Annotated in this window: 82 protein-coding genes and 1 riboswitch (1 of these 83 cut by a window edge); of the genes, 50 read left to right on the forward strand and 32 right to left on the reverse strand. The window is 64.0% G+C overall.

Annotated features, from left to right (window positions below; genetic code table 11):
- The 17 genes from ACFPB1_RS12775 to ACFPB1_RS12855 form a co-directional block, all read left to right on the forward strand.
- Positions 1-802, forward strand: partial view of a carbohydrate ABC transporter permease gene (locus tag ACFPB1_RS12775; RefSeq protein ID WP_379225736.1) — the 3' portion only. Its footprint begins 128 nt before the window's first position; 802 of the gene's 930 nt are visible here — the last part of the coding sequence; the start codon falls outside the window, past its left edge; the stop codon is at positions 800-802.
- A 140-nt stretch (positions 803-942) separates the two neighbouring features.
- The gene (locus tag ACFPB1_RS12780) at positions 943-2,463 is read left to right on the forward strand and encodes an ABC transporter substrate-binding protein (RefSeq protein ID WP_379225738.1); all 1,521 of its coding nucleotides are present in this window, start codon (positions 943-945) and stop codon (positions 2,461-2,463) included.
- Between the two features lie 153 nt (positions 2,464-2,616).
- Entirely contained in the window at positions 2,617-4,377 is a 1,761-nt protein-coding gene (locus ACFPB1_RS12785) for a sensor histidine kinase (protein WP_379225740.1), read from the forward strand.
- Positions 4,352-5,113: a response regulator transcription factor gene (locus tag ACFPB1_RS12790; protein ID WP_379225742.1), complete on the forward strand. Its 762-nt coding sequence runs from the start codon at positions 4,352-4,354 to the stop codon at positions 5,111-5,113. The genes ACFPB1_RS12785 and ACFPB1_RS12790 overlap by 26 nt, the downstream gene beginning before the upstream one ends.
- Before the next feature lie 7 nt (positions 5,114-5,120).
- Positions 5,121-6,647, forward strand: coding sequence for an ABC transporter substrate-binding protein (locus tag ACFPB1_RS12795; RefSeq protein ID WP_379225744.1), 1,527 nt, complete (start codon positions 5,121-5,123; stop codon positions 6,645-6,647).
- Between the two features lie 243 nt (positions 6,648-6,890).
- Complete coding sequence (locus ACFPB1_RS12800; RefSeq protein WP_379225746.1) at positions 6,891-8,345, forward strand: DEAD/DEAH box helicase; 1,455 nt, start codon at positions 6,891-6,893, stop codon at positions 8,343-8,345.
- Between the two features lie 274 nt (positions 8,346-8,619).
- Positions 8,620-9,117, forward strand: coding sequence for an RNA polymerase sigma factor (locus ACFPB1_RS12805; protein WP_379225748.1), 498 nt, complete (start codon positions 8,620-8,622; stop codon positions 9,115-9,117).
- Positions 9,098-9,943, forward strand: coding sequence for a DUF5666 domain-containing protein (locus tag ACFPB1_RS12810; protein WP_379225750.1), 846 nt, complete (start codon positions 9,098-9,100; stop codon positions 9,941-9,943). Before ACFPB1_RS12805 ends, ACFPB1_RS12810 begins: the two co-directional genes overlap by 20 nt.
- A 181-nt stretch (positions 9,944-10,124) precedes the next feature.
- Positions 10,125-10,556, forward strand: coding sequence for a VOC family protein (locus ACFPB1_RS12815; RefSeq protein ID WP_379225752.1), 432 nt, complete (start codon positions 10,125-10,127; stop codon positions 10,554-10,556).
- Positions 10,557-10,679: 123 nt separating this feature from the next.
- Positions 10,680-11,138, forward strand: coding sequence for a hypothetical protein (locus ACFPB1_RS12820; protein ID WP_379225754.1), 459 nt, complete (start codon positions 10,680-10,682; stop codon positions 11,136-11,138).
- Between the two features lie 362 nt (positions 11,139-11,500).
- Positions 11,501-12,469, forward strand: coding sequence for an L-lactate dehydrogenase (locus ACFPB1_RS12825; RefSeq protein WP_379225756.1), 969 nt, complete (start codon positions 11,501-11,503; stop codon positions 12,467-12,469).
- Positions 12,470-12,681: 212 nt separating this feature from the next.
- Positions 12,682-13,134, forward strand: coding sequence for a helix-turn-helix domain-containing protein (locus ACFPB1_RS12830; protein ID WP_379225904.1), 453 nt, complete (start codon positions 12,682-12,684; stop codon positions 13,132-13,134).
- A gap of 272 nt (positions 13,135-13,406) precedes the next feature.
- Complete coding sequence (locus ACFPB1_RS12835; protein WP_379225758.1) at positions 13,407-15,359, forward strand: GTP-binding protein; 1,953 nt, start codon at positions 13,407-13,409, stop codon at positions 15,357-15,359.
- 100 nt (positions 15,360-15,459) lie between these two features.
- On the forward strand, positions 15,460-16,650 hold the full coding sequence (locus ACFPB1_RS12840; protein ID WP_379225907.1) for an MFS transporter: 1,191 nt from the start codon (positions 15,460-15,462) through the stop codon (positions 16,648-16,650).
- A 462-nt stretch (positions 16,651-17,112) separates the two neighbouring features.
- Positions 17,113-18,384, forward strand: a complete 1,272-nt coding sequence (locus tag ACFPB1_RS12845) for a hypothetical protein (protein WP_379225760.1) — start codon at positions 17,113-17,115, stop codon at positions 18,382-18,384.
- Positions 18,381-18,797, forward strand: coding sequence for a hypothetical protein (locus ACFPB1_RS12850; RefSeq protein ID WP_379225762.1), 417 nt, complete (start codon positions 18,381-18,383; stop codon positions 18,795-18,797). Before ACFPB1_RS12845 ends, ACFPB1_RS12850 begins: the two co-directional genes overlap by 4 nt.
- A gap of 66 nt (positions 18,798-18,863) precedes the next feature.
- On the forward strand, positions 18,864-19,322 hold the full coding sequence (locus ACFPB1_RS12855; RefSeq protein WP_379225764.1) for a hypothetical protein: 459 nt from the start codon (positions 18,864-18,866) through the stop codon (positions 19,320-19,322).
- Positions 19,323-19,434: 112 nt separating this feature from the next.
- On the opposite strand, the gene ACFPB1_RS12860 is transcribed toward ACFPB1_RS12855, so the two are convergent.
- A complete protein-coding gene (locus ACFPB1_RS12860; RefSeq protein ID WP_379225766.1) occupies positions 19,435-20,643 on the reverse strand; it encodes an MFS transporter in 1,209 nt (402 codons plus the stop codon).
- 359 nt (positions 20,644-21,002) lie between these two features.
- On the opposite strand from ACFPB1_RS12860, the gene ACFPB1_RS12865 reads away from it, so the two are divergent.
- Both ACFPB1_RS12865 and ACFPB1_RS12870 read left to right on the forward strand, forming a co-directional pair.
- The gene (locus ACFPB1_RS12865; protein WP_379225909.1) at positions 21,003-21,446 is read left to right on the forward strand and encodes an Rrf2 family transcriptional regulator; all 444 of its coding nucleotides are present in this window, start codon (positions 21,003-21,005) and stop codon (positions 21,444-21,446) included.
- A 412-nt stretch (positions 21,447-21,858) separates the two neighbouring features.
- Positions 21,859-22,881 (forward strand): iron-hydroxamate ABC transporter substrate-binding protein, encoded by a 1,023-nt coding sequence (locus ACFPB1_RS12870; protein ID WP_379225768.1) that lies wholly within the window; start codon positions 21,859-21,861, stop codon positions 22,879-22,881.
- Between the two features lie 213 nt (positions 22,882-23,094).
- Here the strand turns inward: ACFPB1_RS12870 and ACFPB1_RS12875 are convergent, their stop codons facing one another.
- From ACFPB1_RS12875 to ACFPB1_RS12895, 5 genes are all read right to left on the reverse strand, one after another.
- Entirely contained in the window at positions 23,095-24,141 is a 1,047-nt protein-coding gene (locus ACFPB1_RS12875; RefSeq protein ID WP_379225770.1) for a hypothetical protein, read from the reverse strand.
- A 102-nt stretch (positions 24,142-24,243) separates the two neighbouring features.
- Complete coding sequence (locus ACFPB1_RS12880; protein WP_379225772.1) at positions 24,244-25,620, reverse strand: GerAB/ArcD/ProY family transporter; 1,377 nt, start codon at positions 25,618-25,620, stop codon at positions 24,244-24,246.
- 26 nt (positions 25,621-25,646) lie between these two features.
- On the reverse strand, positions 25,647-25,874 hold the full coding sequence (locus ACFPB1_RS12885; RefSeq protein WP_379225774.1) for a hypothetical protein: 228 nt from the start codon (positions 25,872-25,874) through the stop codon (positions 25,647-25,649).
- The gene (locus ACFPB1_RS12890) at positions 25,871-27,082 is read right to left on the reverse strand and encodes a Ger(x)C family spore germination protein (RefSeq protein WP_379225776.1); all 1,212 of its coding nucleotides are present in this window, start codon (positions 27,080-27,082) and stop codon (positions 25,871-25,873) included. Before ACFPB1_RS12890 ends, ACFPB1_RS12885 begins: the two co-directional genes overlap by 4 nt.
- 33 nt (positions 27,083-27,115) lie before the next feature.
- The gene (locus ACFPB1_RS12895) at positions 27,116-28,711 is read right to left on the reverse strand and encodes a spore germination protein (RefSeq protein ID WP_379225778.1); all 1,596 of its coding nucleotides are present in this window, start codon (positions 28,709-28,711) and stop codon (positions 27,116-27,118) included.
- A 188-nt stretch (positions 28,712-28,899) separates the two neighbouring features.
- Between ACFPB1_RS12895 and ACFPB1_RS12900 the strand changes: the two genes are divergently transcribed.
- Positions 28,900-29,916 (forward strand): SDR family oxidoreductase, encoded by a 1,017-nt coding sequence (locus ACFPB1_RS12900; RefSeq protein WP_379225780.1) that lies wholly within the window; start codon positions 28,900-28,902, stop codon positions 29,914-29,916.
- Positions 29,917-30,055: 139 nt separating this feature from the next.
- Here ACFPB1_RS12900 and ACFPB1_RS12905 read toward each other — a convergent pair whose 3' ends face one another.
- On the reverse strand, positions 30,056-30,433 hold the full coding sequence (locus ACFPB1_RS12905; RefSeq protein WP_379225782.1) for a VOC family protein: 378 nt from the start codon (positions 30,431-30,433) through the stop codon (positions 30,056-30,058).
- 105 nt (positions 30,434-30,538) lie between these two features.
- On the opposite strand from ACFPB1_RS12905, the gene ACFPB1_RS12910 reads away from it, so the two are divergent.
- From ACFPB1_RS12910 to ACFPB1_RS12970, 13 genes are all read left to right on the forward strand, one after another.
- Positions 30,539-31,255: a TetR/AcrR family transcriptional regulator C-terminal domain-containing protein gene (locus ACFPB1_RS12910; protein ID WP_379225784.1), complete on the forward strand. Its 717-nt coding sequence runs from the start codon at positions 30,539-30,541 to the stop codon at positions 31,253-31,255.
- A gap of 73 nt (positions 31,256-31,328) precedes the next feature.
- Positions 31,329-31,904 (forward strand): GNAT family N-acetyltransferase, encoded by a 576-nt coding sequence (locus ACFPB1_RS12915; protein ID WP_379225786.1) that lies wholly within the window; start codon positions 31,329-31,331, stop codon positions 31,902-31,904.
- Between the two features lie 338 nt (positions 31,905-32,242).
- Positions 32,243-33,187: an ABC transporter permease gene (locus ACFPB1_RS12920; RefSeq protein WP_379225911.1), complete on the forward strand. Its 945-nt coding sequence runs from the start codon at positions 32,243-32,245 to the stop codon at positions 33,185-33,187.
- Positions 33,188-33,202: 15 nt separating this feature from the next.
- A complete protein-coding gene (locus tag ACFPB1_RS12925; RefSeq protein WP_379225789.1) occupies positions 33,203-34,078 on the forward strand; it encodes a carbohydrate ABC transporter permease in 876 nt (291 codons plus the stop codon).
- A gap of 84 nt (positions 34,079-34,162) precedes the next feature.
- A complete protein-coding gene (locus ACFPB1_RS12930) occupies positions 34,163-35,725 on the forward strand; it encodes an extracellular solute-binding protein (RefSeq protein WP_379225791.1) in 1,563 nt (520 codons plus the stop codon).
- A 125-nt stretch (positions 35,726-35,850) separates the two neighbouring features.
- Positions 35,851-37,110 (forward strand): FAD-dependent oxidoreductase, encoded by a 1,260-nt coding sequence (locus tag ACFPB1_RS12935; RefSeq protein ID WP_379225793.1) that lies wholly within the window; start codon positions 35,851-35,853, stop codon positions 37,108-37,110.
- Positions 37,111-37,277: 167 nt separating this feature from the next.
- The gene (locus tag ACFPB1_RS12940) at positions 37,278-38,921 is read left to right on the forward strand and encodes a response regulator (RefSeq protein ID WP_379225795.1); all 1,644 of its coding nucleotides are present in this window, start codon (positions 37,278-37,280) and stop codon (positions 38,919-38,921) included.
- Entirely contained in the window at positions 38,914-40,797 is a 1,884-nt protein-coding gene (locus tag ACFPB1_RS12945; protein ID WP_379225797.1) for a sensor histidine kinase, read from the forward strand. The genes ACFPB1_RS12940 and ACFPB1_RS12945 overlap by 8 nt, the downstream gene beginning before the upstream one ends.
- Before the next feature lie 275 nt (positions 40,798-41,072).
- Complete coding sequence (locus tag ACFPB1_RS12950; protein WP_379225799.1) at positions 41,073-41,498, forward strand: organic hydroperoxide resistance protein; 426 nt, start codon at positions 41,073-41,075, stop codon at positions 41,496-41,498.
- 304 nt (positions 41,499-41,802) lie between these two features.
- Entirely contained in the window at positions 41,803-43,029 is a 1,227-nt protein-coding gene (locus ACFPB1_RS12955) for an MFS transporter (RefSeq protein WP_379225801.1), read from the forward strand.
- A 209-nt stretch (positions 43,030-43,238) separates the two neighbouring features.
- Positions 43,239-43,976, forward strand: a complete 738-nt coding sequence (gene pyrH / locus ACFPB1_RS12960) for a UMP kinase (RefSeq protein WP_379225804.1) — start codon at positions 43,239-43,241, stop codon at positions 43,974-43,976.
- 303 nt (positions 43,977-44,279) lie between these two features.
- A complete protein-coding gene (locus ACFPB1_RS12965) occupies positions 44,280-47,084 on the forward strand; it encodes an EAL domain-containing protein (protein WP_379225913.1) in 2,805 nt (934 codons plus the stop codon).
- 29 nt (positions 47,085-47,113) lie between these two features.
- Positions 47,114-48,763: a thiamine pyrophosphate-binding protein gene (locus ACFPB1_RS12970; RefSeq protein ID WP_379225806.1), complete on the forward strand. Its 1,650-nt coding sequence runs from the start codon at positions 47,114-47,116 to the stop codon at positions 48,761-48,763.
- 11 nt (positions 48,764-48,774) lie between these two features.
- Here the strand turns inward: ACFPB1_RS12970 and ACFPB1_RS12975 are convergent, their stop codons facing one another.
- From ACFPB1_RS12975 to ACFPB1_RS13000, 6 genes are all read right to left on the reverse strand, one after another.
- On the reverse strand, positions 48,775-49,341 hold the full coding sequence (locus ACFPB1_RS12975) for a hypothetical protein (RefSeq protein WP_379225808.1): 567 nt from the start codon (positions 49,339-49,341) through the stop codon (positions 48,775-48,777).
- Positions 49,342-49,502: 161 nt separating this feature from the next.
- Positions 49,503-50,369, reverse strand: coding sequence for a type VI secretion system tube protein Hcp (locus ACFPB1_RS12980; protein ID WP_379225810.1), 867 nt, complete (start codon positions 50,367-50,369; stop codon positions 49,503-49,505).
- A 50-nt stretch (positions 50,370-50,419) separates the two neighbouring features.
- Positions 50,420-50,578 (reverse strand): hypothetical protein, encoded by a 159-nt coding sequence (locus tag ACFPB1_RS12985; RefSeq protein ID WP_379225812.1) that lies wholly within the window; start codon positions 50,576-50,578, stop codon positions 50,420-50,422.
- Between the two features lie 13 nt (positions 50,579-50,591).
- Complete coding sequence (locus ACFPB1_RS12990) at positions 50,592-51,155, reverse strand: Hcp family type VI secretion system effector (RefSeq protein WP_379225814.1); 564 nt, start codon at positions 51,153-51,155, stop codon at positions 50,592-50,594.
- A gap of 149 nt (positions 51,156-51,304) precedes the next feature.
- A complete protein-coding gene (locus ACFPB1_RS12995; protein ID WP_379225816.1) occupies positions 51,305-52,147 on the reverse strand; it encodes an aldo/keto reductase in 843 nt (280 codons plus the stop codon).
- A 46-nt stretch (positions 52,148-52,193) separates the two neighbouring features.
- Complete coding sequence (locus ACFPB1_RS13000; protein ID WP_379225818.1) at positions 52,194-53,423, reverse strand: MFS transporter; 1,230 nt, start codon at positions 53,421-53,423, stop codon at positions 52,194-52,196.
- Positions 53,424-53,564: 141 nt separating this feature from the next.
- Here ACFPB1_RS13000 and ACFPB1_RS13005 point away from each other — a divergent pair, with 141 nt between their 5' ends.
- The 5 genes from ACFPB1_RS13005 (at position 53,565) to ACFPB1_RS13025 (ending at position 58,502) form a co-directional block, all read left to right on the forward strand.
- A complete protein-coding gene (locus ACFPB1_RS13005; RefSeq protein WP_379225821.1) occupies positions 53,565-53,969 on the forward strand; it encodes a winged helix-turn-helix transcriptional regulator in 405 nt (134 codons plus the stop codon).
- Positions 53,970-54,319: 350 nt separating this feature from the next.
- On the forward strand, positions 54,320-55,126 hold the full coding sequence (locus tag ACFPB1_RS13010) for a DeoR/GlpR family DNA-binding transcription regulator (protein WP_379225823.1): 807 nt from the start codon (positions 54,320-54,322) through the stop codon (positions 55,124-55,126).
- A gap of 51 nt (positions 55,127-55,177) precedes the next feature.
- Entirely contained in the window at positions 55,178-57,121 is a 1,944-nt protein-coding gene (locus ACFPB1_RS13015) for an ABC transporter ATP-binding protein (protein ID WP_379225825.1), read from the forward strand.
- Positions 57,122-57,275: 154 nt separating this feature from the next.
- Positions 57,276-57,974 carry a histidine phosphatase family protein gene (locus tag ACFPB1_RS13020; protein WP_379225827.1) on the forward strand — a complete coding sequence of 233 codons (699 nt, stop codon included), beginning with the start codon at positions 57,276-57,278 and terminating at the stop codon, positions 57,972-57,974.
- A gap of 96 nt (positions 57,975-58,070) precedes the next feature.
- Complete coding sequence (locus ACFPB1_RS13025; RefSeq protein ID WP_379225829.1) at positions 58,071-58,502, forward strand: universal stress protein; 432 nt, start codon at positions 58,071-58,073, stop codon at positions 58,500-58,502.
- Positions 58,503-58,751: 249 nt separating this feature from the next.
- Here ACFPB1_RS13025 and ACFPB1_RS13030 read toward each other — a convergent pair whose 3' ends face one another.
- Positions 58,752-59,306 (reverse strand): PadR family transcriptional regulator, encoded by a 555-nt coding sequence (locus ACFPB1_RS13030; protein WP_379225831.1) that lies wholly within the window; start codon positions 59,304-59,306, stop codon positions 58,752-58,754.
- A 119-nt stretch (positions 59,307-59,425) separates the two neighbouring features.
- Between ACFPB1_RS13030 and ACFPB1_RS13035 the strand changes: the two genes are divergently transcribed.
- The 6 genes from ACFPB1_RS13035 to ACFPB1_RS13060 all read left to right on the forward strand — a co-directional run bounded on the left by ACFPB1_RS13035 (position 59,426) and on the right by ACFPB1_RS13060 (position 63,484).
- The gene (locus tag ACFPB1_RS13035) at positions 59,426-60,949 is read left to right on the forward strand and encodes a DHA2 family efflux MFS transporter permease subunit (protein ID WP_379225833.1); all 1,524 of its coding nucleotides are present in this window, start codon (positions 59,426-59,428) and stop codon (positions 60,947-60,949) included.
- A 248-nt stretch (positions 60,950-61,197) separates the two neighbouring features.
- A complete protein-coding gene (locus tag ACFPB1_RS13040) occupies positions 61,198-61,341 on the forward strand; it encodes a hypothetical protein (RefSeq protein ID WP_379225835.1) in 144 nt (47 codons plus the stop codon).
- A 29-nt stretch (positions 61,342-61,370) separates the two neighbouring features.
- On the forward strand, positions 61,371-61,832 hold the full coding sequence (locus tag ACFPB1_RS13045; RefSeq protein ID WP_379225837.1) for a DUF2306 domain-containing protein: 462 nt from the start codon (positions 61,371-61,373) through the stop codon (positions 61,830-61,832).
- 128 nt (positions 61,833-61,960) lie between these two features.
- Positions 61,961-62,251, forward strand: a complete 291-nt coding sequence (locus ACFPB1_RS13050) for a hypothetical protein (protein ID WP_379225839.1) — start codon at positions 61,961-61,963, stop codon at positions 62,249-62,251.
- Positions 62,252-62,331: 80 nt separating this feature from the next.
- Positions 62,332-62,937, forward strand: a complete 606-nt coding sequence (locus ACFPB1_RS13055; protein WP_379225841.1) for a pentapeptide repeat-containing protein — start codon at positions 62,332-62,334, stop codon at positions 62,935-62,937.
- A 79-nt stretch (positions 62,938-63,016) separates the two neighbouring features.
- Positions 63,017-63,484, forward strand: a complete 468-nt coding sequence (locus tag ACFPB1_RS13060) for a heme-degrading domain-containing protein (RefSeq protein WP_379225843.1) — start codon at positions 63,017-63,019, stop codon at positions 63,482-63,484.
- 174 nt (positions 63,485-63,658) lie between these two features.
- On the opposite strand, the gene ACFPB1_RS13065 is transcribed toward ACFPB1_RS13060, so the two are convergent.
- The 5 genes from ACFPB1_RS13065 to ACFPB1_RS13085 all read right to left on the reverse strand — a co-directional run bounded on the left by ACFPB1_RS13065 (position 63,659) and on the right by ACFPB1_RS13085 (position 70,555).
- Positions 63,659-64,552 (reverse strand): carbohydrate ABC transporter permease, encoded by an 894-nt coding sequence (locus ACFPB1_RS13065; protein WP_379225845.1) that lies wholly within the window; start codon positions 64,550-64,552, stop codon positions 63,659-63,661.
- Positions 64,553-64,572: 20 nt separating this feature from the next.
- On the reverse strand, positions 64,573-65,463 hold the full coding sequence (locus ACFPB1_RS13070; protein ID WP_379225847.1) for an ABC transporter permease: 891 nt from the start codon (positions 65,461-65,463) through the stop codon (positions 64,573-64,575).
- Between the two features lie 87 nt (positions 65,464-65,550).
- A complete protein-coding gene (locus tag ACFPB1_RS13075; RefSeq protein ID WP_379225850.1) occupies positions 65,551-67,266 on the reverse strand; it encodes an extracellular solute-binding protein in 1,716 nt (571 codons plus the stop codon).
- Positions 67,267-67,392: 126 nt separating this feature from the next.
- Positions 67,393-68,820, reverse strand: coding sequence for a response regulator (locus ACFPB1_RS13080; protein ID WP_379225852.1), 1,428 nt, complete (start codon positions 68,818-68,820; stop codon positions 67,393-67,395).
- Positions 68,813-70,555, reverse strand: coding sequence for a sensor histidine kinase (locus tag ACFPB1_RS13085; protein WP_379225854.1), 1,743 nt, complete (start codon positions 70,553-70,555; stop codon positions 68,813-68,815). The genes ACFPB1_RS13080 and ACFPB1_RS13085 overlap by 8 nt, the downstream gene beginning before the upstream one ends.
- 221 nt (positions 70,556-70,776) lie before the next feature.
- Between ACFPB1_RS13085 and ACFPB1_RS13090 the strand changes: the two genes are divergently transcribed.
- The 3 genes from ACFPB1_RS13090 (at position 70,777) to ACFPB1_RS13100 (ending at position 73,447) form a co-directional block, all read left to right on the forward strand.
- On the forward strand, positions 70,777-71,469 hold the full coding sequence (locus ACFPB1_RS13090) for a response regulator transcription factor (RefSeq protein WP_379225857.1): 693 nt from the start codon (positions 70,777-70,779) through the stop codon (positions 71,467-71,469).
- Positions 71,462-72,622 (forward strand): sensor histidine kinase, encoded by a 1,161-nt coding sequence (locus tag ACFPB1_RS13095; RefSeq protein ID WP_379225859.1) that lies wholly within the window; start codon positions 71,462-71,464, stop codon positions 72,620-72,622. The genes ACFPB1_RS13090 and ACFPB1_RS13095 overlap by 8 nt, the downstream gene beginning before the upstream one ends.
- A 150-nt stretch (positions 72,623-72,772) precedes the next feature.
- Positions 72,773-73,447, forward strand: coding sequence for an HAD family hydrolase (locus tag ACFPB1_RS13100; protein WP_379225861.1), 675 nt, complete (start codon positions 72,773-72,775; stop codon positions 73,445-73,447).
- Positions 73,448-73,494: 47 nt separating this feature from the next.
- Here the strand turns inward: ACFPB1_RS13100 and ACFPB1_RS13105 are convergent, their stop codons facing one another.
- The 5 genes from ACFPB1_RS13105 to ACFPB1_RS13125 all read right to left on the reverse strand — a co-directional run bounded on the left by ACFPB1_RS13105 (position 73,495) and on the right by ACFPB1_RS13125 (position 78,249).
- The gene (locus tag ACFPB1_RS13105; protein WP_379225863.1) at positions 73,495-74,235 is read right to left on the reverse strand and encodes an SDR family NAD(P)-dependent oxidoreductase; all 741 of its coding nucleotides are present in this window, start codon (positions 74,233-74,235) and stop codon (positions 73,495-73,497) included.
- A gap of 237 nt (positions 74,236-74,472) precedes the next feature.
- Positions 74,473-75,012, reverse strand: coding sequence for a cytochrome c biogenesis protein CcdC (locus tag ACFPB1_RS13110; RefSeq protein WP_379225865.1), 540 nt, complete (start codon positions 75,010-75,012; stop codon positions 74,473-74,475).
- Positions 75,013-75,198: 186 nt separating this feature from the next.
- The gene (locus ACFPB1_RS13115) at positions 75,199-76,209 is read right to left on the reverse strand and encodes a FecCD family ABC transporter permease (protein WP_379225867.1); all 1,011 of its coding nucleotides are present in this window, start codon (positions 76,207-76,209) and stop codon (positions 75,199-75,201) included.
- Positions 76,206-77,216 carry a FecCD family ABC transporter permease gene (locus tag ACFPB1_RS13120; protein WP_379225869.1) on the reverse strand — a complete coding sequence of 337 codons (1,011 nt, stop codon included), beginning with the start codon at positions 77,214-77,216 and terminating at the stop codon, positions 76,206-76,208. The genes ACFPB1_RS13115 and ACFPB1_RS13120 overlap by 4 nt, the downstream gene beginning before the upstream one ends.
- A gap of 4 nt (positions 77,217-77,220) precedes the next feature.
- Complete coding sequence (locus tag ACFPB1_RS13125; RefSeq protein ID WP_379225871.1) at positions 77,221-78,249, reverse strand: iron-hydroxamate ABC transporter substrate-binding protein; 1,029 nt, start codon at positions 78,247-78,249, stop codon at positions 77,221-77,223.
- A 187-nt stretch (positions 78,250-78,436) separates the two neighbouring features.
- Here ACFPB1_RS13125 and ACFPB1_RS13130 point away from each other — a divergent pair, with 187 nt between their 5' ends.
- A complete protein-coding gene (locus ACFPB1_RS13130) occupies positions 78,437-79,486 on the forward strand; it encodes an NAD(P)/FAD-dependent oxidoreductase (RefSeq protein WP_379225873.1) in 1,050 nt (349 codons plus the stop codon).
- 37 nt (positions 79,487-79,523) lie between these two features.
- Here ACFPB1_RS13130 and ACFPB1_RS13135 read toward each other — a convergent pair whose 3' ends face one another.
- Positions 79,524-80,243, reverse strand: a complete 720-nt coding sequence (locus ACFPB1_RS13135; protein WP_379225875.1) for a hypothetical protein — start codon at positions 80,241-80,243, stop codon at positions 79,524-79,526.
- A 106-nt stretch (positions 80,244-80,349) separates the two neighbouring features.
- Here ACFPB1_RS13135 and ACFPB1_RS13140 point away from each other — a divergent pair, with 106 nt between their 5' ends.
- On the forward strand, positions 80,350-81,126 hold the full coding sequence (locus ACFPB1_RS13140; RefSeq protein WP_379225877.1) for a hypothetical protein: 777 nt from the start codon (positions 80,350-80,352) through the stop codon (positions 81,124-81,126).
- A 1,425-nt stretch (positions 81,127-82,551) separates the two neighbouring features.
- Here the strand turns inward: ACFPB1_RS13140 and thiD are convergent.
- The 5 genes from thiD to ACFPB1_RS13165 form a co-directional block, all read right to left on the reverse strand.
- Positions 82,552-83,376 (reverse strand): bifunctional hydroxymethylpyrimidine kinase/phosphomethylpyrimidine kinase, encoded by an 825-nt coding sequence (gene thiD, locus ACFPB1_RS13145; protein ID WP_379225879.1) that lies wholly within the window; start codon positions 83,374-83,376, stop codon positions 82,552-82,554.
- Between the two features lie 90 nt (positions 83,377-83,466).
- Entirely contained in the window at positions 83,467-84,531 is a 1,065-nt protein-coding gene (locus ACFPB1_RS13150) for an ABC transporter substrate-binding protein (RefSeq protein ID WP_379225881.1), read from the reverse strand.
- The gene (locus ACFPB1_RS13155) at positions 84,528-85,322 is read right to left on the reverse strand and encodes an ABC transporter permease (RefSeq protein WP_379225883.1); all 795 of its coding nucleotides are present in this window, start codon (positions 85,320-85,322) and stop codon (positions 84,528-84,530) included. The genes ACFPB1_RS13150 and ACFPB1_RS13155 overlap by 4 nt, the downstream gene beginning before the upstream one ends.
- A complete protein-coding gene (locus ACFPB1_RS13160; RefSeq protein WP_379225885.1) occupies positions 85,297-86,073 on the reverse strand; it encodes an ABC transporter ATP-binding protein in 777 nt (258 codons plus the stop codon). Before ACFPB1_RS13160 ends, ACFPB1_RS13155 begins: the two co-directional genes overlap by 26 nt.
- Before the next feature lie 98 nt (positions 86,074-86,171).
- A riboswitch (TPP riboswitch) is annotated at positions 86,172-86,276 on the reverse strand.
- A 178-nt stretch (positions 86,277-86,454) separates the two neighbouring features.
- The gene (locus ACFPB1_RS13165) at positions 86,455-86,658 is read right to left on the reverse strand and encodes a hypothetical protein (RefSeq protein ID WP_379225887.1); all 204 of its coding nucleotides are present in this window, start codon (positions 86,656-86,658) and stop codon (positions 86,455-86,457) included.
- A gap of 109 nt (positions 86,659-86,767) precedes the next feature.
- Between ACFPB1_RS13165 and hmpA the strand changes: the two genes are divergently transcribed.
- Positions 86,768-87,985: an NO-inducible flavohemoprotein gene (hmpA, locus tag ACFPB1_RS13170; protein WP_379225889.1), complete on the forward strand. Its 1,218-nt coding sequence runs from the start codon at positions 86,768-86,770 to the stop codon at positions 87,983-87,985.
- A gap of 148 nt (positions 87,986-88,133) precedes the next feature.
- Here the strand turns inward: hmpA and ACFPB1_RS13175 are convergent, their stop codons facing one another.
- Both ACFPB1_RS13175 and sigJ read right to left on the reverse strand, forming a co-directional pair.
- Complete coding sequence (locus tag ACFPB1_RS13175) at positions 88,134-88,640, reverse strand: Crp/Fnr family transcriptional regulator (protein WP_379225894.1); 507 nt, start codon at positions 88,638-88,640, stop codon at positions 88,134-88,136.
- A 156-nt stretch (positions 88,641-88,796) separates the two neighbouring features.
- Complete coding sequence (sigJ, locus tag ACFPB1_RS13180) at positions 88,797-89,720, reverse strand: RNA polymerase sigma factor SigJ (protein WP_379225896.1); 924 nt, start codon at positions 89,718-89,720, stop codon at positions 88,797-88,799.
- Positions 89,721-89,929: the final 209 nt, after the last annotated feature.

Below are 89,929 nucleotides of genomic sequence, written 5' to 3' on the forward strand. Positions count from 1 at the left end.
GCTGTCCATCTCGCTCAGCAGCGAGGATTCCATCCGGAACGGCGGGTATCATCTCTTCCCGACGGCGTTCTCCGGGGAGGCGTACCAATACATCATCAACCAAGGGACGATGATCATGAAGGCGCTCGGCGTCTCCGTGCTCGTGACCGGCGTCGGCACGCTGCTCGGCGTAATGCTGACGACGTCGATGGGGTACGTGCTGTCCCGGCCGAATTACAAGCTGAACGGGCTGCTGACCTGGATCGTCTTCATCCCGATGGTGTTCAACGGCGGCCTGGTGTCCAGCTACTACATCAACTCCAACCTGCTGGGCCTCAAGGATACGGTCTGGGCGCTGATCCTGCCGCTCGCCGTCTCGTCGTTCAATGTCATCATCTGCAAGACGTTCTTCCGCAGCACGATTCCGGACGCGCTGATCGAATCCGCCGAGATCGACGGCTCGAGTCAGCTGCGCATCTTCTTCTCGATCGTGCTGCCGATCTCGCTGCCGGTCCTGGCCACCATCGGCCTGTTCCTCTGCTTCGCCTATTGGAACGACTGGTTCCAGTCCATGCTGTACATCGACAACCAGAACCTGTTCTCGCTGCAGGCGCTGCTTAACAGCCTGATGACCAACATCGACGCCTTGGCGAAGAACGCGTCCGTCATGGGCGTGAGCTACGCGGAGCTGGTCGCCAAGATGCCGAAGGAATCCGCGCGGATGGCCGTCGCCATCGTCATCGTGGTGCCCGTGGCCATCGCGTACCCGTTCTTCCAGAAGTACTTTATCTCCGGTCTGACGATCGGCGCCGTGAAAGGCTGATTCCCGAAGTAAGCCGGGCCCGTCCCGGTTTATGATACCCGCCGCGCTTGCCGACGGCGGGAAAGCAAGCCCAAGCACCGAAAGCACGAGCATCCGAAGCATGATGCCAAGAAGCACGATCAAAGGGAGGAAAAACGGATATGAAACAGACAAAGAAAAAATTACTGGCCGTCGGCGCCGCGGCGCTCTTGACGACCGCGCTCGCGGGCTGCGGCTCGAATTCCAATTCGGAGACGGGCAGCAACGCGCCGGCTAACGGGAACGCGCCTGCCAACGCATCGGCGGACGCGGGGACGAACGCGAACAAGCCGGCCTCGAGCGACATCCCGACGCTGGTCTGGTGGACGATCGGCGGGCAATTGCCGGCCAACTTCGACAAAGCCCTCGACGCGATGAACGCGTACACGGCCGAGAAGATCGGCGTGAAGATCGATATCAAAGTAGCCAGCTGGGGCGACTGGGACACGAAGATCAACACGGTCGTCAACACCGGCGAGCCGTTCGACATCATGTTTACGAATAACAGCAAGTACAGCCAGCAGGTCAACATGGGCGCGTTCGCCGATCTGACCGACCTCGTGCAGAAGGAAACGCCGGACCTGTACAATCTGATTCCGCAGAAGGTATGGGATGGGACGAAGATCGGCGGGAAAATCTATTCCGTACCGACGTATAAAGACTCCTCGCTCACGCAATACTGGGTGTTCGACGACAAGTATGTGCAGAAGTACGGCATCGATACGGCAAACATCAAGACGCTGCAGGATCTCGACAAGCCGTTCCACGACATGAAGGCCGGCGAGGGCAAGAGCTTCTACCCGCTGCCGATGACGCAAGGCGGATTCAACGGCTTCTTCAACAGCTACGACGACTTGACGCTCGGCCTGCCGCCGATCGGCGTGAAGGCCGACGACGCGTCCCGCAAGGTCGTCTCCGTGCTGGAACAGCCGGACGTCATGGACGGCCTGAAGCTGCTGCATAAGTGGTACCAGGACGGCATCGTCAACCCGGACGCGCCGACCAAGACCGAAGCGGACAAAGGCCCGGCATTCTTCGCGGCGCAAGCGTTCCCTGGCGCGGAAACGACGTGGCAGATCAACGAAGGTGTCGAGAAGTACGACATGTTCCAGAACTTCGGCCCGATCTACACGACGAGCACGATCCAAGGGTCCTTGAACGCGATCTCGGCGACCTCGAAGTATAAGAGCGAAGCGCTGAAGTACCTGCAGCTGGTCAACACCGATCCGAAACTGCGCAACATGCTGGCCTTCGGTGAGCCGGGCGTCGACTACAAGAACGTCGACGGTGAGAAGGTCGTCGAGCGCACGACCGACACGTGGCCGCTGGCCGCCTACACGCAAGGCACGTTCTTCGACCTGGCCGTGACGAAGGGTGCGCCGGTCGATCAGTGGGATCAAGTGAAGAAGCTGAACGAGCAAGCCACGTCGTCCTCGACGCTCGGCTTCGCGCTCGACATCAGCAACCTGGGCACTGAAGTGGCCAACACCAAAGCGGTGTGGGACAAATACAAATACGAGCTGCTGACGGGCGCATCCGATCCGGAGAAGGTCATTCCGAAAATCGTCTCCGAGCTGAAAGCCGCCGGCATGGATACGATCGCAAAGGCCGCCCAAGAACAAATCGACGCGTACTTCAAATAAGCCGATTGAGCAAATCGACATCCGGAATAACCCGAACGGCTGCGGCCGTTCGGGTTTTTGCCACAAATTACGGAATTGCTTTGGGGCAGGATGAGGTACTATGGTTGAAAAAGCGGGGTGCGACAATATAGCCTATTGCAAAGGAGACGCCGCATGCGTTCATTTCTGCAAATCAAGATTTATCGCGGCAAATTCATTGCATATGCGGTATTCGTGGTCTTCATCGGCCTGGCGCTCGGCGCGCTGACCTGCGCGATCCTGCTGGATCAGTGGGTGGGCAATGCCCGCAACGAAGCCGCCGGGGCGTACACGCGGGTGGAGAGCGGCCTGCAGTACGACGCCGACCGCGTCGAGGCGTACATGCAGCGGGTCTATTCCAACAGCGGGCTCGTGTCCGACATCCGCAGCTTCTTGGGCCATAGCGCCGAAGGGTACCTGACGAGCAGGCTGGAGGGCAGCCATTACAATCGGCCGCTCGTGTCCTTCCCCGACGATATGAAAGCGTTCCTAAGCAACGGCGGCAAGGGCGACATCACGCAGATCAGCCTGCATACAGAGCGCGAGGGCAACGTGGTGAGCTTCGACAGCAACGGCAACACGAGCTTTCAATTCCGGCTGCCCAATACGGACGCCATGTTCGAGGAGACCATCCGGAAGGGCTTCGTCTACCATAGAAAGTTTTCCGACCCGAACCAAATCTCCCGCCAACTGGGCGAATTCCGGTTCCTAGTCAGCAGCGACCGGATCTTCAAGGCGGCACAGAACTACCGCCTGGACCAGGCCGGAGCAATCAGCGCGTCCGGGGACGTGTACCTGATCGCCGGAGGCGGCCGCGATACGGAGGCGCTCATTCGCCGGGCGGTCGCGGACGGGCGGGCGCACGGCTTCCTGTCGACGGGCTTGCTCGACCGCGCGTACTTCGTCGCGTATCACTCCAACGAGTTCGATTACCGGTTCGTGAGCATCGTGGACCTGGCAGCGCTGATCCGGCAGAAGGCGAACGTGCTGCTGATCGTGTTCCTGGTCGTGCTGGCGGCGATGATCTGCGTCCTGCTGCTCATCGTGTACAACCTGCGCGAGGACGCGAACTTCCTGCGGCGCATCATTGCGTCCATCGGGCGCGCGAAGACGGCGGATTTCACGCCGGTCAGCCCGGCCCGGTACCGGCGCAACGAATACGGCATGATCGCGCGGGAGCTGGACGATATGATTCATCAGCTCGACCGGCATATCCGCACCAATTATTTGCTCAAACTAAAGCAGCAGGAAACCGAGATGAAAGCGCTTCAGCATCAGATCAATCCGCATTTTCTGTATAATACGCTCGAGGTGATCCGTTCCTCCGCGCTGGTGAACAGCGCCGACTACACCTCCGACGCCATCGCCACGCTGGGCGCGCTCTACCGCGACATCGTGAAGAACGACAACAGGATCTCGCTCGGCAGCGAGCTGGATCTGCTCCAGAAGTACTTGAAAATCATGGAATTCAAATACCCCGACCGGTTCTATTATCAGTTCCACGTGGAACAAACGCTGTTCGCCCTGCCCACCGTGAAGTTCTGGCTGCAGCCGCTCGCGGAGAACTTCTTCGTGCACGGCTTCAATCCGGCGAATGAATTCAACCTGCTGCTCGTGAACGGCTGGGAGGAGGAGGAGCGGTACGTGCTGGAGATCGTGGACAACGGCAGCGGGATGCCGCAGGCGCGCCTCGCCGAAGTGCGGAACAAGCTGACGAGCGGCGACGACGTCCCTGGGGAGGGCATCGGGCTGCGCAACGTGTATACAAGGCTGCGCTTCTTCTACGGAGCGGGCTTCTCCATGACGATCGACAACAACGAGGAAGCGGGCGTTCGGATAGCCGTAATCCTAACCAAGGAGGCGATTAGAGATGTACAAGCTGCTGATCGTGGATGACGAACCGCAAATTTTGGAGGGCATGAAGCGGACGCTGGACTGGGCCAAATACGGCTTCGGCCAAATCGAGACGAGCGAGACGTACGAGGGCGCGATCTCGAAGGCGGTGGAGCTGCTGCCGGACCTCGCGATCTTCGACGTATGCATCGGCAAGCAGCGCGGCTATGACGCGATTCATAAGCTGAACGAGCTGCGTCTGCCTTCGAAATACATCATTATGAGCGGCTACGGCGAATTCCAGTACGCGCTGGAGGCGATTCGCTGCGGGGCCAAGGATTATCTGCTGAAGCCGGTCGACCGGTCGAAGCTGCAGGAGCTGGTCGAGAAGATCATCGTCGAAGATCTGAACGGCACGGTGGAGGGCGCGGAGCGGGACGACGTGGACACGGACCCGGTGCTTGGCGTGCGCTACGACAGCCTCTCCAAGCTGACGAACCGCATTCTGATGATCGTCAAGGCGGAATATGCCCAGAACCTGAGCCTGAAATCCGTCGCGGAGCGCTTCCGCATGAACGGCACGTACTTGGGGCAGCTGTTCTTGAAAGACACGAACAAGAAGTTCTCGGAGTATCTGATGGCGTACCGGATGCTGCGCGCCCGGGAGCGCATTCAGTCCACGGACGAGAAGATCATGTCCGTCGCGCTGTCCGTCGGGTATCCGAACCTGAACTATTTCTACTCGCATTTCCATGCTTACTTCGACAAATCACCTTCGGATATGCGGAGAAAGGACTAACGCCGTCATGCGACTTCCACGGAACCTGCACCTGCGCCGCCTCGCCGCGTCCGCCGCGCTCGTCCTGCTGCTGGCGGTGACGCTGACCGGCTGCTTCTCCGCGTCCGGCGACGGGGAGAGCGCCGCGACGTCCGGCCATGCGGTGAATCTGATCTATTACACGATCGGGGATCCCGATAAGGACCTCCAGCTGGTCAACGACAAGATCAACGAGGTGCTGGCGAGGAAGATCGGCGTGACGGTCACGTACATCAAGGTCGGCTGGCAGGAGTACGAGGACCGGCTCAACACCCTCGTGTCGGCAGGCACACCGTTCGACATCGCGTTCGCGCCGGATTATTCGACGTACGCGCAGCGCGGCGCGTGGCTGAAGCTGAACGATTACCTGCCCACTGTGGGGAAGGACATGTACGACGCGATCGACCCCGTGTTCTGGGAGGGCGTGCGAATGGAGGACGGCGGCATCTACGGCGTGCCGACCAATAAGGAGCTCGCCGTGCGCGACCAGTGGATGTATCCGGAGGCGCTCGTGAAGAAATACGATATCGACATCTCCAAGTACACGACGCTGGCGTCCCTCGAGCCGCTGCTGCGGATGATCCAGGAGAAGGAGCCCGCGTACCAGCCGATGGAGCTCGACAAGGACTCGCAAAATTTCTTCGCGCTGGACGGCTACCAATACGTGGCGGAGAAGACGCTCCCGCTCATGATCCGCGTGCTGGACCCCACGGCGCCGGTCGTCAATATCTTCGAGACCGCAGAAGCCCGGAAGGTGCTGGATCTGCTCCGGCGCTATTACGTGGCGGGCTATATCAATGAAGACGCGGCCCTGCGCGAGAACCAAGGGCTGCAGCGGGGCGCCCTGGTCTTCTGGAAGGCCGCGGGCGGCGGCCCGCTGTCGGAGAACAGCTGGAGCAAGGACCGCGGCTACAAGCTGGTGGCGTATCCCGTCACCCCCGCGCTCATCACGACGGAATCCGCGCGGGGCGGGGTCATGGCGGTCAGCAAGGATACGAAGCATCCCGTCGAGGCCGTCAAATTCCTCAATCTGCTGAATACGGACCCCGAGGTGCGCAACCTGTTCAACTTCGGCATTCAGGGCGTGCATTATACGCTGGATGCCAAGGGCCAGGTGGTGCCCATCCCGCCCAAGGACGAGAACGGCAAGCCGATCGCGGACGCGCAGCCGAGCTACGCGGGCGTGCAGTACACGCAGGGCAACTGGTTCATCCTGAAGACGATGGGCGGGGAGTACCCGGACCCGCTCGACAAGTGGGATCAGTTCCGCGCGGCTAACCAGGAGGCAGTCGAGTCGAGCACGCTGGGCTTCACGCCGGATCTGTCCCGGATGCCCATCCAGGTGCAGAACATTCAGATGGTGTGGGAGAAATATTTCCCCAGCCTGATGACGGGCAGCGTGGACGTGGATTCGGTGCTGCCGAAGTTCAATCAGGAGCTCCGGCAGGCGGGCATCGACGAGGTGCGGGCCGAGGTGCAGCGGCAGCTGGATGCCTGGCGGGCGGCACACCGATAAGCGGACGGGCGGCCGCACACCGGGAGGGGCGCGGTCCGTTCCATACCCGGCCGCATCGGCCGCTTCGAGGCGGAATCCATGTTCAATGGGGATTCCATGCGGCGGATGGCGGCGCCCTTCCTTCCTGCAGGCGGGCGATTAGACAGGCGGCCGCGGCGAGCCGCCGACTTCGTCCGCGATTTTGGTGTATAATGCAAGGAGGAAGTCTCCGCATGGACGGACGGCTTGAAGAAGGAGAGCTTTATGACATTCGAACAATTGAAGTTGATACCCCCGATTCTGAAGGCGCTGGCCAAGGAAAATTACGCGCAGCCGACGCCGATTCAAGAGCAGGCGATCCCGCCGGTGCTGGCCGGACGCGACCTGTTCGGCTGCGCCCAGACGGGGACGGGCAAGACGGCGGCGTTCCTGCTGCCGATCCTCCAGCTGCTGAGCGCGAAGCAGGGCCGCCCGGGCGGCAAGCGCGTCATCCGCTCGCTCATTCTGACGCCGACGCGCGAGCTGGCGATTCAGATTGCCGATAATTGCAAGGCCTACGGGCGCTTTTTGAATTTGCGCAGCGACGTCATCGTCGGCGGCGTCTCGCAGAAGGCGCAGGAGCAATCTTTGGCGCAAGGCATGGATATCCTGATCGCGACGCCGGGCCGGCTGATCGATCTGATGAATCAAGGGTACGCGGACCTGCGGCACGTGGAGATCCTCGTATTGGACGAGGCCGACCGGATGCTCGACATGGGCTTCATCCACGACATGAAGCGCATCATCGCGAAGCTGCCCGCGAAGCGGCAGACGCTGTTCTTCTCGGCGACGATGCCGGACGAGATCACGTCGCTCGTGCACGCGCTGCTGACGAACCCGGTGAAGGTCGAGATTACGCCGGTGTCTTCGACGGCGGAGCGCATCGAGCAGTCACTCTATTACGTGGATAAGCCGAACAAGCTGAGTCTCCTGATCGATCTCATGCAGGATAAGTCGATCGCGAGCGCGCTCGTGTTCACGCGGACGAAGCACGGCGCGGACCGGGTGGTGCGGGGCCTCGTGAAGGCGAACATCACCGCGCAGGCGATTCACGGCGATAAATCGCAGAACGCCCGCCAGTCGGCGCTCCATAACTTCAAGAGCGGCGCGACCCGCCTGCTCGTGGCGACGGACATCGCGGCGCGCGGCATCGACATCGAGGAGCTGTCGCACGTCGTCAATTTCAACCTGCCGAACATTCCGGAGACGTACGTGCACCGGATCGGCCGAACCGGCCGGGCGGGCCATAGCGGGATCGCCATCTCGTTCTGCGAGTTCGAGGAGATTCCGTACCTGAAGGACATCGAGAAGCTGATCAAGAAGCGGATTCCGGTGATCGAGAATCACTCGTATCCGATGACGATGACGGAGCCCGAGCCGGCGGCGGTCGGAGCGGGCAAGGCCGGCGGCGGCGCTGCTCGCGGCGGCGGCGCGCCGTCCGCGGGCGGTGCGGGCCGCGGCCAGCAGGGCGGCGGGCGAGGCACCGGCGGTAACGGCGCGGGCCGCGGCCAAGGCGGACCAGGCGCGCAGGGCGGCCGGAACGCGCAAGGCGGACCAGGCGCGCAGGGCGGCCGGAACGCGCAAGCCGGGCGCGGCGAGACGGCGGCCGCGAAGGAAGGCGGCGCGGGCGGCTCAGGCGGCGGGCGCCACCGCCGGCGGCGGTCCAACGCGGGCAAGTAACCGCCAGCGGAACTTCATCAGCATGTACGCTAGCGAAGCGTCAAGAACCTTTCGGTTCTTGGCGCTTTTTTGCGTTGGGCGGCGAGAGGCAAGGGAGAGCTGGCACGCGCCGAACTGGTCGATTTTACATGTCCCCTGGCTGCAGTCGAATGCGTGCCGCGTTACGTCTACAGGGATGAACGAACTTGTGAAAAGCGAAATATTTAAATTTTTTTGGGCGGCGTGAAAAAAAGCGGACCGTTCGATTGTATTACAAGTGAAAGGAGGTGCTGAGGTGTACGATTCATCCGAGCTCAATGAATCCGTGCAGCGGGCCTTGGATCGCTATTCGCAAAGCCTGATCAAGATCGCCTTCGCCTACCTGAAGAACATCGCGGACGCGGAAGAAGTGGCGCAGGACGTGTTTCTAGCGTATCTGCAGAAGCGTCCCGTCTTCGACAGCGACGAACACGAGAAGGCATGGCTGATCCGAACCGCCATCAACAAGAGCAAGAACATGCTGAAGGCCGGCTGGTTTCGCAACCGCGTTCCGGTGCCCGAAGACCTGAGCTACCTCCCGAAGGAAGAGAACGAGGTCCTGCAGGCCGTGCTCTCCCTCGAGAAGAAATACCGCATCCCGATTCACCTGCATTATTACGAAGGTTATTCCATCCAAGAAATCGCGGCGATTATGCAGGCCAAGCCGGCAACGGTCGGAACCTGGCTGGCGCGAGGACGACTGTTGCTGAGAAAGAAGATCGGAGGCTTGGAGGATGAGGAAATCTGTCTATAAATCCGCGATGGACCGCGTGAAGACCAGCGAGGATTTCAAAGAAGCGACGTACCAGAAACTGAAGCGCGAGCTGGAGCGGCCCGCGCAGACGATGGAACCACCATTAAACGCTATGACAAACACCAATACACCGAAGGAGCGGATACGCATGGAAAGAACGATGAAACGGAAAGTAACGGGTTGGACGGTCGGGATCGCGGCATGCGCGGTGCTGTCGTTCGGAATCCTCTCGATGAACCACAGCAATAGCCCGGCCTCGCCGGTCTCGCCGCCGGCATCTACGTCGACGAACGCGCCGATCATGGGCAAGGTGGCCGTGAACATCGACGGCGTCATCTCCGAAGTGGGCGCGGACGGCAAGAGCTTCAAGGTCGGCGACCTGTGGGTTACGGTTACGGACGCCACGAAGTGGGGCAGCAGCGAGCCGACGGCCGTCGCGCCGTCGAAGGAGATCCAGGTCGGCAACATCGTATCCGGCTACACTGCGCAGGACGTATCGACCGGTAAAGTAACGGCGGACGTCATCTACACCAACCTGGCGGCCGAGAAGCCGGCGACGACGGGCAAAGCGGCCGTCAACATCGAAGGCACGATCACGGAAGTCAGCGCGGACGGCAAGAGCTTCAAAGTCGGCGACCTGTGGGTCACCGTGACGCCGGATACGGCGATGGGCATCGACGGCCCGACGGCCGCGGCACCGTCCGAGGAGCTGCTGCAGAAAGAATTCAAGGTCGGCAACATCGTGTCCGGCTACACGTCCGAGGACGTGGGTACGGGCAAGGTCCATGCGACGCGCATCTACAATAACATGATTCCGCAAAACTAAAAGCGCCGCCGAATCCCGGCGATCGGCCGAATGAAGCGGATTGACGGCAAGGGCGCCTCTTCTGGAGGCGCCCTTGCCGTTGCCGCAGGGCCGGCGGTTCCCGAGGTCCCATGTCGTAACGGCGCTGCTTCGTGTATAATGGATAAGGTTGTCCATTTCATGCCGAAGGGGCTGTTGAACGATGTCCATCAGTTTGAACCCGTATTTGATGTTTGCCGGCAACGCAAGGGAAGCGATCTATTTCTATGAGAAAGCGCTCGGCGGGAAAATCATCGGCATCATGGCGTTCGGCGACATGCCGGCGAACCCGGAATATCCGATGGCGGACCATATGAAGGATCGCGTGATGCATGCGCATCTGCAGATCGGCGAATCGAACCTGATGTTCTCGGATTCGTTCGACGAGACGCCGTTTCAGGTCACCGACGCGGTTCAAATCGCCATTCATCCGACGGAAGAGACGAGAGCGCAGGAAATTTTCGAAGCGCTGGCGGACGGCGGACAAGTCATCCTGCCGATTCAGAAGACGGATTGGAGCCCGATGTACGGCATCGTGAAGGACAAGTTCGGCATTACGTTCCAAGTGAACGTGCCGGGGCAACAGCCGGAATAACGCAACTGGCAGCATGCAACCGAAGCGCCTCCTGCTCGCGACGAACAGGAGGCTTATTTTATGCGCCGCCGTCCGCGGGTGGACGGCGGTACGATTGGCTCGCGTTAAGGGGGAGATTGCGGTATGGAACATAAACAATGGGCGGCTTCGTGCTTCAACAAGGTCTGGGACCTGCTGGGCAAGGAGGACCGCTCGGAGCGCGACGACGAGGAGATGGTGCATCTCTGCCACGCGTCGTTCTGGCATTGGTCCCAGCACGAGGGGCATACGGCGGCGAATATCTCGGTCGGCTACTGGCAGCTGGCGCGCGTGTATGCCGTTATTGGGCAGGGGCAGCAGGCGCTGGCGTACGCGGAGAAGTGCTTGAACGTCACCGCCGAGGCGAAGCTGGCGCCGTTTTATATGGCCTATGCGTACGAAGCGCAGGCGCGGGCGTATGACGTGCTGGGAGAGCGGGAACGGACGGCGGCCGCGGCGGCGGAAGCATCGCGCTGGACGGAGCAAGTGACGGACGCGGAGAGCCGCGGCTGGCTCGCCGCGGACTTGGCGTCGATCGGCCCCCGGACGGCCGCGCACGAATAGGGTACAAGCTGCTCGTACCGGGCAGCTTTTTTTGCGGCGCGGGCGGCGAGCCCGGCGGGGCGCCCGGGCCGATTCGCTTCGGAGCCGTAAACATCCCATCGAATTGACACGAGTCTGCAACCTTATGCCTAGGCGTTACGTCTATAGCTCGCGCGGTCTCTGTATTCTTGGGATTCCTGCATGTTGAAGCGATAATTTTCGTTCAATAAGAGAGACTAATCGAGGATTCCGTTCTTCCGAAGGGTTTTTTTTATCGGCTGGCATGCTATAATGCTTCGTGTCTGGTATATGGGATGTTTTATACATAGTGATGTAATGTTATCCTCCATACAGCGCCATTATTACATGAAAGAGGGATATGAATGCCTAGCAAAGCAAGAAAAGTGGCGATCGTCGGCGTCGGCGCCGTCGGCGCCAGCTGCGCGTATGCGCTTGTTAACCAATCCATCTGCGACGAGCTCGTGCTCATCGGCCGTTCGGCCGGGAAGGTGCACGCCGATGCGCTCGACCTGTCTCACTGCATGGATTTCACCCATAATCGCACGAAGGTCGTCACGGGCACGTACGCGGACTGCCGGGATGCCGACATCGTCGTCCTGAGCGCGGGCGTGGTCATGATCCCCGGCGGCACCCGCCTCGATCTGGCGGCCAGCTCGCTGGAGATCTACCGCGAGATCGTGCCCCAAATCGTAGACGCCGGCTTCGAGGGCGTGTTCCTCGTGGCGGCGAACCCCGTCGACGTCGTGACCGGCATCGTCCTGCAGCTGTCCGGCTTCCCGCGCTCGCGCGTCATCGGTACCGGCACGTCGATCGACTCCGCTAGGCTGAAGACGCTGCTGGCCGAGCATCTGCCCGTCGACCCGCGCAGCATCAACGGCTTCGTGCTCGGGGAGCACGGCGACTCGCAGTTCCCCGCCTGGTCGCACGTGACGATCGGCGGTAAGCCGATCCGCGATATTCTCGCCCAGCACAGCGAACGGTTCGACCGTCTGGACCTGGACGAAATCGCGCTTCAGACGCGCAACACCGGCTGGCAGATCCTGCAGGCGAAGGGCGCCACGACCTACGGTATCGCCAGCGCGCTGGCCGCGATCGTTCGTTCGATCTTGAACAACGATCACAGGATCTTCGCGGTGTCCGCCTATCTGGAGGGCGAGTACGGCCAAAGCGGTCTCTGCGCTGGCGTGCCGGCGATTCTGACGCGCGAAGGCATGACCGAAATCGTCGAGCTGAACCTCACGCCCGACGAGCACCGCCGCTTCGCCGAGTCGTGCGGCGTCATCCGCGGCGCGATGGAGGCGCTGGGGCTCGAGCCGATCGCGCATCTGTAGCCGACGGCTGCCGCGGAAGAGACATAATTCGGCGCCCGGCGAATCGGGCGCGGCGACAGAGGGAGAGGCGGAGACGCCTCTCTTTTTTGCGTGTCCAGCGGGGCGCAACCCGGGGTTGCGGGGGGCCGCAACGAGCGCGGGCTTTACTTTCGGCCGGCGTTTCCCCCAAGATGAAGGGAGAGAAGATGATGCGAGAGGCGAGGGGAGTGACCATGGTGTTTGGCGAGAAATTGAAAGGCGAGCGCACGAAGCGGGGCTGGTCGCAGGAGGAGCTGGCGGAGAAGCTGTTCGTGAGCCGGCAGTCGGTGTCGAAGTGGGAGAACGGCCAGAATTATCCCGGCATCGATATTCTGATCCGGATCAGCGATCTCTTCGGCGTCACCCTCGACGAGCTGCTGCGAAGCGATGGGGCGTTGACCCGAAAAGTAATCGAGGACGGCAAACAGCTGGCCCATCCCAAGTTGAAATTCGCGTTCGACGCGGCGTTCTGCCTGGGGGCGATCCTGCTCGTCATCAAGCTGGCCGTGCTCCTGCTGAACAAGACGACATCGCTTGAGCTGCCGCTGATCGGCAGCCCGTGGCTCTGGAACTTCGGCCCGCTCGTACTGATGGTCGGGGCAGGGATCGGTTCCGGCATCGTGAAGGAGAAGTACAAGACGGACTAGGCGCGTTTCCCGCCCGGCGCCGGCGGCCTCGGCCCGCGCGGCCGCCGGGCTGACGCCTGCCCAGGCTGCCCGGCGCCATCCGCTGCGCCGCGCGCGGCATTCGCCGGACCGACGGTCCCGGCGTTTTTTTGGCGTTTCCGGGTTTTCCGCCGGGCCGGGCGCGGGCGGGTGCCCGCGGCGGACAAAACCGGTCCGCGATCGCGTCCGCTGTGTTATGATAGCGGGGCAGGCTTTAAGCCGGACAATTTGACTGCGAGAGCAAGGGGATAGGCATGAAAATCACGATCGGCATGTTCGCCCACGTGGATGCGGGCAAGACCACGCTGGCCGAGCAGCTGCTGTACCATACGCGAAGCATTCGGGAGCGGGGCCGGGTCGATCATAAGGACGCCTACCTCGACAGCCACGAGATCGAGCGCGCCCGGGGGATCACGGTGTTCGCGGACCAGGCCGTCATGACTTACGAAGGCGATAAATACTACCTCGTCGATACGCCGGGGCACGTCGATTTCTCGCCGGAGATGGAGCGGGCGATCCGGATCATGGATTACGCGATTCTCATCGTCAGCGCGGCGGAGGGCGTGCAGGGCCACACGGAGACGGTGTGGCAGCTGCTGCGCAAGCACCGCGTCCCGACGTTCTTCTTCCTGAACAAGACGGACCGGACCGGCGCGGACCCGGACCGGACGCTCGGAGAGATCCGCGCGCAGCTGACGCTCGACGCGAGCCTGCTGACCGGCCATTTCGCCGGCGGCGAAGTCGGGGAGGCGCTGCGGGAAAGCCTGGCGGAGCGCGACGAGGCGCTGCTGGAGGCGTTCCTGGCGGGCGCGGGGGATGCGGCGTTCTGGCTGGAGGCGCTGCGGCGCCTCATCCGGGAGTGCCGGCTCTATCCGTGCATGAGCGGCTCCGCGCTGCAGGACGCCGGCGTGACGGATTTCCTCGAACAGCTGCACGCGCTGACGGTCACGGCGTACGAAGAAGCGGCGCCTTTCGGGGGACGGGTATATAAGATCCGCCACGACGCGAGCGGCGCGCGGGTGACGTACGTCAAGGCGCTGAGCGGCGAGCTCAAGGTGCGCGACGAGGTGTTCTACGGCACCGGCGAGGCGCGGATCGGCGAGAAGGCGACGCGGCTGCTGCTCGTGAACGGCAGCAAGACGCAGGCGGTCGACCGCGTCGCGGCGGGCGATCTGTTCGCGGTGACCGGCCTGTCGGGCGCCGAGACCGGCGAAGGGCTGGGCGCCTGCGCGGAGCGGATCGGCTACGAGCTCGTGCCGACGCTGACGTCGAAGGTGGCGTTCGCCGAGACGCTGAACCCGAAGGAAGTGCTGAAGGCGTTCCGGATGCTGAACGCGGAGGATCCGTCGCTCGGCGTCGTCTGGGAGGAGAGCCTGCAGGAGATCCATATCCGCGTCATGGGCGTCATTCAGCTCGAAGTGCTGCAGCAGCTGGCGAAGGAGCGCTTCGGGCTCGACGTCGCGTTCGGCGCGCCGGAGATTCTCTACAAGGAGACGATACGGTCGGCGGTGCGCGGCTACGGCCACTTCGAGCCGCTCCGGCATTACGCCGAGGTCCATCTGCTGCTGGAGCCGGGCGAGCGGGGCAGCGGCCTGACGTTCGTCAACGCCTGCCACGCGGACGACCTCAGCGTCGGCAACCAGAACCTGATCCGGACGCATCTGTTCGAACGGGACCATCACGGGCTGCTGACGGGCATGCCGCTGACCGACGTCCGGATCACGCTGCTCACCGGCGCGGCGCATAACGAGCATACGCACGGCGGCGATTTCCGCGAGGCGGCGTTCCGCGCGCTGCGCCAGGGGCTGGAGAAGGCGGACAACGTGCTGCTCGAGCCATATTACGCGTTCAAGCTCCGGGTGGGGATGGACGAGCTGGGCCGGGCGCTGTCCGATATCCAGCGGGCGGCCGGGCAGTTCGACCCGCCCGCGACGACGGCGTCGCACGCCGTCGTGACGGGACGCGTGCCGGTGGCGACGTTCATGGACTACGGCGCGGAGCTGGCCGCGTACACGCACGGCAAGGGCACGCTGCAGCTCGTCTTCGACGGCTACGACCGCTGTCACGACGAGCAGGCGGTCATCGCCCGCAAGGCGTACCGGAAGGACGCGGATCCGCTCTACAGCTCGTCCTCGATCTTCTGCGCGAAGGGGCACGGCTACACGGTGCCGTGGGACGAGGCGGAAGCCAAAATGCATTTGTTATAACGGCCGGGGCCGGACGGCGGCCCGCGGCCGCAGTATTCAAAGCCGTTGGGGGAGGACAATCCAGGTGGCCAAAGCAATATCCCGGTCGGTGCCGCTCGGCATGACCGTATTTCCGATTCTGTTCGCGATCAGCGTCGTGCATCTGCTGAACGATACGATGCAGTCAACGGTGTCGGCGCTGTTCCCGGTGCTGCGCGATTCGATGAATCTCAGCTACAAGCAGATCGGCTTCATCGCCTTCGCGATGAATATGACCGCGGCGGTCATTCAGCCGCTCGTCGGCATGTACGCGGACGTGCGCCCGCGGCCGTACATCCTGCCGATCGGCGTGGTGTTCACGCTCGTCGGAGTCGTAGGGCTCGCGCTCGCGCCCGAGTATATCTATCTCGTGCTCGCGGTCATGCTGATGGGCATCGGCTCGGCGATCTTCCATCCGGAGTCGTCGCGCGTCGCCTATATGGCCGCGGGAGGCAAGCGGGGACTGGCGCAGTCGATCTTCCAGGTCGGCGGCAATATCGGCGGCGCGCTCGGCCCTGTCATGAGCGCCGCGATCTTCGTGCCGCTCGGGCAGATCAGCGTGCTCTGGTTCTCGATCGCGGCGATCGCCGCGATGATCATTCAGGCGTACGTCGCCCGCTGGTATGGCCAGAACGCGCCGCTGCTCCGCCCGGCGGCCAAGCCCAAAGCAGCGGCCGCGATGCGGGAGCGCGCCGCGGAATCGCCGCTGACGCGCAGGCAGGTCGGCTGGGCGATCGCCGTGCTCGTGTTTCTCGTCTTCACGAAGCACATCTACATGGCCGGCCTGTCCAGCTATTATAGCTTTTATTTGATTGATCATTACGGCGTGACGGTGCAGCACGCGCAGCTGTTCCTGTTCGCGTTTCTGGCGGCTTCGGCGGCGGGCACGTTCTTCGGCGGGCCGCTCGCGGACCGCTACGGGCGCCGCAACATCATCTGGTTCTCGATTCTCGGCACGGCGCCATTCTCCATTTTGCTGCCGTACGGCAGCTTGGCATGGACGGCAGCGATGTGCATCTGCGCGGGCTTCGTGCTCTCCTCGGCGTTCTCGATCATCGTCGTGTTCGCGCAGGAGCTGCTGCCGGGCAAGGTCGGGCTCGTCTCGGGCCTGTTCTTCGGCCTGGCGTTCGGCATCGGCGGACTGGGCTCGGCCGCGCTCGGCTGGGTCGCCGACGCGACGAGCATCGAGTTCATGATGAAGCTGTGCGCGTACTTGCCGCTGCTCGGCGTGCTGGCCGTGTTCCTGCCCAAGGACGATAAGGTTCGCGCGTAACGGACGGACGGCGGGCATGGCGCGGAGGCGCGGAATCGATGGCTGCACGCGTCTCATTCGGCACGATATCATCAGCTACGCAAGCGTATATGGCGCCCTTCGGGGCGCCTTTTTTGGCGTAATAGCCGGTTCTCGCCTAGCCGTCGACGCGCCGCGCGCCATGATCGGCGTATCCTGCGGCGGGCTTAGGCGGAAAGGACGGCCGGCGTTCAAGCCGCCGCATCCATGAAGTTTAAAAGGTAAACGGTAAAGTTTAAAAGGCAACGTTTAAATGTTGAAGGGCAGCCGCTAAACTTTATCTTTTAAAAAGCACCGTTTAACCGTTAACGTTCACGCCCGCTATGCGCCTAAGACTCCCTCCGCGTCCACAAAATTGTTAAAAACCCCTAATAAACCTCCGAAGTCCCGCCGGCCCTGCGAATCTATATAGAATCTCATAAGGTTGGGAGAGGACGAAAGCACATGGCCAAACAGGATATTCTTACCGCAACGCTGGATTTAGCGATCGATAACGGAAGCAGCCATATCAAAGGCATTTTCGACGAGCTCGGCAACGACTTTATTTTTCCGAATGTGGTGGCGCAGCCATTCGGCGAACGCTACCTGCTGATGGAGCAGGGCGATCCCCTCGATTTCCTCGACGTGCAGATCACCTCGCCCGCGCTGGATTCGGAGCAGTACCGGCATGTGTACGTCGGCAACCTGGCGATCGGCGACGAAGGGATCGTGCACGAGATCGTCGGCGACAAGGCGGTGCAGAAGAAGGCGCAGCGGCCCGAGACGATGGTGACGCTCCTGACGGCGGCGGCGTACGCCGTGGCCAAGAAGCACGAGGACGCGATCGCGCGGGGCAAAAACCGCATCAAGGCCGCGGTGAACCTCGGCACGGGCCTGCCGATCCGCGAGATTACGAAGTTCAGCGAAGAGTTCGCGCACAAGATCGCCGGCGGCGTCCATTCCGTCACGTTCGTGACGACGCCGGGCCTCAAGGGCGTCACCGTCGAGCTGGAATTCGTCCTGCCGACGGGCATCAGCATCGACGACGTCTCCGGCGTCTACGACATGGAGGCGACGGCCAAGGCGCAGCTGGCGCATAAGGGCTTCGGCATCGCGGACGTCGGCGGGGTGGACATGGATATCGCGTTCTTCCGGCCGGGCCTCGATCTCGATCAGCGGCATTCCACCGGCGCGAAGATTTACCTGAACGACGCGCTCGAGAACATCCGCAACGAGGTGAACGCCCAGGGCGAGGAGCTGATCTCCAGCACGGCGGAGCTGACGCTCATGCTCGTGAACAAGGAGTACGAGATCTACGCCGAGGGCAAGGTCGCGTTCGACATGACGCTGCTGGTCAACCGCCACATGCGCATCCTGGCGGAGAAGGTGCTGAAATATGCCCGCAACGCGTGGAAGCATGTCCGGTACGCCAATGAGTTCTGGTTCATCGGCGGCGGGGCGGTCGTGCTTCAGCCGTGGATCGAGAAGCTGAACGCCGAGCTCGGCCTGCCGCTCCGCTTCGACCAGGCGGAGTACAGCCAGTTCCGCAACGCCCGCGGCACGTTCTTCCTGCTGCGGCATGCCCTGAAGCAGGCCGACGCCGAGGCCGAGGCCGCGACTGCCATCGACAAGGAACCCGTCGCGCCTGCCCAGTCCGGCGCGCCCGTACAGCCTTCCGCGGGAGGAGCGGCCGATCCGGCCCGGAAGCCTGACGGCGGCGGGAGCGGGAAGGCTTGAAGAAGAAACGCAGATCGATGGTGCCGGTGTCGCCGGGCAAGGACGTTACGCTCTACATTCCGGCCGATACGCCGCCCGAGGTCATTCGGTACTTGAACCGGCTGAAGGCGGAAGGCATCTTCAGCCAGGGGGTCATGGACATTCTCATTCGGCATATCGTCCGCGAAGAGGCGCTGGAGGCGCTGTCCCGCATGGACGATGACGAGGACATGGCCGAGGACGAGCGCGGAGCGGCGGCGGGACGATTCGATCGCGAGGCGGCGGCGGATGATGCGCTGGCTGCGTCCGCGGGCGGGGAGGACGGCTGCGGGCCGGACGATGCGCCGCCGGCCGAGCCCGCGCCCGCGAAGGCGTTCAGCCTGGACGAGATATTCCGCCAGGCCGGCCGCAACGCCGGCAAGCTCCGCTCCTAGCCGCCCGGCGGCGGGGAAACGCCGAGCCGGGCCGGAACCGATAACGGCAAGAAGGAGGACACTAACATGCCAAACGGACAACAGAACGAGGGGACCCGCAGCTACACGTTGTCGGACGAAGTCTTTCACCAAGCGGGCCTCGATATCCATTCGCAAATGGTGTACATCATCTTGAAGTGCTTCGCCACGGAATCGCATTTCCCGAACGTAGCGGAGATCGCGAAGCTGGGGCGGATGGACGAGAAGCAGGCGGTGAAGGCGCTGCAGCGGCTCGTCGAGCTGAAGATTCTCCCGCTGAAGCTGTTCCGCCGCATGGTCGGCGTCTTCCAGGACGACCGGCTGTCCTGGTCGGCGAAGGGGCTGCTGCTCTTCTGCAAGGAGCACCCGCGCGTCGAGCTGCACAGTTTGCTCGAGATGGCGTCCCAATCCGGCGAGGACGAGGAGAACATCCGCCGCTCGCTGCAGGAGCTGAGCCTGTACGGCTACTTGGACGAGTTCCCGGAGTGGCGAAAGATCGCGACCTGATTCGCGCGCGGCGGTCGGCGCTCCGGGCTGAGCCACCCGCGAGGGCGATACGCCAAACAGCCCCGGCACGGAGCCGGGGCTGTTTGGGATGCCGTTTGCGCGGCGCGGTTGGTTAGGCCTTCACCGCCGCGGACTTGCGGTCGAGCGCGAGGCAGGCGAGGGCGACGGCGAGCGCCGAGGCGACCAGCACGGCGCCGACCCACGGCAGCGCTTCGAGCGACAGCTGCGTGATGACGGTGCCGCCGACGAACGCCCCCGTCGCGTTGCCCAGGTTGCCCGCGGAGTGGCTCGTCGTGGAGGCGAGCGCCGGCGCGGACTTCGCGAGGCTCATGATCCGCACCTGCATGCCCGGGAAGACGGCGAAGGAAGCGGCGCCCCAGAGGAACACGGTCGCGACGGCCGCTGCCGGACTGTGAACCGTGAACGTGAATAGCGTCAGAATGACGCAGATCGCGGCGTAGAGCCCGAGAATAGTGGGCATCAGCTTCCAGTCCGCGAGCTTGCCGCCGACCATGTTGCCGAGCGTGACGCCGCAGCCGAACAGGACGAGAATCCACGTGACGCTATGCTCGGCGAAGCCGGTGACCTGCACGAGCAGCGGCGTGATGTAGGTGAAGACCGCGAACAGGCCGGCGTTGCCGAGCACCGCGGTCAAGAGGAACAGCAGCAGCCGCGGGTTGGCCAGAGCGGCGATCTGCTTGCCGATGCCGACGGGCTCCTCCGGCTTGAGCTTCGGAACGAGGATCAGGATGCCGATCAGCGTCACGACGCCCATGAGCGCGATCGTGGCGAACGAAGCCCGCCAGCCCATATGCTGGCCGATGAACGTGCCGACCGGCACGCCGATGATGTTGGCGATCGTGAGGCCGGCCATCATCATCGAGACGGCGCCGGCCCGCTTCTCCGGCGCGACCAGCCCGGAGGCGATGACGGCCCCGACGCCGAAGAACGTGCCATGCGTCAGCGCGGTCAGCAGCCGGGCGCCCATGAGCACGGCGTAATTCGGCGCGAAGACGGAGATGGCGTTGCCGAGAATGAAGAGGCCCATCAAGAAGCAGAGCAGCTGCTTCTGCGGGATGCGGTGCGTCAGGACGGTCAGGATCGGAGCGCCGACGGCGACGCCGAGCGCGTACATCGTGATGAGCTGGCCCGCGGCGGAGATGCTGACGCGCAGGTCGTCCGCGACGTTCGGCAGGATGCCCATGATGACGAATTCCGTCATGCCGATGGCGAAAGCGCCGAGCGTCAGCGAGAGCAGCGGAAGCGCGGACGGCTTTTTGCGAACGGCGGGACGGCGGATAGAAGCATGCGATAATTCCATGAGATGCGTTCACCTTTCGTGATGTGTGGCGTCTTGGCTGAAGGCCGCGCAAGCTGTCGCTTCGCGCGAATTCAATCAATCCCGGCGGCGCTTCGGCCGCCGGAAGCTACCCCTATTGTGTGGCGTGCCGGGCCAGAATACAAGGGAATTTACGAAATTTCCATCAATCGTAATGGATGTAAGCGCTTCGTCAGATGACCTGTGGAAATGACAAACAAATGTAAGCGCAGCCATACGCAATTCCGCTCCCGCCTCGGGTGCTAGAGAGGGCAGAGACGGCGGCGCGGGACGATCCGGAGCGGCGATTGACAAACGAAAGTCGTTGTACCTATAATCACTACAACGAAAGGGTGTTGAACGTGCAGATCAGCAGCAGATTTTCCATCGGGGTGCATATCTTGTCGCTCCTCGCGATCAATCCGGACGAGCATCAGACGTCGGAATGGATCGCCGGCAGCGTCGGCACGAATCCGGTCGTCATCCGCCGGGTGCTCGGGCAGCTGAAGAAGGCCGGGCTCGTCCGCGTCCGCGCCGGCAGCGGCGGGGCGTCGCTCGCGCGCGGACTTGGGGACATCACGCTGCTGGACGTCTACCGCGCGGTCGAGGTCGTGGAGGCGGGCAAGCTGTTTCACGTCCACGGACAGCCGAATCCGGACTGCGAGGTCGGCGCCAATATCGAGCAGGTGCTGCGGCTGCTGCTTTTGAAGGCGCAGGACGCCATGGAGGGCGTGCTCGCGGCGGTGACGATGGCGGAGCTGGTCGACGTGCTGGCCAAGGAAATCAAGAAAAGCGCGTCGCGGTAAGCGCGGCAGGCGGCACGGCGCGCCGAGCGCCTGGCGCTTGGCGGCGTTCCATCCCATTATCGCCGGTATAGACCGTTTCGGAGGCAAGCTCGCTTCCGGACGGTCTATTTTTATGCGGCGGTGCTTCCGTGGCAGCCGGAACGGTGTCCCCGGGGAGGGAACGATGGTATCTTGCCGGCCGGCCGGATTCCTTGCATACTGGCGGCACGCTAGCAGCATTGGGACGTCGTTTGGCTGGGGGGCGGGGATCCGTGTGATTCCCGTCGTTGGCCGGTTTCCGGCGGCGGCGTGCGTTCGCTGTGGAATTGCGGTTGACAGCAGGCAGGCAAGCCTCTATAGTTGAACGTAATGATAATGAGAATCATTATCGTATATAATGTACAAGCGCGTACATACGAAGGGGAATCGTCACATGAAGAAGGTAGTCGTACCGATTATGCTCGTGCTGCTGCTCGCGCTCAGCGCCTGCGGCAGCAAAGCCGCGAACGAAGGGGCGGCGAACGCGCCGGCCGGGAACGGAGCGGCGAACGGCGCGGCGGGGAATGAGGCGGCGTCCGGCAGCGCAGCGTCCGGGAGCAGCGCCTCGGGCGGCAACGCTTCGGGCAACGCGGCGGAAGCGCCGTCCGGCACGGTTACGTACCCGTCCGAGAACGGCCCGGTCGAGGTGCCGGCCCATCCGCAGCGCATCGTCGGTCTGACGAACGCGCCGAACGTCGTCTCGCTCGGCGGGACGCTGGTCGGCGTCGACGAGTGGACCAACAAGAACCCGCTGTTCACCGATAAGCTGAAGGGCGTTCAGATCGTCTCGGAGAACGACCTCGAGAAGATCATCGAGCTGCAGCCGGACCTCATCATCGCCGGGTCGTACATGAAGAACCTCGACAAGCTGAAGGAAATCGCGCCGACCGTTGTCTACACGTGGGGCAAGCTGGACTATCTGTCGCAGCAGGTCGAGATCGGCAAGCTGCTGGGCAAGGAGCCGGAAGCGCGGGCGTGGGTCGAGGACTTCAAGGCGCGCGCCGCCGAGACGGGCAGGGCGATCAAGGCGAAGATCGGCGAGCAGGCGACGGTCACCGTCTTCGAGACGGACAACAAGGACTTCTACGTATTTGGCAATAACTGGGCGCGCGGCACCGAGCTGCTGTACCAGGCGATGGGGCTGAGCATGCCGGAGAACGTGAAGAAGGACGCGCTCGGGCCGGGCTATTACACGCTGTCGCCGGAGGTGCTGTCGCAGTATGCGGGAGACTACGTCGTGCTGAGCCGGAGCAGCGCATCCGACAACGCGATCATGAAGACGTCGGCATGGACGAACATCCCGGCCGTCAAGAACAATCGCGTCATCGAGATCGACACGGAGGCGTCCTCGTACAGCGACCCGACGACGCTCGAATATTTGCTCGGCATCTTCAAGAAAGGCTTCCTGGGCAGATAGAGGCGCGGGCGCCGTCAGCCGGAGGCGGGCGGCCTTGAACGTCCGCCCGAACGTCCGCCCGAACGTCCGCCCAAGCAAGCAAAAGCCCGCGCCGAGCGCGGGCTTTGTGGTATTGCCGCGGCCTGCCCGCCGCCCGGCGCCCGGGCGGGCGCATGCGGCGGACCGGTGCGTCCGGCAGCGGCCATACGTGCCGCCGATAGCCGCCGGCCGGCCCTATTCGCCGGGCCGCACGATCGCCGGATGCGCGGCGACGATCGTTTCGCACGCCGCGACAAGCCGGGGCAGGTACGCGAGCGTCTGCTCGGCGCGGCGGGCGATGTCGGCGTCCGAGGCGATGCCGAGGTCCGCGGCGGCTTCCTCGAGGGCGGGCACGTGTACGGGCAGCAGCCCGGGCGCGTCCGCGCCGAGAATCTTCAGGCAGCGCGCGAACGTCGCGACGATCCAGAACATCGCCTCGCGTTGGTCGCCGGCGCGGATCATGGCGCGGCTGCCTTCGATGGCGATGGGACGGGCGGCCGGCGTAATGTCGCTGCTGAAGAAGAACGGCGTCCGGCCCGCCTTCGCGGCGGCGTCGAACGTCCGGGCGAGCGCCGCGAGATGGCGCTCGGACCGGGCGGCAGTGAGCGCCTCGCCGCCGAGCTGATCCAGCAGCTCCGCGTATGCGCCTGCATGGCCGCAAGCCCGCAGCGCCTCCCGCGCGGCCGGGTAGCGCCGGCGCACCGTCGGATTGCGCAGCGCCGCGACGAGCGGCAGATGCGCGGTCACGCCGGTCGGGAACAGCCACTGCGTGACCTTGTCGTAGACCGGCGCGCCGTAATCGATGCCGCGCAGGCCGGTTTCGATGCGCCGCCGGACGTGCGCGCAGCGGCGCAGCACCCAGGCCTCATCGGCGAAATGGCGGGCGACCTCCGCCTGCAGCCGCCCGAGCCGGCCGTCGGGATCTGCGATAATGCCATTGACGCGGAAGCTCCCGGCCAGATGATAGTCGGCCAGTACGGCCTCGGCAGAGGCCAGATTGTCCCACGCTAGAACCGTTACTTCCAGGAGCGCGCCGTCGTACCGGAATTTCCCCGGCTTGAGCGGTGCCTCCGCTTCCCCCGTTACGACCACCACGTCGACGTCGGACGACTCCGGCAGCTCGGCCTCGTCCGGCATGCCGACCGTCGAGCCGCTGAAATACGCGCCGCGGAAGCTGCGCTCCCGCGCGGCCTGCGCCGCTACCCATGCGGCCGCGGCCTGCTTGGCCCTGCCTACATTCATGCCGTTTCCCCCTTCGCGCATTTGGGATATCACTGTCTATCCTACCAAATGCCGCCGGATCAGGGGGGATTTATTTGTTTTTGCCGTGTTTTTTGTCATTGTTTACTGTCCGGACGTGTTCTCGCCGGATGGATTGCCGCCGGGCTGGCTGCCCCCGGGGCTGCTGTCGCTGGAATTGCCGCCGCCCGGTTGATTGCCGCCGGGCTGGTTGCCGCCCGCGCCGCTGCCGCCTGCTTGGTCGCCGCCCGCCTGGCCATTGACGCTCGCTTGACTGCCGCCCGCGCCGCCGCCACTCGCCTGTCCCCCGCCCGCGCCGCCGTCGCTCGTGCCGCCGTCGCCCGCTTGTCCGCCGTCCGCGCCGCCTTCGCCCGCCTGGATGCCACCCGATGCGCCTGCGGCCGGGGGCCGGAACCACGAGACTACGAGCAGCAGGAGCGGCAGGACCAAGCCGAAGGTGGCCGAGTAGAACGGCCAGATCTCGCCGGCGAACACCCGGAAATAGACGATGTTGGGGTAGACGAGAATCGACAGGATGCCCATGAGGATGCCGAAGGGCACGATCATGGGGCGGTACGATTGCAGCCGCAGCACCTGGGCGAACCCGAGCAGCGCGGCGTAGAAGCTGAGCGACAGCTTGAAGAAGATCGTCAGGAACCAAATGATGGCGACCAGCACCTCGATCCGCTGGAGGAATTCGCCGACCTGGATCTTTTTCGCCAGGGTGTAGCTGGGGAATGTGTGCCGCGAAGCGAAGTCCCAGCCGAGGACGAACACGCACAGCAGCGTAATGACGATAATGACGAGACCGCCCAGCACGGCGCCCTTCAGGAACGGCATGCCGATCTTCGGCTTGTTGACGGCGGGAATGATCATCAGGAAGACGGTCAGTTCCAGGTACGGAATGCTGATGACCGACAGGCTCCCGTGGAGGATCGCTTTCGTCCCCGCTTCGAAGACGGGCTGAACGCGGTCGAACTGGATTTGGGGCAGCAGGAATACGATCAATAGCAGCAGCATGGTCAAGATCCACGGCAGGAAAATTTCCGCCGTGCGCGCGATGACCTCGAGGCCGAGGCTCGCGCCCATCAGAATCGCCATGATGAACAAGAGGTGCACGATCTGGATCGGCGTCTCGGGCATGACGATCGTCGTAATGAAGTCCCCGACGTTGCGCAGGACCAGGGAAGCGAGCAGGAAATAAAACGAGAAAAACAACAGCCCGACCAGCCTCCCGAGCCAGGTGCCGAGAATCTGCTCGGCGAACTGCACGAGGGTCTGGCCGGGATAGCGGGTGGCGAGCACGATGTAGAGTCCGATGAGCAGCGCGCCGACGCCGACGCCGATGACGGCGGATATCCATCCATCCTGCTTCGCGATGGCTGTCAGGCCCGACGGAACGATCAGAATCGAGCTGCCCAAGCTGAAGAGGAGCGTCAGAATCGCCAGCTGCCGCGCGCTGATTTTGCCATGTTCGGTCATTGTTCGGACGCTCCTCTCCGCCGGGATTAATTCAGCATGGACAAGACGGCTCTGCTCATGGGCTTATAGATGACGGTCAGCCAATCGAGCGGATCGGGCAGCTCGACGCGGAAGCTGTACAGCATGTTCAGCGTCACGCCCGCGGCCAGCAGGCACGCCGACACTGCCAGCTCCTTCTTCTGCCCGTTTCGCTTCAGCCGCGGATACTGGAAGCGGACGACGAGGGCCGCCATGATCAGCACGATCCAGATCAATCGGACTCCTCCTTCATCCGTTCCAGGAAGGATTCCACAACCGAGCCGGTGCGGCGGATCTTCGCGGTCACGTTAATGTGGACGGGGAGCTCGGCGAATCGCTGCTCCCAGCGGTCCTTCATCCGGTTCCACGCGCGGTAGTCGGCACGGTGGATGGCTGAGCCGAAGCCGAAAATATCCGACTTGTAGTATTTCGCCCGCGCGACGGCGGCTTTCATCATGTCTTCGATCTGGTCGCTCAGCTCCTTCTCGAGCTGCACGATCGCTTCGTTGGTCGCGATGTTCATGCCGCATTCGACCTCGCCGATGTTGCCTTCCGCCATGACGGTCACGTCGATCCGCGGCTCGCCGTTCACGACCCGTCCTTTGATCCGGTGGTTCGCGTGAATGAGTTCCACTTCCAGATCGTCCCCGCCGGCGCAGGGCATCCGTATGATCGTGCTTTCGATATTGCCGCGGATGAAATTATAGCCCATGCTCTGCTTGTCGTTCAGCCAGCCTACGAGCTTGTCCTTGCGGAACACGGCGAGATTTTGATACTGAAGCAGCGCGGGCGGAGTAATGCTGCTCAAGTTCGTTCTCGTCCGGCCTAGCCGGGGGCTCCCCTGAATGCGAATTCCGGCCAGCACGGGATCCTTGCCCTGGTCGACGAGATCGTAGATCAGCTGATGCAGATCTACCTTCACGGTAGAGCCCCAGTCGCGCTGCGAGGCTTCGAGCGAGGTGAATATCTTGTCCGTCGGCAGCTTCTCGAGCGGCGTGAGCACTTCCAGCACGTCGTTCGCCGTCGCGCCCCGGGCGACAACGATGTAGAAGTCCGTGCGCAGCTCGTGGTCTCGGGACAGTCCGTCGAGCACCTTGGCGATACCGGCCCGCGCCAGGTCCTCTCCGATCACGAGGATGCGCAGGTGGGAGGAATAGATTTTTCGCGGTGCGATCGTGGTCATCTCGCGAATCGCTTCGAAGATGGATCGCTCATTGGTCGTGCGCAGCGTCGTAACGGGCACGCGGCTGCCGCTGCCTTTGCCGGAACCGATCTCGGTGGCGTTGATGATCTGGACCGACACGCCGTACCGATCGCCGATTTTGTCGAAGCCGTATGCCGTCGCGATCGCGATTTCGTTCAGCTCCTTGCGGTTCCAGCAGCCCGTCAGCAGGAGCGCGAGCAGGGAGATCAGGACGAGTTTGAGTGCTCGGGTGGCGTTCATGCTGCGGTCCTCCCTTTCGTCGAGTGAGCCGGGCTAGCCGCGGGAAGCGGGCTTATGCGGCGGGTCGTCCTTCTGCCGGGTCACGTTCGTCTGGCTGACGAGCCGCGGCCGGGTCAGCATCGCCCACTGCGGAACCCGGAAGATGGCGTCCTTCTGGTCGTCCGCGACGTACGGCGCGAACGGCGCCATGTACGGAACGCCGAACGAACGCAGGCTGCACAGATGCAGAATCATGACGATGGTGCCGACGAGTATGCCGCACAGGCCGAATGATGCGGCCAGCATCATCAGCACGAAGCGGATCATGCGGATGGAGATCCCCATGTTGTACGACGGAATCACGAAGTTCGAGATCGCCGTGATCGCGACGACGATGACCATGGCCGGACCGACGAGCCCGGCGTCGACCGCGGCCTGCCCGATGACGAGCGCGCCCACGATCGACACCGCCTGGCCGACCGTGCGGGGCATGCGGACGCCGGCCTCCCGCAGAATCTCGAAGGTGACCTCCATCAGCAGCGCCTCGATGAACGCCGGGAACGGAATACCCTCGCGCTGGGCGACGACGCTGATGAGCAGGGGCGTCGGGATCATCTCCTGATGGAACGTCGTGATCGCGATGTACGCGGATGGCCCGAACAGCGCGATGAACAGGCAGACGTACCGGAGGATGCGCAGCAGCGTTGCGATATCCGCGCGCTGGTAGTAGTCCTCCGGCGTCTGCAGGAAGTGTGCGAACAGCGCGGGCACGAGCAGGACGAACGGGGTGCCGTCCACGAGAATCGCGATGCGTCCTTCCAGCAGCCCGCCGGCGATCGCGTCGGGGCGCTCGGAATTGTACATCGTGGGAAACGGCGTATACGCCTCATCCTCGATCAGCTCCTCGATATAGCCGCTCTCGAGGATGCCGTCGATGTCGATCCGGTCCAGCCGCTGGCGGACTTCCTCGACGATCTTGTCGTTCGCGATGCCCTTGATGTACATAATGGCGACGTCCGTCTGCGTGACCCTGCCGATCTGACGCGTCTCCATCCAGAGGTTGGCGTCCTTGATTTTCCGCCGGATGAGGGCGGAATTGGTGCGGAGCGTCTCGGTGAAGCCTTCGCGGGGCCCCCGTACGACCGATTGGGAGGAAGGTTCGTCGACGCCTCTTTCCCGGCACGCGCGGGTGCTGGCGATGATCCCTTCGGTGTGGCCGTCGATCAGCACGACCGCATCGCCCGACAGGATCGCGTGGTACAGCGTGTCCATGTCGGACAGGCCGCCGATGTCGCCGACCTTCAGGATATATTCCCGGATGAGCTTCAGGGGGTTGACGTTGTCGTCGGGCTGCAGGAACTGCTGCGTCTCGCTGCTTTCGACGAGCAGCGACTCGAGCAGCGTCCGCGGATCCGACAGGCTTTCGATATACACGACCGCGGCGGCGTGCGGCTGCCGGTTCGTGCGCACGACGAAACGCCGGATGACGAGATCCGTGCTGCCGCCGAGCTGCGTCTCGATCTGGTTCAGCGCCGCGGTCAGCGAAGCGGGCAGCGCGTTCGCGGCATTCGTCCCGCCCGTGCCCGGCCCTTTCGGCTTCGAGCCGGATTTCGCCTTTAATTTACGGAATGCTTGATAGATATCGACCATGCGTCCTCACCCGGGTGCAGTACTTTTTACCACTATCTCCATAACCGGACGGTTTAAAACACCGACGGGTGCGCGGGACCGGCGCTGTGGAATCTATGCAAGTTAGAGGAATTCCGGCTCCGAATCGCGAATAGAGGGAACGAGACTTATGGCGAATCGTTCTCAATTCCATTCGGAGGTGGCTAGTTATGAAAGCGCTATTTATCGGAGGAACGGGCATTATCAGCTCCGCGATCACGCGGCAATTGGCGGCGGACGGGTGCGAGCTGTACGTGCTGAACCGGGGGAACCGCAATGCGGCGCTGCCGGACAATGTAAAGGTGCTGCAGGCGGATATCAACGACGAGGCGCATGTTGCCGGGCTGATCCGGGAGCTGGAGTTCGACGTCGTGGCGGACTTCATCGCCTTCGTGCCGGAGCAGCTGGAGCGGGATTATCGGCTGTTCAGCGGCAAGACGAAGCAGTTCATCTTCATCAGCTCGGCCTCGGCGTACCAGAAGCCGCTGTCCGATTACCGGGTGTCCGAGAGCACGCCGCTCGCCAATCCGTATTGGGCGTACTCCCGCAACAAGATCGCGTGCGAGGACTACCTCATGAAGCAGTACCGGGAGCAGGGATTCCCGGTCACGATCGTACGGCCGAGCCATACCTACGACGAACGCTCGATCCCGCTCGGCGTACACGGCCGGAACGGCTCGTGGCAGGTAGCGAAACGGATGCTCGCGAACAAGCCCGTCCTCATTCACGGCGACGGCACGTCGCTCTGGACGATGACGCATAACCGCGACTTCGCGAAAGGCTTCATCGGCCTCATGGGCAATCGCCGCGCGATCGGCGAGGCGGTCCAGATCACGTCCGACGAGACGCTCACCTGGAACCAGATCTACGAAGCGATCGCGGACGCGCTCGGCGTGAAGCTGCAGGCGGTTCACGTCTCCTCGGAATTTCTGGCCGCGTGCAGCCGCGAGGACTACACGGGCGGGCTGATCGGGGACAAGGCGAATTCCGTGGCGTTCGACAACGCCAAGCTGAAGCGGCTCGTGCCGGAATTCGTCGCGACGACGCGCTTCGACCAAGGCGTGCGGGAGACCGTGGCGCATATCCTGGCGCATCCCGAGCTGCAGAAAGAGGACCCTGAGTTTGACGCGTGGTGCGATAAGGTGATCGGCGCCCTGAACGGGGCGATCGCGGCGGTGAAGGGCTAGGCGGAAGGCAAGCGCATCGGAGCGGAAGCATCGAGCGGAAGAAGGCGAGAACCCCTGGCGGGTTTTCGCCTTTTTTCGTCCGGGCTGCTAGGTTCGGACGCAGCCGCGGCGCCAGCCGCGGACGGCGGGGTTAGGCGGCTTAGGCTTGCGATACGGCGGCTTCCCGCTGGAAGCTGGTCACCTCGAAGAGGAGGCCGCCGAGCGCCGTGAAATAGAGGGTATACCCGTCCCGCATCCGCCGCGGCTGCTCGGCCGCAATTCCGGCCGCCGCAAGCTTCCGGCGGAAGCCATCGACGCCGGCGATCGTATCGACATAGAACCCGAGGTGGAAATCCTTCGGATACCCTTCGCCGCCTGCGCGCATGGTGCTCAGCACGAGACTGAAGCCGTCATCGTCTCTCATGACGGCGATGGCGTTCCCGTGCCGGCTGATATATTCAAAGCCGAAGACGTCGCGGAAGAAGGCTATCGCTTCGTTCAAATCTGGCACGCATACGTTCAAATGGTTCAATTTCATGAGGGATCGCTCCTTGTTATTTTATTCTAATATCATTAGATTAATCTAATAGTGTTAGATTGTAAAGCGAATGCTATACTGTTCACGTAAGAGAGGTGAACGATCGTGGCGAGACGGCGAATGTATGCCGATAGACCGGGCGATGCGGCGGGCGAGCCGGCCCCGGGCTACATGCCGCTTGAGCGCGGCCGGATTTTGGAGACCGCCCTCAAGCTATTGGACGAGCTTGGCTTGAAGGACTTAAGCATGCGGAAGATTGCCGACGACCTGCAGGTCAAGACGGCTTCCCTTTACTATCACGTCAAGGACAAAGAGGAATTGATGCAGCTGCTGTCCGATCGCATCTGCGGCGGGATGGACCGGATCGATCCCTCCCTCCCTTGGCGGGAGCAGCTCACCCAGTGGGCGAACCAGTTCCGTACCGTGCTGCTCTCCCGCAGGGACGCGGTCGAGTTGTTCCGGCAAACGATCGCAAACGGCCATGAGCGGCTGACCCAGATCGAACGGCTGTTTCAGTGTCTGGTGTCGGCGGGCTTCTCGGACTGTCAAGTGCCTTGGCTCGCGTCCATGGTGAAATCGTTCGTGCTGGGCTTCGCGGAGGAAGAGGCGCGGTTTCGGGCGCGCGCACGCGGCTTTGCGTCCCGCGAGGCCATGAACGAGCATGACGAGCAAGCGTTCCGCCTTCTGCCGGAGGAGCGGTTTCCGAATATGGTCCGACTCGCGGCCGTCACGACCTCGACCGATTGGGAGCAGGAATTCCGGTTCGGCCTGAGCGTGCTGATCGACGGCTTCGCGGCCAAGCTTCCGGCAGGGGAGAGCTAAGGGACGGCGGACCCTATGAAAACAGTACAACTATCCTGTGCCGCGGCGCCGGGGGACGATAAGGAGGACGGACATGGACAACCGCATCGCGATCGAAGCCGTGCAGGACGGGAATATCGAGCAATGCCGCGAGCTCTGCAACGAATTGATGGCGTATCAGAAGGCGCAGGCGCGGATCCGCCCAGAGCTGTTCGACGCCATGAATTTCGACACGCGCATGAAGCGCAGCTGCGAGCACGCGCTGGCGAGCCAGGTCATCGTCGCCAAGGAGGGCGGTGTTCCCGTCGGGTACGCGTTCTCGACGATCGACGACATTTCGCAAAGCCGGCACGCGCTTCCGGACTGGGCGCCGCGAGCGGAGCAGGGGGCGACCCAAGGCCTGTACCCGGATTGGGCCGACCTGCCGGACAAGGTCGGCTGCCTGAACAATCTATATATCCGGGACGGATACCGCCATCTGGGCTTGGGCTCGAAGCTGTTCGGGATGGCGATGGACTGGCTGGACGGGTTCCGCGACGTGGACGTCGTCTTCATCTTCGTGTCGAACGGCAACGAGGCGGCGCTGAACTTCTACCTGAGCCGCGGGTTCGCGTTCAGCCATGACGTCTTCGGCGGGTTCATCCAGGCGACGTACCGGCGGCGGGCGTAACGGCGGGCGGCTAGCCGCCTTGCGTCGAGGTGCCGCAGCGGTACATGACGGTGCTGGAAGGGGAATGGACGTCCGGCCGGTTCGCATGGGCGGGCGCCCGCTTTCGTTCCACGTGGATCAGTTTCAATCTAGACGCGCACGGCCGCAGGGCGGTCGACCGATCCTGCGGCTATCTGCCGCGAAGGACCTCGATTGAGGTCCTTTTTTGCGTTTCGCCCGAACTTCTATACAAATCGACCAGAAATCGAAGGATTGCCCGCTACAGCGGCGGAAGCGCATTCCCTACAATAAGAAGCACAACGGACGTAAAGAAGGTGAAGGATATGAGCAAGGCCGATATGGCGCTCGATCGCAAGACGGCCCAGAGGGAGCGGACTGGAAGCCGCCGGTGGAAGCTGATCCGCGGCAATCTCGATATGTACGCGCTGCTGATTCCCGGGGTGATATTCCTCCTCTTGTTCAAATACACGCCGATGTACGGCATCGTGATCGCGTTCCAGGACTTCAATATCTTCGGCGGTATCAAGGGCAGCGAATGGGTCGGCCTCGAGCAGTTCCGCAAGCTCGTCCACTCGGACGAATTTCTGCAGGTGCTCGCCAACACGCTGCTCATCAGCCTGTACAAGATCGTCCTCCTGTTCCCGATCCCGATCGTGCTCGCGCTGTTCCTGAACGAGGTGCGGCGGATGGTCTTCAAGCGGACGATCCAGACGATCATCTACCTGCCGCACTTCCTGTCCTGGGTCATCATCTCCGGGCTGTTCATCAACATCCTGTCCCCGACCGGAGGACTCGTGAACGAGCTCATCCGCTCGTTCGGCGGGCAGCCGATCTCGTTCCTGACGGAGAACCACTGGTTCCGCAGCGTCGTCGTCTTCACGGCCGGGTGGAAGGAGATCGGCTGGAACGCCATCGTCTTCATCGCCGCGATCGCGGGCATCGACCAGGAGCAGTACGAGGCGGCCGCCATCGACGGCGCGGGCCGGATCCGGCAGATGATCTCCATCTCGCTGCCGGGGATGCTCCCGACGATCATGCTCATGTTCATCCTGCGGATCGGCAGCCTGCTCGAGGCGGGCACGGAGCAGATCCTGACGATGTACAATCCGCTCGTGTACAAGAGCGGGGACGTCATCGGCACGTACGTGTACCGCATGGGCCTCGGCCAGCAGGATTACAGCTTCAGCACGGCGGTCGGCCTGTTCAATTCCGCGGTCGGCTTCCTGCTCATCGTCATCGGCAACATGCTCAGCCGAAAATTTCTGCAGCGCAGCATCTGGTAGGAGGCGATCGACACGATGCGCAGCACATCTATCCGCGATTACGCGCTGGATACCATCATCTATTGCTCGCTCACGCTCATGGGGCTCGCGACCCTGCTTCCCTTCGCGAACGTGCTCTCGAAATCGGTCAGCGAGGAGTGGGCGATCGTCGCCGGCAAGGTCGGCATCGTCCCGGTCGGCTTCCAGCTCGACACGATGCGGTTCGTCGTCACGTCGGGGCAGTTCCTGCACGCGCTCCTCATCTCGGCGCTCGTCGCCGTCGCCGGCACGCTGGCGTCGCTGCTCGTGACGGCGATGACGGCGTACCCGCTCTCGAAGCGGGAGCTGCCCGGCACGGGCCCGCTCATCGTGCTGTTCATCTTCACGATGATGTTCAACGGCGGCATCATTCCGAACTACCTGCTCATCCGGCAGCTCGACCTGATCGACAATCTGGGCGCGCTCATCCTGCCGGCGCTCGTCAGCGTGTTCAACATGCTCGTCATCAAGAGCTATTTCGAGAGCCTCCCGGCGAGCCTGGAGGAGTCCGCGAAGCTCGAGGGGGCGCGGAATTACACGATACTCTTCCGCATCATCCTGCCGCTCAGCGGTCCCGTGCTCGCGACGATCGGGCTGTTCTACGCGGTGTACTACTGGAACGACTACTTCAACCCGATGCTCTACATCAACAGCGCGTCCCTGAAGCCGCTCCAGCTCTACCTGCAGGACATCGTCATGAACGCCGATACGTCGTCGGCCTTGAACCGGAGCGCGGACGATCTGATGAACGTGCCGGCGGAGGGCGTGCGGTCGGCCACGGTCATCGCATCGACGATTCCGATCCTGCTCGTCTATCCGTTTTTGCAGAAGTATTTCATCAAAGGGGTGCTGATCGGTTCTGTGAAGGGCTGATCGGCCCGCAAGACTGCCGGCGCATTAATTCTTGGCGGCATGCCGCGAGATTAATGATAAACTACCCTATAGGAGGGTCATGCAATGAAGAAGGTTGCGAAGGTCATGCTGATGGCTGCAATGGCGGTACTGCTCTTGGCCGCGGCGGCCTGCTCGTCGAATGGCGGCGGGAATAACGCGGGCGACAACGCAGGTACGAATGCCGGTACGAACGCCGGCACGGCGGATGCGGGCGACAATGCGCCGGACGATGCGGCCAAGCCGGAGCTGAAGCGGCTCGACATCTGGCAGAACGAGGATTACAACGCGTATCCGGTCGCGAAGATGCTGGAGGAGAAGACGGGCTACAAGGTGCAGTACGACATGCTCCCGCAGGATAAATCCGCGGAGAAGCTGAACCTGATCATGTCCTCGGGCGAGCCGTATGACCTCGTCACGACCTACAGCGACATGGCGCTGTACGCGGATTATGCGCAGAAGGGCGCGCTCGTCGACCTGCTGCCGCTGATCGACAAGTACGGCCCGAACATCAAGGCCTCGATCAAGCAGACGTCGATCGACGCGCTCAAGGTCGACGGCAAGCTGTATGCAATCCCGACGTCCGTCACGTACCAGATCAACAGCAGCATTCTGATCCGCACCGACTGGCTGGATAAGCTGGGGTTGAAGATGCCGACGACGACCGACGAGCTTACCGCCGTTTTGAAAGCGTTTAAGGACCAGGATCCGGGCGGCAACGGGGATCAGGACGTGCCGCTCACGATCCGCGGCGACCTGCCGATGCTCGACAACATCGTCGGCGCGTTCGGCATGCCGAACGGCTGGAACGACATCGGCGGCCAGCTGGTGCCGCGCGTGCTCGATCCGGCGTACAAGGACTACGTCACTTATATGGCCGACCTGTACAAGCAAGGCTTGCTGGACAAACAATTCGTCGTCAACAAGGACGCGACGGCCAAAGAGAAGTTCACGAGCGGCAAAGCAGGGGCCATCATCGTGCACTGGGCGGAGATCCCGACGATCGCCGACGCCCTCGCGAAGAGCGCGCCGGACGCCAAATTCGCCTTCGTGCCGGCGCTCAAAGGACCGGGCGGCAAAGCAGGCTTCGCGGCCAACTCGGGATTCGACCGCCTGACGTTCGTGCCGAAGTCGGCGAAGCATCCGGAGGACGCGGTCAAATGGATCAACGCGAGCCTCGACCCGGCGACGTTCAAGGATCTCGCCATTGGCGAGGAAGGCAAGCACTTCAAGATGGAGAATGGCGCGTATACGCCGATCCTGCCGATCTTCAATGACGAGCGCAACCTCGCGAACAACTACATGGCGGGCACGGACGAGACGAACTACCCGCTGTACTGGCAGGCGCGCGTCCGCAAGAGCCCGGTCATGTTCGAGGCGTTCGACTTCCTGAACAACCAGCAGCCGGACGACGTCAAGATCCCGAACAAGCTCGGCCTCGCGCCGTACATGCCGGAATACGCGAAGAACAACCTGCAGCTGGAATCCATGGTCGGCGACTACACGATCAAGCTGATCGCGGGCGCGGAGCCGCTGTCCGGGCTGGAGGCGTTCCAGGCCAAGTACAAGGCGGCCGGCGAAGAAGCGAGCGCGAAGGAAATCAACGACTGGTACGCCACGGTCAAATAACGGCCGCGGAAGAAGACGATTATCGGACGATTCGCCATTATCCCGCTTAAGGGGCGAACCGGCCCGCGCCGTGCAGCGAGCATGGCACGGGCCGCGGCGTCCCGAATCGAAAGGAGTCCTCATTCATGGCAAACACGAAGTATGCGTTCACCCGGAATGTCGAAACCCACTCGCGCACGGACGTCGTCGTGATCGGCGGCGGCCCGGCGGGCACGGCGGCCGCGATCGCCGCCGCCCGGTGCGGCAAGACGGTCGCGCTGCTGGAGAAATCCGCGCAGCTCGGCGGCATGGGCACGCTCGCCAACGTCAGCATCTTCATGCCGGTCGGCAACGTGACGGGCATCTACCGCGAGATTATCGCGGAGATGCTGGCGGAGTTTCTGCCGGCCGACCACGATCAATCGATCGCGCCGCAATATTCGCCGTTTCTCCTGCGGCAGTATTTGAACGAGAAGATGAAGAAGGAGAACGTGCAGGTGTTCTTCCACAGCGAATTCGTCGGCTCGGTGACGGAGGACCGGCGGCTGAAAGCGGTCATCGTGTCTACGCGCGAAGGGCTGCGGGCGTTCGAGGGCGGCGTGTTCATCGACTGCACCGGCGACGCCCGCGTGGCGATCGACGCCGGCGTGCCGTACCATGCCGGCCGCGAGTCGGATGGCCTGACGCAGCCGATGACGCTCATGTTCACGATGCAGGACACCGGCAAGCCGGTGAAGCAGGTGCTGCCGGAAGGCTGCTATTTCTATAACGACGTAGCCGAGCTGCCGCAGGGCCGGCGGCTGTATTGGGAGCAGCACGGCGACGGCACGCTGCTCGTCAACATGTCGCGCGTCAAGGCGAACGGCGCCAAGCTCGCGGACGTCAACTTCGCGGAGACGGAGGCGCTGCGGCAGGTGTTCTCCATCGCGCATTACTTGCAGCGCACCGGCTTCGAGACGTACGCCATCGCGCATATCGCGCCGCAGACGGGCGTGCGCGAGACGAACCAGATCGAGGGCCTCTACACGCTGACGGAACAGGACGTGGTCGGCGGGGCGCGGTTCGCGGACGTGGTCGCGCAGACGAATTACGAGATCGACATTCACAGCCCGGACGCGCAGAAGACGACCGACGAGCGCAAGGTGGACGGGTACGACATCCCGTACCGCTGCATGGTGCCGGCCGCGTACGACAATCTGCTCGTGGCCGGCCGGGCGATCTCGGCGACGCATGTGGCGATGTCCTCGATGCGCGTGCAGGCGACCTGCTACGCGCTCGGCCAGGCCGCCGGAGCGGCGGCGTCGATCGCGCTGGACGACGCGCATGCGGCGAAGGACGTGTCCATGGCGAAGCTGCACGGCATCCTGGAGCGGCAGGGCGTCCGCTTCCGCGTGACGACAACCTAACCGGACCGAAGCGAGAAGCGCGGACGGTCTTCCGGCAATGGCGGTGCCCCTGGGGGCGCCGCCTCGTTGCCGTTTCGCGCGGGCGGGCGTTCGTTCGCGCCGCGGCGGGGTCCGGCGCCATGCGCGCCGCCGGCCGATACACCGCGAGGAGGAAGGGGCACGGGTTCATGTACAAATTGCTGATCGTCGACGATGAGCCGACGGTGCGCGCGGGGCTGCGCGCGTATATCGACTGGTCCGCCTTCGGCATCGAAGTGATGGACGAGGCGGACGACGGCGACGTGGCGCTCGGGATCGTCGGGCGCGAGACGCCGGATCTGGTCCTGACGGACGTGCGGATGCCGAATCTGGACGGCATCGCGCTGTCGCGGGAGATCTCCGCCCGGCATCCGGAGACGAAGATTGTTTTCGTCAGCGGGCACGACGACGCCGACTACTTGAAGTCGGCGCTCAAGGTCAGCGCGGTCGATTATATTTTCAAGCCGGTCAACCTCGAGGAGCTGAGCGCGGTCATCCGGCGCGTCGTGGCGGACCTCGACGCGGAGCGGGCGGAGCGGCGGCGCAAGGAGGAGCTGGAGGTCAAGCTGAAGGAAGGCATGCCCCTGCTGCGGGAGAAGCTGCTCCTGTCGCTGGTGGAGGGCGGGGCGCCGAAGCAGGGGCTGAATGAGCGGCTCGACTTCCTCGGCCTGCGCCTGCCCGCCGATACGCCGTATTGGGTCGCGGTCCTCGCCGTCGACGACATGGCCGGCGTCCTGGCGAGCCGGACGGAGACCGACCGCCAGCTGCTCTGGTACGCCGTGCTGAACATCGCCCAGGAGCTGATCGACCGCCATCTCGCCGGGTACGCGTTCGAGCGCCGAGCCGGGGAATTCGTCGGCATCCTGCGGGCGGAGCCGGACGATGAGTGCGCGTCGGACGCGGCTGAGGCGCTGTTCGCCTTCGCGGGCGACGTGCGGGACAACCTCGAGCGCTGGCTCAAGATCGGCGTCACGATCGGCATCAGCGAGCGGGTGACGACGCCGTCCTCGCTGGCGCAGGCGTACCGGCAGGCGCGCGAGGCTGCCGACCACAAGTGGTACCTCGGCAAGAATCGCATCATCACCATGGACAGCCTGCGCGAGCCCGAGACGGACGCGGGCGGCTATGAACGGAGCGGTCCCGCCGGCCACGAAGAGCTCACCTCGGCGCTCAAGGCCGCGGATGCGGACAAACTGCGTGAAGGGCTCGACCGGATCTTTGCCGACTTGGCCCGCAGACGGCGCGGCGGGCTGCGGTACGGGCGCAACGTCTGCCTGCAGCTCGCGCTCGCGGTCGACCAGCTGCTGCTGGAGCTGAACGTACCCGCGGGCGGGACGGACGCGGACGCGCCGGACTCCGGCCTGTGGGAGGCGCTGTTCGAGCAGGAGACGCTCGGCGACCTGCGGCGGCTGCTCGAATCGCGGCTGCTGGACGCGTGCGGGCGGATCCGCGAGAAGCGCTCGGGCAAGACGGCGAACGTCGTGGAGCGGGTGCGCGCCATCATCGACCGGAGCTACGCGAACGGCGGATTGACCGTGGCCGAGATCGGCAGGGAGGTGTACTTGACGCCGACGTACGTCAGCCTGCTGTTCAAGCAGGAGACGGGCCAGACAGTGAACGAGTACCTCACCCAGGTCCGGGTGGAGAAGGCGAAGGCGCTGCTGCGCGACCCGCAGTACAAGTTCTACGACATCTGCCACGCGATCGGCTACACGGACCCGAGCTACTTCACGAAGCTGTTCAAGAAGGCGACGGGCGTCACGCCGAGCGCGTACCGGGACACGCATGCGTAACGCCGCCGCGTTCGTCTGGCGCTGCCTGGCTGCCGCCGGCGGCGCGGGCCTGCGGTTCGTCCGCCGCTTCGCGATGCCGCGCCAGTGGCTGATCGCGTACCTGCTGCTGATCGTGCTGCCGGCGGCCGTGTTTCTGTACGGGTATTACGAGCGCTCGGCCAAGATTCTGAAGGACGAGGTCGTCCGTACGATGCAGCAGACGGTGAAGCAGGCGGGCAGCAACCTGTCGTACCGGCTGGCGCACCTCGAGGACATCAGCAACGCGGCGTTCATGGACGCCAACCTGCATACGTACTTGTCCGTCGGCGCGGACGACCAGTCGATCGCCATCCAGCTGCAGGTCGTCAAGGACCTGCGCAACCTAATCGATACCGTGCAGACGAACTCCGACGTCTATCACGTCCGGCTGTTCGTCGACAAATCGAAGCTGTATGCCGCGGAGCGGATCAATTTCTTCGCGCTGGACAGCTTGAAGGACCGGCCGTGGTACGCCCCGATCATCGCCGCGAACGGCGGCATCGTCTGGACCGGCGATTACACGGAGCATTTCCTCGACGTCGGGGACGCGCGGATCTTCTCGCTCGCCCGCATGCTGCGCGATCCGAACCGGTACGACAAAATCTCCGGCGTGCTCATGATCGACGTCAAGGAGAGCATGGTGGCCGGCATTCTGTCGACGCTGCGGTTCGCGCCCGGCACGCAGGTGTACCTCGCGGACCCGAACGGGACGATCGTCTATCACCCTGACCGGTCGCGGATCGGCACGAGCCTCGATCCGGCGGTGCTGAACGTGCTGCAGCGGGGAAGCGAGGGCACCGGCGCGGTGAAGCTGAACGGCGAGGTCAACGACGTCATGTACGCGACGCTGGACCCGACGGGCTGGAAGCTGGTCGCACAGGGAACCGAGTCCTTGCTGTCGCACCGTGCGGTGCAGCTGACGCAGCGGTCGGAATGGACGTCGCTGCTGGAGTACATCGCGCTGTTCCTCGCGCTGCCGTTCGTGCTGATGGCCATCATCGTACGGGGCATGAACCGGCGGGTGAAGCAGGTCATCACGGTCATCCGCCGGGAGGGCACGGAGACGAGCCTGAGCGAGCTGCCGCCGGTGAACGGCGACTTCCGGCTGCTCGAGCGGAGCGTCGATCATCTGATCCTCCGCGTGCGCACGCTCGTCGAGGAGAAGTACAAGGCGCAGCTTAAGGAGCGGGAGGCGCAGCTGCAGGCGCTGCAGGCGCAGATCAATCCGCATTTCCTCTACAACACGCTCGACACGATCAATTGGATCGCGATCGGCAAGGGCGCGGCGGACATCAGCCAGATGATCGACAGCCTGGCGAAATATTTCCGGCTCAGCCTCAGCAAGGGCCGGAGCATCGTCAGCGTCGAGGACGAATTCCGCCTCGCGCAGGTGTACCTGGAGATTCAGCGGAGCCGCTTCCCGGACACGTTCGCGTTCGAGCTCGACATCCAGCCCGGCCTCGAGCCGTGCGCCATGCCGAAGCTCATCCTGCAGCCAATCGTCGAGAATGCGCTGCTGCACGGGATCCGCAAGGCGAAGGGCAGGTGCGGCGTCATCGCCATCACCGCCCGCGAGGAACGCGGGGACCTGGTTCTGAGCGTAACCGACAACGGCATCGGCATGGATGAGGGGCTGGTGGCGCGCCTGCTGACGGAGGCCCCGTCCGAGGCGAAGGACGGCGGCACCGGAGGCAGCTCGTACGGGCTGTTCAACGTCAATGAGCGGATCAAGCTGTACGCCGGCGGCGCGTACGGCCTGTCCATCGCGTCGGAGCCCGGCGCCGGCACGACCGTGCTCGTCCGGCTGAAGGCGGAGCGCCGTCCGGACGACGGGCAGCAGGGCGCCGCGGACGGCTGACGGCGCGTTCGCCGCGTATTGCAAATCGAGCTCATACCGGCCCGGCGCCAGCGCGAAGGCCGCTCTTCGGGGGCGGCTTTCGCGCGTCAGTCGCCGCCGATCGGCCGGCGCCGCGATTCAAGGATCATACAGCTTGTGTAATTAGGGTTGCAATCTTCGGACGGGCATGTTAAATTACGTATACGACATTAAATTGTATGCAATTTAATTTAATTAAATCAAAGCTAATTTAGCGTAAACGTTACTTTAGCTTCAAACCGAAGGAGAGATTATTGATGGAAACTTTGTACACGGCAATCGCAACGGCGGAAGGCGGACGGGACGGACGCGTGACGTCCTCGGACGGCGTGCTCGACTTGAACCTGACGATGCCGAAGGCGCTCGGCGGCAACGGCGCGGAAGGGACCAACCCGGAGCAGCTCTTCGCGGCCGGCTACGCGGCGTGTTTCCACAGCGCGCTTAAGCTGGTGGCCCGCATGCAGAAGGTCGAGCATGAAGGCACGGACGTTACGGCGCACGTCAGCATCGGCAAAGCGGCTGACGGCGGCTTCCAGCTCGCGGCCCAGCTGCACGTGAACGTCGACGGCGTCTCGCAGGAGACGGCCGAAGCGCTCGTCAAGGCCGCGCACGGCGTCTGCCCGTACTCCCGCGCGACCCGCGGCAACATCGACGTGACGCTCGTCGTGAACGGCGTCCGCTAAGCGTTCATGCGGCCGGCAGGGCCGCGGAAGCGCGGCGGGCGGCCGCCGGGCGCCCGCCCAAAACGCCGGAACGCGCGAAGCGCCGGCCGTCGTCCCCGCAACTTCGGGGAGACGGCCGGCGCTTTTTTCATGCGTTCCGGCACGGCGCCATTTATGATGGGCTTTTTTAATCCTAATTAGTGCAGTTTGACCTGCTGGTATTGCCGGTTGAACGTGCGGATGAAGTCCGGCAGGAAATTTGACGTTATGAATTGTCGAGGCGTACACTTAGACTCAGTTCAACGAGAGAGGGAGTCCTCACACCATGACGCATATCGCCAAAGGAAGCGCGACCTACCGGCGGACGCTGCTCGCCATGCTGCTCGGCAGCATCGTCACCTTCGCCGTTCTATACAGCCCGCAGACGCTGCTCGGCCAATTCTCGGAGCAGTTCGGGGTCTCCCCGTCCTCGGCCAGCCTGGTCATCTCGGTTTCGACGATCAGCCTGGCCGTCTGCATGATGTTCATCTCCGCCTTCTCCAACGCCTGGGGCCGCAAAAACATCATGGTCGCGTCGCTGTTCGCGACGTCCATGCTCACCATCCTCTCGTCCTTCGTGCACAGCTTCCACCTGCTGCTGGCGCTGCGCCTGGTGCTCGGCATCAGCCTCTCCGGCTTTCCGGCCATCGCGATGACGTACTTGAACGAAGAGATCGCGCCGGACAGCATCGGCAAGGCGATGGGCGTCTACGTCGGCGGCACGGCCATCGGCGGCTTCGTCGGCCGGGTCATCGTCAGCCTGCTGACGGATCTGTTCGACTGGCACGCGGGCCTGCTGACGCTCGGGGCGTTCAGCCTGATCTGCAGCGTGCTGTTCTGGCTGTACCTGCCGCAATCGCGCCGGTTCAAGCCGTCCGGCATCTCGCTGCGCATCTGGGCGGGCGGGCTGAGGGCAGGGCTCGCCGACAAGCGGCTGCTGCCGCTCTATGCCGCGGGCTTCCTGCTCCTGGGCGGGTACGTGACGCTGTTTAACTACATCGGCTACCTGCTCGCCAAGCCGCCGTACAGCCTCAGCCAAGCGGTCATCGGCGGCCTGTTCGTCTTCCAGCTCGTCGGCTCCTGGAGCTCGTTCTTCTTCGGCCGGATGGCCGACCGGTTCTCGCGGGCCGGCTTGATCGCGGCCGGCGTCGTCCTGTCGCTCCTCGGCGCGGGGCTCACGCTGGCCGGCAGCCTGACGCTGACGATCGCCGGCATCGTCCTGTTCGCGTGCGGCTTCTTCGCGGGTCATACAGTCGCGAGCGGCTGGGTCGGCAAGACAGCCGCGCCGCCGTACAAAGCGTACGCCTCCTCGCTGTACCTGCTGTTCTACTACCTGGGCTCCAGCGTGCTCGGCACGGCCGGCGGCTCATTCCTGTCGGCCTACGGCTGGCCGGGCGTCATCGGGATGATCGGCGTCCTGCTCGTCCTGGTCGCGATCCTCGCAGCGGCGCTCGCCGGCCGGAGGCTGTCCGCGTTCCGCCGCGCCCCGGCGGGCCCCAGGCAGCCGCGCTGAGGCGCGCGGCCCGGTTCCGCGGTCCCGGTTGTCAAACGGCTGCCGGAACGTATACACTGGTAAAGAACACGATCTGCAAAAGGAGGCGAAACGATGAAGCGGACGGGTCAGCGCGAGCAGCGAACCGGCGTTTTCTTCCTCGTTTCCTCTATCGAAGCACTAAAGCATCCCATGCTTTAGTGCTTTTATTTTTATCGGAGGTGCGGAAGATGGCGAGATACGGAAGAGTGCTGATCAAATTAAGCGGCGGCGCGGTCGCCGGCAATTCGGAGTTCGGGTTCGAGCCGGACCGGCTGGAGCATATCGCGCGTGAAATCATGTCCGTGGTCGACCTCGGCATCGCGGTGTCGGTCGTCATCGGCGGGGGCAACATCTTCCGCGGGAACATGGCGGAGTCGTGGGGCATCGAACGGGCGGAGGCCGACAACATCGGCACCCTCGCCACGGTTATCAACAGCCTGATGCTGCGCGGCGTGCTGAAGGCGAGGACCGGTCGGGAGGTGCGTGTCATGACGGCGATTCCGGCGACGTCGGTGGCCGAGCCGTACATCCGGCTGCGGGCCATTCACCATCTGGAGAAGGGCTACATCGTCATCTTCGCCGGCGGCAACGGGCAGCCGTACGTCACGACGGATTACCCGTCCGTGCAGCGGGCGATCGAGACGAACTGCGACGCGCTGCTGGTCGCCAAGCAGGGCGTGGACGGGGTGTTCAGCGCCGATCCGAAGCGGGATCCGGGAGCGCGGAAGTATAAGACGCTCCATTACAACGACGTGCTGCAGCACGACCTGAAGGTCATGGACCAGTCGGCGTTCATTCTGGCGCGGGACTACAACCTGCCGATGCACGTGTTTAATTTCGACCGGCCGGGCTGGATGAAGGAGATTTGCGAGGGCATCGACCACGGCACGTACATAAACGGCGATACGAGGCTGGCTCTGGAATAGCCGCGCGGCCGGCTTGAAGCGCGTATCCGGCGAACCGCAAGGATAGCTTACGGCCTGCAGGGCACCCGATGAGGGTGCCTTTTTGCCGTCCGCGGCCCTTCGGCGCGGTAGGTCTTGGGACCCCGAAATTTTGACAAGCGCTGTCAGAAGCGCGCGACAAATTCCGTATCTCGGACCCAAACGCCGACGGTTCCGGGAAACTTTGTCAAGATTTAATCATTCGTTAGACAGGAAAACCGTGGTTATTGTAGAACTTTGTAAGGAAGTCGGTAACATAGCGTGAATCGGGAGCGGGGTTTAATGGTGTATAAGGAACAAATGCGGTATTCGCGTCTTGCGCATCTGACAAAACTGATCAATACGAAACTTGAATTGCGTGAAGTCCTGGAGCATGTGACCACCGCCATCTCCGAAGAGATCGTCCAATGTGATTCCGTCGGCATCTATCTGCCGCAGGAGGATGGGACCTTCAGGGGATACGTCGGCAAGCCGCGGGTGATCAACGGCTGGACGCTGGATATGCACGTCATCGACATGGAAGTAGACCTGCTGGCGAAGGAAGTCGTCGAGACGAAGAAAACCGTGTACATCCCGGATACCTCGAAGGACACCAGGCCTGATCCGAGAGCCGTCGAAGGCTTTCAGATCAAATCGCTGCTGGTGTTACCGATTTCGTTCGAGCAGGAGCTGTTCGGCCTCGTGTTCCTGTTCGACTACGGCATTCCGATGAACTTGACGCAATCCGAGATCCAGACAGTGGAGGCTTACGTCAACATGGCAGCCGTCGCGATTCAGAACGCGCGGAACCTGACGCACAAGGAGAACCTCATCGCCGAGAAGCAGCTGCTGCTCGACGTGACGAGCGATCTGGCGATGTGCTCCACGCTGCAGGAGAGCCTCGACATCTGCTTCACCTACCTCGGCAAGGTGCTGGGCAACTACAACATCGGCGTGCATCTGCTCGATCCGCTCACGGAGAGCAAGATCAAGCCGGCCAAGCTGAGCAAGGACAGCGACTGGTCGGAGGAAGACTGGATGCGCACGCACAGCCAGATCCGGATCGACGAGAGCAACGACCTGGTCTTCCAGGAGGTCATCCGCACCAAGAAGGCCGTCCTGATCCCGGACGTGTTTGCGGACGGCCGGCCCAACCACGATCTGTGCCGCACGTTCGGCATCAAGGGGTTGTTCCTGCTGCCGCTCGTCACGATGGGCGAAGTGCTCGGCGTCATCCCGGTCGTCCGGCTCGAGGAGGGCTGCCTCGACTACCCGGTCGCCAAGAAGGAGCTCGCGCAGTCGATCGTCGACGCGACGGCGTCGACCCTGTCGAACCTGATGTACATGGAGAAGCAGGAGAACATCATCCAGGAGCGGACCTCGGAGATCACGGTCAAGAACCAGGAGCTTGAGCGCGTCGTGGCGGAGCTGCAGCAGCTGAGCCGCGAGAAGGAGCTGATCTTGAACTCGGCGGGGGAAGGCATCTTCGGCCTCGACCTCGACCGGAGGATCACCTTTTGCAATCCGGCGGCGGCGGCCATGCTGGGCTACGACACGAAGAGCGAGCTGATCGGCCAGCCGTCCAGCATTATTTTCAACGGCGCCCATACCGGCAGCGGCGGCCTCCAGTCCGCTGCGGCGGCCACGGACGGGAATTGGGACAATTACGGCCAGGACGAGCGGTTCTACCGCAAAGACAACTCCAGCTTCCCCGTGGAATTCGTCATTTCCTCCATCCGGGAGGGCGACGAGATCGTCGGCGACGTGGTCACCTTCAAGGACATCACGCAGCGCAAGCAGATGGAGGCGGAGATCAAGTACCACGCGTACTTCGACAGCGTCACCGACCTGCCGAACCGGGTGCTGCTGAAGGACCGGCTGAACCAGGGACTCGTGCAGGCGCAGATCAACGGCGAGAAGCTCGCCGTGCTCTACCTGGACCTCGACCGCTTCAAGTTCATCAACGATTCGCTCGGCCACAGCTTCGGCGACCTGCTGCTGCGCGACGTCGCGCAGCGCCTCAGCCGGTGCGTCCCGAAGGGCGCGACGGTCTCGCGGATGGGCGGGGACGAATTCACGATCTACCTGCCCAACGTCAAGAACGAGCACGAGGTGCTGAAGGTCGTGCAGGCGGTCATCGACACGTTCGACGTGCCGTTCCAGCTGCTGGGGAACGAGATCTACATCAAGGCGAGCATCGGCATCAGCCTGTATCCCGACAACGGTGACACGACCGACACGCTGATCAAGAACGCGGACACGGCGATGTACAAGTCCAAGGAAATTTCCGGCAACAGCTACCACTTCTTCAGCGAGGGCATGGATACCCGGACCTTCGAGAGCGTCAAGCTCGAGAACGCCCTGTACCGCGCGCTGGAGCTGGACGAGCTCGAGCTGTACTACCAGCCGCAGATCCATTACCAGACGAACCGGCTCGTCGGCGTCGAGGCGCTGCTGCGGTGGAACCATCCGAAGCAGGGCATGATCGCGCCGGACCAATTCATTCCGATCGCGGAGGAGACGGCGCTCATCGTGCCGATCGGCGAGTGGGTGCTGAAGCAGGCGTGCCGCCAGCTGAAGGCATGGCAGATACGGGGGTATCCGCCGTTCAGCGTCTCGGTCAACCTGTCGGCCCGCCAGTTCGAGCAGAACAACCTGTTCGCCATGGTCGAGAACGCGCTCGAGGAAGCCGGGCTGTGCCCGGATTACCTGCATCTGGAGCTGACGGAGAACCTGATCATTAAGAACAAGGATCTGACGTTCGAGTCGATGAAAGCGCTGAAGGGCCTCGGCATCCAGATCGCCATCGACGATTTCGGTACGGGGTATTCCTCGCTCGGCTATCTGAAGAGCCTGCCGATCGACACGCTGAAGATCGACAAATCGTTCCTGCAGGACGTAACGGAGGACGACAACAACGCGGCCATCATTAATACGATCATCACGCTCGCGCAGAACCTCAACTTGAGCGTCATCGCCGAGGGCGTCGAGACGCCGCAGCACGTGGAGTTCCTGTCGTCGCGCGAATGCTTCCTGATGCAGGGGTATTATTTCGGCCGTCCGATGCGGGCGGCGGAGTTCGAGGCGAAGTTTCTGGCGGCGTCGCGTTGACCTATATCGATAAACGGAGGGGATTGGGAATGAAAGCAGCCCGCGCGGTATTGGAGTTTTTGAAGAAGAGCGGCATTCGGCATCTATTCGGCATTCCGGCCGGCTCGGTCAATGCGTTCTTCGACGAGCTGTACGAGATGCCGGAGATCGAGACGGTCGTGGCCAAGCATGAGGGGGCGGCGTCGTACATGGCGGCGGCGTATGCCAAATACGCCGGCCAGCTGAGCGTCGCCATCGGCTGCAGCGGCCCGGGCGGCACGAACCTCGTGACCGGGGCCGCCAACGCGATGCGCGAACATCTGCCGGTGCTCTTCCTGACGGGTGCGGTGCCCGTCGGCACGATGGGGCTGAACGCGTCGCAGGAGCTGGACGCCGTGCCGGTCTTCAAGCCCGTCACGAAATACAGCGTCCTCGTCAAGGACGCCAAAGAGCTGCTCCAGGAAGTCGCGAAGGCGTGCCAAATCGCCGTCTCCGGCGTGCCCGGCCCGGTGCACGTGGCCATCCCGATCGACGTGCAGCACGCCGATGTCGGCCAGCCGGACATCCCGGCGCTGCCGGAGCGCAAGCCGATGATCCCGGATCTCGAGACGATCCAGGCGGCCGCGAGGGCCATGGCCGAACGGCCGGACGGCTGCATATTGGTCGGCCAGGGCGTCCGCGGCTCCGTCGAGTCGCTGCTCGAGCTGGCGGAGATGCTGCAATGGCCGATCGTGACCACGCCGCAGGCCAAGGGCTGCATTCCCGAGGATCACCCGCTGCTCGCCGGCGTCTTCGGCTTCGCCGGCCACGAAGCGGCGTCGAACCTGATCGCGGAGGGCGCCCGCCAAGCGATCCTGATCGTGGGCTCCAGCCTGGGCGAGACGGCGACGAACAATTATAACGTCCATCTGGCCGGGGACCGTTTCGCGATCCAGCTGGATTTCGACCAGACGGTGTTCGGCCGCAAGTACGAGATCGATATCCCGGTGCTCGGCGACATTCACCTGAGCCTCCTGATGCTGATCGAGGAGCTGCGCGTGCTGGGCGTGTCGCGGAGAACGGCAGCAGGCGCCGAGGCCGCCGCGTTCGGAAGGGCGGCCGTCAAGGACGCCGGGGCATACAACACGGCAAACGCGCTGCGGACGCTTCAGAACCACCTGCCGGTGAACACGCGCTATGCCGTCGACATTGGCGAGTTCATGTCGTACGTCATCCATTACATGCGCGTGCTCGACCGGGATTCGTTCAACATCAACGTGCATTTCGGCGCGATGGGCAGCGGGATCGGCTCGGCGATCGGCTCCGCGCTGGCGGAGCCGGACCGTCCGGTCGCCTGCATCACGGGCGATGGCTGCTTCTTCATGCACGGCATGGAAATTCTGACCGCGAAGGAAGCGAAGCTGCCGGTTCTGTTCGTCATCATGAACAACGCCCGGCTCGGCATGGTCTATCACGGGCATGCGCTGCAGTTCAAGCGCACGCATGCCTCGTTCGAGCAGGAGCCGGTCGATATCGCGCAGATGGCCGCGGCGATGGGCATTCCGAGTTACCGCGTCGAGGCGATGGACGACTTCCGCGAGGACGCCATCCATCGGCTGCTGGCCGCGAACGGCCCGGCGGTGCTGGAGATCGCGCTGAAGGACAACAACACGCCGCCGATGGGCGACCGCGTCAAGTTCCTGTCTTCGTTCGGCAAGTAACGGGCTGGCGTCTAGGCATCCGCGAACGAGCGGCGGATGATGTCCAGGAGCGCCGCCATCGTCCGCCCCTTGAACGCGTCGGGTACCGCTTCGCCGTCCGGATTCGCGTACGAGCAGCCGGCCGGCCCGTTGTCCGCGTAGCCCAGGCGGACCAGCGCCTCGGTCAGCTCCGCGGGCAGCGCGCGCGACCCGGCGATGTCCGCGTAATAGCCGGTCGGATAGATGACGACGTCGACGTCCCCCTCCCCGGTCTGCACGACGAACAGGTCGTCGTCGGCCCGCAGCATCCATTGGCCTTTCGAGTAGAGGCTGATCCGCTTCCCTTCCAGCGCGGACAGGGCGTCGAGATTGATGCCGTACGCGGCGTTGATCATGGCGCGGAGCTCGCTGCCGGCCGCGCGGCCGGCATGTGCCGCGAGGAAGGCGCTGACGGCTTCGCGTGGATGCGGGGCGCCCGGCGGAGCCGGAACGGAGGCGAGGTCGAGGCCGTAGAGCTCCTCGACGATCGCCAAGACCGCCGCGCTCGAGACGGCGTCCAGCGCCGAGAGGCGCATGTCCATGGTTTCGGATTTCGTCATTTCGCTAGTACCTCCAGTAAGCATTGCAGGATGAAGAGGCTCTGCGATAGAACGCTCTCTCTTATAGTAATCGGTTCGTTCGTCCGATAACAGCAGCAAGACCCGCGGAGCGCCGCTCGTAGCGAGCGCCCTGCGGGTCTTGCTGCTGCTTGTCCATGGCGTTAATAGCTGCCGTTGCCCGTGAACGTGCCGGCGTCGAAGTCCATGACGTTGGCCTTCTCGGCGTCCCCGTCCACGTTCGTGCTGTAATACTCCAGCGTATGCGTGCTGTCCGCGTAGATCGCGAACGGCGCGGAATAGTCTGTCCAGGCGCCGCCGTTGATCCGGTACTTCGTCCGGTCGACGAGGCTGTTCGCCGCGGCGGCTTTTAGCGAGACGGTGAAGCCCGCGATGTACGTGTTGCCCTTGGCCGTCTTGGCGTAGATCGGCTCGAAATGGTACTTCGTCGTCACGGAGGAGGCGCCGCCGCCGGGGGCGCCGAACGGCACGGTAGCGGTGATGGCGGTGCCGGGGGAGCCGTCGGGGTTCGTCGTCATGTACTTGTACAGCATCGAGGCGACCTGCAGCTCGATCGTCTCCTCGGGCGCCGCGTCCGCGGAATTCGCCAGCTGATAGCTCGTGACGAGCGCGTTCGTGAAATGGATAATCATATACGTGCGAGAATTCGCGCCCGCATTCGATTGATAATACAGGTAGCCGTCCTTGATCCGCTTGCCCGTCGCGAGCGCCTCCAGCAGCGGCGCGGAGGACGCGTCCGTCCGCTTCGCGAGCTTAATGGCGCCATAGGTCGGTTTCCCGCCGCCCGATCCGTTGCCCGGCTCGATGCCGGCGGCGAACGCGTAGGACGACACTTGGATGGCGTCCTCGAAAGGCCCGCCCGAGTAGCCGCCCTTGATGTCGTCGAGCGTCAGCAGCATGGCGGGCAATGGGCCGCCGGCCGCGGCCTGCACAGTAGCCGCCTTCGGGACAAAAAGCAGGGCGGAAGCGATGAGGAACGCCAGCAGCGTGAGCGGTATGCGTCTAGACAATCCGATCTACTCCTTTATGCCGGGCACGCGCGGGCGCGCATGCCCGCGAATCAGCTGATGAGCGGCGTGCGTTTCCAGAAATCGCCGTCCTGCACGAACTGCCAATTGTCATCGGAAGCTTTCGTTTCTTTCACGCTCAGGACGATCAGGCTCGGCGTGGTCCATGCCTTCTTGCCGTCCTGCGGCGGCTTGGGCTGTGGGTGATTCATATCCATTCCCTCCTTACCGTTTGGGAGCCGTGCCGATATCGACGGTATGCGTCGCGACGACGCGGCCGTCCGGGCCGAACACGTTATAGGTGAACGTCGCTTGGGCGAATCTCAGGGAGACCGATTCCGTCGGCCGTTCGACGCCGCTGCCCGACAATTGTTGGGACGTGACGAAGATGGTTTTCATCTCGATCGACAACACCGGCTTGTTGCTCGTGCCGTTGTAGACGTACAGCGTGCCCGACTTGATCGCCTTGCCTTCGGAGAGGCTTTTCAGCAGCGGCAGCGAAGCGGCGTCGAGGGATTTTAGGAGCGAGAGTTCGGAATAAACCGGTTTTCCGGCTCCGCTTCCGCCGCCGCCGGCGGAGACGGGAAGGGTCGCCCCGAACGACCAGCTCGTCACATCGATGCCGTCCTTCACTGCACTTTCGCGGGATTCCCCCTTGATGCCGTCCAGGACGAGGTAGATGCCTCTCGGATCCCCCTGGGCGCCGAAGGCGGTTGCCGGCAGCAGCGCGGCGAACAGGGCGACGGCGAGCAGCAGGGCGAGTACGTGCAGCTTCTTGCGTGGAAACAAGACGATCAGCTCCTTGAAATCGTTAATGATACAATTTGTATCATTACTATCATATCCATACCGGCGCCGCCAAGCATCATTTTCGGCAGACGCGGCAAGGCCGCCCTGCACGAGGGCGGCCTTGCATTGAGGTTCGTTCGGCTGCGCGATCAGAAGTCGAAGTTGTCCGGATCCGGACCGACGCGGCGGTCTTCGTTCAAGGCGTCGATCGCGGCCATGTCTTCCGCCGTCAGCTCGAAATCGTAGATGGCCGCGTTCTCGACAATGCGATGCTCCTTCGTCGATTTCGGTATCGTGACGATGCCGCTCTGGATGTCCCAGCGCAGGATGACTTGGGCGACGGACTTGCCGTATTTCGCGCCGATGGCCTTCAGCGTCTCGTTGTCCAGCAGCTCGCCCTGCATGAGCGGGGACCAGGCTTCCAGCTGGATGCCCTGCGCCTGCGAGAAGCGCAGCAGCTCCTTCTGCGTCAGGCGCGGATGCAGCTCCACTTGGTTGACCATCGGCTTCACCGACGCGCCTCGCATCAGCTCCTCGAGGTGATGGATCTGGAAGTTGCTGACGCCGATCGCCTTCACGCGGCCTTCCTTATAGAGCGTTTCCAGCGCGCGCCACGTCTCCCTGAACTTATCCTTCACCGGCCAGTGGATCAGGTACAGATCGAGATAATCGAGCCCGAGCTTATCCAGGGACGCTTCGTAAGCCGCGATCGTCCGGTCATAGCCTTGATCGGCGTTCCACACCTTCGAGGTCACGAACAGGTCCTCCCGGCGAAGGCCGTTCTCCTGCAGCGCTTCGCGGATGCCGCGGCCCACCCCTTGCTCGTTGCCGTATATCGCGGCGGTATCGATGCTGCGGTAGCCGTGCTTGATGGCGGCCTTGACCGCCTGCACGATCTCTTCGCCTTCCTGGACTTTGAAGACGCCGAGGCCAAAGCCCGGCATGCGGACGCCGTTATGGAGCGTGACGGCAGCTTGCAAGTTGTTCAACATAAATGGAACACTCCTCTTCGTTCGTACACGTAAATGGCGGCGTTTCTTACGCCCGCCGCAGCTCGGCTTCCGGTGCGCCGTTTCCTGCGCTTAACCGGCGGTCCTTGCGTTCGAGCAGCTTGGCCCACGCCGTCAGCGCGACGGCGGCCCCGACCATGATGGCGCCGACCCAGGCCGTGTCGATGAGCCCCGCGGAGTCGGTGACAAGTCCTCCTAAGTATGCGCCGAGCGCAATGCCGGCATTAAAGGCGGCGATGTTGACGGCGGACGCGACGTCTTTCGCCCGCGGCGCGAACCGTTCGGCCAGCATGACGACGTAAACCTGCAGGCCGGGCACGTTCATGAAGGCGAAGAGGCCCATGAAGAAGATCGTGATCAGCCCGGCGACCGGGTACGGCGCGGTGAACGCCAAGACGAGTAGAACGATGGCCTGCAGGGCAAACATATACAGCAGCGCCCGCGCCGGATCGCGATTGGCGGCCTTGCCGCCGATGATGTTGCCGATCGCGATGGCGACGCCGTACATCAGCAGGATGACGGCGACCGTGCTTTCCTTGAAGCCGGTCACTTCGTGCAGCAGCGGCGATAGGTACGTGAACACGACGAAGGTGCCCCCATAGCCGAGCGCCGTGATCAGGAAAACGAGCAGCAGCCTGCCGTTCGTCACGAGCTTCACCTGGTCGCCGAGACGGACGCGTGCGCCCTTGCGCAGCCCCGAGGGCACGAGCGCCAAGTTGGCGATGAACGCGATCGCGCCGATCGCGACAATGGCGAAGAAAGCGGCACGCCAGCCGAGCTGCTGGCCGATGAACGTGCCGATCGGCACGCCGGTCACCGTGGCGACGGTGAGGCCGGAGAACATAATGGAGATCGCGCTCGCCCGGCGGTTCTCCGGCACGAGATCGGCGGCCAGCGTGGAGCCGATCGACATGAAGATACCGTGCGCGAACGAGGCGATGACGCGGGCAGTGAGCAGGACGGCGATGCCGGAAGCCGTCGCCGCGAGCAGATTGCCCGCGATGAAGACGATCATGATCCACAGCAGGAGCGTCTTGCGCGATACCTGCGAGGTCAGGGACGTCAATACAGGCGCGCCGACGGTGACGCCGAGCGCGTAGAGCGTGACGGTCAATCCCGCCATGGTGATGGATATATGCAAATCCTCTGCAATCAGCGGCAGCAGCCCGACGCTGATGAACTCCGTCGTGCCGATCGCAAAGGCGCTGATCGCGAGGGCCAGTAGAGCCAATGTGCTGTTTTTCCGTTGAGCGGTCATGCTTCTCCTCCTATCGCATTCTTGCGGCGGCCGGCCGATGAATGCTATTATACTGGCTACGGGTATAAGTGAGTAGTACGTACTTTTCAGTTATATAGTCACCGAAAAGTTACTTTTGCATCATGAAAGGGAGGAGCGGCTATGGCAGGGGAAGAAGCGCTCGGGAAGAAGAAGTATAACATCTCCGTGGAGGCGGCGCTCGAGGTCATCGGCGGCAAGTGGAAGTGCGTCATTCTGTGCTACCTGCTTCGGGGGAAGAAGCGGACGAGCGACCTGAAGCGGCTGATGCGCGGCATTACGCAGAAGATGCTGATCCAGCAGCTGCGCGAGCTCGAGGAGGACGGCATTATTAATCGGATCGTCTACAATCAGGTGCCGCCGAAGGTCGAGTACGAGCTGACGGAGTACGGCTGGAGCCTCGAGACGGTGCTGCACATGCTGTGCGACTGGGGCGAGAAGCATATCGTCAAGGAGTACGGGGACAAATCGTCCGTGCTGGAGGACAATATCCTGAACGAGCTGGACCAGGAGCCGGTGCGCGGGTAGCGGGCGGGACGGCATGGAAGCCGGCCGAATCGGTATAGAACGCAGAACATGTCATAAGCAGATGCAGACAAGCATCATTCGCAACCTCGCGAGGAAGGCGCAGCGGCTTCCTGACGGGGTTTTTGTGCTGCCGCGGCTGCCGCGACAGTCGCGTTCAAAGCATGCTCTGGGAAGTTATAACGGGCGAACTGCCGCAAGCGATCATGCTGTTTTGTGCTGGTGTCGTATCCTGAATCAGAATAAACACGAAGTAAACCGCATCAATAGAATTGAAAAACGGAATAAAGACGCATATAATGGAACCATTAAGCTGCAATAGGCACCCTAGAGATCGCAAGGAGGGAACGCGCATGACAACGCAGGACACGTCGGGCATGTTCGCGGAAGAGCGCCGCGAGCAGATATTGGCGCTGCTCGAGCGGGAGAAGCGGGTATTGGCCAAGGACCTGGCCGAGAAATTTCAAATCTCCATCGATTCCATTCGCCGGGACCTGACCCTTATGCACGAGCAGGGCCTGCTCCGCAAGACGCACGGCGGCGCCATCGCGTCCACGAAGGTGCGGCAGCAGCCGCCGCCGCTCGAGATGCGGTACGGCGAAGGCTCGCCGCAGGGCAACGCCGTCGCGAAGCTGGCCGTCTCGTATTTGCGCCCGAACGATACCGTGTTCATCGGCAGCGGCTCGCTGGCGTACGTGCTGCTGAAGCATCTGCCCGATGGGCTGCCGCTCACGGTCGTGACGAACAGTATTCGGGTCGCCGACGCCCTGCGGGAACGGGACGGAATCGAGACGTATCTGATCGGCGGCCGGGTGAAGCGGTCCGGCAACATTACGGACGTCATCGCGAACGAGTTCATCCGGCAGTTCAAGTTCGACATCGGCTTCGTCACGGGCGGGGGCGTCTCGGACGAAGGCGTCTTCGTCTCGACGCCGGAGGTCGCCGCCTTCGGGCGGGCGGTCATCGCCGCTTCCCGCCGGGCGATCGGCATGACGACGCACCGTTCCCTGGGCAACGACGGCTTCGCCAAGACCGGCGGCATCGAAGGGCTGGACCTGCTCGTGACGGATTGGGATGCCGACCCGGACGCGATCGAACGGATCCGAGCGCTCGGCGTCAAAGTCGTCGTGGCCCAGGCGGAAGAGTATGAACGGGAATAATCCGGCACGACCCGGCAGACACGGGCGCGCCGAGGGAGAGGAGCGGACGGGATGCAGGAATTTCGCGGACTAGGCCTCGGCGCCGGCAGCGGCGGCCAAGGCACGGGCGGCAACCGGTGGCGGATGCGGGAGCTGGCCGAGAGCGAGCACTTCGACTGGCCGATTTTTCGGCGCGCGCTGCGCGCGTTCGTGCCGTATTGGCCGTACACGATCGTCGTCACGATCGTCATTCTGGCGGCGTCGCTCGGCGGCGCGATTCCGGCGTGGCTGACGCAGAAGATTATCGACGAGGGCATTCAGCGGCGCGACATGTCCCTCATCGTGGAGTATACGCTGGCGCTCATCGGCGTGTCGATCGCCACGGGCCTGCTCGGCGTGCTGCAGTCATATCTGAGCAATCTGATCGCCCAGAACGTCATGGCGGATTACCGGATCTCGATCTTCCGCCACCTGCAGCGGCAGACGGTCGGCTTCTTCGCCTCCCGCCAGTCGGGCGATCTCGTCTCGCGCGTCACGAACGACGTGACCGCCATTCAGAGCGTCGTTACCTCGACGCTCGTCGGCTTCGTCAGCAATCTGCTGAGCATCGCGGCTACGCTGTTTCTCATGTTCAGCATGAACTGGCGCCTCGCGATCCTGGCTGTCATCGTGGTACCCGGCTTCGTCATTCCGACCCAGCGCGTCGGCAAGTCCCGCCAGCAGCTGCAGGGCCAGATCCAGCAGTGGCTGTCGAAAATGACCGTCCAGCTGAGCGAGTCGCTCGGCGTGAGCGGGGCGCTGCTGATCCGCATCTTCAACCGGCAGGGGCCGGAGGAGAAGGAATTCGCCGAATCCAACCGGACCCTGCGCGACCTGCAGGTACGCCAGGCGCTGGTCGGCCGATGGCTGTTCATGTGGCTGAGCATGTTCTCGTCCATCGGGCCGGCGCTGCTGTGGGGCTACGGCGGCTGGCTCGTGCTGAAGGGAGAGATCGGCCTCGGCGTCATCGTCGCGTTCACCGCGCTGCTCTCGCGCCTTTACGGTCCGCTCAGCCAGCTGGCGCAGCTGCACGTCAGCATCCTGTCGTCCGTCGCGCTGTTCCGCCGCATCTTCGGCATCCTGGACGTGGAACCTGAGATCGTCGACGGGACGCAGACCCTGCCGGACAACAGCGTGCTCGGAAGGCTGCGGCTGGAGAAAGTATCGTTCTCGTACGCGCCGAGCCTGCGGGAGGCGCGGCCGGAGGGGGCGGGCGCAACGAACGGTCCGCGCCGGCTTCCGGGCGGCGGCGGCACGCCGGAGCGGCCGGCCGAGCGCTGGGCGCTGCGGGAGATCGACCTCGCGATCGAGCCCGGCGAGACGGTCGCGCTCGTCGGGCCGAGCGGCGCCGGCAAGACGACGCTGCTGAACCTCATTCCGCGGTTCTCCGACCCGGCCGAAGGGCGGCTGCTGCTCGACGGCGTGGACACGCGGACGCTGACGCTGCACGCGCTGCGCGCCCAGATGGGGCTCGTGCCGCAGGATCCGTTCTTCTTCCACGACACGGTCGCGAACAACCTGCGCCTGGCCAAGGACACGGCGACGCCGGAGGAGATGGAGGCCGCGTGCCGCGCCGCCCAGATCCACGAGACGATCGCCGCGCTGCCGGACGGCTACGACACGGTCGTCGGGGAGCGGGGCTACCGTCTGTCGGGCGGCGAACGCCAGCGGCTCGCGATCGCGCGGGTGCTGCTGCAGGGGCCGAAGATCGTGCTCCTCGACGAGGCGACGAGCGCGCTCGACACCGTCATCGAGCGCAAAATCCAGGATGCGCTGGCCGTCCTGCTCGAAGGCCGGACCGCGCTCGTCATCGCGCACCGGCTCTCGACGATCCTGAAGGCGGACAAAATCGTCGTCATGGAGCGGGGCCGCATCGCCGCCGGCGGCACGCACGCCGAGCTGGTCGAGCGCGACCCGCTGTACAAGCAGCTGTACGAGACGCAGTTCCACATCGAAGCGGAGCTCGAGGGGCATTAGCGCTGCAAGCCCGCAACGCCGGCGGATTCAAGCCGGGCTAGGGCCGCGAAGTAAAGAGAATGGGCAAGAGGCGACGCGCCTCTTGCCCTTTTTTTCGGTTGAGAGCGGGCTGACCTGCGCAAGCTAACGGCATAAGCGAAAGAGGAGGAGACGCATGGGGAACTTCGGTATCGTCGGGGTTCGGGCGGCGAAGCGGCTGGCCGCTCTGATGCTGGCCGCGGCTGTGGCCATCGCGTTCGTCGCGGGCGTCCCGGACGGGGCGCATGCCGCGCAGCGGCCGCAGGATTTGGCGGAGTCGCTGCGGGAGGGTGGTTTTGTGCTGTATGTACGCCACGGAGAGGCAAACGTCGGCGAAGATCGGCCGGATGCGGATTTCGCCGACTGCGGCAGCCAGAGGAACCTGAGCGAGGCGGGGAGACGCCAAGCCGCTTCGTTCGGCCAAGCGCTGCGGGAGCTGCGGATTCCGGTAAGGACGCCCGTGGAAGCAAGCCCGTTCTGCCGGACGAGGGAAACGGCGGCGCTGGCATTCGGAAGAGGAAACGTCGACATTCAGCCCTTCTGGGCTTCGGTATCTCGGTTAAGCGGACCGATATCGGAGGCGGAGCGTACGGAAACCCTCGAAGCGGTGTCCGCGCGGCTCGAGGTTCCGCCCCTTCCCGGCACGAACCGCGTCGTGGTGGCCCACGGCTTTCCGGCCGGTGCCGGCCTGGGTCCCATTCCCGATATGGGCGCTGTCGTCGTGAAACCGAACGGCCGTGGGCGCGCTTACGAGATCGTCGGACGGCTTAGCGTGGAAGAGCTTCTGCAATTGGCGAAACGGAGCCCGCCGGTCCTATACCCGAAGCGTTCATAAGAAATAAGAAACGCATGGATGGCATTCCGCTGCGCGGAGAGCGCATACTATTCGCAACGCCCGTTCTTGCGGGCGAATACGAGGGAGGAACCCGCCATGTACAACCATATCTTGATCCCGCTCGACGAGTCGGAGCTAGCGGGGAAGGCACTCGAGCATGCCGTCGCATTGGCACGGGCGCTCGGCGGAGGCGTCCGCTTGACGGCGCTGCACGTGAATCCGGGCATTAAGCTGAGCGGGCCGATCATCATCACGTCGGGTCTCGATCTCGAGGGGGCGCTGGCGGAAGAAGACAAGCACGTAGCGGCATACGCGAACGCCAAGCTGGCGTCGGCCGGAGCCGAGCACAAGGTGCTGCTCGCCCAAGGCGATCCGGCCGAGGTCATCTGCCGCACGGCGAAGGAAGCCGGCGCCGATCTGATCATCATGGGCAGCCGCGGCGTCGGCCTCGTCTCCGAGCTCCTGCTGGGCAGCGTCAGCCACGCCGTCGCGAAGCGCGCGCATTGCCCGGTGCTGCTGGTCAAGTAACCAGCCTGCCGGCAGTCGAGCCGTTTCCCGGCCCGTCCGTCTCCGAGGATGCCGTCCGCCTTGGATGAACGGGCCGCGACCCGCGGCGCGCGAAGGCGCCGCGCCGGGCCTGGCTCCAGCGCGACCCGCGATACGATAAAACGACCGGGCCGCCGGCGATCCGCCGGCGGCCCGGTCGTTTTTCGGTTTTTCGAGCCGAATTTAGCGGATCGAGCCGATCGGCGGCCGGCCCCGAGCTCGCGCGCGTCTTCAAGCTCCGTTCGCACCCGGGGAGCCGGAAGCCGCTTCGCGTTCGTCCAGTTGACCGAGCGCCCATTCCGCCCACTGCAGGTCGGCCTTGATGGCGAATTGGCCCTTCTCCATGAGGAGCAGGATGCCGAGCGACGGGGAAGGGTTGAGCTTCGCGTAGGCGTCCATCATGGTCTGCAGCCATTGCAGCCGGTCGCGGCAGTAGGCGAGCCGCATCTCCAGCATGCGGCGGATATCGGCGGGATCGCCCTGCTCCATGCAGAAGACCTTGAGCACGAGCTCGTCGCGGGTGACCGGCTCGTCCGTCGGCATCGTGAGCCAATTGCGCAGGGCGTTCAGCCCCTTGTCGGTGATGGAGTAGACCTTCTTGTCCGGCTTGTCCGTCTGGACGACGAGCGTATGGCGCACGTAGCCGCCGCTCTCGAGCTGGGCGAGCAGGGGATAGATCTGGCTGTGCTTGGCGGGCCAGAACGGCTGGATCTTCAGCATGAGATCGTAGCCGGAATCGGCCGTATGCGAGAGGAGGCTGAGCAGGCCGTACGATAAGGTGTTCACGGGACGCTTCCCTTCATAAGTAAATTTTGACATAAGGGCGTTCTGGCCCTATAATAGGGCTGTGTTCATTATATGTAAAAAGCTACATATCAGCAAACGAACGGAGAGATGGGGAGACCATGGAACAGGGTGAGCAAGCCCAAACGAAAGCCAGCTTCTGGCCAATTATGACCGCCATATTCGTGGGGTCGTTTTTGTGCGTCCTGGCATCCAGCACGATCAATATCGCGCTGCCGATTTTGCAAGACCATTTTCAAACGAGCCTGAGCACGATTCAGTGGACGCTGACCGGCTTCATGCTCGCGATGGGGACGTTCGCGCCGATTGTCGGCTATCTGGGCGAGAGGTTCAGCTATAAGCGGCTGTTTCTGCTCGCGCTCGTCGGCTTCACGCTGTCGTCGTTTCTCTGCGCCGTCGCTTGGGACGAATATTCGCTGATCGCGTTCCGAATCCTGCAAGGGGCGTTCAGCGGCTTGATTTTGCCGGCCTCGATGGCGGTCGTCTACCAGGTCATCCCGCGGGAAAAGCAGGCCATGGCCATCGCGCTCTGGTCGCTCGCCTCCATGATGGCACCGGCGATCGGCCCGACCTTCAGCGGCTGGCTGCTGCAGAACTTCGACTGGCAGTGGCTCTTCTGGATGAACATTCCGATCGGCCTGATCGCCATCGTGCTCGTGGCCGCCTATATTCCGTATTACCGGCTCAGCGTGCCGAAGAAATTCGACGGCATCGGCTTCGTCACCGTCCTGATCGGCAGCGCCGCGCTGCTGCTTGCGCTTGGCCAAGGCGGCACATGGGGATGGGGCTCCGCGAAAGTCGTCTCGCTCATCATCGCCGGCGTCGTGCTGCTGCTCGCGTTCGTCTGGCAGGAGCTGCGGTCCAAGTCGCCGCTGCTTAATCTGCGCGTCCTCGCGAACGGCCGGTATACGCTCAACCTGATCATTACCGTCATCCTGACGATCAGCCTGTATTCGGGCACGCTGCTGACGCCGCTCTTCCTGCAGCGCATTCAGCAGGTCTCGACGATGGATACGGGGCTGATCCTGCTGCCGGCTTCGCTCGTCATGGCGCTCGTGATGCCGATTATCGGCAAATTGTATACGTCGATCGGCCCGCGGTGGCTGATGGGCATCGGCATTCCGCTGCTCGCCCTCGGCACCCTGATGCTGAGCTGGGGCAGCATCGACATCTCGCATACTTATATCCTCTGGTGGATGATCGTGCGGAACCTCGGCATCGCCATGGTCATGATGCCCGCCAGCAACGCGGCGATGGAGCGCATCCCGCGCCATCTGACCGGGCACGCGTCCTCGATCTCCAACTGGCTGCGCAACGTGTTCGGCTCGTTCGCGATCGCCGTCTTCACGACGCTGCTCGCGTCGCGTTCCACGCAGCACGCCGCGGACCTGGCGAAGGCCGGGGACACGAACGAGCAGCACATCGGCATGATGGCGTTCACGATGAGCGTCAACGACGTGTACCTGATCGCCACGATCGTCGCGATCGTCGCGCTGCCGCTAGCCCTGTTCGTCGGCCGGACGAAGCCGGCGGCCGCCGAGCCGGACGGCGCCGCGCCGGCCCGTCCGGCCGCGGGCGGCGAAGTCCGCACCGCCGGCACGAAGGCGGCCGAGGCGAAGGCGTAAGGGCTGCCGCGGCCAGCCGTCGCAGGCGCGCCCGTCGCCGCGAACCCGGCGCCGGTGCGCTTGCGCCGCAATCGCAACGCTTCCGAACCTCGGGCGGCCGCCGGCCGCCCGGGGTTCTTCGGCGTTATGGAACCGGCGCGCCTCCGTCCCTGGACGGACGAAGCTCCCTCCGGCGCTGTGTTACGATGGGAGGCGAGAACGGGCGGCCGACCGGACAGGCGGCCGCCCGACGAGGAGCGTGCCGCATCTTGAAGACGAAGCTAAACCGTCGGCTATTGCTATTGATCGTGTCGCTCGGCGTCATGATCCCGTTCGCCGCGCCCTACTTCACGTTCGACCCCGCGAACAGCCGGGTGGACATCGCGCCGGGCAGCCTGCGCTTCCGCTGCTGATCGCCCATATCGCGTTTGCGTTCGCCGCGATGCTCGCGGGGTTCGCCCAGTTCTCCGGGCGTCTCCGCGCACGGCGGCCCGGGCTTCACCGAATCATAGGCCGAGTCTACGTCGCGAGCGTCGGGGCCGCCGGGCTGCTGGCGCTGCCGCTTGCCGGCTATATGGACGACTTCTCGAAGGCGACGGGCTTCCTCGCGCTGGCGCTCGCGTGGCTCTTCACGGCCTGGAAGGGCTGGCGCGGCGCCGTGCGCCGCGACTTCGACGCGCACCGGATCTGGATGCTCCGCAGCTTCGGCATCACGCTGGTCGCCGTGAGCGGGCGCCTGCTCGTGCCGGTGCTGCTGCTGACGTACGGCCTGCTGCACGGCTTTACGCTGCCCGCGGGCCGGGAAGGCATGGTCGTGGCCGTGCTGAACGCGAACATTTGGGCGGGACTGGTCGCGAACCTCGCCGTGGTAGAATGGGTGCTGCTGAAGCCGAAGAGGTCATAGCCGCGGGCGAATGTGCGCCGCGCGGGAAGGATTCCGCGCGGGCCGGCGCGAACTATGCTAGCGTAACGCGAACGCATCTTCATGCCCGCAATCGGCTTGCGCGGGCCCGAGCAAAGGAGCGACCTGCCATGGCAAACCGCGGCAAGCGGATGACGGTCGTCGTGCCGATCGTCGTCGTCGCCGGCTTCGCGCTGGCGCTATTCTCGCCGTCCCCGACGCCCGAATGGGCCGTCAGGAAGGACATCCTGCTGTCCTTCCATCCCGTGCTCGCGTTCGAGTCGCGCGTCACGGAAGGCACAATCAAGGACGATCCGCGGTATGGCCATCTCTATCTCGCGTCCGGCCTGGAGGCGTCCTTCGTCTACGTCAAGAAGTCCGGCTACGGCTGGTACGTGGCAACGAGGGGAACCGGGCCGTAAACGCCGCCCTCGCCGGCCGCGCACGTGATTCCGTAGGCCGGCTAGCGGCCGGCGCGCCTGCGGCACCAAGGAGGAACCGAATGTTTTCCTATATTGATCAACATTACGAGGCCATCGACTTCGCCGGCCGCGACCTGCGGGACGGCGAGCTGATCCGCTGCACGTTCGAGCGCTGCGATTTCACGGCGGCGTCCATGGAGGAGCTGTCGACGACCGGCTGCCGCTTCGTGGACTGCCGTTTCCGCGGCGCGCTGCTGAACGCGTCGGCGCATGCGGAGTCGGCGTTTCTCAACTGTTCGTTTACCGAAGCGAATCTGTTCGTGGCGACGTTCTCGGCCTGCAAAATGACGGGAACCGACTTCGCCAAGGCGCAGCTGGACGGCTTCACCATCGCCGGCGGAGACTGGTCCTACGTGAACCTGCGGCATGCGCGGCTGGCCAAGCAGGATCTGCGCGGCGTCTGCTTCCTGGAGGCCGATCTGTCGGGCGCGAACCTCGAGAAGGCGGATCTGCGGAACTGCGACCTGACGCGGGTCAATCTGGCCCAGGCGCAGCTGAAGGGCGCGGACCTGCGCGGCGCCGTCATGGACGGGGTGAACTGGCCTTCCGTCGACGTGAAGGGCGTGCGGATGGACGCCGCCCAAGCCGTCCTGTTCCTGCGCGCGCACGGCGCGAAGGTGGACTGACCGCGGCCGATTTGGCGTGCCGTCCCGATTTGTCGTACACTAGGAGAGAATCCGAAGCGAAGAGAGGGACGACCAGACCATGAGCGATTTTCTGCATGCGCTGTTGGCACAGGAAGAAGAGCTGCAATTCGATTATTTCACGAACGAGGATGCGTTCGAGCTGGGCTGCATCATCGTCAAGCACGCCAAGGACGTGCTCGGCAAAGGGATCGCGGTCCATATCGAGAACGGCGAAGTGCCGCTGTTCACGCATTACATGACGGGCACGTCCAAGGACAACACGTACTGGATTAACGCGAAGAAAAACGTGGTGCGTCATTACGGCCACAGCTCGCTGTACGTCGGCGAGAAATATAAATCGGAAGGCACGACGTTCAAGGACGGCTCCGGCCTGCCGCTCGAGGAGTACCAAGGCGAGGGCGGTTCGTTCCCGATCATCGTGCGCGGCCATGGCGTCGTCGGCACGGTCACGGTATCCGGGCTGGCCGGCGAAGAGGACCATCAAGTGGCCGTGGACGGCCTGCGCCATTATTTGACCCGGACGTAAGCGGGAGAGAAGCCGGGGGCGCGCCTTGCTGCGCGGCTCGCCGCGCGGGCCGGCAATGCCGTCCCGGTCGAATCGCTTTACATCGCTTGCGCATAAAGCCCGGCGACGCTCGCAATGAGCGCCGCCGGGCTTTTGTGTGTCCATCGCTATGTTCGGAACCGCCCAGCGCCGAAGCTATTCCTTCACGGAGCCGAGCGTGATGCCGTGAATGAAGAAGCGCTGGATGAACGGATAGATGAGCAGGATCGGAATCATCGAGATAATGATTTTGGCCGCGTTGAACGTCCGGTTGGACACTGCCATCGCCTGCGCCAGCTGCTCCGGCGACATGCCGGTCATCGCCTGCGCGCTCAGCTGGGCGACCAGCGTCTGAATGTACGTCTGCAGCGGGTAGTTGTCCTGCTTGTTCATCAGGATGAGGCCGTCGAAGAACGAGTTCCAGTGGAACACGATGCTGAACAGCGTCACCGTGGCGATCGCCGGCAGCGACAGCGGAACGAACAGGCGGATCATGATGTACCACGGTCCGGCGCCGTCGATCTCGGCCGCTTCCGACAGCTCCTTCGGCAGGTTGCGGAAGAAGTTCATGAGCAGGATGACGTTGAACACCTGCACGGCGTGCGGGAGGATGAGCGCCCACATGGAATTGAGCAGGCCGTAGGACTTGATCGTCATGAACCACGGCACGATGCCGCCGCTGAACAGCATGGTGAAGACGAGGAACCACATGTAGACGTTGCGCATCGGGAACTGCTTGGCGTCCTTCGAGAGCGCGTAGGCCATCATGACCGTCAGCACGAAGTTCAGCAGGCCGCCGAATACCACCCGCTTGATCGAGATATAGAACGCATGGAAGAATAGTCCGTCGTCGAGCACCTTGGCGTAACTGGCCGTGGTGGCGTTGATCGGCAGCAGCAGCACCCGGCCGGCGTCCGCCGCGGCCTTATCGGAGAAGGAAACGGCCAGAGTATGCAGAATCGGCACGAGGCAGGCGAGCGAGAAGACGATCAGCGCGATCAGAATCGTCGTGTCCAGCACCCGGTTCGATAGATTGGCTCTTCCCACCATTGGTAATCACCCCATTCGAATTAGAAAATGCGATAGTTCGCGAAGCGGCTCGCCAGCACGTACGACACGACGACGAGGATGAAGCTGACCACCGACTTGAACAGGCCGACCGCGGTCGCGAGGCTGTACTGCAGGTCGTTCAGGCCGACGCGGTAGACGTATGTGTCGATAATGTCGGAGGACTGGTAGACGAGCGGGTTGTACATGTTGAAGATCTGGTCGAAGTTCGCGTTCATGACGTTGCCGAGCGCCAGCGTGCCGAGCAGCACGACCGTCGTGCGCACGCCGGGGAGCGTCACATGCCACAGCTGGCGGAAGCGGCTCGCGCCGTCGATGTTCGCGGCCTCGTAGAGCACGGGATTGATGCCCGTCAGCGCGGCCAGGTAGACGATCGCGTTGAAGCCGAATTCCTTCCAGACGTCCGTGCCGACGATGATGGCCGGGAACCACTTGTTGCTGGCGTAGAACAGGACGGGATCGATGCCGAACAGGCCGAACGTCTTGTTGACGATGCCATCCAGCGAGAAGACATCGAAGAATATAGTCGCAAGCAGCACCCACGAGAGGAAGTGCGGCAGATAGACGATGGTTTGGATCGATTTCCGCAGGAACCGCTGCCGCACTTCGTTCAGAAGCAGGGCGAACACGAGCGGCACGATCAGATTGGCGATGATCTTAAGCACCGCCAGGAAGATGGTGTTGAAGAAAATCTGCCTGCTGTCGGGCAGCTGAAAGAGATAGGTAATGTTGTCGAGGCCGACCCATTCCGAGCCCCGGATGCCGCGTCCCGGCTTGAAGTTCTGGAACGCCATGACGGCGTAGAACATCGGCACGATACTGAACAAGGCCAGAAAGACGATGCCTGGCAGGACCATGAGGTTGTAGTGAAAGCCATTCTTTTTCGTGCGCATCGGTTCTCACCGCTTTTTCGTTAATTTTTTGGATAGAAAAGGGCTCCCGGGCGTTGCCCGGAAGCCCGCCGCTGCCGTTAAGGCGTCTTACTTGTCGTTTACGATCTCCGTGACTTCCTTCGTGATCTGGTCGCCGCCGAGCTTCTTCCACTGCGCCACGAAGTCGTCGAAGGCGCTGACCGGCAGATCGCCGACGATGATCTTAAGGAACGTCTCGCTCTCGAGCTTCTCGAGCGTCGCCCACTTCGTCTCCATGGTGCGGGTCATGCCGTAGAAGACGCCGTACACTTTCTCCATCGGCTGGGTCGCGAGGACCGCGCCGCCGATCTCGTATGCCTTGGCCGGCTTCCAGGCATCCATGTTCTTCTTCGGATTTTCCTTCTCGGCCATCGTGAAGTCGTAGACCAGCTTCGTGTCGGGATCGAACGTCGACGGGTCGACTTCGCCCTTGATGGCTTTCTGTACGTCGTTATACCGCTTGACAACGGCGTCGGAGTAGTCGAGCAGCAGGTCGAACGGATAGAAGTTCCGGATGTGCACGCCGGTATCGGCCGCGTAATCGTCCAGCTTCTTCGTTTCCTCGGTGTTCGGGTCCTGTCTGCGCTCGTAGCGGGTGAAGACGTTCAGCATCTTGATTGCCGCTTCCGGATGCTCGTAGCCCTTGCGGACAACGATGTAGCGGTCCGTGACCGGCGCCATGTGCGTCGTGAACTTGCCGCCCGCGTCCAGAGGCGCGGCGTACGCGTTCCATTCCGCCTTGGTGTCGTTCGTGACGGAGTCGGCGAGCGGCCAATACGGCATCCACCACGGGCCGAAGAACAGGCCGGTCTTGTTCGCCACGATCGGCTCCTGCGTCTCCTTGTAGAGCGCGAACTGCTTGTCGATCAGGCCGTTCTTGTACCAGTCGGCCAGCTTCGCGAGCGCTTCTTTGTTCTCCGGCGTCGTCGAGCCGTACACGACGTTGCCGCTCGCGTCCTTGATCCAGTTCTTCGGGAACGCGTGGAACGCGCCGAAGATCGCGTCGAAGCCGTTCGGATTCGGCTTCTGGCCATAGACGACCGACTTGTCGCCCTCGAGGCCGACCGTGTCCGCCTTGCCGTTGCCGTCGGGATCCTGCTCGACGAACGCCTTGGCGATCTTCTCGACGTCGTCCATCGTCTTCGGCGCCGGCAGCTTCAGCTTATCCAGCCAGTCTTGGCGCACCCACAGGAGCGACGGGGCATCGGCTTCGATCGCCACGTTCGGCAGGCCGTAGAGCTTGTCGTCCGACGTCGCGTCCGCGAGCGCCATGCCGTTCGTGGAGGCGTACAGGTCTTTGACCAGCTGGGAGCCGTATTTCTCGTACGTGTCCGTCAAATCTTCGAGCATGTCGTTGTCGATCAGCTTGCGGAGCTGGTTGCGATCGACGACCATGGCGTCCGGCAGGTCGTTGCTCGCGATCGCCAGGTTGACCTTCTGTTTGAAGGCATCGTCGCCTTTGGCTTCCCAAGCGTGGACGACCTTGATGTTCGTCAGGCTTTCGAAGTAGCGGGAGACGATATTGTTCTCGTTCGTGTCGCCGTTCTTCAGCTTGTCGTCGGGAATCTTGAATCCGATGCTGAGCGTGACCGGCTCGGCCGACTTGCCGTAGGCCAGGTCGTCGCCCGTCGCCTCGTTGCCCGCGTTCGCCGCTTGTCCGTCGTTGCCGGGAGCCTGGCTGCCGCTGTTCGCATTGCCGGCATTGCCGCTGTTGCCGCCATTGTCGCCGCAGGCGGACAAGACGAGGGACATGGCCATCGCCGTGAGCAGAAGCTTCGCTTTCATAAAGAAACACCCCGTTTGTGTTTAATTCGTGTTTACGCTTTCATCTTACCCGATCGGGTGCGTGCGGCCGGAGGGAAAACGGGCCGCAGATGCGGCCGGGCCGTTCGCAGTTGGCGAACCGTTTTCCTACCGGCTGCCGACCGTTTTCCCCCTTTGGCTCCGGTATTCCGTCGGCAGCAGGCCCACGCGCTCCTTGAATACGCGGCTGAAATACTTGTCGTCCTCGAAGCCGGCGAGGGAGGCGATCTCGTAGACGGGCGCGTCGGATGCCAGGAGCAGCGTCTTGGCGCGCTCGATTCGCATGCCGCGGAGCGTCTCGCCGAAGGACTGGCCGGCGAAGCGGGTGAAGCACTGGCTGAAATAGCTGCGGCTCATGTTGATGTGCAGGGCGACGTCGGCCTGGTTGATCTTGTCGCCCGCGTGCCGGCGCATGTAGCGGACGGCCTGGATCAGGCTCGCCATCACTTCCCGCGACAGCGAGAGCTCGAGCATCCGGCGCTGCGCCAGGTCGGCGAAGAGCCGGAACCAGTCCCGCCACGGCGCCCAAGCCTGGCGCGGCGCGCGGTCGGCGTTCAGCCGGCGAAGCGCTTCCGCGTCGAGCAGCACGCCCGCCCATTCCTGCTCGAGCGCCCGGGCGAACGCGTCCAGCCGTTCCGGCGCCGGGCGCAGATCCGTCAGCGCCCGCTCGAACGCGTCCCATTCGCCCGCGCCGAGCGCCCACTTGACGGCGAGCCACCCGTCGAAGGCGGCGTCGAGCCCGGCGTCCGCGTCCGGTCTCGCCTTGGCGAGCGCCTCGTACGGGATCTCGGCCGGGCGGCCGTCCGCCGGCTCGGGCGCGTAGAAGAGATGGCGGGCGAGCCGCTCGCCGAGCGCGCGCTTCACGTCCGCCAGCGGCCGGTCCTCCAGGCCGGCCACGAGCGCCGTGCGCCACCGGGCGGCAGGCAGGCCCTCGAGCTCGCGCTTCAGCTCGGGCGTCCAGCCGGGCGGGGCGAGCTGCGCCATCCGGATGCCGCCGGCCAGCTCGTGCATCGCGTGGCGCTGGGCGAACGGCAGGCGGAGCAGCTCGGCGGGATCGGCATCCGCGTCGAGCGGGACGAACGCCAGCGCCTCGCCGGAGGTGAACCGGTCGCGGTCCGCGCCCGCGCCGGGAGCGTACGCCGCGCGGCTGCTCGCTTCCCAGCGGACGCGGTCGACGATCCGGTTCATGACGTCGTCGACGTTGTCCATGTCGAGCACCGTCTTCACGATGTAGTCGATCGCGCCGAGCCGCATGGCCTCCTGCACGTAGTCGAATTCGTGGTGGCACGTCAGCACGACGGACTTCATCCGGGGATAGCGCGTCCGGACTTGGGCGAGCAGCTCGAAGCCGTCCATGCCCGGCATGGTGAGGTCCGTGAACAGCAGATCGACCTCCTGCTTCTCGAGCAGCTCCAGCGCCGCCCGGCCGTCGGCGGCCTCCTGGGCGATCACGATGCCGAAGGACGCCCAGTCGATGACCGATATGAACCCTTTGCGCACGAGCTTCTCGTCATCCACAACCATTGCCCTAATCATCGAACTCCTCCTTCGCTTTGCGCGGAATGATAATCGTAATCGTCGTGCCTTCATGGGGAACGCCGTTAATGTCGATGGACATCCGGTCCCCGTAAAACTGCTTCAGCAGCCGGTTGACGTAGGACAGCCCGATGCCGAGGCCGCGCTTGGCGGCGCCGGGATCCTCCTGGAGGAGGCGCCGCGCCGTCTCGGGGTCGATGCCGTCGCCGTTGTCGGCCACCACGAGCGAGACGCGGCTCCCCTCCAGCGCCCGGATCGTGATCGCGACCCGGCCCTGGCGCTCGCCCGTGCCGTGATAGATCGCGTTCTCCACGAGCGGCTGGAGCAGGAAGCGGGGGATCGCCGCCCCGAGGACCGTCTCGTCGACGTCGACCGCGTATTCGAACTCGTAGTCGTAGCGGATGCGCTGAAGCTCCATGTAGTTTTGCAGGGCGTCGATCTCGTCCTGGATCGTCACGATGATGCTCTTCTTCCCGAGGTTGTAGTGCAGCACCTTGACGAGCAGGGTGACGAGCTTGTCGATTTCCTTCTGCCCGTTCATCCGGGCGAGCCATTGGACGGTGTTCAGCGTGTTGTGCAGGAAGTGCGGGTTGATCTGGCTGAGCAGCTTCTCGATCTCCAGCCGGCTCTTCTGCTGCTCGTTATGCTCCACCTCGGTCAGCAGCCCGTTGATCTTCGTCTTCATGTCCTGGAAGTTGCCGAGCAGCAGGTCGAACTCCTCGACGCGCGTATACGCGACCGGGGCTTCGATGTTCTCCGCCATCCGCACGATCTCGGAGTTGACCTTCCGAAGCGGCCGGTACACCTGCTTCCAGATGAACAGCGCGAGCAGGACGGAGAACACGAGCGTCGCGAGCGCGACGAAGAACAGCTTGTACAGCCACGAATAGATCTCGCTGTTGAACGTCGACTGCTTCACGGCGGTAATCAGCTGCCAGCCCTGCGGACTCTGGTAGCGGAACAGGTGGTAGCCGCCGCTGACCTTGTGCGGCGCGTCGTCCGCGGTCCAGGAGACGTCGAGCGCTTCCCGGGGCATGTCTTTGTTTTCGACATACGTCATGTCGCCGTGTTCGTTGACGAGCAGATGCGTCACCTTCATGCCGTACGAACGCTCGCTCAGGATTTTGGCGAACAGGTTGTAGTTGGTCTCCAGATAGATGTACACGTTCTTGGCGCCGGGCACGCGCACCACCCGCAGCGACGAGAAGACGAAGTTGTTGCTCGAGCTGTACATCGTCTTGTGCGGGCCGAAGTACGACGCGCCGTTATAGGTCATGAAGGGCGGCAGCTTGTCCGTGCCGAAATCGCGGCTCAGGCTGAAGTTCGTGAACAGCACCGGATCGTCCAGTCCCGGTTCCACGTAAGCGGTTACGCCGAGGACCGGATTGGTGAAGTTGACGAGGTTGATCTTCTGGTTGATGCTTGCCATGAGCTGCGATTTCTTGTACACCTGCTTCTCCTGGAGGAACTTGCCGACCTCGTCGACGATCTGCCCGTCCAGCGCGAACTGCTTGGAGGCGAAGTCGAGGTTGTTGATCGTATTCTCCAGCGTGGCCGCTTCCTGGTTCAGGCTGGCGCTGATGCCGCTTTGGATCTTGTTCGTCAGGATCGAGTAGATGGAGTAGTACGTCATGGCGCCGAGCGCGGCGAGCGGCAGCAGGCTGCCGATGACCAGGTAAATGACCAGACTTCGTCTCAAGGACTTGGATTTGCGCGCGAGGATGCGTCGCTTCATCGAGGTGCTCCTTCCCGCGGCGGACGCGCCGTCTCTATTCGGACGTAATTATAACATACGCGCATTCGCCGCGAGATTTCAAAATCCGCCTTGAATCGATTTCCAGCTTAGCGAAATTTGTCCTTCGGCCCCGGGGCATTTCCTATAACCCCGCCCGATGGAGTAAACTAAAAAGAAAACGGCAAGCTTCAAGCTTGCCCCTACGGGAGCTGGAATAAAGGATGAAGCGCATGACGATATTGATCGCGGACGACGAGGCGGAAATCGCCGATCTGGTCGAGCTGCATCTGGCGAGGGAGGGCTACCGCTGCATCAAGGCGGCCTCGGGCCACGAGGCCGTGCAGGCCGTGCAGTCGCAGACGGTCGACCTGGCGATTCTCGATATCATGATGCCGGGCATGGACGGCTACGAGGTGACGCGGCAGATCCGGGAGACTTCCGCGATGCCGATCATCTTCCTCAGCGCGAAGACGAGCGACCTTGACAAAATCACGGGGCTCGTCATCGGCGCCGACGATTACATGACGAAGCCGTTCAACCCGATGGAGCTGGTCGCGCGCGTGAACGCCCAGATGCGAAGGGCGCTGCAGTTCAATCAGCAGACGGGGGGGAACGCCGCGCCCGTGCTGGAGTCCGGCGGCCTCGTCATCGATCCCGGCCGGCATACGGTGACGCAGTTCGGCAATCCCGTCGAGCTGACCCCGAAGGAATTCGACATCCTGTACCTGCTCGCGAGCCATCCGAAGAAGGTGTTCAGCGCGGAGCATCTGTTCCAGAGCGTCTGGGGCGAGGCATACTACGAGAGCGGCAATACCGTCATGGTGCATATCCGCACCCTGCGCAAGAAGCTCGGCGACGACAAGAACAAGTGGATCAAGACCGTCTGGGGCGTGGGGTACACGTTCAATGGGTAAGCCCGGCATCAGCTTCCGCGTCCGAATGATCCTGTTCCTCGTGCTCAGCATGCTGCTCGCGGGGCTCGCGCTCTTCCTGGCGTACAAGGCGGTGGAGTCGTATTACATGGCCGATACGCGGTACGCCGATGATCCGCTGTTCCAGCTGCGGCATATCATCGCGAACGGCATCGGCGACTTCAAGTTCGCCATGCTGCTCATGATTCCGCTGACGATCTTATTCTTCTACCTGTTCACGAAGCCGTACGCGGCGTACTTCAAGGCGATTTCGGGGGGCATCCACCGCCTGGCGGCCGGGGATTTCGGCAGCCGCGTCGTCATCCATGCGAAAGACGAGTTCGGGCAGATCGCCGAGGACATCAACCTCGCGGGCGAGAACCTGCAGCGGGCGGTGGAGCGGGGGGACTTCGCGGAGAGCAGCAAGAACCAGCTCGTGCTGAACCTGGCGCACGACCTCCGCACGCCGCTGACGTCGGTGCTCGGCTACCTGGACTTCATCCTCCGGGACGAAGAGCTGTCCAAGGAGCAGGCCGCGCATTACACGCGCATCGCGTTCACCAAGTCCAAGCGGCTCGAGAAGCTGATCGACGAGCTGTTCGAGGTGACCCGGATGAACCACGGCATGTCACCGCTGCACCGGGCCGACCTGGACCTGAGCGAGCTGCTCGTGCAGCTGAACGAGGAGCTGTATCCGCTGTTCGAGAGCAAGGAGCTGACCGTGCGCCCGGACATCGCGCCGAACGTCCGGCTCTTCGGCGACGGCGAGCTGCTGGCGCGGGTGTTCGAGAACCTGCTGACGAACGCCGTGCGCTACGGGGCGGACGGGCATTACATCGACGTCGTCTGCTTCGAGGAAGGCGGCGAGGCCATCGTGCAGGTGGCCAATTACGGCGATTCTATCCCGCCGGAGCAGCTGCCGCACCTGTTCGAGATGTTCTATACCGGCGATCAGGCGCGGACCCATCAAGGCGGCGGCACCGGGCTCGGCCTGTTCATCGTCCGCAATATTGTGGAGCAGCACGGCGGCACGATCGAGGCGCAGAGCGACGTCGTGCGCACCTGCTTCGAGGTGCGGCTGCCGCTGGACGGCGGCGAGAGCGCGCCGGCGGCCGAGCAGCCCGCCCTCAAGCCGCGAAGCGCGCGGGGGAAGTGAGCGCGGCGCGGGAGCGGCCGGGCGAGGGCGGGCGCGCGAGGACGGGCGCATGAGGACGGGCGGCGCTTGTCCGGCGACCCTAGCAGGGATGCGACCCTCCAATCGAGAACTCCTCAGAGGAGCAAGTGACATCTGAGGAGGAGTGGTGGCGTGATTAAAGCGATCGTTTTCGATTTCGACGGACTGATCTACGATACCGAGGCGCCGGAGTATCGGGCGTACCGGGAGATATTTGAGGAGCACGGGCACGAGCTGGAGCTGGCCGTCTGGGGGCAATGCGTGGGCACGCACGACAGCGGGTTTGATCCGTATGGGCATTTGGAAGCGTGCCTGGGGCGGACCGTCGACCGGGAGCTGCTGCGCGCGCGGCACCGGGAGAAGTTCGAGGCGCTGCTCGCGGCGGAAACGATCCGTCCCGGCGTGGAGGACTATCTGAAGGACGCCGGGAGGCTCGGCCTCCGCGTCGGGCTGGCGTCGAGCGCGACCCGGGCCTGGGTGTCGGGCCATCTCGGCCGGCTGAACGTGGCGCCGTACTTCGAATGCATCCGGGTGCGCGACGACGTGGTCCGGGCGAAGCCCGATCCCGAGCTGTACCTGCAGGTCATCCGCGAATTCGGGATCGAGCCGCACGAGGCGGTCGCGTTCGAGGATTCGCCGAACGGCGCGAAGGCGGCCAAGGCGGCCGGCATGTACTGCGTCACGGTGCCGAACGACGTCACGCGCGGGCTGGCCTTCGGCAGCGTGGACCTGCGGCTGGAATCGCTGGCGGACGTGAAGCTGGACGCGCTGATCCGGCGCCTGGAGGCCGGCGCGCCGGTCCGATGAGCCCCTTGGGGGCCGGGCTCGGGCGCCGGGCGGACCGCGGAGCGCCGCTACAGCGTCTGCCCGCTGTCCACCGTGATCAGCTGGCCCGTCATCGCTTCCTGCTCGAGCGCGGCGCAGATGAGCTGCGCGACGTCCTCCGGCGCCGCGATGCGCTGCAGCAGCAGGTTCGGGGCCAGCCGCTGCATCTGCGCCTCGCGGCCCGTCCACCAGCGCGTCGCCACGGCGCCGGGCACGACCGCGTTCACGCGGATATCCGGCGACAGGGCGCGCGCCAGCGATTTCGTGAGGCCATGCACCGCCGCCTTGGAGACGGCGTAGGGGAGCGAGGAGCCGAGCCCCGTGTTCCCCGCGAAGCTGCCGACGTTGACGATCGCGCCTTGGCCGGCCTGCTTCATCCACGGCGCGGCCGCGCGGGCGCAGCGGAACATGCCCTTCACGTTCACGTCGAGCAGCGAATCCCAGATCTCGTCCGTGACCGCGTCCAGGTCGTGCAGCGGGATATGATGCGTGAAGCCGGCGTTGTTGACGAGCAGCTGCACGCCGCCGAACGTCTCGGCCGCGCGCCCGATCATGGCCCGCACCTCGTCGTCCCGGGCCACGTCGGCCTGGGCGGCGATCGCCCGGCCGCCCTCGTCCCGGATTGCCCGTACGACGTCCTCCGCTTCTTCCTGCGAGCGCGAATAGTTGACGACGACGTTCGCGCCTTTGCGGGCCAAGAGCAGGCTGACCGCCCGGCCGATTCCCGTGCCGCCGCCCGTGACGACGGCCGTCCGATCCTTCAGTTCCATGGGTCTTCCTCCTTCGAATGGCGATGCCGAGCACTGCCGGCTCGCGAGTCGCCCCTATTGTAACGCCGGGGCGGGGACGTTGTATAATTGAAAAAAACGATGCCCGCGTTCATTATTAATGAACGCGGCCGCAGCGCGGGACAGCGCGCAAAAAAGACACCGCCGAACGCAATGTCATTAAGTTAAACGATCTTAATGACATTGCCGCCGAACGGTGTCTTTTTGCGTCTTCCACGCTCACTCTTCCACGCCGGCCTGCGGGCCGCCGTCGGCGAACCCCTGCGGCGCGCCCGGAGCCGGCATCGCCGCCGCTCGCTTCGCGAGGAGTCTGCGAAATTTCGCGTACGAGACGATCCGCCACGGCACCGCGTAGCCGGCGGCCACGACGACGAATAGCGCGGCTTCCGTATCCGGCCCGATGAAGGCGAAATAATCCCGGAGCAGGAAGCGGACGACGAAGATCGCGAGGAACGCGACGATGAAGCTGCGGTTCTTGACGGCATAGATCTGACCGTCCGCGCGAAGCTCGTAATTCGTGGTCCAGATGAGGGGCACCGCCAGCGCGGCGCCGATCAGGAACGCGACGAGGAATTCCCACGGCACCGCGTTCACGTTCGGTCCGGACGCTACGGGGACGCTGAGGACCGCCACGTAGACGGCCGGCAGCAGCAGGCGGATGCCGTTGCCCTTGATAGGACGGTACATCGCGCGCGTTCTGCGCCAGAGAATAAGCGCCGCGATCAGGACGACAACGAGATAAAACGATGACCCTTGCATGAAGAGATCGGTCCACCCTTCTGGAAAGTCTCTCTAGCATATGGAAAACTTTCCTATTTGTCTAGTGGCGCGCACCGGGCGGAAAGCGTCCGTTCAACGGCACAAGCGCCTCGTCCCGGGGGAACGAAGCGCTTGTGGATCTAGGAGAAACGGCAGGCTCGGACGGGCTGTCCGCCGCCGGCGCTTCTAGATTTTCTTCATCAGGAGATAGATGAAGTAGGGCGCGCCGATCAGCGCGACCACGATGCCCGCGGGCACGCCGTCCGCGGTGCCGACGTTGCGGCCGATCGTGTCGGCGAGCACGAGCAGCCAGCCGCCGATCAGGATCGCGACGGGCATGAACAGCTGGTTGCGCGGGCCGACCAGCGCCTTCGCCATGTGCGGCGCCATCAGGCCGACGAAGGCGATGCCGCCGGTGACGGATACGGCGGCGGCCGCCAGCGCGACCGCCGCGAGCAGCAGCACGAGCCGCTCCCGCGCCAGGGCGACGCCGACGCCGATCGCGACGGATTCGTCGAGCGCCAGCAGGTTCAGCTTGTTCGCCTTGTAGAGCACGAACGGCACGAGCGCGGCGAGCCACGGCAGCAGCGCCCAGACGAACGGCCAGTCCGTGCCCCAGACGTTGCCGGCCAGCCATTTCGAGATGAAGTCGACCTTCTGCCGGTCGGCGGACGAGATCAGCACGATCATGATGCCCGAGAGCGCCATGGAGAAGCCGACGCCGGTCAGGACGAACCGGACGGGCTGGAGGCCGGCATGCCGCTTGTATGCGAACAGATAAATCAGCGCCGACGTCAAGAGCGCCCCGCCGAACGCGGCCATCGGCAGCACGTACGCGAACGTGTCCGCCTCGAGCGGCATGAACAGGAAGAAGAAGGCGACGCCGACGCCCGCGCCGGAATTGATGCCGATGATGCCGGGATCGGCCAGGTCGTTGCGCGTCACGCTCTGCAGGATGGAGCCGGCGAGCGCCAGCGCCATGCCCGACAAGAGCGTGATGACGATGCGCGGCAGACGGACTTCGTACAGGATGAAGTGCTCCCTGAAATTGCCGTGCCCGAACAGGGTCGGCAGCAGGCGGCCGTACGGGAGCTTGGCGTAGCCGAGCCCCATGCCGAGGAAGACGGTCAGGACAATGAGTGCGAACAAGACGAGCAGGATCATGCGCTGCTTGCGAACGATTGCGGGCCGAATCATCGGATGGTCTTGCCCCCTCTCCGCATGATGTACAGGAAGAAGGGCAGCCCCGCGATCGCGACGATCGCGGCGAGCGGCGTCTCGTACGGCGCGTTGATCGTCCGGGCGAGCGTGTCCGCGAGCAGCATGAACGTCGCTCCCGACACGGCCGACATCGGCACGACGAAGCGATAATCCGTGCCGACGACGCCGCGCACGATATGCGGGATCATGAGCCCGAGGAACGTCAGGTTGCCGACCAGCGCTACGGAAGCGCCGGCGAGCAGCACGGTCACGACGAACAGCGCCGCCTTCACGGCGCCGGTCCGCTGGCCGAGGCCGACGGCGACGTCCTCGCTCAGGCTCAGGATCGTGAGCTGCCGCGACAACATCATGGCGGTCAGCACGCCGGCCGAGACGAACGGAATGATGACCTGCAGCTGCTCCCAGGACGTGCCGATGATGCCGCCGGCCGTCCACATGGAGACGTCTTTTGAGATCTTGAACGCCAGGCCGACGCCGTCCGCCAGCGCGTACAGGAACGCCGAAACGGCGGAACCCGCCAGCACGATGCGCAGCGGGGAGAAGCCGCCCTTCTTGGCGGCGCCGATGCCGGCCACGAGCAGGGAACCGGCCGCGGCGCCGATGAAGCAGGCGATGGTGATCCAGAAATAATTGGCCGACGGGACGAGCGCAAGGGTGAAGGCCAGCGCCGCGTTGGCGCCGGCCGTCAGCCCGAGCAGGCCGGGATCGGCGAGCGGGTTGCGCGTCATGCCCTGCATGACCGAGCCGGACACCGCGAGCGCCGCCCCGATGAAGATCGCCGCGATTTCGCGCGGCAGCCGGATCTCGCGGAGCACCGAGAGGTTCTCGCCGGGCCGGTCGGTCATGAGCGCGAGCCACACTTCCTTCGGCGTCGTGTGGGCGGCGCCGAGCGTCATGGCGACGAAGAACGTCAAGACGAAGAGCAGCAAGCCCGCGGCGAGCTTGAAGGCGAAGGGGACGGTGCGGGTCGAGTCGCCAGCCATCGCCTTATTGTCCCAGGAAGCTCTTCTTGAAGAAGTCCAGCTGGTAGTCGAGCGTGTCGGCGTCGTTGAAGTAGAACGCGTCCGCGTTCACCTCGAAGACGCGGCCGTTCTTCACGGCTGGAATGTTTTTGTACGTGGCGGTGTCTTGGAACGAGCCGTCGGCATCGCCGAACTTGCTCAGGATGACGTAATCGCCGGCGTATTGCGGCAGCACTTCCGCCGACAGCGCGAAGTAGCCGGGCTTCAGCGCCGAGTCGATGACCTTCTGCGGCATCTTCAGGCCCATCGCCTGGTACAGCACTTCCGTGCCGCGGCCCCAGTTGTTGCCGTAGACGTAGAGCTGCTTGTCGAAGCTTTCGATGACGGACACGGTCGCGTTCTCGCCGATTTTGGCTTTGATTTCTTTGCCGGTCTCTGCCGCGCGCGTCTTGAAATCGTCGACCCACGCCTGCGCTTCCTTCTCCTTGTTGACCGCCTTGCCGATCTCGAGGTGCTGGGTCAGGTAGTCGACTTTGCCGTACGTGTAGACGACCGTCGGGGCGATTTCCTTGAGCTTGTCGAGGTTCTTGACGTTATCGAGGCCGATGATCAGGTCGGGATTGAGCTCAATGATTTTCTCCAGGTCCTCGTCGGACACTTCCTTCGCGTCCTTCAGCGCATCGGCGAACCGGGGATTCTTCATCGACCAGGAATCGGCGCCGACGATGTGGACGCCGAGCGAGATGAGGTCGCCCGCGTAGGAGGACAGGACGATGACGCGCTGCGGATTGGCAGGCACTTCGACGGGGCCGGACTGGGATTGGTACGTGATCGTGCCGGAGGCCGGCGCGTCGGACGAAGCCGCGTTGTTCGCCGCGGCGTTGCCGGCCGTTGGGTCGGCATTCGAAGCGCCGTTCGAAGCGGCGTTGTTCGCGGGAGCGGCATTGCCTCCCGCTGCGTTGCCGGCGCCGGTGTTCGCGGCGTTATTAGCGTTGCCGCAGGCGCTTAGGAGCAGAAGGAGAACGGCGAAAATCGGAAGAAACGCTTTTTTCATGAGACGAGAACCCCTTTGGAATAAAATGGTATATCAGTGATAACGATTATCAACACTGCCATAACCAAAGATACGTTCAGTGAGAATGATTGTCAATATCATCTTGTAAAAAAGCCCGCAGCCGTGTATATTTATACTTATTGAGAATCATTATCAACGAAATGCCATGGCGAAGGAGCGATCTTCTATGAACGCGGCGGACGTATACGACGTGACCATCATCGGGGGCGGCCCGGCGGGGCTGTACTCGGCTTTCTATAGCGGACTGCGGGAAATGAAAACGAAAATCATCGAATTTCAGCCGCAGCTCGGCGGCAAGGTGCATGTCTACCCGGAGAAAATGATATGGGACGTCGGCGGTTTGACGCCTACGCCCGGCGCGAAGCTGATCGAGCAGCTGGTCGAGCAGGGGCTGACCTTCGGCCCCGAGGTGGTGCTGAACGAGAAGGTCGAGGCGATCGGGCGCGGGGATACGGGCTTGTTCGAGCTGCGCGCGGCTTCCGGAACCGTTCACTACTCGAGGACAGTTATCGTCGCCGTCGGCAGCGGCATTCTGAAGCCGACCAAGCTGCAGATCGAAGGCGCGGAGCGGTTCGAGGTGAGCAATCTGCATTACACGGTCAAGTCGCTGCGCCGGTTCAAGGGCAAGACCGTTGTCGTATCGGGCGGCGGCAATTCCGCCGTCGACTGGGCGAACGAGCTGGAGCCGATCGCGAAGCAGGTCATCGTCGTGTACCGCAAGGGCTCACTGACCGGCCACGAAGCGCAGGTGCAGCAGCTGCTGCGGAGCTCCGCCGAATGCGTCTTCCATTCCTCGATCACGAAGCTGATCGCGAGCGCGGACCGCGAGACGATCGAACGCGTGGAATTGACGAACCACGAGACGGGCGAAGTCGTAACGGTGGAAGCCGACGAGATCGTCATCAACCACGGCTACGAACGGGAGTCGACGCTGCTGCAGGCGAGCGACCTGAACATCGAGATGCTCGAGGATTTCTACGTATCGGGCACCGTCATGAGCGAATCGTCCGTGCCGGGACTGTACGCCGCGGGCGACATCCTGATGCACGACGGCAAGCTGCATCTCATCGCCGGGGCGTTCCAGGACGCGGCCAACGCGGTGAACAAGGCGAAGCAGTTCATCCAGCCGGGCGCCGACAAATTCGCCATGGTATCGTCGCATAACGACCGGTTCAAGGAGCGCAACCGCGAACTGGTGAAACAGATGATGAAGTAGGGGCAGGAAGCGCCAAGCCGAATTCGATCGCAGGACCTCAACCGGAGACGAACGCTTGGCAGGCGACCCAGATCGATCCGACCATGACGGCGATGCCCCCGACTTTGCTCATGAAATAATAGAAGTCGCTCGGCTCGGGATTGTCGTACAGGAGCTGACTTGGCGACAGGCGGAACAGGAGCGTCTGGAACCGTTCGTAGCGGAAGGAGCACCAGCCGAAGATCATGAAGGCCAAGGCTAGGAAGAGAAAACCGGGGCGGCCCGGCGTGCGGTGATATTCCGGATAAGCGGCGGCGACGAGCGATGCGGGAAGATAGGTTTCGGTCGGCTCGTCGATGCGAACGCCGCCAGAGTAGGCCGCGATTTCCACGACGAACTCGCCTTTCGCGTCGTAGCTGAGGAGAATGCCGTTGGTGTCCTGCACGCTGTACCGGTGACCGTTCGGGTACGAGACGCTGTAAGCTGCCGGAAGCGCGGGCGCGGAGGTTTTCGCGATGAGGTAGTCGTCCGTTCCGATCCGCACCGAGCGCTCGAGGTTGCTTATGACGCGAACGTCGACGGGACCGGCCGAACCGCCGCGGTACGTGGCCAGGTCGCCCTGAAGACGCTGCAGCGTGTACCGGTCCTGGTTCAGATAGAAGGCGCGATCGGTGAAATACGAGTGGGACAGCAGCGCGATTGCAAAGGTTACGGCGGTCAGGGCGGCGAAGAAGAGGATGCTGGGATTATTGAGTTTTTTAATCGTCGATATGGTCATAGGGAAGGGCACCCGCTCTTTTTTTGGTTTCTTCCCTTGTACGCGGCGGGGGGGCGCCCGGTTGCGGGAAGGCCGAATTGAGCGTTGAACGGAGGAGGCGTGGACGGTGATAACGGCACGGCAGCTGATCGCGTTGATGGAGGAGACGCTGCGCGCGCGGGGCTTCGACTTGGCCGGGGCGATCGACGAGCTCGGGCAAGTGCGCCAGTCGGTTCGGCGGGAACGCGGCGAAGCGTTCTCGTTCGGCGAGCATATCCGGGGCATGCTGCTCGCGCTGCTGAGCAATCAGCGGCCATGGGGACCGATCGCGCGGAACGAAGCGCGGCTCGCGGAGATTTTCGGCGGGTACGAGGCCGAGCGGCTGAAGGCGGCGGACAAAAGCCGGCTCGCCGAGTGCGTCAAGGCGATCAAATGCGGCAACCGCGCGATCGCCAGGCAGATGGCCGATCTGGACGCGAACCTCGCGACGCTGGAGCGGATCGCGGCGGATTACGGCAGCTTGGACCGGTTCGTGCTGAGCGGTCCGCCGGAGGCGGTCGCGCGCGAGCTGGGGCAAGGGAAGCGGTACAAGCTCCGGGGCGTGGGCTTCACGCTCGCGCTGGAGTATCTCCGGCATGTCGGCGTGAAGGCGATTAAGCCGGATCTCCATATCCGGCGCATCGTCAGCGATGCGCGGCTCCGGCTGCACGACGGCTATCCGTCGGAGGACAAAGCGGTCGCGATTTTGGGCAGGCTCGCGGCCGAGGCGGGCGTGAACCTGACCTACCTCGACAATCTGATGTGGCTGTACTGCGCCGCCGATTACGGCGCCATTTGCGGCGCCGCGCCGAAGTGCGGCGCGTGCGGGCTGCGGCCGCATTGCGCGCAGGGGCGGGCGGTGTAGGGCCGGACCGCGGCTAATCGCCGCAGGACTCGACATCGGCGAACTCCAGGGGGCTCCCACGACGACCGTCTCGGCTTCTACCCGCATGTCCGCTCTCCTGCTACCCTGCTCGCCGTACTCCCCTTCGCTTTCTCACCCTGTTCCGTCGCTCGACGCCACTGGCGGCTAGCGCTGCTCTTGACGGCTGGCTGGTACTCTTGATGCTAGCTCCACTGACAATGGAGAGCGTCACTCGCGACGCTAGCACCACTCTCGACGGCTAGCCTCACTCTCGACGGCCAAGCTCTCACTCCCGACGTTAGCTCCACTGACAACGGCCATCCTTACTCCTGACGCTAGCTCCACTCACACCGGCCAAGCTCCACTCTTCACGCTAGCTTCACTCCCAAAAGTCGAGTCCAAATCTTGACGCTGGCTCCATTCTCGACGGCTAGCTCCACTCCCGATGGACAGCTCCACTCCCGAGGTTTGCTCCTCTGAGAACGGCCAGAGTCACACTCGACGCTAGCTCCACTCGCACCGGCCAGCTTTACTCTCTAGTTCAGCTCTCGATGGCCAGTTTCACTCTTGACGCTGCTTCACTCCCAAAAAGGCGAGCCCGAATCTTGACGCTGGCTCTATCTTCGACGGGTCAGCCCCACTCCCGACGTTTGCTCCGTGAGGGCAATTCATGCGGCCGGGAGGATTTTTATGCACCGAGGAGGCGGGCGAGCGGGTGTTTTAGGTGCAGAGGAGTTCAGCCAAGGCATCCGGAGAGCCGGATCCCCATGGAAGTTTCGGCGATAAGCACTGGAATTGTCGGCCAGGAGAGCAGCTATTTGTTAGGCTTTGGCCGTTTTGCGAATTTGGCGGCCACACGTTCCGCTATTGGCCTGAATGGACCGGCTTATGCCCCCTTCGGAGGCAAATAGCGGCTCCTGTGTCCGCCAAATGGCGGAAGGGGCCTAAAACGACGGCATAACGGATCTCCTGTCCGCTCAGCGCGGGGAAGACGAGGTCCCCGGTGCACAAATGTTGCTTTCAAAGCATTAAACCCCCTCGACTGCCTGCCGGCGATAAGGGGGTTGATCGTGAAGCTAGTATGGGCGATGAGCGGGAGATGGGTGGACGGGCGACGGCGTGAGCGCGAGCGCTGCCCGCGAATCGTGCCCGGCCCGCGGCGCGCGCGCCGGCCGATTCGCGAGGCACCCGGCCGCCAGCTCCGCCGGGCCTGCGCGGCGCCTTCCGCAGGCGACGGCGCGAGCGTGCGTCCGGCCCGCGGCGCGCGCGCCGGCCGACTCGCGAGGCACCCGGCCGCCAGCTCCGCCGGGCCCGGCGACGGCCTCCGCCTACGCCGGTTCCGTCCCGGCCGGGCAATTCGCGCTGCCCGGGACGAGTCACACGCCTAGCGAGCGGCGAGCCACCTCCTCCGCAGGGCGGCGAACGCTACCGGCTATGCAAGCCACTCCGCAGCCGCCGCCCGTAGGCAAAATGGTTCGTCGGCCCATGGCCCGCCCCGAACCCGAGCTCGTCCTCGATCGCCGCCTGGATGAACGCCTTCGCTGTCTCCATCGCCTCTTCGACCGCGAAGCCTTGGGCGAGCGCGGCCGTCAGCGCGGCGGAATACGTGCAGCCCGTTCCGTGCGTGTGGCGGGTGTCGATCCGCTTGCTCTCCAGATAGCGGTACGTCCGGCCGTCGTACAGCAGGTCGATCATCGGCTCGTCCGGCGCGCTGTGGCCGCCCTTGATCAGCGCGTAGCGCGAGCCCATCTCCACGATCGTCTTCGCGGCGATTTCGCGCTCCTGCACGTTCGTGATCCGCAGGCCGGTCAGCATCTCGGCCTCGGGAATATTCGGCGTCGTCACGAGCGCGAGCGGCATCAGCCGCGTCACGAGCGCGTCGACCGCTTCCCGGAGCAGCAGCCGCGAGCCGCCCTTGGCGACCATGACGGGGTCGATGACGAGATTCCGCCAGCCGTATTCGCGCGCCTTGTCCGCGACGGTGCCGATGATCGCGGAGCTGAACAGCATCCCCGTCTTGACCGCGTCCGGGGGCAAATCGGCGCCGATCGCGTCCAGCTGCGCGGCGACGGCCGCGGGCTCGAGCGGATAAACGCCTTGAACGCCGAGCGTGTTTTGCGCCGTCACCGCCGTCAGCGCGGACATGCCGTAGACGCCGAGCTCCTGAAACGTCTTCAGGTCGGCCTGAATGCCCGCGCCGCCGCCGCTGTCCGAGCCGGCGATCGTGAGCGCTTTGGTAATGGTCGTCATCGTCATTCCTCCTCTAAGCTTTCGTGTTCGCCGGTCCGACATCGGGGTTCCTCCGGGCCGGTAAGGTCATTTAGCTTGCCGATCGAGCCGTTAGCCGGTCAGATTGACGAATGCGTCCGCGGCCTTGACGTCCGCGCCGAGCAGGTCGTGATCCGCGAGCCAGTCGTTCACGCGGTCCCAGGATGCGGGATCCTGCGCGCCGAAGGGTGCGTCCTTGTCCGTCATGAGCGGCAGCAGAATGACCAGGCTCTTCGCCTCGATGGACGGGTCGAGCGGGGAGCCGCCGTCTTCGTGCTCGAGCAGCATCTTCAGCGCGTCGTCCGGATGCGCCTCCACGTAGCGCTGCCCCTCGGCCGCGGCCTGCACGAACTTCGTGAACAGGTCCTGCTTCGCCTTCAGACCGTCGTCGCTCGCGGCCAGCACGAGCTCGTAATAGTCCGGCACGCCGTACGCGGCGGGATCGATCGAGTTAACGGGATGGCCGTCTTTGTCTAGGATCAGCTGTTCGTGATTGATGAAGCCGCCGATGATGGCGTCGACCTTGCTCGTGGATACCGCCGGGATTAGATCGTAGCCGACGTCGATCAGCTTCGCGGCATCCGGATCGCCGCCGTCCGCTTCGATCATGGTGCGCGCCATCGCCTCGTAGAGGGGGATGGACGAGAAGCCGATCGTCTTGCCGGCGAGGTCCTTCGGCGACCGGACGCCGCTGCCCGCCGGCACCATCAGATGGTTGAGCGGATGGCGCACGACCGCGGCGATCGCTTTCACGGGAATGCGCTCCCCGCGGGCCATCAGCACCTGCGGCTGGTACGTGAGCGCGAGGTCGACCTTGCCGGCGGCGACGAGCTTCAGGGCGTCGTTGGTCTCGGCGGGCATGCGGATGTCGACGTCGAGTCCGGCTTTCGCGAAATACCCCTGCGCCTCGGCGGCGTACAGGAACGAATGGACCGCGTTGGGGTACCAGTCCAGCATGAGCGAGATTTTTTGCGGCGGCGTCTGGCTGCCGCCCGGGGCATTGGCGCCCTCGCCGGTATCGGCGGCCGTGCCGCTGCCGGCGTTCGCGCCGCCGCCCGGCGTCGAGCCGCAGCCGCCAAGCGCGAGCAGCGCCGCGGCGATAAGCATCGGGAATACGAATAACGATGGCTTTTTCATGAGGAATCCCTCTTTCTTTTGCGAAGCAGGATGGTTTCGAGCAGCGAGACGGCGAGGAAGAACGCGACGCCGAGCGCCGACAGCAGGAAGACCGCCGCGAACATGGCGTCCGTCTGCAGGCCGCCGGACATGCGGCGGCTGAAATAGCCGAGCCCTTCGGTGCCGCCGAGCCATTCGCCGATCGTCGCGCCGACGACGCTGTAGACGACGGACAGCTTGAGGGCGGAGAAGAACGACGGCAGCGCGAGCGGCGCCTGCACCTTGCGGAAGATCGCCCAGCGGCCCGCGCCCATCGTCAGCAGCAGCTCGCGGTAGCCGGCGTCGCCCCGGCCGAGCCCGTCGTAGGTACCGACGACGATCGGGAAGAATGCGGTTAGGAACACGACCGCGACCTTGCTCCAAACCGCGTACCCGAACCACAGGATGAACACGGGGGAGAGCGCGATGAGCGGAATCGTCTGGCTGACGACGATGAACGGGTACAGCGCCTTGTTCAGCCAGGTGTATTGGCGCATCAGCGCCGCGAGCAGCACGCCTCCGGCGACCGAGAGCAGGAAGCCGAGCGCGGCCTCCGACGCCGTGGCGGCCAGATGGCGGCCGAGCAGCGGGCCGGCATCCCGGCCGAGCGCGCCGGCGATCGCGGTCGGGGCCGGCAGGATGAAGAACGGCACCCAGCCGAGCCGCACGGCGCACTCCCAGCCGCCGAGCAGCGCGAGCAGCAGGAGCGCGAACAGGCCGTACCGCTCCAGCAGCGCGGACAGCGGGTCACGGAACGGTCGTCGTCTGTTCATCCAGCAGCTGCTCCAATTCCCGCCGGAGCTTCACGAAGCCCGGCTCGTATTTGAGGCTTGCGTCCCGCGGCCGCGGCAGGCAGGGGCGCAGCTCCCGCAAGCCTTCCCCGCTGCCGGCCGCGGGCATCAGATAGACGCGGTCGCTCAGCAGGAGCGCCTCCTCGAGGTCGTGCGTGATGAATAGGACGCTCTTGTCGAGGCCGCCCCAGAGCCCGAGCAGCCAGCGGTGCAGCTCCCGCTTGGTCATGGCGTCGAGCGCGCCGAACGGCTCGTCGAGCAGCAGCAGCGGCCGCCCCGTCAGGACCGTGCGCAGCAGCGCGACCCGCTGCCGCATGCCGCCGGACAGCTCGTCGGGGTAGGCCCGCTCCCGCCCCTCCAGGCCGAAGCGCGCGAGCAGCCGCCGGACCTCGGCGGCGCCGTCCTTCGCGCGTCCCCGCGGCGCCAGCTCGAGCGGCAGCAGGCAGTTGTCCATCACGGTGCGCCACGGGAGCAGCAAGTCCCGCTGCGGCATGTAGCCGACGCGGCCGAGCCGGCGGGCGGCGCGTTCCCCGTACAGCGCGATGTCGCCGGAGGCCGGCTCGAGGAGGCCGGCGATCAGCTTGAAGAGCGTGCTCTTGCCCGAGCCGCTCGCGCCGACGACGGAGACGAACTCGCCTTCCGCCACGTGCATCGACAAGCCCGCGAACAGCCGGCCGCCTGCTCCGGCGCCATAGCCGAACGAAACCTCGCGCAGCGATAGTACGGTCGTCATGCGGACATTCTCCTTTCGGGCGCATACGAAAAAACCCGCCGATTCCTCCGGGAAGGAATGGGCGGGTCCGCGAAACGAACGCCAAACGCGTCGTCGTGTTGGAATTCCATTCACTTCCCTACGCTGGCATTACCCAGATCAGGTTCCAAGGGTCCGCGGTTTCGGCTCCGCGTCTCAGTCGTCAGACTCCCCTAGCGAATAAAACGGGTATTCGGTTGCTCCTACTATAGCATAACGCGAGGCGGCGTGAAAAGGACGTCCGTCCGCGCCGCCATGCGGGCCGCGGCCCCGCCGGCGTTGGCCGCCAGGTGTCGGCTTTCGCAGCCGGGCGCGGCTCGAGCCACCGGTGGCCGCCGGGCGTCGGACCGAGCCGCCTGCCCGCTAGCGGATGCTCTCGAGCTCCTGCGTGATCGTCTCGATCACCCGCACGAAGGACGTCGGCTCCTGCGAGCTGGCGGGCTGGTCGCGCGCGAGCCGCGAGGTCCGCTCGGCGTCCTGCATGACGTCGCCCATGGCGCTCGCGATCTTTATAAATAGGCAAAAATCGCGCGTCCGGCGGAAAGCGGAGGGGAGGACCGGTTCCATACCGACACACTTTTTTCTCAAACGCTGTGATCGCAATCACAAGGCGGAGCTCCTCGCGGCCGTATACTGAAACCATGAACACAAAGCCACACGAAAGCGGGGATGCAACATGCTGAAGCAAGAGACGATCGACATCATCAAATCGACGGTACCGGTGCTGGAGGTGCACGGCACGGCGATTACGAAGCGCTTCTACCAGCGGCTGTTCGAGGCTCATCCGGAGCTGCTGAATATTTTCAACCATGCCAACCAGAAGCAGGGCCGGCAGCAGACGGCGCTCGCGAACGCGGTCTACGCGGCGGCCGCCCACATCGATAAGCTGGAGTCGATTTTGCCGGTCGTGAAGGGCATCGCGCACAAGCACCGCAGCCTCGGCGTCAAGCCGGAGCATTACCCGATCGTCGGCGAGCACCTGCTCGGCGCGATCAAAGAAGTGCTCGGCGACGCCGCGACGGACGACATCCTCGGCGCTTGGGCGGAGGCGTACGGCATGATCGCGAGCGCGTTCATCGGCGTCGAGGCGGATATGTACAAGCAGGCGGAGACGCAGCCGGGCGGCTGGGAAGGCTTCCGGCCGTTCAAGGTGTCGCGGAAGGAGCGCGAGAGCGAGGTCATCACGTCCTTCTATCTCGTGCCGGCGGACGGCGGCCCGATCGCATCGTTCGAGCCCGGCCAATACATCAGCGTGAAGCTGGACATTCCGGGCGAGGACCGGACGCACATCCGCCAGTACAGCTTGTCGGGCTCGCCGGGGGCGGGGTATTACCGGATATCGGTGAAGCGGGAGAACACGGTGCCGGAGCTGCCGGCCGGCCGCTTATCGGTGTACTTACACGAGGAGATTCGGGAAGGCGACGTGCTGCCGCTGTCGGCACCCGCGGGCGACTTCACGCTCGACCGGCGCGACACGCGCCCGGTCGTGCTCATCAGCGGCGGCGTCGGCCTGACGCCGATGGTCAGCATGCTGCGCGCGCTGGCGGAGACGCAGCCGGAGCGCAAGGTGACGTTCATCCATGCGGCCCGGCACGGCGGCATGCACGCGCTGCGAGGCGAGGTCGAGCGAATCGTGGGCGAGCACCCGGCCTTCTCGGCGCACTGGGTCTACGGGACGCCGACGGATAAAGACCGGGAGGCGGGGGCATTCCATAAAGAAGGGTATCTCGATCTGGCATTCCTGCGGCAAACCGCGGGGACGACCGACGCCGGCTTCTACTTCTGCGGCCCGGCGCCGTTCATGCGGACGGTGAACCTGGCGCTGAAGGAATGGGGCGTCGCGCCGGGGGACATTCATTTCGAATTCTTCGGTCCGGCGGGCGCGCTGGACTAAGGCCAGGCGGCGGAAGCATCCGCTTGGCAGGCTGCGGGTGCCGGCCGGAAGACGGACCGGCCGGAAGGCGTACCGCTGTAAAGAGTACCAGCCGGAAGGCGGCCGCTCCGCCGCGGGAGCGCCGATGCAACGGCACGCCCGCGGTGCGTTACGCTTCCGCCCGCTGCGCCCGGAGCAGCCGGTTGACGGTTTCCCGGCGCAGGCCGATCAGCTGGCCGATCTCGTCCTGCGTCAGCACCTCCGTCAGGGAAGCCGGCTCGATATAGAGGCGGAACCACGCCTGCAGCTTGCGGAGCTTGTCGGCGGGCGCCACCTGCGTCAGCTGGTCGATGCGCTGCTGCATCATGCGCAGCCTGTCCTGCAGCAGCAGGGCGATCTCCCGGCAGCGCTCGGGCTCGTGCTCCAGCTGCCGGTACCAGTCCGGCGCGGAGATGACCTCCGCCTCCGACGGCATGAGCGCGACGGCCGTGCCGAAGTACGGATTCGGGCTGATGAGCGAATGATGGGGAATGATTTCGCCCGGCGTGATGATGTTGACGAGGAACGGCGTGCCGTCCGCGTGGATGCGCATGATTTTGAGCAGGCCGCTGCGCAGATGGAAGAGGGGACCGGTTTCCCCTTGGCGGAACAGGATCTCGCCTTTGTTAAGCTGCATGGCCGCAAAGCACCTCCTTGCCTGCCGCACGCCCGCGCGGCGAACGGCAGCGACTTTCGTCAGTATACCAAAAAACGATGCGCGTCACTCCGTCCCCTTTCGCGGGACGGAGTTTTTTGCGCCCGGGGGGACGCGTCCGGCCGCTGGCCAGGCGGCTTAACGAACCCGCGCGAGCTTATCGGGATTGACGAGAATATAGATCTCCGCGATCCGGTCCTGCTCGACGCGGAACGACGCGACGCCGGACACGACGCCCTCCGCCGTATACGTGACGAGGCCAAGCTCGCCGCCGACGAGGGCGGGCTTGGCGGTATGGCCAGGCCCCAGCTTCCGCAGCACCCCTTCGAGGAAGCCGGCGACGCGCGCCGCGCCGACGATCGGCCGGACGGCCGCGTGCACCTTGCCGCCGCCGTCGGACAGGAGGGCCGCGTCGCGCGACAGCACGTTCAGCAGCCTGCCGACATCGCCGCTCGCCAGCGCTGCCGCGAACTGCTCGACGAGCGCCTGATGGCCGGGCAGGGCCTGGCCCGGCGCCTTCGCTTCGTCCTCGGGATGAATGGCGCGCCGTGCGCGGTGGAAGATCTGCCGGCAGTTCGCGGCGCTCTTGCCGACGATGCCGGCGATCTCGTCGTACTCGTACTGCAGCACCTCGCGGAGCAGGAACACCGCGCGCTCCGTCCACGAGAGCTGCTGCAGGAGCAGCAGATAGGCCGTCGACACCGCTTCGCGCCGGGTATAGGCTTGGTACGGGTCGATGCCGATGCCGCCGGCCGCTCCGCCCGCGGCGCCGCCGGCTTCCGGCCACTCGGCGACGAGCGGCTCCGGCAGCCACGGGCCGACGTAGCGCTCGCGCTGCTTTTGCGACGAACGCAGCCGGTCGATGCAGCGGTTCGTGACCGTTTTGCACAAGTACGCCTTCACGTTGGCGACATGGCCCGGCTCCGTGCCCTGAAGCGAGAGGAACGCCTCGTGGACGAGGTCCTCCGCATCCATGACGCTTCCGAGCATGCGATAGGCCAGCGAAAACAGCAGCGATTTGTACGAGGCGTACAGCTCTTCCGTAAGGATGTTGGTTTCCATGGCGGTGCTTCCTTGAGAAAGTCCGCGCTTCGGCGCGGCCGTTGGGCGGTGTGGGCTGTGGGCGATGCGGGCTTCGGGGCAAGCGACGCGGCCGCTAGCGTGTGCGGCGCTTCACGGCCGCGTGCGTGCCGTGCGGGCCTGCGCGCCCGCCTGCGAGCGCCGGTCTGCGCGCCAGCGCGCCCGCCGCCCGCCATGCGCGCGAGCGCCGG

It is taken from the genome of Paenibacillus sp. GCM10023250, assembly GCF_042653205.1.
In the GTDB taxonomy this organism is placed as follows: Bacteria; Bacillota; Bacilli; order Paenibacillales; family Paenibacillaceae; genus Paenibacillus_Z.

Coding starts and splice junctions, on each gene's coding strand:
- ACFPB1_RS12780 (WP_379225738.1), top strand. CDS start 943: ATGAAACAGACAAAGAAAAAATTACTGGCCGTCGGCGCCGCGGCGCTC.
- ACFPB1_RS12785 (WP_379225740.1), top strand. CDS start 2,617: ATGCGTTCATTTCTGCAAATCAAGATTTATCGCGGCAAATTCATTGCA.
- ACFPB1_RS12790 (WP_379225742.1), top strand. CDS start 4,352: ATGTACAAGCTGCTGATCGTGGATGACGAACCGCAAATTTTGGAGGGC.
- ACFPB1_RS12795 (WP_379225744.1), top strand. CDS start 5,121: ATGCGACTTCCACGGAACCTGCACCTGCGCCGCCTCGCCGCGTCCGCC.
- ACFPB1_RS12800 (WP_379225746.1), top strand. CDS start 6,891: ATGACATTCGAACAATTGAAGTTGATACCCCCGATTCTGAAGGCGCTG.
- ACFPB1_RS12810 (WP_379225750.1), top strand. CDS start 9,098: ATGAGGAAATCTGTCTATAAATCCGCGATGGACCGCGTGAAGACCAGC.
- ACFPB1_RS12815 (WP_379225752.1), top strand. CDS start 10,125: ATGTCCATCAGTTTGAACCCGTATTTGATGTTTGCCGGCAACGCAAGG.
- ACFPB1_RS12820 (WP_379225754.1), top strand. CDS start 10,680: ATGGAACATAAACAATGGGCGGCTTCGTGCTTCAACAAGGTCTGGGAC.
- ACFPB1_RS12825 (WP_379225756.1), top strand. CDS start 11,501: ATGCCTAGCAAAGCAAGAAAAGTGGCGATCGTCGGCGTCGGCGCCGTC.
- ACFPB1_RS12830 (WP_379225904.1), top strand. CDS start 12,682: ATGGTGTTTGGCGAGAAATTGAAAGGCGAGCGCACGAAGCGGGGCTGG.
- ACFPB1_RS12835 (WP_379225758.1), top strand. CDS start 13,407: ATGAAAATCACGATCGGCATGTTCGCCCACGTGGATGCGGGCAAGACC.
- ACFPB1_RS12840 (WP_379225907.1), top strand. CDS start 15,460: ATGACCGTATTTCCGATTCTGTTCGCGATCAGCGTCGTGCATCTGCTG.
- ACFPB1_RS12845 (WP_379225760.1), top strand. CDS start 17,113: ATGGCCAAACAGGATATTCTTACCGCAACGCTGGATTTAGCGATCGAT.
- ACFPB1_RS12855 (WP_379225764.1), top strand. CDS start 18,864: ATGCCAAACGGACAACAGAACGAGGGGACCCGCAGCTACACGTTGTCG.
- ACFPB1_RS12860 (WP_379225766.1), bottom strand. CDS start 20,643: ATGGAATTATCGCATGCTTCTATCCGCCGTCCCGCCGTTCGCAAAAAG.
- ACFPB1_RS12870 (WP_379225768.1), top strand. CDS start 21,859: ATGAAGAAGGTAGTCGTACCGATTATGCTCGTGCTGCTGCTCGCGCTC.
- ACFPB1_RS12875 (WP_379225770.1), bottom strand. CDS start 24,141: ATGAATGTAGGCAGGGCCAAGCAGGCCGCGGCCGCATGGGTAGCGGCG.
- ACFPB1_RS12880 (WP_379225772.1), bottom strand. CDS start 25,620: ATGACCGAACATGGCAAAATCAGCGCGCGGCAGCTGGCGATTCTGACG.
- ACFPB1_RS12890 (WP_379225776.1), bottom strand. CDS start 27,082: ATGAACGCCACCCGAGCACTCAAACTCGTCCTGATCTCCCTGCTCGCG.
- ACFPB1_RS12895 (WP_379225778.1), bottom strand. CDS start 28,711: ATGGTCGATATCTATCAAGCATTCCGTAAATTAAAGGCGAAATCCGGC.
- ACFPB1_RS12900 (WP_379225780.1), top strand. CDS start 28,900: ATGAAAGCGCTATTTATCGGAGGAACGGGCATTATCAGCTCCGCGATC.
- ACFPB1_RS12905 (WP_379225782.1), bottom strand. CDS start 30,433: ATGAAATTGAACCATTTGAACGTATGCGTGCCAGATTTGAACGAAGCG.
- ACFPB1_RS12915 (WP_379225786.1), top strand. CDS start 31,329: ATGGACAACCGCATCGCGATCGAAGCCGTGCAGGACGGGAATATCGAG.
- ACFPB1_RS12920 (WP_379225911.1), top strand. CDS start 32,243: ATGGCGCTCGATCGCAAGACGGCCCAGAGGGAGCGGACTGGAAGCCGC.
- ACFPB1_RS12925 (WP_379225789.1), top strand. CDS start 33,203: ATGCGCAGCACATCTATCCGCGATTACGCGCTGGATACCATCATCTAT.
- ACFPB1_RS12930 (WP_379225791.1), top strand. CDS start 34,163: ATGAAGAAGGTTGCGAAGGTCATGCTGATGGCTGCAATGGCGGTACTG.
- ACFPB1_RS12935 (WP_379225793.1), top strand. CDS start 35,851: ATGGCAAACACGAAGTATGCGTTCACCCGGAATGTCGAAACCCACTCG.
- ACFPB1_RS12940 (WP_379225795.1), top strand. CDS start 37,278: ATGTACAAATTGCTGATCGTCGACGATGAGCCGACGGTGCGCGCGGGG.
- ACFPB1_RS12945 (WP_379225797.1), top strand. CDS start 38,914: ATGCGTAACGCCGCCGCGTTCGTCTGGCGCTGCCTGGCTGCCGCCGGC.
- ACFPB1_RS12950 (WP_379225799.1), top strand. CDS start 41,073: ATGGAAACTTTGTACACGGCAATCGCAACGGCGGAAGGCGGACGGGAC.
- ACFPB1_RS12955 (WP_379225801.1), top strand. CDS start 41,803: ATGACGCATATCGCCAAAGGAAGCGCGACCTACCGGCGGACGCTGCTC.
- pyrH (WP_379225804.1), top strand. CDS start 43,239: ATGGCGAGATACGGAAGAGTGCTGATCAAATTAAGCGGCGGCGCGGTC.
- ACFPB1_RS12970 (WP_379225806.1), top strand. CDS start 47,114: ATGAAAGCAGCCCGCGCGGTATTGGAGTTTTTGAAGAAGAGCGGCATT.
- ACFPB1_RS12975 (WP_379225808.1), bottom strand. CDS start 49,341: ATGACGAAATCCGAAACCATGGACATGCGCCTCTCGGCGCTGGACGCC.
- ACFPB1_RS12985 (WP_379225812.1), bottom strand. CDS start 50,578: ATGAATCACCCACAGCCCAAGCCGCCGCAGGACGGCAAGAAGGCATGG.
- ACFPB1_RS12995 (WP_379225816.1), bottom strand. CDS start 52,147: ATGTTGAACAACTTGCAAGCTGCCGTCACGCTCCATAACGGCGTCCGC.
- ACFPB1_RS13000 (WP_379225818.1), bottom strand. CDS start 53,423: ATGACCGCTCAACGGAAAAACAGCACATTGGCTCTACTGGCCCTCGCG.
- ACFPB1_RS13005 (WP_379225821.1), top strand. CDS start 53,565: ATGGCAGGGGAAGAAGCGCTCGGGAAGAAGAAGTATAACATCTCCGTG.
- ACFPB1_RS13010 (WP_379225823.1), top strand. CDS start 54,320: ATGACAACGCAGGACACGTCGGGCATGTTCGCGGAAGAGCGCCGCGAG.
- ACFPB1_RS13015 (WP_379225825.1), top strand. CDS start 55,178: ATGCAGGAATTTCGCGGACTAGGCCTCGGCGCCGGCAGCGGCGGCCAA.
- ACFPB1_RS13020 (WP_379225827.1), top strand. CDS start 57,276: ATGGGGAACTTCGGTATCGTCGGGGTTCGGGCGGCGAAGCGGCTGGCC.
- ACFPB1_RS13025 (WP_379225829.1), top strand. CDS start 58,071: ATGTACAACCATATCTTGATCCCGCTCGACGAGTCGGAGCTAGCGGGG.
- ACFPB1_RS13035 (WP_379225833.1), top strand. CDS start 59,426: ATGGAACAGGGTGAGCAAGCCCAAACGAAAGCCAGCTTCTGGCCAATT.
- ACFPB1_RS13045 (WP_379225837.1), top strand. CDS start 61,371: ATGCTCGCGGGGTTCGCCCAGTTCTCCGGGCGTCTCCGCGCACGGCGG.
- ACFPB1_RS13050 (WP_379225839.1), top strand. CDS start 61,961: ATGGCAAACCGCGGCAAGCGGATGACGGTCGTCGTGCCGATCGTCGTC.
- ACFPB1_RS13055 (WP_379225841.1), top strand. CDS start 62,332: ATGTTTTCCTATATTGATCAACATTACGAGGCCATCGACTTCGCCGGC.
- ACFPB1_RS13060 (WP_379225843.1), top strand. CDS start 63,017: ATGAGCGATTTTCTGCATGCGCTGTTGGCACAGGAAGAAGAGCTGCAA.
- ACFPB1_RS13065 (WP_379225845.1), bottom strand. CDS start 64,552: ATGGTGGGAAGAGCCAATCTATCGAACCGGGTGCTGGACACGACGATT.
- ACFPB1_RS13070 (WP_379225847.1), bottom strand. CDS start 65,463: ATGCGCACGAAAAAGAATGGCTTTCACTACAACCTCATGGTCCTGCCA.
- ACFPB1_RS13075 (WP_379225850.1), bottom strand. CDS start 67,266: ATGAAAGCGAAGCTTCTGCTCACGGCGATGGCCATGTCCCTCGTCTTG.
- ACFPB1_RS13080 (WP_379225852.1), bottom strand. CDS start 68,820: ATGATTAGGGCAATGGTTGTGGATGACGAGAAGCTCGTGCGCAAAGGG.
- ACFPB1_RS13085 (WP_379225854.1), bottom strand. CDS start 70,555: ATGAAGCGACGCATCCTCGCGCGCAAATCCAAGTCCTTGAGACGAAGT.
- ACFPB1_RS13090 (WP_379225857.1), top strand. CDS start 70,777: ATGAAGCGCATGACGATATTGATCGCGGACGACGAGGCGGAAATCGCC.
- ACFPB1_RS13095 (WP_379225859.1), top strand. CDS start 71,462: ATGGGTAAGCCCGGCATCAGCTTCCGCGTCCGAATGATCCTGTTCCTC.
- ACFPB1_RS13105 (WP_379225863.1), bottom strand. CDS start 74,235: ATGGAACTGAAGGATCGGACGGCCGTCGTCACGGGCGGCGGCACGGGA.
- ACFPB1_RS13110 (WP_379225865.1), bottom strand. CDS start 75,012: ATGCAAGGGTCATCGTTTTATCTCGTTGTCGTCCTGATCGCGGCGCTT.
- ACFPB1_RS13115 (WP_379225867.1), bottom strand. CDS start 76,209: ATGATTCGGCCCGCAATCGTTCGCAAGCAGCGCATGATCCTGCTCGTC.
- ACFPB1_RS13120 (WP_379225869.1), bottom strand. CDS start 77,216: ATGGCTGGCGACTCGACCCGCACCGTCCCCTTCGCCTTCAAGCTCGCC.
- ACFPB1_RS13125 (WP_379225871.1), bottom strand. CDS start 78,249: ATGAAAAAAGCGTTTCTTCCGATTTTCGCCGTTCTCCTTCTGCTCCTA.
- ACFPB1_RS13130 (WP_379225873.1), top strand. CDS start 78,437: ATGAACGCGGCGGACGTATACGACGTGACCATCATCGGGGGCGGCCCG.
- ACFPB1_RS13135 (WP_379225875.1), bottom strand. CDS start 80,243: ATGACCATATCGACGATTAAAAAACTCAATAATCCCAGCATCCTCTTC.
- thiD (WP_379225879.1), bottom strand. CDS start 83,376: ATGACGACCATTACCAAAGCGCTCACGATCGCCGGCTCGGACAGCGGC.
- ACFPB1_RS13150 (WP_379225881.1), bottom strand. CDS start 84,531: ATGAAAAAGCCATCGTTATTCGTATTCCCGATGCTTATCGCCGCGGCG.
- ACFPB1_RS13155 (WP_379225883.1), bottom strand. CDS start 85,322: ATGAACAGACGACGACCGTTCCGTGACCCGCTGTCCGCGCTGCTGGAG.
- ACFPB1_RS13160 (WP_379225885.1), bottom strand. CDS start 86,073: ATGACGACCGTACTATCGCTGCGCGAGGTTTCGTTCGGCTATGGCGCC.
- ACFPB1_RS13165 (WP_379225887.1), bottom strand. CDS start 86,658: ATGGAACCGGTCCTCCCCTCCGCTTTCCGCCGGACGCGCGATTTTTGC.
- hmpA (WP_379225889.1), top strand. CDS start 86,768: ATGCTGAAGCAAGAGACGATCGACATCATCAAATCGACGGTACCGGTG.
- ACFPB1_RS13175 (WP_379225894.1), bottom strand. CDS start 88,640: ATGCAGCTTAACAAAGGCGAGATCCTGTTCCGCCAAGGGGAAACCGGT.
- sigJ (WP_379225896.1), bottom strand. CDS start 89,720: ATGGAAACCAACATCCTTACGGAAGAGCTGTACGCCTCGTACAAATCG.